The sequence below is a fragment of the Streptomyces sp. NPDC002779 genome (assembly GCF_042888685.1).
Classification (GTDB): Bacteria; Actinomycetota; Actinomycetes; order Streptomycetales; family Streptomycetaceae; genus Streptomyces.
The window spans coordinates 1-82,380 of the sequence record NZ_JBIAQC010000005.1 but is presented as its reverse complement, the minus strand read 5'-3'; the positions used below and the strand labels follow the sequence as shown (position 1 = coordinate 82,380).

Genomic DNA, 82,380 nt, shown 5'->3' with positions numbered 1-82,380 from the left:
GATGCGCGCGATCACGTCCGGGACCCCCAACCGCAGGGACGTTCCAGGCCGAACGGCCGGCCGACCCGCGGCGGACACCGTCCGGCGGCGCCGATCCGGCATCCCTTCGCGCCGCACCCCCCACCGCGCCACCCGGCAACCCCGCCGACCCGTCCCCGAGTACGCGATCACTCGGGGGATCCCAGGTCGCGGGTGAGGTCCAGGCCGAGGAGTCGGTCGGCGTAGGCGTAGGTCTCGAAGCGGGCGCCGTCCGGGAGGTCCGGGTCGGTCTCGACGCGGGCCAGCAGCCGCAGTACACCGGGCAGGTCCAGGTCGTCCTCCCAGGCGCCGTGCAGATCGGTGCGCACCTCCTCGGGGATGGGCCGCGAGGGGTGCCGCGCCCAGGACGCGACCGCGCGCCGCCAGCGGACGAGGGTGTCGTGGGCCTCGGTCAGGGCGGCCGTGTCGAGCCGTACCGGCCGGTCCCGGCGCCGGCTGAGCAGGGCGAGGCGCAGGGCGACGGGGTCGGCGCCCGTGAGCGGCGCGGGTGACGTGGCGTGGACGGGCGCGACGTGGACGCGGACGCCGTCCGGGGCCGGGCCGTCCTCCGGCACGACATGGATGACCTGCTTCTCACCGAGCCCACGGCCGGCCTCACGGCTGTCCTCCAGCGGGCGGATCCCCAGGGCCGCGGCCCCGGCCCGCAGCTCGGGCTGTTCCCGTTCGCCGTGGAGCACGGCCCAGACCGGGGTACCGCCGAGTTCCAGCGCGCGGACGAGGAGATCGGCGACGAGGAGCACGCGGAGGGCGCCGGTGTCGAAGCCCGGGGCGTGGGCCTCGACGCGGGTCAGTCCGCGCCGGGTGGGCGCGGCCTCGACGGGGACCCCCGTTCGGGAGTCGATGATGCGCAGCACTCCCCGAGCCTAGGCGGGCGCGCGCCCCGGCGCAGCACGCGGCGCGGTTTTCCGGACAGGGAGCGGCCCATCCGCCCGGGAAACCGCACCTCGGCCCGGGAATCTCCCCGCCCCGTTGGCCGTTGTGCGGACAACAGGCACGTCATGAGGTCAAGGAGGCCCTGGGTGTACGGCGATGAAGCGACGGTCCGCAAGATCCTCACCGAGCTCGGCGACACCTGGGCCGTGGTCGGTCTGTCGTCGAACCAGCGGCGTGCGGCGTACGGCGTCGCCCAGGTGCTCCAGCGTTACGGCAAGCGCGTGGTGCCGGTCCACCCCAAGGCGGAGACGGTGCACGGCGAGCAGGGTTACGCCTCCCTCGCGGACATCCCCTTCGACGTGGACGTCGTCGACGTCTTCGTCAACAGCGAGCTGGCGGGACCGGTGGCCGACGACGCCGTGGCCAAGGGCGCCAAGGCGGTGTGGTTCCAGCTCGACGTCATCGACGAGGCCGCCTACGACCGCACCCGGGCGGCCGGCCTGGAGATGGTCATGGACCGCTGCCCGGCCATCGAGATCCCCCTCCTGCGGTAAAGCACAAGCGGTGACGTTCAACCGGTGACGCACAAGAGCAGGGCGTAGACAGGGTCCGCGCCCGCCCGCTCGTCCGCCCCCGAGGAAGCATCGATGCCCGACCCCCGCTCCCCCAACCGCTGCTGCACGCCGTCGTCCGCGACCGGCGGCCCGCTCAACCCGCCGCCGCAGACCGCCACAAGCCGCCCAGCCCTCCCCGACGGCCGCCCCGCCTCGACCGACGGCATGATCCTGCTCCCCGGCGGCGAGTTCCTCATGGGCGCCGAGGACTCGGAAGGCTTCCCGGACGACGCCGAGGGCCCGGTCCGGACAGTGCGGCTGCACCCCTTCCGCATCGACGCCTGCGCGGTGACCAACGACGACTTCGCGGCCTTCGTCGCCGACACCGGCCACCTCACCGACGCCGAGCGCCTGGACTGGTCGTACGTCTTCGCCGGGTTCCTGCCCGCCGCGCTGCGCCAAGGCGCCCCGCGGCCCGAGCGGACGCCCTGGTGGTGCGCGATCGCGGGGGCGGCCTGGGACCGGCCGGAGGGCCCGGGCAGCGATCTCGCCGGGCGCGGCGACCATCCCGTGGTCCACGTCTCCTGGTACGACGCCGCCGCCTACGCGGCCTGGGCGGGCAAGCGGCTGCCCACCGAGGCCGAGTGGGAGTACGCGGCCCGCGGCGGCCTCAGCCGGCGACGCTACCCCTGGGGCGACGAACTCGACCCGGACGGCACCCACCGCTGCAACATCTGGCGCGGCACCTTCCCCACCAGGACCACCGCCGCCGACGGCTACTCCGGCACGGCTCCGGTGACCGCCTTCGAGCCCAACGGCTACGGCCTGTACAACACTTCGGGCAACGTGTGGGAGTGGTGCGCGGACTGGTGGTCCACGGAGCACCGCGCCGGGGAGCAGGGCGGAGCGGTCGACCCGGTAGGCCCGGCCGAGGGCACCGCCAAGGTGATCCGCGGCGGCTCCTACCTGTGCCACGCCTCCTACTGCAACCGCTACCGGGTGGCCGCCCGCAGCGCCAACACCCCGGACAGCGCCAGCGGCCACGCGGGATTCCGCTGCGCGGCGGACGCCTGAGGCCCGGCGCGCACATAATGCTCGGGTGACTTCCCTCCCCACCCACCCCAACCCCGGTGCCGCACACCGCTTTCCGGTCGTCATCGTCGGCGCGGGACCGGCCGGGCTCACCATCGGCAACGTCCTGCGCGCCGCCGACGTGGACTGTCTGGTCCTGGAGACCGAGAGCCGTGAGTTCATCGAGCGGCGGCCGCGGGCCGGCGTCCTGGAGGAGTGGGCCGTACGCGGGCTCGATCAGCGCGGCCTCGCGGCGCACCTGCTGGCCCACGGCCAGGTGCACAATGAGTGCGAGTTCCGGTTCGCCGGGCGGCGTCACCGGTTCGAGTACGCCGAGCTGACGGGGCATCACCATTACGTCTATCCGCAGCCGTTGCTGGTGACGGACCTGGTGCGGGAGTACGCGGACGTGCGCGGCGGCGCGATCCGCTTCGGCGTGCGGGAGGTGGAGCTGCACGACTTGGACTCGGACCACCCCTCCGTGTCGTACACGGACCCCGGCTCGGGCCAACGGCACACCGTGCACTGTGACTTCATCGCGGGCTGCGACGGCGCGCGCGGAGTGAGCCGGGACGCACTGCCGCCCGGCCGCGCCCAGATCTCGCGGTACGACTACGGCATCGGCTGGCTGGCGCTGCTCGCCGAGGCGCCGCCGTCCAACGACTGCGTGGTGTTCGGGATGCATCCGCGCGGATTCGCCGGGCACATGGCCCGCAGCCCCGAGGTGACCCGCTACTACCTGGAGTGCCCGCCCGGCGACGACCCGGAGAACTGGTCCCACGAAAGGGTCTGGTCCGAGCTCCAGCAGCGGCTCGGCGCGGCCGGCGCGCCCCGGCTGACGGAGGGACGGCTGATCGAGAAGCGCGTGCTGGACATGCACGGTTACGTCGTGGAGCCCATGGCGTTCGGCCGGCTCTTCCTGGCCGGGGACGCGGCCCATCTCACCGCGCCGATCGCGGCCAAGGGCATGAACCTCGCCCTGCACGACGCCTTCCTGCTCGGCGACGCCTTCGTCGCACAGCTCACCAAGGGCGACGGGAGCGGCCTGGACGGCTACTCGGCGGCCTGTCTGCGCCGAGTCTGGGACTACCAGGAGTTCTCGCAGTGGCTGTCGGAGGTGTACCACGGCGCCTCCTCCGGCGACCCGCATCGCGCGGGCACCGCGCTGGCCCGGCTGCACCGTCTGCTCGGCTCCCCGTCCGCGGGACTCGCCTTCGCGGAGCAGTACTTGGGCAAGAACACGTACGGCTAGGTCACAAGCACCCGTACTGCCGCTCAGTCATGCGGGGGCCGGTCGCCGATCCGGTGGTCCGCCACCTTCAGCGCCTCCTCCACCAGCCGCCGCAGATGGCCGTCGTGCAGGGAGTAGATCACCCGGCGGCCTTCCTTGCGCGTGTTCACCAGACCGGCGAGACGCAGCCGTGCCAGATGCTGGCTGACGGCGGGCCGGGCCGCTCCGCATGCCTCCGTGAGCGTGCTGACGTCGGCCTCTTCCCGGGTCAGCGCGTGCAACAGGGCAAGGCGGGTGCGGTCGCCGAGGAGGGCGAGGAGTTCGGCGGCGAGGGCGAACTGCTCCTCGCCGGGGGTGCGCGGATGCGCATCGTGCGCAGATGACAGGTGCATGCGTGCGCTCATACGCACATAATGACGCCGTGGACCGGGTAAGTCCACCACCGTCACTGGAACCGCCGTCACCGGAACCGCCCGCCACCGGAACCGCCGTCACCGCAAGGGGGCCCCGTGAGCCACCCGCACCACCCTCCGCACCACCACCCACCGCACCACCACCCCACGCGCCGCCACCGCATCACCCACCTCCTCCGGCCCCACTCCCACGACACGGCCGACAAGCTCGACAACGCCCTGGAGTCATCGGCCCGCGGCATGCTCGCGCTGTGGGTGTCGCTCGCGGTGCTGGGCGCGACGGCACTCGTCCAGGCGGTCGTCGTGGCGATGTCCGGCTCGGTGGCCCTGCTCGGCGACACCGCGCACAACACCGCCGACGCGCTGACCGCCGTACCCCTCGGCATCGCCTTCGTGCTGGGCCGCCGCGCGGCTACCCGGCGCTTCACCTACGGCTACGGCCGCGCGGAGGACCTGGCGGGGCTGGTGATCGTGCTGACCATCGCGGCGTCGGCGGCGTTCGCCGCGTGGACGGCGTTCGACCGGCTGCTGGACCCCCGCCCCGTCCAGCATCTTCCCGCGGTCGCCGCGGCGGCGCTGGTGGGGTTCGCGGGCAACGAGTGGGTGGCGCGGTACCGGATCCGGGTCGGCCGGGCGATCGGCTCGGCCGCACTCGTCGCGGACGGTCTGCACGCCCGTACCGACGGATTCACCTCGCTCGCGGTGCTGCTGAGCGCGGGCGGGGCGGCGCTCGGCTGGCAACTGGCCGACCCGGTCGTCGGATTGGCGATCACGGCGGCGATCGTGCTGGTGCTGCGGGACGCGGCGCGGGAGGTGTTCCGGCGGGTGCTGGACGCCGTGGACCCGGCCCTGGTGGACCGGGCCGAGCGGGCGGTGCGGGAGGTGCCCGGGGTGCGCGGGGTGGGCGAGCTGCGGCTGCGCTGGATCGGGCACCGGCTGCGCGCGGAGGTCGCGGTCGTGGTGGACGGCGAGGCGACGGTACGGCAGGCCCACGCGATCGCGGTCGACGCCGAGCACGCCCTGCTGCACGCCGTCCCCCGGCTCACCGCGGCCCTGGTCCACGCGGACCCGGCGCCCGTGCCCGGCGAGGCGGATCCACATCTGCCGCTGGCCCACCACACGGCGGCCTGAGCTCAGGCGAGCCCGAGCCCTTCCAGTACGACGGCTCCGGGCAGCTCGGCGAATGCCTTGCCCGGCACCAGCAGCTTGCCGCGGCGGCGTCCGCTGCCGACGAGGACGTAAGGAAGGTCGACCACGGCGGAGTCCACCAGCACCGGCCAGTCGGCGGGCAGTCCGATCGGGGTGATGCCGCCGTACTCCATGCCGGTCTCGCCGGTCGCGGTGTCCATGGCGGCGAAGGATGCCTTGCGGGCGCCGAGTTGGCGGCGGACGGCACCGTTGACGTCGACGCGGGTGGTGGAGAGCACGACACAGGCGGCGAGTGTGGTCTCACCGCCGCGCTTGCCCGCCACCACGACACAGTTGGCGGACTGCTCCAGCAGCTCCTGGCCGTAGTGCTCGACGAACACGGCGGTGTCGGCCCATTGCGGGTCGGTGTCGACGTAGACGATCTGTTCGGCGGGGACGGCGCCGCTCCAGTGGCGTACGGCGTCGGCGACCGGGGCGGTCAGCTCGTCGAGGCAGTCGGGGGCCGGGACGGCCCGGTCGAAGTGTCCGATGGGTGCGCGCATGGCCGCACGGTAGCAAGCGTGCGGCGCCGCTCAGTTGACGGGTGGGACGGAGACCGCCATCACCATGCGCATCGGCACCTCGCCGGTATTGCCGTACGTGTGGGGGGTGTTGGCCTCGAAGGAGGCGGTCGCGCCCGCCGGGACGCGGTACTCCACGCCGTCCACGGTGAGGGTCAGCTCGCCCTCCAGGACGTGGAGCAGTTCGGCCGTGCCGGTCGGATGCGGGTCCGAGGCGCTGCTCTCGCCGGGCATCAGCCGCCACTCCCACAGCTCCAGCGGTCCCGGTGCCTCGGTGCCGGCGAGGAGGAGGTTGTAGCTGCCGGTGTCGGTGCGCCACAGCCGTACGGCCTGGTCGGCGGGGACGATACGGACCTGCGGGCCCTGCTCGTACTCCAGCAGCGTGGTGATGCTCACGCCGAGCGCGTCGCCGATCTTCACGACCGTGCCGAGGCTGGGGTTGGTGCGCGCCTGCTCGATCTGGATGAGCATCCCGCGGCTGACGTTGGCCCGGGTGGCGAGCACGTCCAGGGTGAAGCCGCGTACCGCACGCCAGTGCTTGACGTTGCGGGCCAGGGACTGGGTCAGCAGGTCGAGGTCCGACACGTTCCGTCCAACGTTTGGTCCATCACAGTGAATGGCACGGTTCAATTTACTGCACTACGGTGGGGTGCACCCGATCGTGCACCGAACTGTACTGCGAGGCAGCCCCGTGACAGCACTCTTCGCCCTGGCCACCAGTCTGCTCTGGGGGCTGGCCGACTTCGGCGGCGGACTGCTGGCCCGGCGCATCCCGGCGCTCACCGTGGTGGTCGTCTCGCAGTCGGTCGCCGTGGTCGTGCTGGGCGTGATGGTCCTCGCGACCGGCGGCTGGACCGAGATCGTCCCGCAGCTGTGGTTCGCGGTCGCCGCCGGGGTGGTCGGACCGGTCGCGATGTTCGCCTTCTACAAGGCGCTCGCCCTCGGCCCGATGGGGGTGGTGTCCCCGCTGTGCTCACTGAGCGTCGCCGTCCCCGTGGGCGTGGGCCTCGCGCTCGGCGAGCGTCCCGGGATGTTCCAGCTCGGCGGGATCGTGGCGGCCGTGACGGGGGTGGTACTCGCGAGCGGGCCGCAGGTCAAGGGCGCCCCGGTGCAGCGCCGGGCCATCGTGCTGACGCTGGTCGCCGCGCTCGGGTTCGGCGCGGTGATGGCGCTGATCTCCGAAGCGTCGACGTCCCTCACGGGCCTGTTTTTGGCCCTGTTCGTCCAGCGCGTCACCAATGTCGTCGTGGGCGGCACGGCCCTGTACGTCTCGGTGCGGCGCGGCTCCCCCGCCCTGCCCGAGGGCGGTTTCCCCTGGCGCGCGCTGCCGGCGCTCGGTTTCGTGGGGCTCGCCGATGTCGCCGCGAACGGCACGTACTCGATCGCCGCCCAGAACGGCCCGGTCACCGTGGCGGCGGTCCTCGCCTCCCTGTTCCCGGTGGTGACGGCCCTGGCCGCCCGCATCACCCTGAACGAACGGCTCCGCGGGATCCAGGCGGCGGGAGCAGGCCTGGCCTTGGCCGGCACGCTATTGCTGGCCACGGGCTGAACCATCTCACCGCCCCCGACGGCGACCATCCCGCCCGGGATCGACACCGGCGCAGAGGCCCACCCGCATAGGCCCCACTGGCGCCCGCCCACATCAGCCCCAACCGCCGGGCACGTCCAGCACAGCCACTCGGAGGGATGACCAGCAACGCCCACGCCCACAGACCTCGACACCCCACCGCAACGGCCACCCGTCATGGGGTCCAACCCCGCCCGACCCGGCCCGGCTGTCGCCGCCCGCTAGCAACACCGACGCAGCCGCCCCCGCCGGGAGGCGCCCGGGGCAGCGCCCGCTCAATCCAGGACGGCCCGCCCCATCAACCCTCGGTGCCCGCCACCGGCACCGGCACCGGCACCGGCACCGGCACCGGGCCAGCACAGCCCACACCAGGACCGGCGGACACTCCCGCCCTGGCGACTGCCACCACGCCCATGCCCAGGCTCTGCACCCGTCAGCTCAGCTCACTCCTCAGCTCACCCCTCCGCGTCCAGCTCCGCCAGTCGCGCCACCGACTCCTCGTCCAGGTCCGCCAGGGCCGCCAGTTGCTGCGAGGTCACGCCGTCCGGTATGGGGACCGGTGCCGGTGTCCGCAAGGGGGGCTGCCAGCCGTCCGTGGGGGTCCAGCGGCGTACGACCCGGGCGGGCGCGCCCGCCACGACCGCGTGGTCGGGGACCGCGCCGCGGACCACGGCCCCGGCCGCCACGACCACGTTCCGGCCGATCCGCGCACCCGGCAGGATCACCGCGCCGGTGCCGATCCAGCAGCCCGGTCCGATCGACACCGGCTCCATCCGCGGCCACTGCTTGCCGATGGGCTCGTGCGGGTCGTCGTAGGAGTGGTTGGTGGACGTGACGTAGACGTACGGGCCGAAGTAGCAGTCGCTGCCGATGGTGACCGTGGTGTCGGCGATGACATGGCTGCCCCGGCCGAGGACGACACCGTCGCCGATGCGCAGGATCGGTTCGGGGCCGAGGTCGAGGTCGGGCATCAGGCCCGCGGTCAGCGTCACCTGCTCGCCCACGATGCAGTGGGAGCCCAGGTGGATCCACGGTTCGCCGAAGACCGTGCCGAGCGGAAACGCCAGGCGGGTGGCCTCGCCGATCGCGCCGAAGTGGAAGCGCCCCGGCCGCTCGGCCGTCACCGAGCCGGTGCGCTGCACCCAGGCCCAGCCCGCGTGGACGGCCCGCTGCGCCACTCGGCGACGCCAGGATGAGAACGTGTTCTTGCTCTTCGGCACGCGCTCACCGTACTGAGCGTCCGGCGCCCTGATGAACCGGAGGGCCTGTGATCTTCACCCCAACCGGTGGCGTACGGTGCCCTGAGTCACATGACCGGGAGGCGATGATGATCAAGGGAATCGGCGGCCGGGAGCCGAAGGTGGACGAGGACGTCTTCGTGGCGCCCACCGCCTCGGTGATCGGTGACGTGACGCTGCGGGCGGGGGCGAGCGTCTGGTACGGCGCCGTGCTGCGCGGTGACGTGGAGCGGATCTCCGTCGGCGCGAGCAGCAACGTGCAGGACAACTGCACCCTGCACGCGGACCCCGGCTTTCCGGTCACCGTGGGGGAACGTGTTTCCATCGGGCACAACGCCGTGGTGCACGGGGCGACCGTGGAGGACGACTGCCTCGTCGGGATGGGGGCGACCGTGCTCAACGGGGCGGTGATCGGGGCCGGTTCCCTGGTCGCCGCGCAGGCGTTGGTACCGCAGGGGATGATCGTGCCGCCCGGGTCGCTCGTGGCCGGAGTGCCTGCGAAGGTCAAGCGGGAGCTCACGGAAGAGGAGCGTCAGGGGATCACGCTCAACGGGACGATGTATGCGCAGTTGGCAGGGGCTCACCGAGAAGAGCACGGTCACTAGGGGTCGTATGCGGTCTGCGGCGGCGCGGGGGTCGATCGCGCGGTTCCCCGCGCCCCGGAGGGAGCCCTACTCCCCGGCGCTCACCAGCTCCGGCTCCGCGGACGGCGCCCGCTTCGCCTTGCGCTTCAGGATCAGGAACGACGTCAGGCCGATCAGGACCGCCGCCACCAGGCCCAGCCACGAGAACCGCTTCAGCCAGGACTCGGCGACCACGCCCACGTAGTAGATGACCGCCGTCGTGCCGCCCGCCCAGAGGATGCCGCCGAGGACGTTGGCCGTGAGGAACTTCCAGTACGGCATGTGCAGGACGCCCGCGAGGGGGCCCGCGAAGATGCGCAGGAGGGCGACGAAGCGGCCGAAGAAGACGGCCCACATGCCCCACTTCTGGAAGGAGCGCTCGGCGGTCGCGATGTGCCCCTCGCTGAAGTGCCGGGGGAACTTGCCGCCCAGCCACGCCAGCAGTGGCCGGCCGCCCTTGCGGCCGATGGCATAGCCGATGGAGTCACCGACGATGGCGCCCGCGGTGGCGCAGGCGCCGAGGATCACGGGGTCGATCTCACCGTGCTGCGAGGCGAGCAGCGCCGAGGAGACCAGGATGATCTCGCCGGGCAGCGGGATGCCCAGGCTCTCCAGACCGATGACTACGCCCACCAGCAGATAGATGGCGAGCGGGGGCACCGTTTCGAGCCATTCCTGGACGTGCAACGCCGCTTCCTCTCCTCCGGGCGTGTTCCCGGCGCGCGCTCGTGGGCGAGCGCGCGCCGGGGAAGCCTACCTGCTCAGCGCGGTGCCTCCGCGTCCCACAGGTCGCACTGGTGGTCGCCGTACACGGACGTGGTCGGAGCGTTGCCGCCCGCGGACGCCGTCCGCAGCAACAGCACTCGCTCCGGCCCGCTCTCCGGCATGGCGGGCTGCCCGTGGGCGCGGGGCACTCCGGTGCGGACGAAGGAGCCCCAGTACTGGACCATCTGCCGGGCCAGCGCCCGCTGCTCGGTGTTCAGCGGGGTCTTGAGGCCGAAGTGCTTGAAGAGGTACTGCACCTCGTTGACGTGGGTGGCGCCGAAGTCGAAGTCGGTGCCGAGGCCGCGCAGGGAGGCGAAGGGCGGGGAGGTACGGTCGGCGAACTCGTACGTGTACACCGGGCCGCGTCCGGCGAGCGTGCCGTCGAGCCGGAGCGCGGAGCAGGCGAACATCCGGTCGCCGAGGGCGGTACCGAAGGCGATCGTCGGGGAGGGGTGGGCGGTCAGGGGGTAGCGGGCGAGCGCCTCTTCGCCGAAGGAGGCCCGCATCACCGCCGGGTACCGGTCGGCCGTGAGCGGAGCGCCCGCCCCGTCGAAGCGGCCGAAGGCGAACAGCCGCCCCTCGTCCAGATTGGCGCCGTTCATCACCGGCACCCCGGCCGCCGTTCCGGAGGCGAAGGCCGCGGCGGGCTGCACGGGCAGGAAGGCGCCGCCGGTCACCGGTCCCCAGTCGAAGCCGCCCTGCGCGGCCAGGATCTCGGCGGACGACTTACCGCGCAGACACGCCACCGTGGCACAGCCGAGCTTCTCGGCGAAGGCGGCGCCCTGTTCCACCGCCGTTTCCCGGGTGCGGGCGGCGCAGTCGTCGTAGGCGCCGCTCTGGATGATGCCCGCCCGGAACAGGCCCGTCGCGGTGGGCGAGGCGAGCTGGGTGCAGACCGAGCGGCCGCCCGCCGATTCGCCCGCGATGGTCACGCGGCGAGGGTCGCCGCCGAAGCGGCCGATGTTGGCGCGCACCCAGCGCAGCGCGGCCTGCTGGTCGAGCATGCCGAAGTTGCCGGAGACGCCGTCCTGGGCCTCGTCGTCGAGGCCGGCTGTCGCAAGGAAGCCCATCGCCCCGAGGCGGTAGTTGACGGTCACGACGACCGTGCCGGTCTGCCGGGCGAAGGTGTCGGGAACGACGTCCTGACCGGCTCCGGCGGTGAGTCCGCCGCCGTGGAACCAGACGAGCACCGCCCGCTGCCGGGAGCCCTCGGGCACGTAGACATTGAGGTCGAGGCAGTCCTCGGTGTGGCTGGGCCGCTCGTACCCGGGGTCCCAACTCGCGCCTTGCACGCACTTGTTGCCGAAGTCGCGGGCGCCGCGGACGCCTTGCCAGGGGCGGACCGGCCGGGGCTCCTTCCAGCGCAGCGCGCCGACGGGCGCCTCGGCGTACGGGATTCCGAGGAACTGCCGCCCCTCGGCGGTGCGTTCACCGCGCACCAGCCCCGCCTCGGTGCGTACGACCGGCCCCCGTTGCCCCTCGGCCGCCTGCGCCGGGGCGGGGACGATCACCGCGGCCGCGAGGGCCGCCAGTGCTGTCACGACACGACGTATCACCCGTGCACCTCCACACTCGGACGTATCACCCGTGCACCTCCACACTCGTACGAAGCCGCAGATCCCCCGCGGACGCCCCTACCCACACGCTGCGCCGCCCGGTGCCCAGCACCCAGTCGTGGCGGGCCGCGTCCCAGGACGACAGCGTCCGCGCCGCGACCCGCACGGTCACCCGGCGCCGCCGCCCCGCGTCCAGCGCGAGCCGCCGGTACCCGCCCAGCACCCGTACCGCCTGGTCGAGTTCCAGGTCGGGCGAGCGGCCCACGTACACCTGCGGAACCGCGATCCCGGCGCGCCGCCCCGTGTTGCGGACCGTGAAGCGCACGTCGAGGCCGCGCCGGTTCCACTGCGCGGAGACGTCCTCGTAGGTGAAGGAGGTGTACGACAGCCCGTGCCCGAAGGGGAACAGCGGGCGCTGGCCCTCGGCGTCGTACCAGCGGTGTCCGGCGTGGACGCCCTCCGAGTAGACCTCGGTGCCGTCGACGCCCGGGTAGCGGCGCGGGTCCCCGGCGACGGGATGGCGGTCGTCGTCGACGGGGAAGGTCTGGGTGAGGCGTCCGCCGGGATCGCAGTCGCCGAACAGGACGGCGGCGGTGGCGGCCGCGCCCTCCTGACCCGGGTAGTACATCTGGAGCACGGCTCCCGTGCGCTCCAGCCAGGGCATCGAGGTGGCGGAGGAGGTGTTGAGGACCACGGTGGTGCGCGGGTTCACCGCCGTCACCGCCTCGATCAACCCGGCCTGCTGACCCGGGAGTTCGAGGGTGGTGCGGTCCTGTCCCTCGGTGGCGTCCTCGTAGGCGAACAGGACGACCTGGCGGGCGGCGCGCGCGGCCCGTACGGCCTCGGCGACGTCCTGGGCCCGGGTCGCGCTGGTGATACGGCGCAACCGGAACTCCTGCCCGGTGTCCCCGCCCGGTGCGGTGATCCTCAGCTTGTGCGGGCCCCGGGCGAGCTCGACCGTCCTGCGGCGCACGGACATCCCGTCGGCGGCGGTGGTGACGTAACCGCCCATGAAGTACTCGCCCCAGCCCGGCACGAGCGGGAAGAGTTCCTCGCCGTCGAGGACCACCTTCGGCCGGATCGTCGGCGCGCCGGAGTAGTGGATGACGAAGGTCCACTCGTCGTCCTCGTCGACGGTGAGCGTGCCGTCGTACGACCAGGTCCGTCCCGCCTCGACCCGCTTGCCCTCGCTGGCGAAGCGAGGGCTGAGCGCGGCGGCGGGGAGGGGCTTGCCGAAGATGTCCTCGCCCAGGGCGTGGGTCACCCGGCCGCCGCGGGCGCGGAGGGCGTCGAGGGGGCTGTCGGCGCGGTCGGGCACGACATGGGCGCTGCCGCCGCCGCTGATGAAGGGCAGGGACCCGGGCTGGCCGATCACGGCGATGCTGCCGCCGGTCAGCGGGAGGGTGCCGCGCTCGTTGCGCAGCAGGGTGGCGCCCGCCTTGGCGACCTCCAGCGCCACGGCCGCTCCCGCCCGGCTGTCGCGAGCGGGTCTCGGCGGTGCGCTGCCGTCGAGGAGACCGAACCGGTCCATCACCGACAGGATCCGGCGTACGGCCCGGTCGACGGACCGCTCGGCCACGCTGCCGTCGCGTACGGCCCGCTGCAGCGCCGGGCCGAAGTGGGTGCCGTCCGGCATCTCCAGGTCCAGGCCCGCGGTGAGGGCCTTGTGGGTGCTGTGGGCGGCGAACCAGTCGGTCATCACCAGGCCCTCGAACCCCCACTGGGTGCGCAGGATGTCGGTGAGGAGGGCCTTGTTCTCGCAGGCGTAGGTGCCGTTGACCTTGTTGTAGGCGCCCATGACCGCGCCGGCGCCGGCGCCGACGGCGGCCTCGAAGCCGCGCAGTTCGACCTCGTGCATGGTCTGCTCGTCCACCCGGACGTCGACGGTCTCGCGGTCCCGCTCCTGGTTGTTCAGGGCGAAGTGCTTGACGGTGGCGACGAGTCCCTCGCCCTGGATGCCCTCGATCTCGGCGGCCACCAGGTCGGAGGCGAGCAGCGGGTCCTCGCTGAACGTCTCGAAGTTGCGCCCGGCGTACGGGGTGCGGATGAGGTTGACCATCGGGGAGAGCAGGACGTCCTGGCCGAGGGCGCGGCCCTCGTGCCCGATGACCCGGCCGTAGCGGCGGGCCAGCTCCGGGTCGAAGGCGGAGGCCAGCAGGACGGGTGCGGGCAGGGCGGTGGCATGTGCGGTGACCCGGACCCCGGCCGGGCCGTCGGCCAGGCGCAGGGGCGGGATGCCCAGGCGCTCGACGCCCGGGAGGTAGCCCGCCTGGCCGAGCGGGGCGGGGTCGGTGGCGCCGTGCAGGAGCGAGATCTTCTCGTCGAGGGTGAGCCGGGCGAGGAGGCTCTCGACGCGCCGCCCGGCGCTCGGGCCGGTTCGGCCGTGCGCGTGGGCGCTGGACAGTGGGGCCGGTCCACCGGTCGCCGCGGCGGCGACGGCGACGGCGCCGCCCACCAGCCGCAGGGCGGATCGCCGGGAAACAGTGTCGGTCATGGCAGCCGTCACTCCTTCGGTGTGCGGGCACGACGATGTGAACCGCGGTGCGCTGGAGCGCCCGGTCTGTCTTCGCCCTTTGAACGCACTATGCGTCAATCGGACTTGACACCCCGTGAGCGACGCCACCGGCGCGTCGGAAACGTAGGACCGGCGGTGACTCGTGTCAATAAGCCGAGCAGAGAAGGGGCCACCCCGGTGGGAGTGGCCCCTTGGTCTAGGAGAGCAGCGAGTCGAGCGGCTCGGTGACCGCGGAGAGGGTGTCCAGCGCCCCGGCGGGGAGGAAAGCGGCCCCGTCCACGGGGTCGGGCTGAGCTGCCGGTTCGGGTTCTGTACGCGTGTCGGCCTGGGCGACGCGGGTCTCGTACGGCTCCTGTTGCCGGCTCCGGTCGGGGGTCTGCCGCTCCTTCCTCACCTCCGGGGTGTCGAACGCCCAGCGCTGGTCCGCGGATCCGTCCCGCCCCGCGACCGTCACGTCCTTTTCGTCGCCGGGCGCCACGACTCGGTCCTGGTCGCCGCGGAGCAGGAGCTCGCCGTGCACGGTGAGGTCGTGGCGCACCTCGCCGGCGTGCACCAGGCAGTCATCGAGCACGACCGTGCCCTCCTCGGCGCGGGAGTTCAGGCAGAGGGTGGGATCGGCGGCGCTGCGCAGCAGGCCGTCGCTTCGGTACGACCACCGCTGGGATCCGGCGGCCGAGCAGCCCGCGAGGACGGTCGCCACGCCGGGCCGGGGCGCCGCGCCGTGGAGGTCGAGGCAGAGTCCGGTGCCGAGGTTGCGCAGTCGGCCGTGGCCCAGTTCCGGGGAACGGCTCACGGAGGCGGGGTCCGGCGTCGGCGGCTCGGTGGCCGCGCTCGGCGCGCCCCAGGTGGCGTGCGGGGCGGGGACACCGTTGTCATCCGTCCAGCCTTTGCTGATCAGGACGGTCGCGAGCAGGGCGAGGGAGGTCAGACCGACACCGACGACGACCTTGGTCCGCCCGGCGGGCCGGGTCGTCTTCCGTGCCGCGACGGGCCGGTGGCGTCCGCCACGCGCGCGTGCCGATGTCGTCGGGTGCTCGTGAGCGCGGCCGGGGCGGGAGTCCAGATAGCGCCGGGCGCCCCAGCCGAGGACCGTCTCGGCGAGCAGTTCCTCCAGGCCGACCTCGAAGTGGCTGAGCTGTTCGGCGGCCTGCCGGCAGTAGCGGCACTCGGTCAGGTGCCGCTGGACATCGGGCAGCAGCGAACCGCCCCGGCGGATCGGGACATCGAGGAGGCGGTTGTAGAAGCGGCATTCCCGGGTGGGCGCGAGTTCATGGTGGGCGCGGACACAGGCGGTGCGGAATTGCTCGCGGGCCTGCTCCAGGGCGGCCGATGCCGTCACGCCGTCCACGCCCAGCAGACCAGCCGGTACGGATATGGGTTCCGCCTCGACCTCGGTGTGCCACAAGAGGCATTGCGAGGCGCCCGGAAGGGCCCGGAATGCGTGTTCGGCGAGCCGTCGCCTTTCAGGGGTCACGGACCTCGCCGCCCGAAGCCCACGGGCTCCGGTCGTTTTACGGAGTTCCGGAAGGGCGGCGGAAATCCTTTCGTCGGCCGCCCACTCCTTGACCGTCTCGCGTACGGCCATGAGGAGTTGGGGACGCAGCGCGCCGCCGGCCGGCTTGCCGAGGACCCGGTGGAAGGCGTTCGCGGTCACCATGGACGCCGGGCTACCGGCCACGGCCAGGCAGATCACGGCGTACTCGTGGGCGGGCCGCCAGTGCCGGGCCATCAGCAACGGAACACCGTCGGCACCAGTGCCTGACGGTGCGAGACGGGCGAGGAGATCACGGTCGGAGTCTTCGAGGTGCAGTCCTGGGCGTGGGGGGTACGGGGGGCGTGGGGGGTAAGGGGATTGCACGGAATCATTTCCTTCCAGGCCGCTTGCGGCACACCCCGTGAGGGGGCGCTCACTTTCGCACAAACGACTGACGGGAAACAAGGAGTTCGAAGGGCCCGTTAGGCAAGTGCCTTGGAATGCAGAATAGTTACCGCCGGTATCCGCACCGGCATTCGAAGCTGTGGTCCGAACCAATCCCGAAGGTGTGCGCACGGCAAGGGGATTACCGCACGGATTCTCCGCACATGACACAGAGGGCCCCCACCGGGGACCCTCTGCGGAAGAACTCTGTGTCCGGTCAGCCGTTGGGGCGGAGCGTCCACACCACGGTCATCTCGGTCGTGACCGCGCCGTCCGCGCGCTGGATCGCCACGCTCACCGGGAACTCCGGCCGCTCGCCCGCGTCGAGCTCGGCGACGACCTCGTCGATCGGACGGCCCAGCGTCGCGGTGGCGGTGACCGCCCCCAGGGCGATCTTCTTGAAGGCGATCTCCGCGGTGACCGGGAGCGGCACGGCCCGGGACAGCTGGTCCCCGAAGGCGGCGAGCACGATCGCCCCGCTGGCCGACTCCCCCAGCGTGAACATGGCACCGGCATGCGGTCCGCCGACGTGGTTGCGGTACTCGCTCTGGTCCGGAAGGGCCAGCACGGCCTTCTCCGGGGTGGTCTCCAGGTACTCCAGGTTCAGCGTCCGAACCATCGGCACCGTGGCGGCGAGCAACTCGCCGATCGACATCTGATCTGCGCTCATGGCGGCATGTTACCCACGAGTAGCGTCGCTGGCCAGATTCCCGTCCCGCTCGCCGTACGGACGTTCCGCCGATCCGCCACCGTTTTGCTACGTCCCTGACAAGGTCCGGTGACCGAATCGTGTCCCTGGCGCCGTTAGGGTTGCTGCCCATGTGGCCAGGACAGCAGCCGCCCGGGGGCGAGCAGAACCCGCAGCAGCAGAACAACCCGTACCAGCAGCCGGGGTACCAGCAGCCGAATCCGTACCAGCAGCCGGGCTATCAGCAGCCCAACGCCTACGGTCAGCAGCCTCAGTGGGGCGCGCCGACCCCGGCCGGGGCGCCGGCTCCGCAGGGCGGTGGGGGCGGCGGCAACCGGACCAAGCTGGTGGCGATCGTGGCGGCCACGGCCGTGGTCGTGGCGGCCGGTGTCACCGGGCTCCTGGTGCTGGGCGGCGACGACAGCGACAAGGCGGACGGCAAGGCGTCGCCGAAGCCGACCGTGAGCAAGTCGGCCGAGCCCACCGCCTCCGAGTCCGGCTCTGAGGCCGACCCGCGCGGCGAGGAGGAGCTGGAGCCGACCGTCGAGGGCTGGAAGGTCGTCGTCAACCCGCGCTTCGGCACGATGTTCGACGTGCCCGCCGACTGGGAGATCGACAACGCCGATACCAGCGTCGGCTTCGAGTGGGAGGACAAAGACGGCAAGCTCGACCGGTCCACCGTCACCGCCCCCGCCTACCTCAAGTCCAAGTGGTGCACGGTCGACTCCGACAAGGACGGCCGCACCGAGGACACCGCCCTGGTCACCGCCGGTACCCGCGGCGAGAACGGCGCGAAGGACCTCGCCGAGGCCGCGGAGACCCGGGTGCCGTGGTGGATCTTCGGCGGGTACACCCAGCCGGACCGCAAGAGCGTGAAGTTCACCAAGCCCAAGCCGTACACCACGACCTCGGGCATCGAGGGCAGCGTGGCCACCGCCCACTCGGAGAACACCCCGCAGAACGGCAAGTGCGACAGCGAGGGCAAGGCGATCACCTTCGCGTTCGAGAACGGCGCGGGCGACTTCGTCACCTGGAACCTCTTCGGCGCCAAGGGCGTCAAGGAGGAGATCCCGGAGGCGACGATCCAGAAGATCCTGAGCACCGTCCGCCTCACCGAGGCCATGCCGACCGACACCTAGGCGCAGCCGGCGGGGACCGAAGTTGCCCGGAATCGTATTTGGCAAGTCGGCCCCGCCGCGGCGATAGTCGCCGGGTGAAGCCCACCATCCCGCTCCGCCGCCCGACCTGGGCGGGCCGCAACTACACCCTGCTGACCGCGTCCGCGGTCGTGACCAACCTCGGCAGCCACGGCGCGCTGATCGCCGCCGCGTTCGCCGTACTGGAGTCGGGCGGGGACGGCGGCGACGTGGGCCTGGTGGCGGCCGCCCGGACCCTGCCGCTGGTGCTGTTCCTGCTGATCGGCGGAGCCGTGGCGGACCGGCTGCCCCGGCACCGGGTGATGGTCGCGGCCAACGCCCTGAACTGCGTGTCGCAGGCCGCTTTCGCGGTGCTGGTGCTGACCGGCGAGCCGCAGCTGTGGCAGATGATGCTGCTGACCGCGCTCGGCGGCACCGGCCACGCCTTCTTCTCCCCCGCGGCCGAGGGCATGCTGATGTCCTCGGTCAGCGGCGACCAGGTGAGCCGCGCGTTCGCCATGTTCCGGATGGCCATGCAGGGCGCCGCGGTGGGCGGTGCCGCCCTGGGCGGTGCGATGGTCGCCGCGATCGGTCCCGGCTGGGTGCTCGCGGCGGACGCCGCCGCCTTCGCCGTCGCCGGGTCGCTGCGCGCCTTCCTCGACGTCAGCCATATCGCGCCGCGCGCCCCCGGCGGCGGCCTGCTCTCCGATCTGCGGGAGGGCTGGCAGGAGTTCAGCGGCCGGCCGTGGCTGTGGGCGGTGGTCGTGCAGTTCTCGATCGCGAACGCGGTGGTCGGCGCGGCCGACGCGGTCTACGGCCCCCTGGTCGCCCGCGACCATCTGGGCGGCGCCGCGCCCTGGGGCCTCGCCCTGGGCTTCTTCGGCGCGGGCACGGTCGCCGGCGCCCTGCTGATGACCCGCTGGAAACCCCGCCGGCTGCTCCTCGCCGGCACCCTGTGCGTCTTCCCGCTGGCCCTGCCCTCCGCCGCCCTGGCGATCCCCACCTCGGTCGGCGTCCTGTGTGCCGTGATGTTCCTCACCGGGGTGACCCTCGAGGTGTTCGGCGTCAGCTGGATGACCGCGCTCCACCAGGAGATCCCGGAGGACAAGCTCTCCCGGGTCTCCGCCTACGACTGGTTCGGCTCGGTCGCCCTGGTTCCGCTGACCGCCGCGCTGGCGGGCCCGGCGGAGTCGGCGTTCGGGCGGACGTCGGCACTGTGGGGCTGCGCGGTGCTGGTCGTCGTGGTCACGGCGGCGGTGCTGTGCGTCCCGGACGTACGGAATCTGCGCCGCCGTACCAAGCACGTGACCGCGGCCTCCGCGCAGCCGTCAGCCGATGCCGAAAGCCCCGTCGGGGGGCTCGGGTGACGGTACGGCGTCCTCGTCCCGTACCGGCCGCGCGCCGCCGATGAACCTCCGCAAGGCCGGCCCGTGTTCCACCCGGGCCGGGAAGGCGTCGGACGCGGTGAGCCGGGTCAGGGCGGCGAGGTCGACGGGCCGGTGCGCGGCGACCAGAACGGCGTTGCCGAACCGCCGCCCCCGCAGCACCCCCGGCTCGGCGATCAGCCCCAGCTCCTCGAACACGGCCGCGAAGGTGGCGAGCTGGGAGCGCAGGAACGTGAACGGCGCGGCGTCGGCGAGGTTGGCGAGGTACACCCCGGTGCCGCGCAGCACGCGCTCGGCCGCGCGGGCGTAGGACAGGGACGTCAGATGCGCCGGGACCCGGGACCCCCCGAAGACGTCGGCGACGAGGACGTCGACGGAGTCGGCGGGGGCCGCCTCCACCCAGGCACGAGCGTCCGCGGGGTGCAGTCGTACGCCTTCGGGAACCGGCAGGTGCTCGACGACCAGCTCCAGCAGCCCCCGGTCGGCCTCGACGACGTCCTGCCGTGACCCCGCGCGGGTGGCGTCCACGTACCGGGGCATCGTGAGCGCCCCGCCCCCGAGATGCAGCACGTCCAAGGCCGCACCCGGCTCCGCCACGACATCCAGCACATGCCCGAGCCGCCGCGCGTACTCGAACTCCAGATGAGCCGGCTCGTCGAGGTCGACGTAGGACTGCGGAGCCCCGTCGACCGTGAGCAGCCAGGCCCGCTCACGGTCGACGTCGGGCATGAGCTTGGCGGTGCCGTGGTCGACTGTCCGGCTGACGGGGAGGGCTTCGGTCACGTCCCCATTGTGCGGGGCGGAGAACGCCGGGAAGGGGTGCGGGGGACTGCGCGACCAGCCACGACCGGGCCGGCAGTCCCCCACGCACATCAGCCGGCCATCACACGGGTCACGGTCCCCGCGCCCACGGTCCGTCCGCCCTCACGGATGGCGAACCCGAGCCCGGGCTCCAGCGGAACCTCGCGCCCCAGTTCCACGGTCATCGTGACCGTCTCCCCGGGCCGCGCGACCCCCGCCGCACCGAGGTCGACGTCGCCCACCACATCCGCCGTACGGACGTAGAACTGCGGCCGGTAGCCGGTGGAGACCGCGGTCGTACGGCCGCCCTCACGAGCCGACAACACATACACCTGCGCGGTGAACCGCCTGCGCGGCACCACGCTCCCCGGCGCGGCCACCACGTGCCCGCGCCGCACCGCGTCCCGGGGCACCCCGCGCAGCAGCAGCGCCACACTGTCCCCGGCCTGCGCCTCAGCCATCGGCTTGCCGAAGGTCTCGACGCCGGTGACGACGGTCTCGACGCCGGCTCCGAGCACCTCCACCCGGTCGCCGGCCCGCACGGTGCCCCGCTCGACGGCGCCGGTGACGACGGTGCCGCGGCCGGTGATGGTCAGGACGTTCTCGACGGGCAGCAGGAACGGCGCGTCCACATACCGCTCCGGTGTCGGGACGTAGGTGTCCACCGCGTCCAGCAGCGCCTCGACGGCCGCCGTCCACTTCGGGTAGCCCTCCAGGGCGCGGAGCCCCGAGACCCGTACGACGGGCGCGCTGTCACCGCCGTATCCGTGCTCGGTGAGCAGGTCGCGAACCTCCAGCTCGACGAGTTCGACCAGCTCCTCGTCGGCCGCGTCCGCCTTGTTCAGCGCGACGACCACATGGTCCACGCCCACCTGCCGGGCCAGCAGTACGTGTTCGGCGGTCTGCGGCATGATCCCGTCGAGCGCGGAGACGACGAGGATCGCCCCGTCGAGCTGCGCGGCGCCGGTGACCATGTTCTTGACGTAGTCGGCATGGCCCGGCATGTCCACATGGGCGTAGTGCCGGGTGTCGGTCTCGTACTCGACGTGCGCGATGTTGATGGTGATGCCGCGCGCGGCCTCCTCCGGCGCCCGGTCGATGCGGTCGAAGGGCACGTAACGGGTGCCGGAGTCGCGCTCGGCGAGGACCTTGGTGATGGCGGCGGTCAGGGTGGTCTTGCCGTGGTCGACATGGCCCATCGTGCCGATGTTGAGATGCGGTTTGGTGCGAACGTAAGCCGTCTTGGACATGGCGGTACCTCGAAGCGTCAGAAGTGGCGGTGGGACCCCGGGAAGCGGCCGACCCTCCCCCTGCGGGGTCCGCCGGACGATCCGGAGAGGGTCAGCTTCGGGCGCCGTCGACTGCGGCCGGGAAGACGGGGACGGCAGCCTTCGGGGCATCCGCGACCGCGGATGCTGCGAGGACGAAGGCGTGCCGGAACATGAGGCCGATACTCGTCGACGCGGTGTCCGACGTCGAATGGTTTTCGGCGGTATCACCCCAGGCGCCGCCCGGGGTACGGGACTTCAGGCCCCGATGTTCTTCAGCGCCTCCCGCACCGACAGCGGCACGAAGCGTCCCTGTCGGTGTGTTGCCGGTAGCGCAGCTGGTGGAGCAGGGCGGTAGCGCAGTACTGGTACTCGCGCTCCGGCAGCCGCCAGCAGCGCAGGACGGGGTGGGCCACGTCCTTCATGTACGCCCGCATGGGCGCGGCCCGTTCCGGATCGGCCGCGGCGCCGTACACGCGCTGTCGGGGACCTCGAGGGTTCTCCCGCCTGTCACGCTCATGAGACGAACCATACGGCGATCACACACATTTGTCGGTTAGTGTCACCGGATGCTCGATGCCCACACCCGCTCTGGGGGCACTGCCGTGGTCTCTCCCCGGGCCGCCACTTCGGAGCTCGCCGTCGCCGTACCCTCCAGCTTCGCCGCGCGCTGCACCAGAGCGCTGCTCTCGCCCTGGACGCGGCTGTCCCTGCTGGTCGCGCTGCTGGCCTCGGCCGCGGTCACCGTGCTGCTCTTCGAGCCGCAGCGGCTGCTGGCGGACGGCTGGCCCCCGCAGGTGAGCGGGGCCGCGGCGACGGTGGTGTTCGCGGTGGTGTACGGGCTGTGCACGGTGGCGTTCGTGCCGCGGCCGCTGCTGAACCTCGGCGCGGGCGCGCTCTTCGGTTCCCAGCTGGGTCTGGCCGCAGCGGTGGCGGGGACCGTGCTCGGGGCGGGGCTCGCCTTCGGGCTCGGCCGGATCCTCGGCCAGGAGGCGCTGCGTCCGCTGCTGCGGGGCCGCTGGCTGAAAGCGGCGGACGGGCAGCTGTCCCGGCACGGCTTCCGCTCGATGCTGGCGGTGCGGCTGTTCCCCGGGGTGCCGTTCTGGGCGGCGAACTACTGCGCCGCCGTCTCCCGCATGGGCTATGTGCCGTTCCTGCTGGCGACGGCGCTCGGTTCGATCCCGAACACCGCCGCCTACGTGGTGGCCGGCGCCCGTGCCTCGGCGCCGACCTCGCCCGCCTTCCTGATCGCGCTGGCCTGTATCGCCGTACCGGCTCTGGCGGGCGTGGTGGTGGCCTGGCGCAAGCGGCATCACCTGCGCGGCCACTGAGCGGTCAGACCGACTCCAGGATCATCGCGTTGGCGAGGCCGCCCGCCTCGCACATCGTCTGCAGGCCGTAGCGGGCGCCGCGCTCGCGCATCGCGTGCACCAGGGTCGTCGTCAGCCGGGTGCCGCTGGCGCCGAGCGGGTGGCCGAGGGCGATGGCGCCGCCGTGCACGTTGACCTTCGCGAGGTCGGCGCCGGTCTCCTGCTGCCAGGCCAGGACCACGCTGGAGAAGGCCTCGTTGACCTCGAACAGGTCGATGTCGTCCAGGGTGAGCGAGGCCCGGCGCAGCACCTGCTCCGTGGCGGGGACGACTCCGGTGAGCATCAGCAGCGGGTCGGAGCCGGTCACGGCGAAGCTGTGCAGCCGCGCGAGCGGGCGCAGGCCGAGCCGGGCCGCGGTGTCGGCGGAGGTGATGAGCACCGCGGAGGCGCCGTCGTTGACGGGGCTGGCGTTGCCCGCGGTGACGTTCCACTCGATCTGGGGGAAGCGCTCCGCGAAGGCGGGGTCGTGGTAGGCGGGCTTCAGTCCGGCCAGGATCTCGGTGGTGCTTTCCGGGCGGACGCACTCGTCGCGGGCGACCCCGTCCAGGGGGGCGACCTCGGCGTCGAAGCGGCCCGTGGCCCAGGCCTCGGCGGCCTTGTGGTGGGAGGAGACCGCGAAGGCGTCCATCCGGTCCCGGGTGAGCGACCACTTGGCGGCGATGAGTTCGGCGCTGATGCCCTGTGGGACCAGGCCCTCGGGGTAGCGCTCGGCGATGCCAGGGCCGAAGGGGTCCTTGCCGGGCGGCACGTTGGACCACATCGGCACCCGGCTCATGGACTCCACCCCGCAGGCCACCACCAGATCGTAGGCGCCCGCGACGACGCCCTGCGCGGCGAAGTGCACGGCCTGCTGGGAGGAGCCGCACTGGCGGTCCACGGTGGTCGCCGGCACCGACTCGGGGAAGCCGGCCGACAGGGCGGCGTAGCGGGTGGTGTTCATGGCCTGCTCACCGACCTGGTCGACGGTGCCGCCGATGACGTCGTCGATCAGCGCGGGGTCGACGCCGGAGCGCTCGACGAGGGTGCGCAGGGTGTGGGCGAGGAGTTCGACGGGGTGGACGTGGGCGAGGGCACCGCCGGGCTTGCCCTTGCCGAGGGGGGTGCGTACGGCTTCGACGATCACTGCGTCACGCATGGAGCGGCCTCCGCGACTACTGGTCAGTAGGAAATCCAAACTCACCATAGACCGGTGAGTTGGAAAAACAAACCCTCTATTAGGCTTGGCGTCATGCCCGCCCCCAAGGACCCGCGCCCCTGTTCCATCGCCGACGCCCTGGCACTGGTCGGCGAGAAGTACTCCCTGCTCGTCCTGCGGGAGGTGTGCCTCGGCAACGGCCGCTTCGACCAGCTGGTGCGCAACATCGGCGCCCCGCGCGACATCCTGGCCACCCGGCTGCGCCGCCTCGTGGACGCCGGGATCCTGACCAAGCGGGCCTACAGCGAACGGCCGCAGCGCTTCGAGTACCGGCCCACCCGGGCGGGCCTGGAACTGGAACCGGTCCTGGTGACCCTCATGGCGTGGGGCGACCGGCATCTGCGCGGGGACGACAACCGGCCGATGGTGATCGAGCACGTCTGCGGCAACGAACTGCTCCCGGTGGTCACCTGCTCGGCCTGCGGCGACGAGGTGCGCCACGAGGACCTCAGCGCCCATCCGCAGGCCGAGGGCTGGACGGTGGCGGGGCCGACGGCGGCGGCCTGAGCCCTCACGCGTGGGCGTGGCAGAAGGCGCGCACCGCCCGCGTGAACCCCTCCGGGTCCTCCAGGTTGCTCAAGTGCCCTGCCCCGGGCAGCAGGACCAGCTCGGCGCCCGCGATCTCCGCGGCCAAGTCCCGGGCGACCGCCAGCGGCGACCGGGCGTCGGCCTCGCCCCACAGCAGCAGGGTCGGCACCGCGACGCGGGGCAGCACGTCCCGGAGATCGGCCTCGGCCATCAGGTGCAGCTGTGCCCCCAGCGTCCTGGGGCGCACGTCACGCCGCATCGCGTCGAGCAGGGCCGCGAACTCGGCGGGCGGAGCGCCGGTGGCGAACAGCCCCGGCAGCGTCGGATCGAACTCCTCGGGCGGCGCGGCGAGCATCCGCTCGGCGGCCACCACCCGCGCGGTCACCTCGTCGGCCGGCAGCGAGCCCTGCCAGCCCGCGTAGGTGCCGGCCAGGAGCAGCGTCCTGACCAGCTCCGGCCGCTGCCGGTACAGCTCCAGCACCACGGTGCCGCCCCAGGAGAGCCCGGCGACATGGGCCGGGCCGAGCCGCAGGTCCTCGATGACGGCGGCGAGGGCGCGGGCGTAGTCGGCGAGCCCGAATCCGCCGGGCACGTCCGAGGAGCGCCCGGCGCCCGGTTCGTCCCAGGCGACGACCGTGAAGTCGCCGGCCAGCGCCTCGGTCTGCGGCCGCCACATCCGGCCGTCCAGACCCGCGCCGTGCACCAGGACCAGGGGCGGCCCCGGTCCGTCTCCCACGCGCGCGTAGGCGACCTCGACCCCTCTGACCCGCACGGTAGCCATGAATCCAGGCTAGCGACGGGCGGGGCCGGGCGCTCTCTGCCAAACCCCTGTGCCATGGCCGTCACCGAGGGGCGCTACGCTGCCCTCGACCACTGTGATCACCGTGCCCCCGTGGCGCGGTGTGGCCGTTCTCGCCTACCGCCATCAGCACTTGGACGTCGTACTTTCATGACCTGGTTTGAATCCCTCATCCTCGGACTCGTCCAGGGGCTGACTGAGTTCCTCCCCGTGTCCTCCAGCGCCCACCTGCGGCTGACCGCGGCGTTCTCCGGCTGGGAGGACCCGGGCGCGGCCTTCACCGCGATCACCCAGATCGGCACGGAAGCGGCCGTGCTGATCTACTTCCGCCAGGACATCGGGCGGATCATCCTGGCGTGGTCCAGATCGCTCACGAACAAGGCGATGCGCAGCGACCACGACGCCCAGATGGGCTGGCTGGTGATCGTCGGCTCGATCCCGATCGGTGTGCTCGGCGTGACGCTGAAGGACCAGATCGAGGGCCCGTTCCGCGATCTGCGCATCACCGCGACCATGCTGATCGTGGTCGGCATCATCATCGGCATCGCCGACCGCATGGCGGCCCGCGACGAGAACGGCGGCAAGCACCGCGCCGCCAAGCAGCGCAAGGAACTCAAGGACCTCAACGTCCGCGACGGCCTGATCTTCGGCCTCTGCCAGTCCGCGGCCCTGGTCCCGGGCGTCTCCCGGTCCGGCGCCACCATCAGCGGCGGCCTGTTCATGGGCTACACCCGCGAGTCGGCGGCCCGTTACTCCTTCCTCCTCGCGATCCCCGCGGTCCTCGCCTCCGGCCTGTTCGAACTCAAGGACGCCATGGAGGGCGGCCACGTCACCTGGGGCCCGACGATCTTCGCGACGGTCATCGCCTTCTTCACCGGATATGCAGTCATCGCCTGGTTCATGCGATTCATCTCCACCAAGAGCTTCATGCCCTTCGTCTACTACCGCATCGCCCTCGGCATCCTGATCATCGTGCTGGTGGCCACCGGTGCGCTGAGCCCTCACGCGGGCGAGCCTGCGCACTGACCGCGGCGGAATTTTCCGTGACTCATCACATACGGGATGCGTAGCCGTTCGGTAGCGCAGTGTCAGTGCTTGCCCCTAGGCTTGCCCGCATGTCCCCGGATTTCTTAACCCCTGGTTCCGTGCGCTCGGCCGCCGAGGTGAACGAGCAGATCCGCGCCCTGTGGGTGCGTGCGGGCGGCACCCTGTCCGCCCAGGAGCGCGCCGAGTACGAACTGCTGGTCGTCGAATGGGCGTCCGCGATCCGCTGCGAGGTCATCGAGGCGGCATAGGGCGACGGCAGTCGCGGCATGCCTCTTGGCGTCGTTCGTCCCATGCCCAACACTGAGCCGATGACGCAGCGTGTGGAGCTCGCGACCGTGATGGACCGGCTGGCCGTCGACGGTCTGATCACCGAGTACGCGGTGGCCGTGGACGACGGCGACTGGGAGGCGTACCGCGGGCTGTTCGCCCCCGCGGGGCGCGCGGACTACCGCTCCGCGGGCGGTATCGAGGGGGACGCCGGACAGATCGCCGAGTGGCTCGCGGAGAACATGCGGCTCTTCCCGATGCGCCAGCACCTCATCGTCAACCGCCGCGTGCGCTTCGGGACCCTGGACCAGGACACCGGGGACACCGCCCAGGTGCAGGCCGACTACGTCAACCCGATGCGCCTCGCCCGCGACGGCGAGCCCTCCGCCGCCCCCGACTTCGTCTGCGGCGGCCGGTACGCCTTCGGCATGACCCGCACCGACGACGGCTGGCGGCTCGACCGGGTCGTCGTGCGGGAGAAGTGGCGGCAGCTGCCCGCGACACGATGATCGATTCCCTGCGGGTGCTCTGTTTAGGGGCCGATCCCAGCGCGCACACTGGAGGAACCACGGGTCAGGGAGGCGCCGCATGCAGAGGTTCGGCCGATGGCTCGTCATCCCGTGGCGGCGTTCCCTCGTCGCCACGGCGGCCGGTGCCCTGCCCGTCCTCGCCTTTCCGGGTCCCGCCCTGTGGTGGTTCGCCTACGTCGCCCTGGTGCCCTGGCTGCTGTTGCTGCGCACCGCCCCGACCGGCCGCCGGGCGCTCCGCGACGGCTGGTGCGGCGGTTTCGGCTTCATGCTGGCCATGCACCACTGGCTGCTGCCGAACCTGCACGTCTTCACCTTCGTCCTCGCGGCGCTGCTCGGCGCCCTGTGGGCCCCGTGGGGGTGGCTGGTGCGCCGCTTCCTCGCCGGCGCCCCCGGGCCGGGCCGGACCGGGGCCGCCCTCGCGGTCCTGCCGTCGGGGTGGCTGGGGGTGGAGCTGGTCCGTTCCTGGGAAGGGCTCGGCGGCCCCTGGGGCGTGCTCGGGGCCAGTCAGTGGCCGGTGGAGGCGGCGCTGCGGCTCGCCTCGGTCGGCGGGATCTGGCTGCTCAGTTTTCTGGTGGTGGCGCTCAACGTCGCCGTCGCCGTCCTCGTCTCGGTCCCCGGCGCGCGCGTCCCCGCCGTCGCGGGACTGGTCGCCACGGCCACCGTCACCTCCGCGGCCTGGGTCTGGTCACCGCGGCCCGACGCCGACGGGCGGACCCGGATCGCCGTCGTGCAGCCGGGCGTCATCCAGGGCGGCGACAGCGCCGACCGGCGCTTCGCCGCGGAGGAGCGGCTCACCCGCGAACTCGTCGGCCAGGACGTGGATCTGGTCGTGTGGGGCGAGAGCAGCGTCGGCTTCGACCTCGGCCGCCGTCCCGACCTGGCGGACCGGCTCGCGGCCCTCTCCCGCGAGACCGGGGCGCCCGTCCTCGTCAACGTCGACGCCCGCCGCTCCGACCGGCCCGGCATCTACAAGAGTTCGGTGCTGGTCGGCCCCGACGGCCTGACCGGCGCCCGCTACGACAAGATGCGGCTCGTCCCCTTCGGCGAGTACGTCCCGGCCCGCTCCCTGCTCGGCTGGGCGACCTCGGTCGGCGAGGCGGCCGGCGAGGACCGGCGCCGCGGCTCCGGACAGGTCGTCATGCACGCCGGAAGCGGCCTGCGCGTGGGCCCGATGGTCTGCTTCGAGTCGGCCTTCCCCGACATGAGCCGCCATCTCGCCGAGGACGGCGCCCAGGTGCTGGTCGCCCAGTCGGCGACGTCGACGTTCCAGCAGAGCTGGGCCCCCGAGCAGCACGCCTCCCTCGCCGCCCTGCGCGCCGCCGAGACCGGCCGGCCGATGGTGCACGCGACCCTGACCGGCGTGTCCGCCGTGCACGACGCGAGCGGACAGCGCGTCGGCTCCTGGCTCGGCACCAGCGCGCGCACGGCGCAGGTCTACGACGTGCCGCTGGCCCGGGGCACCACGCCCTACGTCCGGTTCGGCGACTGGCCGGTGCAGGCGGCGCTGCTGATCCTCGCCGCCTGGTGCGTGGCCGAGGGCGTGCGGACCCTGCGGATCAGGCGCCCTGCTCCTGCACCGCCCGCACCACCCGCTCGCACACCTCATGAGTCGCCAGCGCGTCCCGGGCGCTGAGCACCTTGCCCGCGCGCACCGCGTCCAGGAACGCCAGCACCGCCTGCTCGATGCCGCGCTGCCGGGCCACCGGCACCCAGTCGCCGCGCCGGCGCACCGTGGGCTGCCCCTTGTGGTCGATCACTTCGGCGAGATTGAGCACCTGCCGCTTGGTGTCCTGCCCGGACACCTCCAGGATCTCCTCGGCCGAGCCGCTGAGCCGGTTCATCACCCCGAGGGCGGTGAACCCGTCGCCGGCGAGCTGAAGCACCACATGGTGCAGCAGACCGCCCTCGGTACGGGCCCGCACGGTCACGTCGTCGACGGGCCCCGGCGCCAGGAAGCGCAGGGTGTCCACGACATGGATGAAGTCGTCCAGGATCATCGTGCGCGGCTCCTCGGGGAGCCCGATCCGGTTCTTCTGCATGAGGATCAGCTCGCGCGGATGATCCAGGCACTGCGCGTACCCGGGTGCGTGGCGCCGGTTGAAGCCGACGGCGAGGCTCACCCCGCGCCGCTCGGCGAGCTCCACCAGCCGCTCGGAGTCGGCGAGTTCGTACGCCAGCGGCTTGTCGACGTACGTCGGCACGCCCGCCTCGAGCAGTCGCGCCACGATCTCCGGGTGCACGACCGTGGGCGCGTGCACGAAGGCCGCGTCCAGGCCCTGGGCGAGCAGCGAGTCCAGATCGGCGTGGCGCTGCCGCGCGGGCAGATGGAGGGTGTCGGCGACGCGGTGGAGCGTGGCGGGCGTGCGGGTCTGGAGGTGCACTTCCACACCGGGCTGGTGGCCGAGCACGGGCAGGTATGCCTTCTGTGCGATGTCGCCGAGTCCGATGCAGCCGACCTTCACTGATGCTCCTACCGTGTTCCTGGGGGTGACACGACGGAAGCATACGGCGGCTGCGGGGGCCGCCAGTCGGCGATGCCGTCGAAGCCCCGCAGGAGCAGCGCGGGCCCGGCCTTGGCGACGGCGGTGATCAGGGCGTCGCGTACGGCGATGCTCGCGCGGCCGGTCATCAGGTTGAGGCGGGCGGTCCTGACGGACTGCCGGGCGATGGCGGTCGCCCGCGGACGGCGGGCGGCGCTGTAGGCCGGGAGGTCGTCGGCATGGTGCGCCAGCACGACGGCGTCCTCGATCGCCTGGTTGCCGCCCTGGCCCAGCATCGGCGGCATGGCGTGCGCGGCGTCGCCGACGAGGGCCACCCGGCCGCGGTGGAAGGCGGGCAGCGGTGGGGCGACGTGGTGGACATCGTGGCGCAGGACGTCCTCGGGGCGGGCGGCGGCGAGGATCGCGGGCACGGGGTGGTGCCAGTCGCCGTAGCGGCGCAGCAGTTCGGCACGCTCGTCGTCGGGGGCGCGCTCCCCGGCGGGCGCCAGGGCTGCCGCGTACGCGTACACCCGACCGTCCTTGAGGGGGTGCGAGCCCCAGATGCGGCCCCGGCCCCAGGTCTCGTGGGAGGCGAACTGCGCGCCGGGGACCGGGATCACGACCCGCCACGTGGTGAACCCGCAGTACACGGCTCCGGGATGGTCCGGGAACAGCACCCCGCGTACGGCGGAGTGGATGCCGTCGGCGGCCACCACCAGGTCGGCCTCCCGGTCGCCGTCCGGGGTGCTCACGCGGGCCGGGCGGCCGGCGGCGCCCGGATCGGCGACGGTCGCGGTGACGCCCGTGCGGACCGTACCCGGCGGGAGGCCCGCGGCCAGGCTGGTGACGAGGGTGGCCCGGTGCAGCAGGACCAGGGGGCCGCCGAAGCGTTCGGCCGCGGCGGTGGCGTCGGTGCGCGCGAGCCACCGTCCGGACGGGGCGCGCAGTCCTCCGTCGCCCTGCCAGGCGGCCAGATCGCGGATCTCGTCACCGAGGCCGATGACGTCGAGGGCGCGCAGGGAGTTGGGAGCGAGCGAGATCGCCGCGCCGACCGGCTCCAGCGACGGGGCCCGCTCCAGTACGGTCACCTCCAGGCCGCGGCGGTGCAGTGCCGTGGCGGCGGTCAGCCCGCCGATCCCGCCACCGATCACGACGGCCCGCTTGGGCTGTGCCATGGTTCCTCCCGATACAACTACAGCTGTAGTGAGCATTACCGTACTACGGATGTAGTGAGCCGGGTAGGTTGATCTCCATGTCCGCACGCACCGCAGGCGCCGCCCGCGCCGACCTCGTCGCCGACGCCGCCCTCCGTCTGCTCGCCGAGCGCGGCATGCGCGGCCTGACCCACCGGGCGGTCGACGAGGCGGCCGGACTCCCCCAGGGCTCGACCTCCAACCTGGCCCGCACCCGGCAGGCCCTGCTGGAGCTGGCGGTACGGCGGCTCGCCGAACGCGAGGCCCGCGTACTGGCCCTGGAGGAGATGCCCCACCCGCGCGGCGGCCGGGACGCCCTGGTGGACGGACTCGCCCTGGCCACCCACCGCTCCCTGACCCGCAACCGCGAACTGACGCTCGCCCGCTACGAACTGGCCCTGGAGGCCACCCGGCGCCCCGAGCTGCGCGCCTACTTCGACGCCACCGGCGCCCGCTTCCACGAACAGCTCGGCGCGCTGATGACCGCGCTGGGGTCGACGGATCCGGCCCGGCACGTGCTGTCCCTGGTGGCGTGGGCGGACGGGCTGATGTTCTCCTGCGTGGCCGGTTCCTTCGGCGCGCGGCAACCGACCCTGGACGAGGTGCGCGCCGGACTGCGCGAGCTGCTGGAAGGGATGTTCGGGCCGTCGTAAAACCGCTGGTGGACGTGGGCGAGTTGGGCAAGGATGCGGCCATGACGACCGAACGCCGTGAACCCGCCGTGAACGCCGATGAGCGCACCATGCTGGAGGGCTGGCTCGACTACCACCGGCAGACCCTCGGGTGGAAGTGCGCGGGCCTGACCGAGGCCCAGCTCAGGACCGCCTCCGTGGAGCCGTCGGAGCTCACCCTGATGGGGCTGGTGCGGCACATGGCCGAGGTCGAGCGGTACTGGTTCCACGAGGTGCTCCTCGACGAGGACCTCGGGGTGCTCTACTCCTCCGAGCAGGACCGGGACGGCGACTTCCACTTCTCCGCCGCGGACACCTGGCAGGAGGCCCACGACACCTGGCAGGCCGAGATCGAAAGGGCCCGGCGCAACACCGCCGGCCTGGATCTCGACGACTTCTCCAAGGGCACCAGCCGGTCCGGGGAGACCTTCAACCTCCGCTGGATCTACACCCACATGATCGAGGAGTACGCACGCCACAACGGTCACGCCGACCTCCTCCGCGAGCGCGTCGACGGGTCCACCGGCGACTGACGTCACCCTCGGCGGACCCACGGCCTCCGTACGGGGGCGGAGATCACCCGTGCGGGGCATCCTGCGCTTGTGGGCTGTCCCGGAGGGGGCCCCAACCACCAGAGTGACCCGGGTGCATCGAACGACGACGACCGCAACGCTCCTGGTCACCGTGGCTGCGTCGGCCCTGGCGGGCTGTGTGACCGTCCAGCACCCGCCCGCCCCGGGGCCGGTCACGGCACCGTCCCGGCCCTCCGTGCCCCGGCCGGACGGCAGGGCGGAGCCGCAGATCGTGCAGGCGCCGGCCCAGGAGGCGCTGGAACTCATCGGCCCGCCCCGCCGCCCGGAACGCACACCCCCGGCGACCCGGCGGCCGACCCGCCCCGCCCCGCCGCCGGCACCACCCGCCCGGCCGGACACTCCCCCGAGTCATCCCCGCCCGGCACACCCCCGCCCCGAGCGCCCCGCTCCGCCGCACCCGCGGGTCGAGATCCCGGACGTCGCGGATTCGGTCCGCAAGAACACCGACGTCTGCGCCCTGGGCAGGAAGTACGGCGGCTGGCGCAAGGAGAGCCCGGAGACGAGGATCTGCGAGCAGACGTACGGGCGTTGAGCGTCAGGACCGCCGCCCCGGCGGCCCCCAGCCTCCGGAGGAGCCCCCGTCGTCCCCCAGCCGCAGCTCCAGCCGGTGGATCGCCGCCCGCACCCCGTCCCCGTAACTGTCCTCGGCGAGCGCGTCCGCCGCCGTCCGGGCCCGCCGCAGATGTGTCCGCGCCGCCTCGGCGCGGTCCAGCTTCACATAGTCGGCGGCGAGGTTCAGATGCAGCGACGGATACAGCGCCCGGACCGCGAGCGCCCCCTCGTGCTCGGCGAGGCGGTCGTCGGTCAGTTCCTCCGCCGCCGTCAACGCCCGGAGGTCCCAGGCGAGTTCGTCGTCCGGCTCGTCCTGGGTGTCGGCGAGGTAGTGGGCCAGGGTGCAGCGGTGCAGCGGGTCGCCGTCCTCGCCGATCTCGGCCCACAGACCGAGCAGGCGGTGCCGGGCCTCCTCGCGGTCGCCCGCGTGATGCAACATGACGACCTGCCCGATCCGTGTCATCACGGCATCCGGCGCCGTCCGCTCCTGTCGCTCCGCCACCGCGTCCTCCACACCCTCGGCGCCTGGTCGCCCCCGACGCTAACCGCAGCCACCGGCAATCCCGGCGAGGCGGGGCCGACCCGCAGGAGCGGCCCCGCAGCAGGTCAGCCCAGGTTCGGCAGCCGCCAGTCGATGGGGTCGTGGCCCTGCGCCGCGACCGCCTCGTTGATCTGGGTGAACGGACGGGACCCGAAGAACTTCTTGGCCGACAGCGGTGAGGGGTGCGCGCCCTTGACCACCGCGTGCCGCGTCTCGTCGATCAGCGGGAGCTTCTTCTGCGCGTAGTTGCCCCACAGCACGAACACCGCCGGGTCGGGCCGGTCGGCGACCGCACGGATCACCGCGTCGGTGAACTTCTCCCAGCCCTTGCCCTTGTGGGAGTTGGCCTCGCCGGAGCGGACGGTGAGGACCGCGTTGAGCAGCAGGACGCCCTGCTGGGCCCACGGCATCAGATAGCCGTTGTCCGGGACCGGCAGGCCCAGCTCCTGCTCCATCTCCTTGTAGATGTTCCGCAGCGAGGGCGGGGTCCGCACACCGGGACGGACCGAGAAGCACAGGCCATGGCCCTGCCCTTCGCCGTGGTAGGGGTCCTGACCGAGGATCAGGACCTTGACCCGGTCGAAGGGCGTCGCGTCCAGCGCGGCGAAGACCTCCTCGCGCGGAGGGTAGACGGGACCCTTCGCTCGCTCCTCCTCGACGAACTCCGTCAGCTCCTTGAAGTAGGGCTGCTGCAGTTCGTCGCCCAGAACCCCGCGCCAGGACTCGGGCAGCATGGCGATGTCGGTCACGTCAACTTCCTTCGGTGTGCGGTCACTACGACCTGCGTCGCTTCCTGACCACAGAACCTACCGGCGACCACTGACAACGCGCCCGGGGGACGGCCCTACCAGCTGGTCTTGCGGTACAGCGCGCCCATCATCATGATCGTCGACGGGTCCAGCGCCCGCTCCGCGCCGGAGATGTCGTTGTTGGCCGCCACGTACTGCCGGCCCTGCCACAGCGGCAGCAGACGGGCGTCCTCGACGAGGATCTTCTGCGCCTCCTCGAAGTCCTTCTCCACGTTGGCGCGGTCGCTCTCCTTGCGGGAGCGCGGCAGCAGCTTGCCGGTGATCTCCGGGGCCGGGTAGGGCGTACCGAGGGCGTTCTGGTCGCCGACGAAGGGGGCGATGAAGTTGTCGGCGTCGGGGAAGTCGGGGGACCAGCCGCGGCCGAAGACCGGGTACTCGCCCTTCTGGTAGCCCGTGACGTACGTCTTCCAGGGGCGGCTCTTGAGGGTGATCTCGAACAGTCCGGAGCCGTCCAGCTGCTTCTTGATCTCCTCGAACTCCGCCTTGGTCTCGGAGCCGTAGCGGTCGGTGGTGTACCAGAGGATGAGCGGCACCTTTTCGGTGATACCGGCCTCGGAGAGGATCTGGCGGGCCTTGGAGGTGCTGGGCTGGCCGTAGTCGTCGAAGAAGCCGGTGGTGTGCCCGGTCAGGCCCTTGGGGACCATGGAGTACAGCGGCTCGACGGTGTCCTTGTAGACCTTGTGCGCGATGGCCGGGCGGTCCAGGACCTGGGCGATGGCCTTGCGGACGGCGGGCTTGGCGGCCCACGGGTCCTTGGGGTTGAAGACCAGGTAGCTGATCTGGGTGCTGACGCTCTCGACGACCTGGAACTCCTTCTTCGCCTCGTGCGTCTGGAGCTCGAGGATGTCGTCGGCGGCGATACCGCGGAAGGCGACGTCGAGCTCGTGCTCGCGCAGGGCGCCCACCATCTCGCCGGAGTCCTGGAAGTAGCGGATGGTCACGGCGCTGTTCTCGCGCTCCGCGTAGCCCTCGTACTTGTCGTTGCGGACCAGCTCGGCCGTCTTGCCGTCCTCGTAGGACTGGAGCGTGTAAGGGCCGGAGCCGACGACCTTGCCGTCCTCGCGCAGCTTGTCCGCGGGGTAGCTGTCCGGGTCGACGATCGACATGGCGGGCGTGGCGAGCACGAACGGGAAGGTGGCGTCCGGCTTGTTGAGATGGAAGACGACCTCGCGGTCGCCCAGCGCCTGGACCCGGTCGAGGCTGCCCAGCAGACCGGCGGGACCGCCGTTGACCTTGATGTCCCGGATGCGGTCGATCGAGTACTTGACGGCCTGGGCGTCCAGCGTGCTGCCGTCGGAGAACTCCAGCCCGTCACGCAGTTCGCAGCGGTAGGCCGTGTTCGTGCTGTCGGTGAACGCGCACTCCTCGGCGGCGTCCGGCTCGGGCACGCTCGCCCCGGCGGGGTAACTGAGCAGTGTCTGGTAGATGTTGCGGAACAGTTCCCAGGAGCTGTCCCACGACGCGGCGGGATCCAGCGTGCTCGGCGCACTGGTGGTGCCCACGACGATCGGCCCTTCGTCCTCGGAAGAGTCCGAGGAGAGAATTCCGCATCCTGTCATCAGGGACGATATGGACGCGATGGCCGCCACCTGCCGCAGGCATCGGTTCCGGTTGAACACGCGCACGCTCCTCGATCTGCCATACCAAGGGTCGGCAGACCATACCGCAGAGCTCGGCCGATTGAACCGGTGTCTCACAGGGGTTCTTGATCGATAAACCTTTGACTACGTTGTCAGCCGTCGGTCAATCTGTTCGGTCGAAGCGGGACGACCGGCTTGTACGGATTCGGGCCCGTGCCCCCGCCGGGAGACACGGGCCCGACGCAGGTCAGCCGACGCCGGCGTTGAGGAAGATGCCGCCGTCGACGACGAGCGTCTGACCGGTGACCCAGTCGGACTGCTCGGAGGTGAGGAAGGCGGCGGCGCCCCCGATGTCGGAGGGCACGCCCAGCCGGGCCAGCGGGTAGGAGGCGGCCGCCTCCTCCTCCCGGCCCTCGTACAGCGCCTGGGCGAACTTGGTCTTCACCACGGCCGGGGCGATCGCGTTGACCCGCACCCCGGGCGCGAACTCGTGCGCCAGCTGCTGGGTCAGGTTGATCAGCGCGGCCTTGCTGACGCCGTAGGCGGCGATGAAGGGCGAGGGCGCGATGCCCGCGACGGAGGCGATGTTGACGATCGCGCCGCCGTTCTCCTTCTGCCAGGCGTGCCAGGTCTTCTGGGCGAAGCCGAGCGCCGAAATCACATTGGTCTCGAACACCTTGCGCGCGACACCCAGGTCGAGGTCGGCGATCGGCCCGAAGACCGGGTTGGTGCCGGCGTTGTTGACCAGGAAGTCGACGCGCCCGAAGGCCTCCATGGTGCGCTCCACGGCGATGGCCTGGTGGGCCTCGTCGTGGGCCTTGCCGGCGATGTAGATCGCGCGGTCCGAGCCGAGCTGCTCGACGGCCTCCTTGAGGGAGTCCTCGTTGCGGCCGGTGATGGCCACCCGGTCACCGCGGGCGACGAGCGCCTCGGCGACGCCGTAGCCGATGCCGCGGCTGCCGCCTGTGATGAGGGCGACCTTGCCGGAGAGTTCCACTGCAGTCATGTGCCTGATCCTCTAGTCGAGCGGTCCGCCGGCGACGTACAGCACCTGGCCGGAGACGAAGCCGGCGTCATCACCCGTGAAGTAGGCGATGGCGCCCGCGATGTCCTCGGGGTAGCCGACACGCTGGACGGGGATCTGGGTGGCGGCCGCGGCCTTGAAGTCCTCGAAGCCCATGCCGACGCGCTCGGCGGTGGCCGCCGTCATGTCGGTGGCGATGAAGCCGGGGGCGACGGCGTTGGCGGTGACCCCGAACTTGCCGAGCTCGATGGCGAGGGTCTTGGTGAAACCCTGCATACCGGCCTTGGCGGCGGAGTAGTTGACCTGGCCGCGGTTGCCGAGCGCGGAGGACGAGGAGAGGTTGACGATCCGGCCGAACTTGGCGTCCACCATGTGCTTCTGACAGGCCTTCGACATCAGGAAGGCGCCGCGCAGGTGGACGTTCATGACCGTGTCCCAGTCGGAGACGCTCATCTTGAACAGCAGGTTGTCGCGCAGCACGCCCGCGTTGTTGACCAGGATCGTGGGCGCGCCGAGCTCCGCCGCGATCCGCGCGACGGCCGCCTCCACCTGTGCCTCGTCGGAGACGTCGCAGCCGACCGCGAGGGCCTTGCCGCCCGCCGCGGTGATCTTCTCCACGGTGTCCTTGCAGGCCGCCTCGTCGAGGTCGATGACGGCGACCGCGCGGCCCTCGGCGGCCAGACGTACGGCGGTGGCGGCGCCGATACCGCGCGCTGCGCCGGTGACTACGGCGACCCGCTGGTCAGTGGTGGACATGGCTGCTTCTCCTCGCCCTTGGGGGTGCGGCTCCACGGTCCGCCCATCGGTGAGCGACCGCTTAGTACCTTCAGCAGACGTGACGCTAGAAGCCCTGGCACCCGGTGTCAACGGCACACCGCCACGTGTGATCCATTCCCCGCGCCCCCGGCTCGCGGCGACCCTCCCCCGCCACCCGATCGGCCCAGCTGAGCGCGTCCCCGCGCCGGGCGGCCCCTAGCGTCGGCCGGAGGCCCTCGTGGCCGGAAAGGAGGCGCACCATGCGCCCTCGCACCGCAGCCGCCGGCACGCTGATAGCCATAGCCGCGATCGTGCCGCCGGCCGGCATCGCCCACGCGCAGGACCTGGACTGCGTCAACTTCACGTACCGGGAGGAGGCACAGGCCGTCTACAACTCCGACCCCAGTGATCCGCACGACCTCGACGCGGACCAGGGCCCCGACGACGGCGTGGCCTGCGAGGCGCTGCCCGCGCGCGGCACCACCGCCCGCGGCACGCTCGCGCCCGCCACCTCGATCCCCGCCCCCGTCACGGCCACACCCACCCCCACCGCCGCCCCCACCCGCGTCACCGCCAGTCCGACGCTCGGTGTGCGCGGTGGAGTGGGCGGCGCCACCGACTCCGGGCTCGGCGGCTGGGAGACTGCCGCCGGGATCGCCTTCGTCGCCTGCGGTGCCGTCGCGGCGGGATTCGTGGTCAAGCGCCGCCGCGCCTGAGTCAGCGGACGAGCAGTTCCAGGAGCCGTGCCGTCTCCGCCGCGGGGTCGGTCGTCAGCCCGGTGTGGACCGGGCCGGGCTGGACGATCGTGGAGCGGGGGGCGATCAGCCAGCGGAAGCGGCGGCCCGCGTCGTCCGAGGCCGCCTGGCCCGCCGCCGCTCCCCCGGAGCAGACCCGCTCCACCGCCCCGAGCGCGGCGCGCACACCGGCCAGGTCGGCCTCCGGGTCCAGCGCCAGCAGACGGCGCTCGTCGAGGTGGGTGAGCGCCCCGACGTACGCCTTGGCACGGCAGTAGACCAGCACCCCGGCGTTGATGCACTCGCCGCGCTCGACCCGGGGCACGACGCGCAGGACGGCGTACTCGAAGACCTCGCGCTCGCTCGGGCCTCCCTTGATGAAGTGGCGGTCGTCGCTCACGCGGTGCCCTCGATTCGCTCGTGGATGACGGCTGCCCTGGCCAGCAGCGGGCGGGCGTAGGCCCGTCTGAGGTCGTCCGGGGTGTCGAAGCCGGGTTCGTCGGCGAGCCAGGCGTCCGGGATCTCGGCGGTCACCTCGGCGAGCAGGTCCTCGGTGACCAGGGGCGCCAACTCCCCGGCGGCCGCGGTCACATCGGGGCCGAAGGGCATGAGGGCGTGGTCGCGGGCGTCGTAGGGGCGGGCCGCGGAGGCTTCGGCGGCGGGCCAGTTGTGCTGCCAGATCATGGTGGCGCCGTGGTCGATGAGCCACAGGTCGCCGCGCCACATCAGCAGGTTGGGGTTGCGCCAGGAACGGTCGACGTTGTTGACCAGGGCGTCGAACCAGACGATCCGCCCGGCCTCCTCGGGGCTCACCGCGAAGGCGAGCGGGTCGAAACCGAGCGCGCCGGACAGGAAGTCCATGCCGAGGTTGGTGCCGCCGCTGGCCCGGAGCAGCTCCTGCACCTGCTGGTCGGGTTCGCCGAGCCCGAGCACGGGATCGAGGGCGACCGTCACGAGCCGGGGCATCCGGAACCCGAGCCGCCGGGCGAGCTCCCCGCACACCACCTCGGCCACCAGCGTCTTGCGGCCCTGCCCCGCGCCGCGGAACTTCATGACGTACGTCCCGAAGTCGTCGGCCTCGACGAGTCCCGGCAGCGAGCCGCCCTCACGCAGCGGTGTGATGAACCGGGTCGCGATGACTTCCTTGAGCATCGCCCCAGGTTACCGGCGCTCTGAACGGCACCCGCGCGCCGCCCGTACCTGTGGGCGCAAGGCATACCTCCGTGGAAGGGAAGACCGGCATGACCAGCGAACCGCTCCACCCCGTCGCGCCCCCGAGCCGCCGTACCGTCGTGGCGGCGGTCGGCGCGGTGGGCCTCACCTTCGCGCTGAACGCGTGCGGGTCGGAGGACGAGGAGCCGTCCGGGGCGGCCGGGCCCGCCGAGTCCGCCGAGTCCGGTGGGACCGTCGTCGCACGGACCTCGGACATCCCCGAGGGCGGCGGCAAGGTCCTCAAGGACCACAAGGTGGTCGTCACCCAGCCGACGGCGGGCACCTTCAAGGCGTTCTCGTTCGAGTGCACCCATCAGGGGTGTCCGGTGACGGGTGTCTCCGAGGGCTCCATCACCTGCCCCTGCCACAACAGCCGGTTCTCCATCGAGGACGGCAGCGTGCAGAAGGGGCCCGCCACCCAGCCGCTGCCCGCGCGGGAGGTGGCCGTGGACGGCGACTCGATCACGCTCGCCTGACCCGCAGGGCGGCGAGCATGTCGGCCGTGGTGGTCAGCGTGGCGACCAGGGCCAGGGTGTTGCGGATCATCGCGCGGGTGTACTCGGCGGGCACCCCGGCTATCGCGTCGGTGGGCACCACGACCGTGTAGCCGCGGTTGACGGCGTCGAACACGGCGTTCGGGATCGCCACGTTGGCCGATACCCCGGTCACCACCAGCGTGCGGCAGCCCAGGTTGCGCAGCAGGGCGTCGACCTCGGTCCCGTGGATCGGGGACAGGCCGTGCAGCCGCCGTACGACGAAGTCCTCCTCGGTGACCTCGATCGGGGCCGCGAGGCGGACCGCGGTGGTGCCGGACAGCTGCTGGACCGGGAGCCGTTCGGCGGCGCGGAACAGACGGGCGTTGCGGTTCGCGCCGCGGCCGTCGGGGCGGCGCTCGGCGATCGCGTGGATCACCTGGAGCCCGTGGGCGTGGGCGCCGTCCACCAGCCGGGCCACGTTGGCGAGCGTCCCGGAGGAGCGGGCTTCCTTGGCGAGTTCGGGCAGGGCGCTGTCCGGTCCGACGACCCCCTGTTGGCACTCGACCGTGAGCAGCACGGCGGTGGCCGGGTCGAGGACTTCACTGAGCTGCTCGTACGACGGCACGGTTCCCCTTGTCGCGGGCGGTCCGGGCGGGCGAGGGTAACGACCATTGCGCGAGGAGGGAAGACGACCCATTCTTTTCTGACGTGATGTCAGAGGATCTCCTCTGACACGACGTTGGAGAAGAGGGGACGCATGACCGTCACTCAGCGCCGGGGCCGGAAGATCATGATGACACCGGGTGAGCTGGACGAGTTCCTGGCCACCCAGCGCACCTGCCGGGTCGCCACCGTGTCGGCGGACGGCGCCCCGCATGTGAGCACCTTGTGGTTCGCCTGGGACGGCACGTCGCTGTGGCTCTACTCGGTGGTGCGCAGCAGGCGTTGGGCCCAGCTGCGCCGCGACCAGCGGGTCGCCGTCGTGGTCGACACGGGCGAGGAGTACGACGAGCTGCGCGGCGTGGAGCTGTCCGGGACCGTGGAGTTCGTGGGCGAGATCCCGCGCACCGGGGAGCTGTGCGCAGAACTCGACGTGCCGGAGACGCTGTTCGCCCGGAAGAACTTCGGCCTGGAGGAGATGCCGCACGACGGCCGGCACGCGTGGATGCGGCTGACGCCGGAGAAGATTGTGTCCTGGGACTTCAGGAAGCTGTCGTCGCTGTAACGTCCGGCCGCACTGCAGAGGCTGTCGTCGCTGTGGCGCCCAGCCGCTCCGCTGAGGCTGCCGCCGCTGTGGCGCCCAGCCGCTCCGCAGAGGCCGTGGTCGCCGTAGCACCCACCCGCTCCCCCGCCGACCGCAGTGCCCGTACCGCCGCCCGGATCGACGGGCGGCGGTCGGCGTCCGCCCGCCAGATCACGTACACATGCCGCCGCACCCGCTGCTTGAGCGGCACGGTGACGACCTCCGCGGGCATCGGGTGACGGCCCAGCAGCGGGACGACGCACACACCGAGGCCCGCGGCGACCAGACCGAGCTGGGTGTGGGTCTCGGCGGCGCGGTGGCCGACGATCGGCTCGATGCCCTTGGAGCGGAGGGTGAACATCAGCCACTCGTGGCAGAACTCGCCCTGCCCCCAGGTGATCCACTCGTCCTCGGCGAACTCGGCGAGATCCACCTCGTCGCGGCCCGCGAACCGGTGGCCGACCGGCATCGCCACATCGGCGGGGTCGTCCAGGATCGGCGCCTTGACGAGGCCGTCCGGGAGGGGCATCGGCTTGTTGTACCAGTCGAGGACCACCGCCAGGTCCAGATCGCCGCGCACCACTCCGGCCACGGCCTGCTCCGGTTCCAGCTCGCAGGAGCGCAGCCGCAGCGCGGGGTGCTCGGTGCGCAGTTCGGCGAGGGCGGCCGGGAAGAGTCCGCGCGCGGCGGTCGGGAACGCCGCGAGTCTGAGCTCCCCCGCGACCTGGCCGCGCTGCGCCTCCAGGTCGGCCTGGGCCAGCTCCACCTGGGACAGGATCCGCGCCGCGTGCTCCGCGAGCAGCCGCCCGGCGTCGGTGAGCCGGACCCCGCGGCCGTTCTTGGCGAGCAGCCGCTGGCCGACCTCCCGCTCCAGCTTGGACATCTGCTGGGAGACGGCGGATGTGGTGATGTGCAGCCCTTCGGCCGCGCCGCTGACCGAGCCGTGCCGGGCGAGGGCGTCCAGGGTGCGCAGGCGCTCCAGGTTCAACATGTAAGCAATACTACGAGATACAACTCGAAAAATCTCGCTTGTGCTACGACGTCCTGAGCCCCCACCCTGATCCCATGACCCGCTCTCGCTCCCTGCTCGACTGGCGGCTGCGCTTCGCCGTCCTCTCCCTCATCTGGGGTTTCAGCTTTCTGCTCATCAAGGTGGGCACCGAGGGATTCGCGCCGTTCCAGGTGACTCTCGGCCGGCTGGTGTTCGGCACGGCGGTGCTCGCGGTCGCGATGGCGATGCGGCGGGACCGGCTCCCGCGCGGGGCGCGCACGTGGGGGCATCTGACGGTCGCCGCGCTGCTGCTGAACGCGCTGCCGTTCTCGCTGTTCGCCTACGCGGAGCTGACGATCCCGTCGACGCTCGCGGGCATCTGCAACGCCACGTCACCGCTGTGGGGCATGGCCCTGTCCCTGGTCGCGCTCTCCGAGGACCGGCCCACCCGGATGCGGCTCGCGGGTCTCGGCCTGGGATTTCTCGGCGTCCTGACGGTGCTCGGCGCCTGGCAGGGCTTCACCGGCATGGACGCCCGGGGCACCGGCATGGCCCTGCTGGCCTCGCTGTGCTACCCGGTCGGCTGGATCTACGTCCGCCGCACGCTGGCCGGCTCCGACTCCTCCCACCTGTCGCTGACCGGCGCCCAGTTGCTGCTCGCCACCCTCCAACTGGCCGTCGTGACCCCCCTGTTCACCACGTCCCCGGAGACCTTCCCGCTGCTCCCCCTGCTCGCCGTCGCGGCCCTCGGCGCCCTGGGCACGGGCATCGCGGTGCTCCTCCAGTACGGCCTGGTCGCCGAGGTCGGCCCGACGACGGCCCAGATGGTCACCTACTTCATCCCGGTCATCGCCACCGCGGCAGGCGTCACCCTGCTCGGCGAGTCCCTGACCTGGTCGACCCCGGTAGGCGCGGCCATCGTCCTGGCAGGAGCGGCCCTGACCCAGATCCGCCCCCGCGAACGCGCCTCCATCCCGACCGAGACGGCCCACCCGGTACGGACCCCGGCGAAGACGGCACCCTAGTCGGCGGCGACCGTGCCCACGGGGGCGGACCTGACACGGAAACGTCCCCCCGAGCGCGACGAGATCCCGGCCTACGCCGACCCCTCCGACCACGCAACACGATCCCGGCCGACCGCCCTCGACCGCGCGATGCGATCACCGGCCCGAACCCTGCCCCGACGAGGACGGCCGTACAGCCCAGGCGACGGGGTCTGCCCGGGCTTGGGCCACCGCCGGCGGGGGCACCACGGACGCAGCTACGCCCTCCGCGGCGCGGCCCCGCCTACGACCGACCCCGCCGGCCGAAGTCGAGCCCTACACGCCGCTCCGGCCACGCGACGGGCGTACGGCCGAGGCGATGGCTTCGGCCAGGGCGTGGGTTTCCGGTTCGGTCAGGGTGGAGATCGTGACGCGCAGGCCTGGGCTGGTGTTCAGGCGGAAGCGGGCGCCCGGGGCGACGGCCCAGCCGGCGTGGAGGAGGCGGGAGACGGCGCCGGTCTCGTCGGGGACGGGGATCCAGACGTTCATGCCGGTGCGCCCCCGGGCGGTGATGCCCCGCTCGGCGAGCGCCCCGATGAGCCGGTCCCGGCGTCTGCCGTACGCCGCCGCCACCACCTTCGGGTCGACCGAGCCGTCGGACCACAGCCGGACCACGGCCCGCTGGACGATCAGGCTGACCCAGCCGGGCCCGAGGCGCTGTCGGCCGCGCACCCGGTCGAGGGTCACCTCGTCGCCGGTGAGCACCGCGAGCCGCAGGTCGGGGCCGTAGGCCTTGGCGGCGGAGCGGGCGAAGGCCCAGTGCCGGGTGGTGCCGGCCAAGGGGTGCAGCGGGACGTCGACGATGGCGTGCCCGTGGTCGTCCTCGATCAGCAGGGTGTCCGGGTACTCCCGGAGCACGGAACGCAGCGCACGCGCACGCGTGGCGCTCACCGCGGCGCCGGTCGGGTTCTGGGCCCGGTCGGTGACGATCAGGGCGCGGGCCCCGGCGCCGAGCGCGTGGCGTACATCGTCGGGGAGCGGCCCCTCGTCGTCGACGCCCACGGGTGCGACGCGCAGCCCGAGCGCCGGGACGAGGTCGAGGACGCTGCCCCAGCCGGGGTCCTCGACGGCGACGGTGTCCCCCGGCTTCAGATGCGCGGCGAGGACGCGCTCGATGGCGTCCAGCGCGCCGGAGGTGACGGCGAGGGGCCCGTCCGGCACCCCGTCGGCGTCCAGTTCGGCGCGTGCGGCCCGCGCCAGCTCGGGATCCAGCGGGTCGTCCCCGTAGAGGACCGGCGTCCGGTCGCCCTGTTCCGCCGCGGCCGCGAACGCCGGGCCGAGCGGGGGCAGCAGTGCCGGGTCCGGGTTGCCGTTCGCCAGGTCCCGCACTCCGGCGGGCACCTCTTCCCGGACGTACTCGCGCGCGGTGGTGGCCGGTTTGGGCCGCACCCGGCTGCCCCGGCGCCCGGCGGTCTCGATGACCCCCCGCTCCCGCAGGGTCCGGTACGCGGCCGCGACGGTGTTGGGGTTGACGCCCAGCTCCACCGCCAAGTCCCGCATGGGCGGCAGCGGTTGTCCCGGCTCCAGCTCCCCGGAGCCGACCGCCGCCTCGATACCGGCCGCAATCTCAGCTGCGCGCCGACCTCTGATCCGGTATTCTCCTAGCACAAACCCAATTATGCACTAGTACAATGGAGACCGCAATGCAGGGGACCGCACAGCCGACGTCGCAGCCCACCGCCTACACGCCGACCGACCGCACGGTCCCCACGCGCTCCGCCGAGCGGGCGTCGTACGACAAGGACCTGGTGCACTCGATACTCGACGAGGCCTACGTCTGCCATCTGGGCTTCGTCCGGGACGGCGCCCCGGTGGTACTGCCGACGCTGTTCGGGCGGGTCGGCGACCGGCTCTACGTGCACGGCTCGACGGGCTCGCGCCCGCTGCGGATGACGGGACAGGCCGACCCGGGGCTGCCGGTGTGCCTGACGGTCACCCACGTGGACGCGCTGATCCTGGCCCGCTCGGCCTTCCACCACTCGATGAACTACCGGTCCGTGGTGGTGCACGGCGTCGCCCACCAGGTGACGGACCCCGAGGAGAAGCGGATCGCGCTGGACGCGCTGGTCGACCATGTCGTGCCGGGCCGCTCGGCGGACTCCCGGCCCGCCAACAAGAAGGAACTGGCCGCCACCGCCGTCATCCGCCTCGACCTGAACGAGGTCTCCGCCAAGCTCCGCACCGGCGGCGTCAACGACGAACCCGAGGACCTCGCCCTCCCCCACTGGGCGGGCGTGGTCCCGCTGCGCAAGGGCTACGACACCCCGGTCGACGACCCGAACCTGGCGCCCGGCACCGAGGTGCCCGCCTACCTCAAGGCGCTGTGACCCACGACGCGCACGACGGACGCGGCGGCATCACCCCGACAGCCGCCGCACTCCCGTCCGACCCGGGCCCTGATCCACGATCCCGGGCCCTGGCACTGCAAGCCCCGGGCAACACGACCACCCCGTCGGACCAGCAGGCCCGGACGCACCCCTCACGCCGCAGAACCCCGCCGTGACATCTCCCGCTCCTCACCACCACTGGCCACCGGCTCGGCGGAGCCCTTCACCGGTGCCGAGGACTGGGCGATGAAGGCGCCAAGCAGGACGACCGCCCCGCCGATGATCTGCGGAGCGGAGAGGTGCTCGCCGAGCAGGACCCAGGCCAGCACCGTCGCGACGACCGCTTCGAGGCAGGCGACCACGCCCGCGACCTGCGGGGAGAGCCGGCGCACCGAGACCACGCCGGTCACATAGGCGAGGACCGTGGCGATCAGCACGATCCAGGAGAGCAGCAGCGCCGCCGCGACGGGGGTGCCGTCCATGTCCGCGCTGTGCGCGAGTACGGCCCACTCCATCGACCAGGGCCGGGCCACCACGGTCAGCACGGCGGCGCCCACGAGCAGGCCGTAGGCGATGACGCCGAGCGGGTCCGGCGCCTCCTCGGCCGCGTCGCTGCCCTGGTCGGACAGGACGAAGTAGCCGACCTGGCAGCAGGCCGCGCCGAGGGCGAGGAGCAGGCCGAGGGCGTCGAAGCCGAGCCCGGCCCAGATCTCGACGACACAGGCGAGACCGCCCACCGCGAGGACCACTCCGAGCGCCGCGGCCCGGGTCACCGGACGGCGCTGCACGAACCGCACCCAGCCCAGCACCAGCGCGGGCGCGAGGTACTCCACGAGCAGCGCGACGCCGACCGGGATACGGGAGATGGAGGCGAAGTAGAAGGCCTGGACGCCGGCCACCCCGAGCAGTCCGAACCCGGCGAGCAGCGCGGGGCGGCGGCGCAGCAGCGCGCGGTGGCGGACGGCGAGCGGCAGCATCACCAGGGCCGCCCCGGCCACCCTCAGCCACACCACGTGCAGCGGGTCGAGGCCCGCTTCGATCAGCGGCTTGGCCGCGACACCGGATCCGCCGAAGGCGAGCGCGGAGACGAGGGCGAGACCGAGCCCCATCCCCTTGCCGCCATGGCCCTGACTGCTCGTTGACGTACGCACCGGCACATGATGACAGGCGATGACATGAGCGTCACCCCCGATGACACCTGTCTCAACGACTGGACGGCACCCGGCACCTGGGCAGCGGCGCCCTCAGCAGCCGCTCTCGCCGGGGTAACTCCCGGGGCGGCTGTCGATGCGCGCGTACACCTCACCCGCGTCGATCCCGGCACGGGCCAGCACCTCGACGGCCCGCGCCTGGCTGTCCACGAGGATGGCGGCCAGCAGGTCCACGCCCCGGGCGGGTCCGTCCCCACGGCGGGCGGCGCGCTCGCAGGCGTACTCCAGCGCACCCGCGGCCAGCGGGGAGAAGCCCTCCGCCTCGGTCACCCCGGGTACCGCTCCGGAGTCCTCGACGCTGCCCTGCCAGCGCAGGCCGTAGCCGATGCTGCGCTGGACGAGATAGCCGAGCAGCCGGGCGATCCGGGGCCCGTCGCCGAGGACGTCCCGCACCTCGGGGTCGTGCTCCAGCAGGGAGTGCAGCAGATGGGCGGTGTCGACCTGGCGGTCCGCGTCCCGTACCACGCGACGCCGGGCGCCGGAGATCACCGCTGCCAGTTCGGCACTGAGCCCGGCATCGTTGTCGAAGCGTCCGCCGGCCTGGTGAGGGCCCGGCCGGTGAGGGGTACGGGGTGGCACATCCCTTACCCCATCAGCCTCCGCCGGACAGGGCATCCCCGGCGGGACGCATCTTCGCGTCCCACACAGAGTGGACCCGGCGGGCCGGAATCTCCTCCTTGAGGAGGAGATCACGCCGGGCTTCCCCCGCGGGCGTGCGCCGCCTTGCGTCGCGCCCCGCGCGCAACCACGGCGCGCTCCCGTACGTCCCACAGGTGCATGGAGAGCATGTGCTGGCTGGTGGCGTTGCCGGCCGTGGACGGAAGACAGTACGTCTACCGGGTGTACGCCCCGGAGGACGCACTGCCCGCCGACCTGTTCTGGGACGCCTGGCACTGCCACGACGAGAGCGCCTTCCCGCGCGCGTGGGACCTGTTCGACGCGGCGGTGATACGGCTCGTCGGCCGAGCCTCGCCCGCGCCGGGCTGGTGACATGAGGGCCGTACGGAAGAGCCGTACACGAGAAGGCGCCCCGCGGATCGCTCCGCGGGGCGCCTTCGTTGCACGGCGGGAGGCCGTCAGTCCTCGTCGGCGAGGATCAGGTACATCTTCTTGCGCGCGTCGTTGATCACGGAGATCGCCTTCTCGCGCTGTTCCTTGCTGCCGGTCTTCCAGACCTGCCCGAAGGCCTCCATCAGACCGAAGCCCGCCTGGCGGATCTCGCCGAGGGCCTCCCAGTCGACGCCCTTGGAGGCGTCCTCCCAGGGTGCCTCGGGGCCCTCTTCGGCCGCGGTGCGGCCGGCGTCGGTGAGGGCGAACAGCTTCTTGCCGCCCTCGCTCTCGCTGGCGATCAGGCCCTCGTCCTCCAGCAGCTGGAGGGTGGGGTACACCGAGCCGGGGCTGGGCTTCCACGCCCCGCCGCTGCGCTCGGCGATCTCCTGGATCATCTCGTAGCCGTGCATCGGCCGGTCCCTGAGCAGGGCCAGGATCGAGGCGCGTACATCACCCCGCCTCGCCCTTCCCCGAGGTCCGCCGCGACCCCTGGGGCCCCAGTGCCCGGGGCCGAAGCCCGGTCCACCGAAGCCGGGTCCACTCGGCCCGAAGGGCCCGAAGGCGGCACGGCCACCCTCGAAACCACCTCGGCCGGCTTCACCGTGCCCCTGTGCGAATCCATGGGAACGCATGTCAATCACTCCATCCCATCGTTGATCTGTCGCGATGCCTCAACGATATATCGGAACAGTTCGCATGACAACCCCCGGTCGGTCCACTGACCCCGAATTGGCCTTGGCCTGCGGCTTCGTCGCCCCTCTACGGTCGGCCCATGCGCATCCGAATCGTCGACGCCTTCACCGACCGCCCCTTCGCCGGGAACCCCGCCGGGGTCCTCCTCCTCGACGCCTTCCCCGCCGACGACCGGCTCCAGCAGGTCGCCATGGAGGTCAACCACGCCGAGACCGCGTTCGCCCACCGACTCACCGACAACCCGGAGGCCGACTGGGCGCTGCGCTGGTTCACCCCCGCCGCCGAGGTCCCGATGTGCGGTCACGCCACGCTCGCCACGGCCCACGTCCTGCACAGCACGGGCGCCCACGAGGGCCCGGTGCGGTTCGCCACCCGCAGCGGCGTCCTGATCGCCACGCCCCGCGAGGACGGCTCGTTCATCCTGGACTTCCCGACGGCGCCGCTCACCGCGGCCCAGATCCCCGACGGCGCCGCCGAGGCACTGGGTGCCGAGCCGCTGGCCGTCTTCGACACCGGCTCTGACGTGGGCAACCTGCTGGTGGAGCTCGCCGACGAGAAGACCGTCCGCGCCCTGAAACCCGACCACCGCTCCCTCGGCGCCTGCTCCGAGCGCGGCTTCATCGCGACCGCCCGCGCCGAGGACCCCGCACGCGGCTACGACTTCGTCTCCCGCTGCTTCTTCCCGAACATCGGCATCGACGAGGACCCGGTCACCGGCAGCGCCCATACCGCGCTGGCCCCGTTCTGGTCGCAGCGCCTCGGCCGCCCCGAGCTCACGGGCCTCCAGGCGTCCGCCCGCTCGGGCCTGGTCCGCACGGAGGTGCGCGGCGACCGCACCCTGCTCGGCGGCCGCGCGGTCACGGTGATCGACGGCGAGCTGCTGGCCTGAGCCCGGACAGACGGAAGGGGCGTACGCATCCCGCGTACGCCCCTGTCGCTGCCTCTCACGCCGTGGGCAGCCAGTCCACCTTCCCCGCGAGCAGGGCGTACCCGACGAACGCGCCGATGTCGAGCAGCGAGTGCGCCACGACCAGCGGGCCGACCCGGCCCCAGCGGCGGTAGAGGTAGACGAACACCACGCCCATCACCAGGTTCCCGATGAAGCCGCCGATGCCCTGGTAGAGGTGGTACGAGCCGCGCAGCACCGAGCTGGCCATCAGCGCGGCCCCGGGCGTCCAGCCCAGCTGGTGGAGCCGGCGCAGCAGATAGCCGACCACGATGACCTCTTCGAGGATCGCGTTCTGGAGCGCCGAGAGGATCAGTACCGGGTACTTCCACCACACCTCGGGCAGCGCCTCGGGGACCACGGTCAGGTTGAAGCCCAGGCCCCGGGCGGCGAGATAGAAGGCGATGCCGCTGCTGCCGATCACCGCGGCGATGGCGGCGCCCCGGCCGAGGTCCGGCCAGGGCCGGGTGCGGTCGAACCCGAGGGCCCGCAGACCGCTGCCCTCGCGCAGCAGGAAGTGCGCGACGAGGAGAACCGGCACCAGGGACGTCGTGATGCCGAAGAGCTGCCAGGCGAGGTCCAGCCAGGGCCGCCCGGGAGCGGCGGAGGCGTTGAGGGTGGCCGCCTGGTCCTTCAGACCGCCTGGCCTGGTGACCGAGCCGATGAAGCTGATGAGGGCGGAGACCCCGCTCGCCCCGAGCGAGAGCGCCAGCACGAGCAGCAGCTCGTCACGGAGGATCCGGCGCGAGGGCCCCTCCTGCGGGAACGACTCGGACACAGGGCCCGCCTCCGCCTGCACACTGCCTCCCGGGGGCACCACCGTCATAGGACGTCACAGCTTGCCCGACCAGTATGAGGCGGACGGCGGCGGCCCCCGTTCAGGCGCCCCTCAGCCCAGCGGCATGGTCTCCGGCAGGCCGACGGGCCAGGCGTGGACCGGGTCGCCCACGTGCATCAGCTGGCGGTAGCGGCGGGTCGTGGCGGCCAGGGCGGCGTCCCGGGACAGCCCCTGCTCCAGGGCGCGGTGGAAGGTGGCCGACTGCCAGGATGCCCCGTTGGCCCGCCGCCGGCAGCGCTCCTCGATCACCCCGAGGTACAGGTCGCGGTCGGCGGCCTCCACGCCCCACGCGTCCAGTCCGCTCGCGGCGAGCGGCAGCAGTTCGTCGCGTACGAGGGTGGCCGCGTCGATCTCCGCGATGCCGCCGTAGCGTCCGCGCCGGGGCCACTGGAGGCGGGCGTCGATGCCGTACTGGCAGGCGGTGTCGAAGTTGGCGGCGGCCGCCTCGAAGGGCAGCCGCGTCCACACCGGGCGCGGTTCCTCGGCGAGAGCGCGGACGAGGCCGTAGTAGAAGGCCGCGTTGGCGAGGACGTCGGTGATGGTGGGGCCGGCGGGCAGGACGCGGTTCTCCACGCGCAGGTGCGGGACGCCGTCGGCGATGCCGTAGACCGGGCGGTTCCAGCGGTAGACCGTGCCGTTGTGCAGGACGAGCTCCGCCAGCGAGGGGATGCCGCCCTCGTCGAGCACCTGGAGCGGGTCCTCATCGTCGCAGATCGGCAGCAGGGCGGGGTAGTAGCGCAGGTTCTCCTCGAAGAGGTCGTAGGCGGAGGAGATCCAGCGCTCACCGAACCAGGTCCGCGGGCGTACCCCCTGCGCCTGGAGCTCGGGCGGGCGGGTGTCGGTGGACTGGGTGAACAGCGGCGGGCGGGACTCGCGCCACAGCTCCCGGCCGAACAGGAACGGCGAGTTGGCGCCGACCGCGACCTGGACGGCGGCCACGGCCTGGGCGGCGTTCCAGACGTCGGCGAAGCGGCCCGGGGTGACCTGGAGATGCAGCTGGACCGAGGTGCAGGCGGCCTCGGGCGCTATGGACTTCGAGGTGCAGGTCAGTCGCTCCACGCCGTCGATGTCGAGCAGGAAGTCCTCGCCGCGAGCGGCCACGATCTGGTCGTTGAGCAAGGTGTAGCGGTCGACGTCGGAGAGGTTGGAGGAGACCAGGTCGTCCCGGTCGAGGGTCGGCAGAATGCCGATCATCACGATTCCCGCGTCCAGCTCACCGGCCTTCCGGTCGGCATATGCCAGCGAGGTGCGGAGTTCCTCGGCGAGCTGATCGAATACCCGGCCACCCAGCCGGTGGGGGGCAATGTTCACCTCCAGGTTGAACATCGCGAGTTCCGTTTGGAAATCCCGGCTCGCGATCCGCTCGAGAACCTGTGCATTCAACATTCTCGGCATGCCGTCGGCTCCGGCGAGATTCAATTCGATCTCGAGCCCCATGAGATTCTTGGGTCGATCGAACCGCTTCTCCGCCAGAAGCCGCTCCAGACCCGCCAGACACTTCCGGAGCTTGTCGCGGTAGTGCTGGCGGTCGGCCAGATCGAACCGACCTGCCGCGACCTTCTCGCCCATGGAAGCATCCCTCTCGATCGTCGGGCCGAAGATCGGCCGTCGGTGTCCTGGGTCACGTGGGATGATGCCCCGCCCAAGCGATCGATAACGTCCCGCCTCGCCCCGAGGCCCGCTAGGCTGTCGAACGTGACGGGCGGCACATTCGCCAGGCATGGAGCAGCGCGCAGTTTCGGGCCGCCGACGAACTCGTGAAAAACGCCGACGAGAATTGGCCGACCGCTTCTCCCGTATTTCCCGAGGTCACCGCCTTACACTCCTTCCGGAATCGGGATGAAACCCGCGGATCGCCGTCCGAATGCGCCCTTGCCGAGTGCGTCCGAAACGGCTAGACGAAACACTCCCTGAACACTTGTCGTATAAACTCCGCGAACAAGGCGGATGCTTGGCGCCCGGTCGGAGAACCTGCCGTAGCGATGGACGTGCGGCGGGCCTCTCGCACACCCACGTACGCAGGACCTCGGCCCGAGCCTCTCCGCCTTCGCGAGCTGACAGCGCCGTCCGCCCCCGCCCTCGCGCCACCGTGCCTGTCTCATGAGAGGCGACCCACCATGCCGCTGCATGTCCCCCCGGCTCCCGCGCCCGCACTTCGCTCCGTCATCACCGCACTCGGGTCCCCCACCGCGGTCCGCGAGGCCCGAACTCCCGCCCTGCGCTCCGCCCAGGGACCCGCGACCCCCGAACTGCCGTTGCCGGTGCATGTCCTGGACGGCATCACCGCCACCGGACCCGCCACCACCCGGCTCGCCGGATGGCGGTTCCTGATCCGCTGCGGCGACCGAGCCGTCGCCGCCGCCGAGACCCGGCTGACGCCCGACGGGTGGGCCTTCTCGCACTTCTTCGAGGGCCCCTACATCACGTCCACCGAGCGCGCGCTGCGCCAGGCCGAGACGATGCAGGCGACCTACCAGCCACGGCTGCTGTCGATCCCCGGCCTGTACATGCTGGCCCTGTGGCTGCACGGCGACATCGCCGCCGACGCCTCCGCCGGCCATCCCGAGCCCACGGACGTCCTGGTCCCGCTGGCCCCGGCACCCCCCGGCATCGCGGCACACCGACCGCATCAGGCCGCCGATCTCCTCTCGGTGCTGACCCACCGCGTGACCCGGGCGCCGCTCCTCGGCTCACCCGCCTGACCGTCCGCACCGAGGGTCCCGTGCCCCGCCGCCGGTCGCCGGCCGCGGGGTACGGCGCTGCCCGCGGCGGCCATACGCTCGTACGAGCGCCGGCGCGCTCCCCAGAGCCCGCTACCTGCATGGACTAGCCCCATCCGGCCCCCCTGAACCACCCGAAATGACAGTGCAGTTGGGATGAACCGTCCGCGCGGGTGACGCGTCCTCAACCTGTGAGAAGCGGTGCACCGAAATCCCTGCGGATTGACGCCCGTGGGGCAACACTGGGTTCGAACCACTTGTCGCAACGGGGGCGGCCATGAACAACACGTCAGAGCGAAAGATCCCACCCATGTGCCAGCACCAGCCACCGTGTCCCTCCGCAGACTCCGCCGACCGGGAATCGGCGCGCCTCATGGCGCATCACCCGGAACAGGGCTGGAGCCTGCTGTGCAACGGCGTTCTGCTCTTCGAGGACACCGGTGAGCTCCTGCCCGACGGCCAGATCATCGCCCCGCACCGCCCAGTGGGCGCCAACCAGGTGATGACCGCGGCCTGAGCGCGGCCGGGCGGTCGACCGACCGCGCGGAGACCTTGGGGGCCGGTCCGCAGATCCGTTCTGCGCTCCGGCCCCGACCCATGTCCGGCGATGGTCACTCCCCGTACCGCACCACCGTCCGCGCGGTGACGGCTACTTCAGCGCGTCCCGGATCGCGTAGTACGCGGGCTTGGGCCGCAGGTCCTCGTCCCAGGGCAGGGCCGCGCCCTCACCCTCGAAGAAGGCCGGGATCCAGGAGTACTTGTCCGTGTAGTCCCACAGCGTGATGCCCACGCACCGGCGCACCGCGAGGCACGCCTCGGTCAGGTCCCGGTACCACTCGGCCTGCGTGGCCAGCTTCTCCTCGTCCGCGGGCAGGTACATCCGGATGTCGACCTCGGTGAGCGCGGTGTCCAGACCGAGCCGCGCGAAACGGCGGAGGTTGTCCTCCAGCGTCGTCGGATAGCCGTACTGCAGCGCCAGATGGGCCTGGAGGCCGATGCCGTGCAGGGGGACGCCCTGTGCCCTCAGCTCCTTGGCGAGCCGGTAGTAGGCGTCGCTCTTGGGCCCGATCGACTCGATGTTGTAGTCGTTGAGGTACAACTTCACCCGCGGGTCGGCCTGGTGGGCCCAGCGCAGGGCGTCGGCGATGTAGCCGGGACCGAGGGTCCGGTAGAAGATCGTGTCCCGGTAGGTGCCGTCCTCGTTGAAGGCCTCGTTGACGACGTCCCAGGCGAAGACCTTGCCGCGGTAGTGCCGTACCTCCGTCTGGATGTGCTTCTTCAGTACGTCCCTCAGCTCGCCGGCCGTCCACTCGCGGCCGGTGAGCCAGTCCGGCAACTGGCTGTGCCAGACCAGGGTGTGGCCGCGGACCTTCTGGTGGTTGGCGCGGGCCAGGTCGACGATCTCGTCGCCCTGCGAGAAGTCGAAGACGCCCTGCTGGGGTTCCGTGGCGTACCACTTCATGCCGTTGCCGGGGGTGATCTGGTCGAACTCACTGCCGAGGAGCGAGACATATGGGGCGTCGGTGAGTTCGGGGTTGTCGGTGGCGCTGCCGAAGTAGCGGCCGTGGCGCTGGGCGAGGTCGGCGAGCGTGGGCGGCTCGTCGTGGGCCACGGCGGCCGGCCCGGTGACGGTGACCAGCACGGCGGCGAGGACACCGACAACTCGGAGACGGTTCTTGCGCATGGTGCGACTCCTCACGGAACAGGGGTGGGTGAGCCGTACGTCCGCGGCGCGGGTCATCCCTTCGTGGCGCCGGCGGTGAGACCGCCGACGAGCTGGCGCTCGGCGACGGCGTAGAAGGCCAGGGCGGGGACCATGGCGAGGACGAGATAGGCGAACAAACGGGCCACGTCCTGCGAGTACTGGCCCTGGAACTGCTGAACGCCGATCGGGATGGTCCACCAGGTGGGCTCGTTGAAGACGAGCAGCGGCAGGAAGAAGTTGTTCCAGCTGGTGACGACGGCCAGGACCGAGACGGTGCCGAGCGCGGGCCGCGCCATGGGCAGCAGCACCCGCCAGAAGAAGCCGAGCGGACCGCAGCCGTCGAGGGTGGCCGCCTCCTCCAGTTCCCCGGGGATCTGCCGGAAGAAGCCGCGCAGGATGATGATGGTCATCGGCAGCCCGAAGGCAGCCTGCGGGAGGATCACACCCAGGGGGTTGTCCAGCAGGTTCATCTCGCGCAGCAGCAGGAACAGCGGCAGCGCCGCCACCGCGAAGGGGAACATCAGCCCCATCGTGAACAGGGTGAACAGCATCTCCCGGCCCCGGAAGGCGAACCGCGCGAAGGAGAACGCGGCGAGCGCCGATGCGGCGACCACGAGGGCCGTGGTGGCCACGGCGATCAGGGTGCTGTTGCCGACCAGCCGCCAGAAGTCCCCCGTGGCCAGGATGTCGGTGTAGTTGCCGGTCACCCAGGGGTCGGGCAGCCCGATGGGGTTGCGGGAGAGCTGGTCGGTGGACTTGAAGCCGGAGAGCACCGCGTACAGCAGGGGGATGCCCATCACCGCGCCGACCACGATCAGGACGAGGTGCAGCGGCATCGAGCGCCCGCGCTTGGTGGAACGGACGGTCACGTGCCGCCTCCCCGCATGGTGGTGGTCGCGCCCTCCAGGTCCCGGCGGAGCACGAACCGCTGGTAGGCGAGGGCGAAGACGAGGCTGATACCGAACATGACCACGCTGATCGCGCTGGCGTAGCCGACCTGGTAGCGCTTGAAGCCGTACTGGAACATGGTCACGGCCATGGTCTCGGAGTGATGGTCGGGGCCGCCCGCGGTGACCACCCAGACCAGGTCGAAGAGCTGGATCGCCCCGATGACGGACAGGAAGACGCTGATCCGCAGGGTGGGCGCGAGCAGCGGCAGGGTCACACTGCGGAACCGCTGCCAGGGCCCGGCGCCGTCGATCAGCGCCGCCTCGTGCAGTTCCTTGGGGATGGACTGGAGTCCGGCCAGGTAGAGCATCATGTGGAAGCCGAAGTACTTCCAGGTCATGACCAGGAACAGGGTGGCCATCACCATGTCGGGGTCGGCGAACCACTCACCGCCCAGCCCTTCGAGGCCCACCCCGTCGAGGATCTCGTCGGCGAGCCCCTCGCCCGGCGCGAAGATCATGGCGAACAGCACACCGGTGATGGCCTCGGAGAGCACGTACGGCGCGAAGAACAGCATCCGGTACACGGCCCGGCCGCGCATGCGCTGGTTGAGCGCGACGGCCATGGCGAGCGCGAACGGCAGCTGCAGCACCAGTGAGAGCACGACCAGGACGAGGCAGCGCCACAGGTCGCCGAGGAAGACCGGGTCCGCGAAGAGCCGGGTGAAGTTGTCGACGCCGATGTAGTCGGCGGGCATGCCGAAGCCGCCCCACCGGAAGAACGCGGCGTACAGCGCGAACAGGATCGGCAGCAGGACCAGGACGCCGAACAGGGCGAGGGCGGGCACCTGGAAGGAGACCGCGGTGAGCCAGTTCAGCGTCCGGCGCCTGGCCCGCCCCCGGCCCGCGGGGGCGGGCGGGGGCGGGAGGTCGAGGCCGCTCCGTTCGTCCTTGAGCGAGGTGAAGGTCATCGGCGCTTACTGCTCTTCCTTCGCGACCTTGGTGATCGAGTCGGTGACCTGCTCGGGCGACTTGGACCCGGCGATCAGCGCCCCGACGCTGTCGTTGACCTCCTGGCCGAGGGCGGGCGCGTACGCCTGGTCGAGGTAGAGCTGGAACCCGGTCGCGGCCGTCAACTCCTTTTGTACGGCCTTGACGTTGGGGTCGGTGATGGCGCTCGCGGCGGCCGGGACGACGGGCAGCACGCCGGTCTTCTTGACCAGCTCCCGGTCGGTCGCCTCCGAGGCGAAGAACTTCAGGAAGTCCACCGCCGCCTGCGGGGCGCCGCTGCGCAGGGCGTGGCCGCCGCCCCCGCCGAACACCTCGGTGATCGCGCCCTGTCCGCCCTCGACCGTGGGGAACGGGAAGAAGCCGAGGTCGTCCCCGAGGCCCTTCCCGGCGTCCGCCTGCACGACGGGCGCCCACTGGCCCATGAGCTCCATGGCCGCCTTGCCGTTGCCGACGGTGGCCGCCTGTCCGGTGGGCCCGGAGTAGGAGGCGCCGAGGAAACCCTTCTGGAACGGCTGCAGTTCGACGAGTTCCTTGAGGTGCGCGCCGGCCTGGACGAGCCCCGGGGCGGAGAAGTCCTTGTCGTCGTTGGCCTTCTGCAGAGCCTCGGCACCGGCGGTGCGCATGGCCAGGTACGCCCAGTAGTACATGCCGGTCCAGGTCTCCTTGCCCGCGAGGGCGAGCGGGGTGACACCGGCGGACTTCAGCTTGCCGACCGCCTCCAGGAAGGCGCTCCAGGTGGCGGGGGGTGCGCTGATGCCCGCCTTCTTGAACAGCGCCTTGTTGTACCAGAAGCCGATCATGCCGATGTCGAAGGGAATGCCGTACAGCTTCTCGTCGACCAGGTACGGCTCCTTGGCGACCGGCACCAGCCCTTCGGCCCACTCCTTGGTGCGGTCCGTGAGGTCCTCGACGAGACCGGCGTCGATCTGCTGCCGCAGTACGCCCCCGCCCCAGGTGTGGAAGATGTCCGGGAGCTTCCCGGAGGCGGTCAGCGCCGTCATCTTCGACTTGTAGGCGTCGTTCTCCAGCTGGACGATCTTTATCTTCACCTTGGGGTTCTGGGCCTCGAACTTCCGCGCGAGGCCTGCCCATACGTCCTTCGTCGGCTGGGTGGTGGAGATGTTCCACCACTCGACCGTGGTCGTGCCGTCGGACGACCCTCCGTCCGAGTCGCCGCCGCAGCCGCTCAGTGCCGTCATGCTCAGACCGGCTGCGGCGGAGGCCGCCAGGAAGCCGCGGCGGGACAGTGCCGGGTCGCCCATCATGCGCTCCTTGAGATCCGGGACGGCGTGTCACTCCGCCCACCAGGGATTTCGAAAGTTTCGGTATGAATCCAGAAAGCTTCGCTGCTGCCGCACCCTAGAGACAGCGCTTGATGGGTGGCAACCCCTCGTGCACGGGGAATCCGACTGTGACGCGCCTGCGGCCGTGGGACAGCCGGGTTCAGCGGGGCTCGGGGCCCCGTTCCCGGTACTCGAACCAGTCGAAAGCCGCGCTGCCCGCGGTGACGTACATGCCGACGACCCGTCCGGTGAAGCCGCCCGCGACCTGGGTGGAGAGGTAGCGCCCGTCGAGCTCGGCCACCGTGACGGTGCCCTCCGGGCTTTCGACCGAGAAGGCGATCGTGTCGGGACCGGCGGGGCGGACGCCCTCCGTGGGCGGCGGTGCGTCGGTCGTACGGAACTCGACGGCCAGGGTCAGGGGCCCCGCGGGGACGGGGAGTCGGCCGACGCACTGGCGCAGCGGGCCGATCCGGGCCAGCACGCTGACCGTGCCGTCGTGCGCCTCCAGGTCGTAGTGGTGCGCCTCGTCCATGCGGACGGACAGGCCCGCGCGGCTGCCCGGTCCGCCGTCCAGGCGGGTCGCCACCCGGCAGTCGTGGTGCTGCTGGCGACGGCCGACGAAGGTGTGGCCCGGCCGGTCGAGGCTGTCGCCGCCGGCGTGCAGGGTGAGCCATCCCGGGCGCTCGGCCGTCGACCACTTTGGGCGTTGGCGCGGGGAGATGAAGTGCGGGGCGAGGACGGGTGCGTCGAAGTCGTCCCGGGCGGGCTCCGGCGGGAAGGGGTGCAGGACGGCCGGGGCCTCGTACCGCTCGCGTACCGTGCCGACGTACGGCCAGCCGTCCACCCACTCCACCGGGGCCAGGAAGGTCTCCCGGCCGAGGACGTGGAACTTCGGGAAGAAGCCGCGCGGACGCGTCCCGAGCAGCACCATCCACCACCGGCCGTCGGCCGCCTGGACGAGGTCCGCGTGGCCGGTGCACTGGATGGGCAGCCCGGTGCTGCGGTTGCTCACCACGGGGTTGTGCGGGGCCGGTTCGAAGGGCCCCCGGGGTGTGCGCGCCCGGGCGATCGACACGCTGTGCCCGTCCGCGGTGCCGCCCTCGGCGACCATCAGGTACCACCACGCCCCGACGCGGTACAGGTGCGGCCCCTCGGGATCCGCCATGCCCGTGCCCGACCAGACGGGGAACGGCCCTTCGAGCACCTTCCCGGCCACGGGGTCGATGCGCGCGAGCCCCACACCGGCGACCGCGCTCCAGCACGTGCCCTCCTCGTCCCAAGCGAGGTCGGGGTCGATCCCGGGCAGGTCGATCCACACCGGGTCCGACCAGGGGCCCTCGGGGCGGTCGGCGGTGACGAGGAAGTTACCCCCCGCGCCGACGTTGGTGGTGATGACGTGGAAGCGGCCCCGGTGATGGCGGATCGTGGGTGCGTAGATGCCGTCGGAGGCGCGCAGGTCGTGCGGCACCTCGAACTGCTCGGGCCGGTCGAGGACATGGCCGATCTGCCGCCAGTTGACCAGGTCGCGGCTGTGGAAGAGCGGCAGCGCGGGGAAGTACTCGAAGCTGGAGCAGACCAGGTAGTAGTCCTCCCCGACCCGGCAGACACTGGGGTCGGGGTGGAAGCCGGCGAGGACGGGGTTGTCGTACGTCCGCATGCGTCAGTCCTTCCGGAGACCGAGCGAAACATTCGGTCTGGGTGGCGAACCTTACGGAGCGGACTGTAAGGGGGCCCGCGGGGGCGGACAAGAAGCCCCGCGAGCCCTGGGCGGTCAGCGGCCGTCGATCAACTCCTTGAGCGCGATGTTGAGTGCGAGCACGTTCACGCGGGGTTCGCCGAGGAAGCCGAGGGTGCGGCCCTCGGTGTGGTCGGCGACGAGCCGCTCGACGCGGGCGACGGAGAGGTGGTTGCGCTCGGCGACCCGGTGGACCTGGAGCTCGGCGTACGCCGGGGAGATGTCCGGGTCCAGCCCTGAGCCGGAGGAGGTGACGGCGTCGGGGGGTACGTCGGAGGGTTCGACCCGGTGGCCGGCGGTGGAGTTCTCCTGGACGACCTTGGCCTTGGCCTCCTTGACCCACTTGATCAGCTCGGGGTTGTCGGCCGAGCGGTTGGTCGCGCCGGAGAGGATCAGCCGGTACTGGGTGTTGACCGAGTTCTCACCCAGTCCGTCGGCGGGGCGGGGCTGGAACCAGTCCAGGCTGTAGCCCTGTTGTCCGATCGGGGCGGAGCCGACGACCCGGCCGTCCGCCTTGACCTCCGAGCCGTTCGCCTCGGTGGGGAAGAGCGCCTGCGCCACACCGGTGACGGATAGCGGGTACAGCACGCCTGTGAGCACGGTCGACACGAGCAGCGCCCGAAGCGCCGCGCCCAGCAAACGGCCGGTGTTCAGCACGGAGTTGTTCATGGTCCTTCACCCGATCCCGGGGATCAGCGAGACGATCGAATCGATGAGCTTGATGCCGACGAAGGGTGCGATCAGCCCGCCGAGTCCGTAGACCGCGAGGTTGCGGCGGAGCATCCGGTCCGCGCTCATCGGCCGGTACCGCACTCCGCGCAGCGCGAGCGGCACCAGGGCGATGATGATCAGCGCGTTGAAGACGACCGCGGACAGGATCGCCGAGTCCGGCGATGACAGGCCCATGATGTTCAGCCTGTCCAGGCCCGGATGGACGGCCGCGAACAGCGCCGGGATGATCGCGAAGTACTTGGCGACATCGTTGGCTATCGAGAACGTGGTCAGCGCTGCCCGAGTGATCAGCAACTGCTTGCCGATCTCCACGATCTCGATCAGCTTCGTCGGATCCGAGTCGAGGTCGACCATGTTGCCGGCCTCCTTGGCGGCCGACGTCCCCGTGTTCATCGCCACGCCGACGTCCGCCTGGGCGAGCGCCGGGGCGTCGTTCGTGCCGTCGCCCGTCATCGCGACCAGCTTTCCGCCGGCCTGCTCCCGTTTGATCAGCGCCATCTTGTCCTCGGGGGTGGCCTCCGCCAGGAAGTCGTCGACGCCGGCCTCCTGCGCGATGGCCTTGGCGGTGAGCGGGTTGTCCCCCGTGATCATGACGGTCCGGATGCCCATCCTGCGCAGTTCCTCGAACCGCTCGCGCATGCCCTCCTTGACGACGTCCTTGAGGTGGATGACACCGAGCACCCGGGCCCCGCCGGCATCCTCGACCGCGACCAGCAGAGGCGTACCGCCCGCCGCGGCTATCAGCTCGGCCAACTCCCTGGCGTCCTCAGCGACTTGGCCGCCCTGCTCGGCCACCCAGGCCAGCACCGAACCGGCCGCGCCCTTGCGGACCTTGCGCCCGGCGACATCCACCCCCGACATCCGGGTCCGGGCGGTGAAGGGGATCCAGCGGGCCTGCGCCAGTTCGCCCTCGCGCCGCTCGCGCGGCCCGAACCGCTCCTCGGCCAGGACGACGACGGAACGGCCCTCAGGCGTCTCGTCCGCCAGCGACGACAGCTGGGCGGCCCCGGCGAGTTCGGCGGCGGTCACCCCGCGCACCGGCACGAACTCCGCCGCCTGCCGGTTGCCGAGCGTGATGGTGCCGGTCTTGTCGAGCAGCAGCGTGGCTACATCACCCGCGGCCTCGACCGCACGGCCCGACGTGGCGAGCACATTGCGCTGCACCAGCCGGTCCATGCCCGCGATGCCGATCGCGGAGAGCAGGGCGCCGATGGTGGTCGGGATCAGACAGACCAGCAGCGCCACCAGCACGACCGTCGTCAAGTGGGCGCCCGCATAGCCGGCGAACGGCGGGAGGGTGGCACAGGCGAGCAGGAACACGATCGTCAGGGACGACAGCAGGATGTTCAGCGCGATCTCGTTGGGCGTCTTCTGCCGCGCGGCGCCCTCGACCAGGTTGATCATCCGGTCGACGAAGGTCTCCCCCGGCTTGGTCGTGATCTTCACGACGATCCGGTCGGAGAGCACCTTGGTACCCCCGGTGACGGACGAGCGGTCCCCGCCCGACTCGCGGATGACCGGCGCCGACTCACCGGTGATCGCCGACTCGTCGACGCTGGCCACGCCCTCGACCACGTCCCCGTCGCCGGGGATGACATCGCCCGCCGCGCAGACGACCAGATCACCGACCCGCAGCTCGGTCCCGGCGACCACGGTCCCGTCGGCCTTGCGGGCCACCGTGCCGGTCCTGGCCTTGCGCAGGGTGTCCGCCTGCGCCTTGCCGCGCCCTTCGGCCACGGCCTCCGCGAGGTTCGCGAAGAGGACCGTCAGCCACAGCCAGCCGCTGATCGTCCAGCCGAACCAGTCTCCGGGATCCGCGAAGGAGAACCCGGTCGTCAGCACCGAGCCGACCAGCACCACGAACATCACGGGAGACTTGATCATCACCCGCGGATCGAGCTTGCGGAAGGCGTCCGGCAGCGACCGCAGCAGCTGCCGGGGCGCGAACAGACCGGCGCCGACGGTGTGCGGGGCCCGGGTCGGGGCGGTGGTGGACATGGCGTCCTCGGGATGTGTTACGTCGATGGTCATGCCGCCAACCCCTCGGCGAGCGGTCCCAGCGCCAGGGCCGGGAAGTAGGTCAGACCGGTGATGATCAGGATGGCGCCCACCAGCACGCCGGTGAACAGCGGTTTCTCGGTGCGCAGGGTGCCCGCGGTGACCGGCACCGGCCGCTGCTCGGCGAGCGAGCCGGCCAGCGCCAGCACGAACACCATGGGCAGGAAACGGCCGAGCAGCATGCACAGGCCGAGGGTGCTGTTGAACCACTGCGTGTCCGCGTTCAGCCCGGCGAAGGCCGAGCCGTTGTTGTTGGCGGCGGAGGTGTAGGCGTAGAGGATCTCGGTGAATCCGTGGGCCCCGCCGTTGCTCATCGAGTGGGGCGGGGTGGGCAGTGCCATCGCCACGGCGGTGCAGACCAGGACCAGGGCCGGGGTGACGAGGATGAAGCAGGCCGCCGCCTTGATCTCGCGGGTGCCGATCTTCTTGCCGAGGTACTCGGGCGTACGGCCGACCATCAGACCGGCGAGGAACACCGCGATGATCGCCATGATCAGCATGCCGTAGAGGCCGGATCCGGCACCCCCGGGCGCGATCTCGCCCAGCATCATGCCGAGCAGGGTGATGCCGCCGCCGAGGCCGGTGAAGGAGGAGTGGAAGGAGTTCACCGCACCGGTCGAGGTGAGCGTCGTCGACGTGGCGAAGATCGAGGAGGCGCCGACCCCGAAGCGGACCTCCTTGCCCTCGTACGCCCCGCCGGCGATCTCGAACGCCGGGCCGTGGTGGGCGAACTCGGCCCACAGCATCAGCGCGGCGAAGCCGAGCCAGATGACGCCCATGGCGGCGAGGACGGCGTACCCCTGCCGGACCGAGCCGGTCATGACCCCGAACGTCCGGGTCAGGGAGAACGGGATGAGAAGCATCAGGAAGATCTCGAAGAGGTTCGAGAACGGCGTCGGATTCTCGAACGGATGCGCGGAGTTGGCGTTGAAATAACCGCCGCCGTTGGTGCCCAGCACCTTGATGGCCTCCTGCGAGGCGACGGCACCCCCGTTCCACTCCCGCGAGCCACCCGTGAACTGCCCGACCCCATGGATGCCGGAGAAGTTCTGGATGACCCCGCAGCCGGCGAGCACGACCGCCGCGACGACAGCCAGCGGCACCAGCACGCGTACGACGCCCCGCACCAAGTCGGCCCAGAAGTTGCCGAGTTCACCGGTACGCGACCGCGCGAACCCGCGTATCAGCGCGACCGCGACGGCCATGCCGACCGCGGCGGAGACGAAGTTCTGCACGGCGAGGCCGGCGGTCTGCACGACATGGCCCATGGCCTGTTCACCGGCGTAGGACTGCCAGTTGGTGTTGGTCACGAAGGACACGGCGGTGTTGAACGCCTGGTCCGGGTCGATCGACGTGAACCCCAGTGAGCCGGGCAGCACGCCCTGGAGCCGCTGAAGGGCGTACAGGAAGAGGACCCCGACGAGCGAGAAGGCCAGCAGGGCGCGCAGATAGGCGGGCCAGCGCATCCGGGTGTCGGGGTCGGCTCCGATCCCCCGGTAGATCCACTTCTCGACGCGCCAGTGACGGTCGCTGGAGTAGACCCGGGCCAGGTGGTTGCCGAGGGGAATGTGGACGAGGGCGAGCGCCCCTGCCAGTGCCAGCAGTTGAAGCACGCCGGCGAGTACGGGACCCATCAGCGCTCAGAACCTCTCGGGGAAGATCAGGGCGAGGACGAGATAGCCCAGCAGGGCGACGGCCACGACGAGGCCGACGATGTTCTCGGCGGTCACAGCCTGGTCACCCCCTTGGCGACGAGAGCCACCAGCGCGAAGACCGCGACCGTGGTGACGACGAAGGCCAGATCGGCCATCGTGAGCTCCTGGAGTTGAGATGCGGTGGGAAAACAGGGACGGGTAGAGCGAACCTCTCCCCTGACCGCTTCCGACCGCCGTTGACGGCTCCCATACGGATCACCGACCGTCCTTGACGGTTCTCTTACGCCGACGGCCGAAAGCCAAGGTCGACGCCCTATCGTGACCGGCATGCAGTCCTACACGATCGGTCAGGCCGCACGACTTCTCGGGGTCAGCCCGGACACCGCCCGCCGCTGGGCGGACGCGGGCCGGATGGCGACCCACCGCGACGACAGCGGCCGGCGGCTCATCGACGGCCGGGACCTGGCCGAGTTCTCGGTGGAGCTCGCCAGGACGGCGGCCGCACCCGACGAGGAGGCCCCCTACACCTCGGCCCGCAACGCCTTCCCCGGCATCGTCACCGCGATCAAGCTCGGTGACGTGGCAGCCCAGGTGGAGATCCAGGCCGGCCCGCACCGGCTGGTCTCCCTGCTCACCCGGGAGGCCGTGGAGGAGCTGGGCCTGGAGGTCGGCATGGAGGCCACGGCCCGGGTGAAGTCGACAAACGTACACATCGACCGCACCTGAGACCCACACCTGGTCTCGCACATACGAACCTCCATCCCCCTTCCCCCTCGCTCATACGAAGAGCCAGCAGACTTTCTCCTCGTATCTGCGTAAGTATCATCGGCGTATGCGAGGGGAGGCCGACGGTGAGTCCCGGCGGCTTCCTCCCCCGGAGACCGAGGGAGTGGACCCGTGATGACCCCTTACGCCCGCCGGACCCGCAGGACGGTGCAGGCGGCCGGCGCGGGAGCCGCCGTACTGCTCCTGCTGAGCGCCTGCTCCTCCTCGTCCGGGTCCTCCTCCGAGGCGTCCGGCTCCTCGGGCTCGTCCAGGCTCTCCGGCACGGTCACCGTCTTCGCCGCCGCCTCCCTCCAGGAGAGCTTCACCCAGCTCGGCGAGACGTTCGAGAAGGAGCACCCCGGCACCGAGGTCACCTTCAGCTTCGGCGGCAGCGACACCCTCGCGGCGAACATCACGGGCGGCGCCCCCGCGGACGTGTTCGCCGCGGCCAGCCCGCAGACCATGGAGATCGTGACGGCCGCGAAGGACGTGGCGGGCACGGCGTCCACGTTCGCCCGCAACCAGCTGGAGATCGCCACCCTGCCGGGCAACCCGGACGAGATCTCCTCCCTGAAGGACCTCACCGAGCCCGGCCTGAAGGTCGTCCTGTGCGACAGGACCGTGCCGTGCGGCGCGGCGGCGGACAGGGCGCTGGCGGCGGCGGGGCTGACGGTCACGCCCGTCTCCTACGAGCAGGACGTCAAGGGCGCCCTGACCAAGGTGGAGCTCAAGGAGGCAGACGCCGCCGTCGTGTACCGGACGGATGTACAGGCGGCGGGTGACAAGGTGGACGGCGTGGACTTCCCCGAGGCCGCCGACGCCGTCAACGACTACCCGATCGCCCTCCTCAAGGACGCGCCGAACCCGGACACGGCCAAGGCGTTCATGGCCCTGGTGCGGTCCGCCGAGGGCCGAAGGGCCCTGACCGAGGCCGGGTTCCTGAAGCCGTGACGCACCCCGCCGCGCCCTCGAAAGGCGGCCCCGGGCGCCCGCGGCCCCGCCTGGTGCCGCTGCCGCTGCTGCTCCCCGCGCTGCTGGGTCTGGCGTTCCTGGTCGTCCCGCTGATCGCCCTGCTGGTCCGCACCCCGTGGAGCACCCTGCCGGACCAGCTGACCAGCCCCGAGGTCTGGGACGCCCTGCGCCTGTCCCTGCTCTGCGCCACGGCGGCCACCGCCCTGAGCCTGTTCCTGGGCGTCCCGCTGGCCTGGCTGCTGGCCAGGACCGACTTCCCCGGCCGCGGCCTGGTCCGCGCCCTGGTGACCCTGCCGCTGGTCCTGCCCCCGGTGGTGGGCGGCGTGGCGCTGCTCCTGGCGCTGGGCCGCAACGGCGTGGTGGGCCAGTGGCTGGACAGCTGGTTCGGCGTCACGCTCCCCTTCACGACCGCGGGAGTGGTGGTGGCGGAGACCTTCGTGGCGATGCCGTTCCTCGTCATCAGCGTCGAGGGCACGCTCCGGGCGGCGGATCCCCGCTACGAGGAGGCGGCCATGACCCTGGGCGCGTCCCGCTTCACGGCGTTCCGCAGGGTGACGCTGCCGCTGATCGCCCCGGGCATCGCGGCCGGAGCGGTCCTCGCCTGGGCGCGCGCACTGGGCGAGTTCGGCGCCACCATCACCTTCGCGGGCAACTTCCCGGGCCGCACCCAGACCATGCCCCTCTCGGTCTACCTGGCCCTCCAGTCCGACCCGGCAGCCGCCATCGCCCTGAGCCTGGTGCTCCTCGCGGTGTCCATCACGGTGCTGGCAGCACTACGGGACCGATGGATGGCGACCCCATGACCGACACCCGCCCGGGTCTGGACACCCACCTGATCGTCGACCGGGACACCTTCCACCTGGACATCGGGCTCACCGCCGCCCCCGGCGACGTCGTGGCCCTCCTCGGCCCCAACGGCGCGGGCAAGACCACCGCCCTGCGAGCCCTCGCCGGCCTGGTCCCCCTGACCGCCGGTCACCTGCGCCTCGACGGCACCCCCCTGGACCGCACGCCCCCCGAACACCGCCCCGTCGGCGTCGTCTTCCAGGACTACCTCCTCTTCCCCCACCTCACCGCCCTCGACAACGTCGCCTTCGGCCCCCGCTGCCAAGGCGCCACCAAGGCCGAGTCCCGCGCCCAGGCGCGGACCTGGCTGGACCGCATGGGCCTCGCCGACCACGCGCACGCCAAGCCCCGCCACCTCTCCGGCGGCCAGGCGCAACGCGTCGCGCTGGCCCGGGCCCTCGCCACGAACCCGCGCCTCCTGCTCCTCGACGAGCCCCTGGCGGCCCTGGACGCCCGCACCCGCCTGGAGGTCCGGGCCCAGCTGCGCCGCCATCTCGCCGAGTTCGCGGCGGTGGCGGTCCTCGTCACCCACGACCCCCTGGACGCCATGGTCCTGGCGGACCGACTGGTGGTCATCGAGCAGGGCCGGATCGTCCAGGAGGGCACCCCCTCGGACATCGCCCGCCACCCCCGCACGGACTACATCGCCCAGCTGGTGGGCCTGAACCTCTACAAGGGCACGGCGGCGGGCCACACGGTCCGGCTGGACGCGGGTCCCGTCATCACCACCACGGAGGACCTCACCGGCCCGGTGTTCGTCGCGTTCCCCCCGGGCGCCGTCACCCTGTTCCGCGACCGCCCCACCGGCGCCAGCGCCCGCAACCTCTGGCACTGCCAGGTGGAGGGGCTGGAAACCCACGGCGACCAGATCCGCGCCGACCTCACCGGCGAACTCCCCCTCGCCGCCGACCTCACCACGGTCGCCGCGGCGGAGCTGGACCTGCACCCGGGCGCCCCCGTCTGGGCCACGGTCAAGGCGACGCAGACCCACGCCTACCCGGCCTAGGCCGTCCGTCCGGCCGGCGGGAAACAGGAGCGGGAAACAGCGAAGGGCTCCCCCCGAGCCGTACAGCCCGGGCGGAGCCCCTCGCCTACGCCGGATCAGCCCTCGTACGCGTCCATCGGCGGGCACGAGCACACCAGGTTCCGGTCGCCGAAGGCCTGGTCGATACGGCGCACCGGCGGCCAGTACTTGTCCGCGGCCGAGACCCCGCCCGGGAACACGGCCTCCTCGCGGCTGTACGCGTGCTCCCAGTCCCCGCCCAGCGCGGCGGCGGTGTGCGGGGCGTTCCGCAGCGGGTTGTCGTCCGCGGCCCACTCGCCGGAGCCGACCTTCTCGATCTCGCCGCGAATGGCGATCATCGCCTCGCAGAACCGGTCCAGCTCGATGAGGTCCTCGGACTCGGTCGGCTCGATCATCAGCGTGCCGGCCACCGGGAAGGACATCGTCGGCGCGTGGAAGCCGTAGTCGATGAGCCGCTTCGCGACGTCGTCGACGCTCACACCGGTCGCCTTGGTCAGCGGCCGCAGATCGATGATGCACTCGTGCGCGACGAGCCCGCCCGGGCCGGTGTACAGCACCGGGTAGTGCGGCTCCAGGCGCTTGGCGATGTAGTTCGCGCTGAGCACGGCGACCTGCGTGGCCCGCTTCAGCCCCTCGCCGCCCATGAGCCGGACGTACGACCACGAGATCGGCAGGATCCCCGCGGAACCCCACGGCGCCGCCGAGATCGGCCCGACACCCGTCTCGGGGCCGGCGCTCGGCTGCATCGGGTGGTTCGGCAGGTACGGCGCCAGGTGCGCCCGCACACCCACCGGGCCGACGCCCGGGCCACCGCCGCCGTGCGGGATGCAGAAGGTCTTGTGCAGGTTCAGATGCGAGACGTCACCACCGAAGTGACCCGGCTTGGCCAGGCCCACCAGCGCGTTGAGGTTGGCGCCGTCGACGTAGACCTGCCCGCCCGCCTCGTGCACCTGCGCGCAGATGTCGGCCACGTGCTCCTCGAAGACGCCGTGCGTCGAGGGGTACGTGATCATCAGCACCGACAGCTCGTCGCGGTACTGCTCGATCTTCGCCCGCAGGTCCTCGACGTCGATCTCGCCGTCCTCGGCGGTCCGGACGACGACGACCTTCATGCCCGCCATCACGGCGCTGGCGGCGTTGGTGCCGTGCGCGGAGGACGGGATGAGGCAGATGGTGCGCTGCTCGTCGCCGTTGGCCCGGTGGTAGCCGCGGACGGCGAGCAGACCGGCCAGCTCACCCTGCGATCCGGCGTTCGGCTGGAGGCTGACCTTGTCGTACCCGGTGACCTCGGCGAGACGTTCCTCCAGCTCGCGGATGAGCGTGAGGTAACCCCCCGCCTGCTCCTCCGGCGCGAAGGGGTGCAGCTGCCCGAATTCGGGCCAGGTGACCGGCTCCATCTCGGTCGTCGCGTTGAGCTTCATCGTGCAGGAGCCCAGCGGGATCATGCCGCGGTCGAGCGCGTAGTCACGGTCGGCGAGGCGGCGCAGGTAGCGCAGCATCGCGGTCTCGGAGCGGTACTGGTGGAAGACCGGGTGGGCCAGGAACTCGTCCCCGCGCACCAGCGCCGCCGGCAACGCGTCCTCGGCCCGCGCGTCCAGCGCCTCGACGTCCCCGTCCACCCCGAAGGCGCTCCACACCGCGGTGAGCTGGGCCCGGCCGGTGGTCTCGTCGCAGGCGAGGGAGACGTGGTCGGCGTCGACCAGCCAGAGGTTCACGCCGTTCTCCCGCGCGGCCGCGACGACCTCGGCGGCCCGACCGGGCACCCGCACAGTGAGCGTGTCGAAGTAGGAGCCGTGCACGACCTCGACTCCGCCGGCGGTGAGCCCCGCGGCCAGGATCGAGGTGTACCGGTGGACCCGCCGGGCGATGCTCTTCAGCCCTTCGGGCCCGTGGTAGACGGCGTACATGCCGGCCATGACGGCGAGCAGCACCTGCGCCGTACAGATGTTGCTGGTCGCCTTCTCCCGGCGGATGTGCTGCTCACGCGTCTGCAGCGCGAGCCGGTAGGCCTTGTTGCCGTCGGCGTCCACGGACACCCCGACCAGCCGCCCGGGCAGGCTGCGCGCGAACTTCTCGTGCACGGCCATGTAACCGGCGTGCGGACCGCCGAAGCCCATCGGCACACCGAAGCGCTGCGTGGTGCCGATCGCGATGTCCGCGCCCAGCTCGCCGGGGGAGGTCAGCAGCGTCAGCGCGAGCAGATCGGCGGCGACGGTGACCAGCGCGCCGAGCTCATGGGCCTGCTCGATGACGGGCTTGATGTCCCGCACGGCACCGGAGGCGCCCGGGTACTGGATGAGCACGCCGTTGATCTCGCGCGAGGCGATGCCGTCCGGAATGCCCTCGCTCAGGTCGGCGACGACCACCTCGACGCCCGTGGGCTCGGCCCGCGTCTGGATCACGGCGATGGTCTGCGGAAGGGCGTCCGCGTCGATGAGGAACAGGCCCTTCTTGTTCTTGCCCATGCGCCGGGACAGCGCCATGGCCTCGGCAGCCGCCGTGCCCTCGTCGAGCAGCGAGGCACCGGAGGTGGGCAGCCCGGTGAGCTCGGCGACCATCGTCTGGAAGTTCAGCAGGGCCTCCAGGCGGCCCTGCGAGATCTCCGGCTGGTACGGCGTGTAGGCCGTGTACCAGGCCGGGTTCTCCATGACGTTGCGCAGGATGACCGGCGGGGTGAAGGTGCCGTAGTAGCCGAGCCCGATCATGGAGTCCAGCACCTGGTTGCGGTCGGCGAGGGTCCGCAGCTCGGCGAGCACCTCGGCCTCGGTCCGCGCGCCCGGCAGGTCGAGGGCGTCGGCGTTCTTGATCACATCCGGCACCGCGGCGGCGGTGAGCTCGTCCAGCGAGCCGTAGCCGACCTGGGCGAGCATCTTGGCCCGAGCCTCATGATCAGGACCGATGTGACGCTGCTCGAAGGGGATCCCTTGCTCGAGCTCGGAGAGCGGAATGCGATAGGCGGTCATTGCGGAGGCCTCCTGGTCGACACGACCTTCGAGGGGCACCACGGCACGGGTACCCGGACGGCCTCCCCCTCTGTCATCTCAACCTGAGAGCTTCACCGGGGCATGAGGGCGCCCGGCTTTCACCGTCGGTGAGAGCGGAAGCCGTCGACACCCGCTCTGCTTTCCAGAGTGACCTCGTCCGTGCGGTACGTGGGCCTGAGAGATTCCGGGGAGGATTTGCTCCTTCGGCGCCTCCGGATGGTGTCCGGAGGACTCTCCCGCACGGGGTCAGCAGCCGCTGTCAGCCTACCAGCGAGGTCAACGCCCAGGCGTTCGAGTGGCCGCGCACCCGAATGTGCTCTTTCGTAGTGCTTACGGATGAGTTGCGACCAAGTGGAGGGCACGTGCAGACCGACATCGATCCGCGCAACCTGATCGGCCGCAAGGCGTTCGACCGCAACGGTACGAAGCTCGGCACCATCGACGAGGTCTACCTCGACGACGCCACCGGCGTACCGGAGTGGGCAGCCATACGAACGGGCCTGTTCAGCAGGGACGCCTTCGTCCCCCTGGAGCCCAGCGAACTGGTGGAGGGCGCCCTCCGCGTCCCCTTCGACCGCTCCCTGATCAAGGACGCCCCCGACTTCGGAGTAGGCCGCCACCTCTCCCCGGAACAGGAACTCCAGCTCTACCACCACTACGGCCTGGACCTGACCTCCCCCACACCCCCCGACTACGACTTCGGCAACTTGGCAGGCACAGAAGAAGCAGACACCTAAGCCCCCCACGTAGCCCCGCAACGCGACCGCACCCGACACCCCTCGTGCCCCGCACCGACGCGCCCCCTGGCAGCCCCGGGATCTGGGCCTCCGCTCCCCTCCGCTCCCCGCAGCTAGGCGCCCGCGCCCGCGCCGCCCCGCAACTGCCTACCTGCACGCCCTCGCAGCGGAGCAGCCGCGTCCCTCGTGACCCAGGGCAGCCAGGCCGTCGTCGCGGATCCAGCGCTGCTCGGGCGCACCAGCTGGGTGACGACGTCCCCCGCCGCCCCGCAGCTGGGTACCCGCACCCCTCGCGCAGCCCCAGTGCTGGGCCTCCGCGTCCCTCCTATCCCCGCAGCTGAGCGACCGCGCCCCCGCCGCCCCGTAGCTGCACCTGCACGCCCTCGCAGCGGGACGGCCGCGCCCCTCCTGGCCCAGGGCAGCCAGGCTGTCGTCGCGGATCCAGCGCTGCTCGGGCGCACTAGCTGGGCGACCGCACCCCTCGCAGCCCCAGGAGCTGGGCCTCCGCGTCCCACCTCGCCCCGCAGCTGAGCGACCGTGCCACCACCGCCCCGTAGCCGCCTACCTGTCTGCCCTCACAGCGGGACGGCCGCATCCGTCGTAGCCCCCTAGCTGAGTGACCGCGGCCCCCGCCGCCCCGCAACTGGGTGACCGCACCCCTCGCGCCCCTGGCTGCATGACCGCATGCCCATAGCTCCGAGTCGCGTGCCGTGTATCCCATAACCCGCAGCCGCACATCCCTCAGCCTGTTGCTCAAAGCCCTACAGCCCATCGCCCGCACAACCCCCGGCCCGCACCCCCGCTGCGGGCAGTCGTGCCGCTGGGGCGGCACGGGTGGGCTGGGCCCCTCTGGGGGAGGCACCCCGCCAACGCGGGCGAGTGCACCAACCCCCCACCAACACCGCCCCCACCCCTCACGCCCGCACCTCATCCACAGCAACCCCCGGCCTCCGCGGCACCAACGGCAACGGCTCCGCAGGAACAAGCTCAGGATCATCGACCCGAAACGTCCGCACCCGCCCCGGCCCGGACTCCGGCGTCTCGAACCGCACAGTCACCCGCCCCACCCCACTCCCCTGCACCCACCCATGCCCGAACTCCGCATGCCGAACGTCATGCCCAGCAGCCCACCGCCGCTCCACAGCCGCCCCCATCTCCGCAGCCGCACCCACACCCCCGGCCTCGCCAACCTCGCCGGCCCCGTCCTCTCCCACATCCTCCGCACCCCGACCCCGTTCCCCCGCGGCCTGCGCGAACAGATCCTCCTGCGTGTAGTCGGCAAGCCCACTGACCCCCACCCCCAGCAACCGCACACCCCCCGTCGTGTCCACCGACTCCAGCAACCGCCCCGCGGCCTCCCGCACGACCGCCGGATCATCCGTGGGCCCCCGCAACGTCTCGGACCGAGTCAGCGTGGAGAAGTCGTACCGCCGCACCTTCAGCACAATGGTCCGCCCGGACAACCCGGCCTCCCGCAACCGCCGCACACACCGATCCGCGAGCCGCTGCACCTCCAGCCCCACCCGCACCCGGTCATGGATGTCCACGTCATACGTGTCCTCCACGGACACCGACTTCGTCTCCCGCTCAGCCACCACCGGCCGCTCGTCCCGCGCCAGCGCCATGGCGTACAGCGCATGCCCGTGCGCCTTCCCCAGCATCCGCACGAGCTCGTCCTCGCCCGCCTCGGCCAGCTCCTCGACCGTGTGGATCCCGGCCCGCCGCAGATGATCCCCGGTGGCCGGCCCCACCCCCGGCAGGGTCCGCACCGGCATCGGCCCCAGCATCGCCCGCTCGGTCCCCGGCTCGATCACCACCAGACCGTCCGGTTTGGCCTGCTCGGAAGCGATCTTCGCGAGCATCTTGCACGCGGCGAGCCCCACGGACCCCGTCAGCCCGGTGACCGCCCGTATGTCCGCCCGCAGCTTCGCCCCCACCAGCCGCGCCGACGCCTCGTCCCAGGCCGCTCCCCCGGCCTCCAGATCGACGAACGCCTCATCCAGACTCAACGGCTCCACCAGCGGCGACAGCGCCCGCAGCAGCGCCATCACCTGCTCACTGATCGACCGGTAGAACGCGAACCGCGGCACGAGATACGCGGCGTTCGGTGCGAGCCGCCGGGCCTGCGCCATCGGCATCGCCGAGTGCACCCCGAAGACCCGGGCCTCGTAGGACGCGGTGGCCACCACACCACGCGGCCCCAGCCCGCCCACGATGACCGCCTTCCCGCGCAGACTCGGCTTGGACGCCTGCTCCGCCGAGGCGAAGAAGGCATCCATGTCGAGATGCAGGATCGTGGGCGTGTTTCTCACATGTCCGATGCTGCCCTACGCCACTGACAATGCCCCCGAGCGGCCTCCACGCCGCCCCGCACAGCCCACACGGCGGAGCCGTCCTCAGACCGCCCGGTTCCGCCGCCGCGCCAGCTCGTCCGCCGGATTGGGGCCGACCAGCGTCTCCCCGGTGTCGATGCGCTCCCCGTGCAGCTGCGACAGCGCGCTCTCCACGTCCCGCCACACCACGCCGACGGCGATCCCGAAGACTCCCTGCCCGCTCTGGAGCAGCGCGTGGACCTCGTCGGGCGAGGTGCACTCGTAGACCGTGGCGCCGTCGCTCATCAGCGTCATGCGCTCCAGGTCACGAAAGCCCCGCTCCCGCAGGTGCTGCACCGCGGTGCGGATGTTCTGGAGCGAGACACCGGTGTCTAGGAACCGCTTGACGATCTTCAGGACGACCACGTCCCGGAAGCTGTACAGACGCTGCGTCCCCGACCCGTGCGCGGGCCGCACACTGGGCTCGACGAGCCCCGTACGGGCCCAGTAGTCCAGCTGCCGATAGGTGATGCCGGCCGCCGCGCAGGCCGTCGGGCCCCGGTAGCCGATCTGCTCGGACGTCATGGACGTCGCCCCTCCGCCGCTCGGCACGGCCGTCGGTCGCTGCGGGGCGCGGTCGGCCGCACCACCCGGCTGGGGGTATCCCCCGCCGGAGCGGAGTCGTGAGCTCGGGGGAGGGTACGGACCGCTCTCCCCGAGACCGCGTCCGGGGGCACCCCCAGCCGTACCGTCGCCGCTGCTTCTCACGCCGACCTCCGTCCTTGACCTGCCTTCTCGACGGTAGGCAGTCACCAGGGGTGCGTCAACGATCGCCACACTCGGCACGCCGAGTGATAATCACCCTAGGAGTGGTTTCCCGTACCCCACCGCGGGGAAAGGCTAGCCGAATGCGCTCGGAGCGGGCCGCAGGACGCTCTCACTCGCCGCTGGCAATTGCCGGGAACCGGACGTCTCACTGGCTGCTCGTGCCGAAATCCTCGGGCGAGATCTGGTCGAGGAACTCGCGGAACTTCTCCACCTCGTCCTCCTGCTCGTCCGGAATCGCGATCCCCGCGTCGTCCAGCACGCCGTCACTGCCGTAGATCGGCGTTCCGGTGCGCAGGGCCAGTGCTATGGCGTCGGAGGGACGCGCGCTCACCTCGACGCCGCTGGCGAAGACCAGCTCGGCGTAGAAGACGCCGTCACGCAGGTCCGTGATGCGCACTTCGGTGAGCTCCTGGCCGACGGCCTCCAGCACGTCCTTGAACAGGTCGTGGGTCAGCGGTCGTGCGGGGGCCATGCCCTGCTGGGCGAAGGCGATGGCCGTGGCCTCCCCCGGCCCGATCCAGATGGGGAGGTAACGGTCGCCTCCCACTTCGCGCAGGAGCACGATCGGTTGGTTGGAGGGCATTTCGACCCGGACACCTACGACATCGAGCTCGTTCACACAGCAACCCTAGGCCGTGCCCGGGACGTTTGGGTAGTCGGGCAGGAAACGGGCGGCCCATCCGGACCGCCCAGGCCCTCCGGGTCAGGGCAGCCGCACCCCGAGCGCGGTCTGCACGAGCGCCGCGTGCAGCTTCACCGTGAGCCCCGCCAGCTCCTTCGTGCGGGCCTCGGCATGGGCCCTGGTCTGCGGGTTGCGATGGCGTCTGAGCGGTGCCACGACCTGGTCCACGAGCCCGGCCTCCCGGTCCGCGGCGGCCTTCATCGCCCGCAGATGCCGCGGCTCGATCCCGAACCGCCCCAGTTCGACGACGAGCGAGGCCACGGTGACCGCCTCGGCGTCGTACGCCCCGTCCGGCAGCGGGGCGATCAGCCCGTACGACTCCCACTCCTCGAGCTCCCGCTCGCCGATCTCCGCGGCGGCCAGCAGCTCGCTCCGCCCGATCCGGGCCGCCGTAGGAGCATCGGAGAGCTCCGGTCCGGCCTCTCCGTCGCGCTGTCGGCCCACGGTGGGCAGCGCCACGGCCTCGCCGCGCTCCATGGCGTCCAGGTGCTCCCTGATCACCTTGAGGGGCAGATAGTGGTCCCGTTGCATCCTCAGCACATGGCCGAGTCTCTCGACGTCGTCGGCGCTGAACTTGCGGTAACCCGAAGGGGTCCGCTGCGGTTCGACGAGTCCCTCGGACTCCAGGAAGCGGATCTTGGAGATGGTGACTTCGGGGAACTCGTCGCGCAGCACGCTCAGCACGGTGCCGATGCTAATCAGCCCGCTGTCCGTGGCGGCAGTGCCGTGTCCGGCACCGCCGCTCGGTGTGTGAAGCATGGACCTTCTCCGGGGGAGGGTCAGTAGCCTCGCTGGCTCGCGTGGAAGACCAGCCGGTACTTGCCGATCTGCACCTCGTCACCGTTCGACAGGGCGACCTGGTCGATCCGCTCGCGGTTGACGTACGTGCCGTTCAGGCTGCCCACGTCGGCCACGGTGAACGAGCCGTCCGGGCTCCGGCGGAACTCCACGTGCCGGCGCGAGACGGTGACGTCGTCCAGGAAGATGTCGCTCTGCGGGTGACGGCCGGCCGTGGTCAGGTCGCTGTCCAGCAGGAAGCGGCTGCCCGAGTTCGGCCCGCGGCGCACCACCAGGAGCGCGGAGCCGAGCGGCAGCGCCTCGACGGCGGCCTGCGCCTCGGGGGACAGCGCCGGGATCTGCGTCTGGCCGGTGGCCTCGGCGTCGTAGGCCTCGAGACCGGAGATGGAGATCGTGGAGGTGGTCTCGGACGGACGCTCGGGCACCGCACCCGCCCGCAGCGGAGCACCGCAGTTGGAACAGAAGCGACTGTTCTCCGCGTTGCGGTTACCGCACCTCGTGCACACCAGGGCCGACATGGACGGATCCTCCTGCCGCGGCTGCCCCGCGGGGGCATTGGACGCATACGGGTCGGCGGTGAACCCTCCACCCGTACCTGAGGTTGAGGGTTGCCCGAAACCTATGCCTCCGGCCTGGGCAGGGTCAACAGACGGCGCGCCCTGACCTCCGGAAATGTCCCCGCCCGGGCCACCCACCTGGTCCCGGAACAACGGCCGCTGGCCCTCTGCGTCAGGCTGCGCGCGGTGGCGGGCGGTGGCGTTGTCGTTGCCCTGCCGCGCGCTCTTGCCGAACAACTTCGCAAACAACTTCACGGGCGATTCCCCTTGACTGAAACAGACCCGCCCGTGGGGCAGGACGAACCCTGACTGCACACTCCGGCCGACCCGGACATCCTCACAACGTCCGTATCCACCAGACAGTTTCCACCACGCACCACCCATTCGGTGCGCCGACCCCCCGCAACCTCATGCCCTCGCCGGACGTCCCCCATGCACCCCCGATTCACCGCGAGGACGACCGAGCGTAGTCAGGCTGCTGCGCGGCTCGCAAGGCGTCCACAACGATCTTGTCCGACCGCTCGACCGTCACCACGGCCTGCTCCTTCTCGAGGGTCTGCACCACGCCTCCAGGGATGTTGAGCGCCGGTTCGAGGTCCTGAGGTTTGCCGATGACCTTGAAACGATAGGGCGCGTTGATCTTGTTCCCGTCGACGCTCACGGAGTTTCCCGAATCGGTCAGATAGGTCCCTGCCACCACGCGTACCCCATTCACCTGGATCGCCTCCGCACCGGCCGCACGCAACTCCTGAATGGCGTCGAGCAGCATGTCCGCCTCGACCGTGCCCTTCGTGTCGTCGATGACCACCGTGATGCCGGGTCCTTGCGCCGCCACCGTGCCCGCCAGGATGCCGAGTTGCCGCTCCTTCTCGACCGTCTGCCGACGAGCCTCCTCGGCCTGGTTCGAACTGTTCTCGAGCTCGTCCCGCTGCTGCTCGAGTCCCTGCTTCTCGTCCTCAAGACGCTGTGTGCGGTCATCCAGTTCATCGAGGATCCGGACAAGATCCTCCTGGCGCGCGCCGCGCAGGGCGTCGTCCCCGTCGCTGTTGGAGGCGACCTGCACGGCCAGGCCGAAGCCGAGGCCGAACAGCAACAGGGCGACGATCAGTTGAGCCCGGGTGACCCGCGGCGGCCAGAGCCCCTTGGCGAGCCGCTGCCGTCCGGTGAGCTCCGGCCGCGTCTCCGCCTCGTGCGCGCCTACCGCGGCCGCCTGGGACGGGACCTCGTCGGGCAGTTCCTTGCGCAGCCTGTTCTCGGCCGCCTCGTCCTGGTTGCTCATCGGTCTCACGCCCGGAACACGTGCCGGCGGATCGCCGCGGCATTGGAGAAGATACGGATCCCGAGGACCACGACGACACCGGTGGACAGCTGCGCCCCCACACCCAACTTGTCACCGAGGAACACGATCAGCGCGGCGACGACCACATTGGACAGGAAGGACACCACGAAGACCTTGTCGTCGAAGATCCCGTCGAGCATGGCCCGCAGGCCACCGAAGACGGCGTCCAGCGCCGCCACGACGGCGATCGGCAGATAAGGCTCCACGACCGCCGGAACCTCAGGCCGGACCAACAGGCCGGCCACGACTCCCACGACGAGGCCCAGTACGGCGATCACGATGTGCCCTTCTCGCTTTTCTCGGTGTTCGGCTGCGCTGTTCGTACGGTCACACGGGGTGCCGCCGGCAGCCGGAGGTCCTCTTCCACGGAGATTGCCGTCCGGATGCCGAAGTTCTCCTGCAGGGCATGCAGATACAGCCCGTCGGCACTGTCCTGGAACCTGGTGCTCAGCCGCTCCCCGTCCCCCACCGCGAGCACTGTGTACGGCGGTACCAGCGGCTTGTTGTCGACCAGTATCGCGTCGCCCGCGGCCCTGATCGCCGACAGGGCCGTCAGCCGCTGTCCGTTGATGGAGATCGCCTCGGCGCCCGACTCCCACAGCCCGTTGACCACCCGCTGCATGTCACGGTCGCGCACCCGCCCGGTGTCGGAGAACCCGGAGGTCTCACGCGGATCCCCGTCACCGCCCCCACCGGCTTCCCGGGCGTCGTCGACGACCAGCTTCACCCCGGGTCCGTGCACCTCGACGGCGCCGGACAGGATGCCCACGAGCTCCCCCTGCTCGCTGCCGCTCTCCTTCAGCGCCTCACGCTGGCGCGCGCTCACCTCTTCGCGCAGCTCGTCGACGCTGTCCTCGAGCTTGTCCGCGGCCTCGGTCTCCTGATCGATCCGGTCGATCAGTTCCTCGCGCTCCTTCGCCACCACAGGAGCCGCGACCCGCGCCTGGGCCGCCCCGACGGTGACGACGAGGGCGGCCAGCACCAGACCGGCCGCGAGTCCGAGCTTCGCCCTGAGGGTCTTGGGCAGACCGCCGTCCGCCGCCTTCTTCCGGGCCGCCGCCTCGGCGTACCCGTCATCGAGGCTGTGATCCATGACGTTGGTGAGCAGCGACATGGAGGCGTCCGGGCGCGAGGGTCGCGTAGGAGTGCTCCGAACGGGGGGCTGCTGCGGCATGCCGCACATCGTCGCACGTCGCGCCACGTACCTCCGAATGGCCCCACCGGCGTGCCGGACAGGCCCCCTTGGGGACACTTGTCCGGCACGCGCGCGTGCTGGGGATTTCAGCGCCCGGCGCTGTCCACCACGGCCGACCACTCGTCGAGCAGGGCCTGGGCCGACGCGTCGTCGGGACCCTCCGCCCACAGATGGGTGACGGCCTCGGCCGGGTCGGGCAGGACCATCACCCAGCGCCCGTCGGTCTCCACCACCCGCACACCGTCCGTGGTGTCCACGAACCGGTCACCGGCAGCCTCCACGACCCGTCGCATCACGAGTCCCTTGACCGCCCACGGGGTCGCCAGATCCCGCTTGAGGACGTGCGCCCGCGGAATCCGCGCGTCGATCTGGCTGAGGGTGAGCTGTGTCCGCGCCACCAGCCCGATCAGCCGTACGAAGGCCGCCGTGCCGTCGAAGACACCGCTGAACTCGGGGACGATGAACCCGCCCTTGCCGTCACCGCCGAAGATGGTGGTCTCGTCCCGGCCGACCCGCGTCAGGTCGTCGGGCGACGTCGTCGTCCAGTCCACCTGTGTCCCGTGGTACGCCGCCACCTGCTCGGCGATCCTCGTGGTGGTCACCGGCAGCGCGACCCGCCCACTGCGCCGCTCGGCGGCCACCAGGTCGAGCATCACGAGCAGCGCCCGGTCGTCCTCGACGATCCGTCCCTTCTCGTCGACCAGCGACAGCCGCTCACCGACCGGGTCGAACCGCACTCCGAACGCGGCCCGCGCGGAGGCGACGATCTCGCCCAGCCGCACCAGCCCGGAACGACGAGCGTCCGCCGTCTCGGTCGGCCGGGACTCATCCAGACCGGGATTGATGGTCAGCGCGTCCACACCCAGCTTGCCGAGCAGGCTGGGCAGCACCAGGCCGGCGCTGCCGTTGGAGGCATCCACGACGACCTTCAGCCCGGACTCCGCGATCCCGGTCGTGTCCACGTTCCGCAGCAGCGATCCGGTGTACGAGTCGAAGACGCTGGCCGGGAAATGGAGATCCCCGATCTCACCGGGGAACGCCCGCCGGTACTCCTGACGCGCGAACACCCGGTCCAGCTTGCGCTGACTGCCCTGCGACAGATCGGCGCCCTGGCTGTCGAAGAACATGATGTCCACGGAGTCCGGCACACCGGGCGTCGTCCGGATCATGATCCCGCCGGCGCTGCCGCGAGCGGTCTGCTGTCGCGCCACGGGCAGCGGTACATTCTCCAGATCCCGTACGTCGATGGCGCTCGCCTGCAGCGCGGAGATCACCGCACGCTTCAGCGCCCGAGCACCACGGGAGTGGTCGCGGGCCGTGGTGACGGTGGACCCCTTCTTGAGGGTCGTCGCATAGGCACCGGCGAGGCGTACAGCGAGTTCCGGCGTGATCTCCACATTGAGGATTCCGGACACGCCACGGGCACCGAACAGATGCGCCTGCCCCCGGGACTCCCAGATCACCGAGGTGTTGACGAACGCACCGGCCTCAATGATCTTGAACGGATAGACCCGCACATTGCCCTGAATGATCGACTCTTCACCGATCAGGCACTCGTCGCCGATGACGGCGCCGTCCTCGATCCGGGCGGCACGCATGATGTCGGTGTTCTTGCCGACGACACAGCCCCGAAGGTTGCTCTGCTGCCCGACATACACGTTGTCGTGCACGACGGCCTTGTGCAGGAAGGCGCCGCTCTTCACGACCACGTTGGAGCCGACCACGGTGTGCTCCCGGATCTCGGCGCCGGCTTCCACCTTGGCGTAGTCGCCGATGTAGAGAGGGCCACGAAGAACGGCGTCAGGATGCACCTCGGCGCCCTCGGCCACCCACACGCCCGGGGAGATCTCGAACCCGTCGAGCTCGACGTCGACCTTGCCCTCCAGGACATCGGCCTGCGCCTTCACATAGCTCTCGTGGGTGCCGACGTCCTCCCAGTAGCCCTCCGCGATGTACCCATAGATCGGCTTGCCTTCCTTCATCAACTGCGGGAAGACATCGCCGGACCAGTCGACGGGCACATCGGCCTCGACGTAGTCGAAGACCTCGGGCTCCATGACGTAGATACCGGTGTTCACCGTGTCGGAGAAGACCTGGCCCCAGGTCGGCTTCTCGAGGAAACGCTCGACCTTGCCTTCCTCATCGACGATGGTGATTCCGAATTCCAGAGGATTCGGCACCCGCGTCAGGCAGACGGTGACGAGCGCGCCCTTCTCCTTGTGGAAACGGATCAGGTCGGTGAGGTCGAAGTCGGTCAGGGCATCACCGGAGATCACAACGAAGGCGTCGTCCTTCAACGCCTCTTCGGCGTTCTTGACGCTTCCGGCGGTACCGAGTGGCTTCTCCTCATTGGCATAGGTGAGCTCCATTCCGAGCTCTTCACCGTCACCGAAGTAGTTCTTGACCAAGGAGGCCAGGAACTGGACAGTTACGACGGTCTCGTTCAGCCCATGCCTTTTGAGCAGCCTCAGCACATGCTCCATGATCGGCCGGTTGGCCACCGGCAGGAGCGGCTTGGGCATGCTTGAGGTCATGGGACGAAGGCGTGTGCCTTCGCCTCCGGCCATCACGACGGCCTTCATGTCGGAAGCGTCCTCCTCTAAGACGACGGTCTAGCCGACTTCACCCGTCCAAATTGTCCCGCACTTTTCGTCAGCGGGCCATCGAGCCGCTGGAGCCCGGCAATGGGCGAGGTTCAATCGGCCATGGTGTCCGCACGGACAAGGCGGCGGACCTGTACCACGTAGAGGACTCCTGCCCACCAATAGAGGGTTGTACCCCATCCTGCGAACGCCCATCCGAAAATAGCAGCAAGTGACGGGAGCCACCCACTCCCGTCACTGAGCAGGAGCAACGGGAAGGCGTACATCAGGTTGAAGGTAGCCGCCTTGCCCAGGAAGTTCACCTGGGGCGGCGGATAGCCGTGACGCCTGAGGATGCCCACCATCACCAGCAGCAGCAGTTCTCGTGCCAGAAGTACACCGGTCAACCACAGCGGCAAAATCTCCCGCCAGGTCAGTCCGACCAAAGTCGAGAGAATGTAGAGCCGGTCCGCGGCGGGGTCCAGGAGCCGGCCGAGGCTGCTGATCTGGTTCCAGCGCCGCGCGAGCTTGCCGTCCAGGTAGTCACTGATCCCGCTCAGCATCAGCACCAGCAGGGCCCAGCCATCGCTCTTCGGCCCGCCGAACTCCGGCCAGAGGATCAGCCACAGGAACACGGGCACGCCAACGAGGCGAGCCATGCTGAGGATGTTGGGGATGGTGAGGACCCTGTCCGTCTGGACACGGGTCTCCTGGACCTCCACCCGGGGCCTCCTGAGGGAAACGTGCGAACGATGCTCCCTGACCTTACCTCAACGCAAAAAAGCTCTGGCTCCTGGGCAGATGCCCAAGAGCCAGAGCTGTAAAAGGAGTTCGGCGGTGTCCTACTCTCCCACAGGGTCCCCCCTGCAGTACCATCGGCGCTGTAAGGCTTAGCTTCCGGGTTCGGAATGTAACCGGGCGTTT

General features: G+C 71.4%; 82 protein-coding genes, 1 rRNA gene and 1 riboswitch. Of the genes, 31 read left to right on the top strand and 52 right to left on the bottom strand.

Translation table 11 applies throughout. From position 1 onward, the window contains the following. Window positions 1-167: 167 nt before the first annotated feature. The gene (locus tag ACFYW5_RS15860) at window positions 168-893 is read right to left on the bottom strand and encodes a hypothetical protein (protein ID WP_389417564.1); all 726 of its coding nucleotides are present in this window, start codon (window positions 891-893) and stop codon (window positions 168-170) included. A 165-nt stretch (window positions 894-1,058) separates the two neighbouring features. Here ACFYW5_RS15860 and ACFYW5_RS15855 point away from each other — a divergent pair, with 165 nt between their 5' ends. The 3 genes from ACFYW5_RS15855 (at window position 1,059) to ACFYW5_RS15845 (ending at window position 3,789) form a co-directional block, all read left to right on the top strand. Next, window positions 1,059-1,466 carry a CoA-binding protein gene (locus ACFYW5_RS15855; RefSeq protein ID WP_389417563.1) on the top strand — a complete coding sequence of 136 codons (408 nt, stop codon included), beginning with the start codon at window positions 1,059-1,061 and terminating at the stop codon, window positions 1,464-1,466. 93 nt (window positions 1,467-1,559) lie between these two features. After that, window positions 1,560-2,540: a formylglycine-generating enzyme family protein gene (locus ACFYW5_RS15850; RefSeq protein WP_389417562.1), complete on the top strand. Its 981-nt coding sequence runs from the start codon at window positions 1,560-1,562 to the stop codon at window positions 2,538-2,540. A 25-nt stretch (window positions 2,541-2,565) separates the two neighbouring features. Beyond that, window positions 2,566-3,789, top strand: coding sequence for a 4-hydroxybenzoate 3-monooxygenase (locus ACFYW5_RS15845; RefSeq protein WP_389417561.1), 1,224 nt, complete (start codon window positions 2,566-2,568; stop codon window positions 3,787-3,789). A 23-nt stretch (window positions 3,790-3,812) separates the two neighbouring features. Here ACFYW5_RS15845 and ACFYW5_RS15840 read toward each other — a convergent pair whose 3' ends face one another. Beyond that, a complete protein-coding gene (locus tag ACFYW5_RS15840; RefSeq protein WP_389417560.1) occupies window positions 3,813-4,172 on the bottom strand; it encodes an ArsR/SmtB family transcription factor in 360 nt (119 codons plus the stop codon). Window positions 4,173-4,277: 105 nt separating this feature from the next. On the opposite strand from ACFYW5_RS15840, the gene ACFYW5_RS15835 reads away from it, so the two are divergent. Then, complete coding sequence (locus ACFYW5_RS15835) at window positions 4,278-5,312, top strand: cation diffusion facilitator family transporter (protein WP_389417559.1); 1,035 nt, start codon at window positions 4,278-4,280, stop codon at window positions 5,310-5,312. A gap of 2 nt (window positions 5,313-5,314) precedes the next feature. Here the strand turns inward: ACFYW5_RS15835 and ACFYW5_RS15830 are convergent, their stop codons facing one another. Together ACFYW5_RS15830 and ACFYW5_RS15825 are read right to left on the bottom strand one after the other, a co-directional pair. Continuing rightward, window positions 5,315-5,872, bottom strand: coding sequence for a YbaK/EbsC family protein (locus ACFYW5_RS15830; protein ID WP_389417558.1), 558 nt, complete (start codon window positions 5,870-5,872; stop codon window positions 5,315-5,317). Between the two features lie 30 nt (window positions 5,873-5,902). After that, the gene (locus tag ACFYW5_RS15825) at window positions 5,903-6,475 is read right to left on the bottom strand and encodes an XRE family transcriptional regulator (protein ID WP_389417557.1); all 573 of its coding nucleotides are present in this window, start codon (window positions 6,473-6,475) and stop codon (window positions 5,903-5,905) included. A 106-nt stretch (window positions 6,476-6,581) separates the two neighbouring features. On the opposite strand from ACFYW5_RS15825, the gene ACFYW5_RS15820 reads away from it, so the two are divergent. Further along, window positions 6,582-7,439 carry an EamA family transporter gene (locus tag ACFYW5_RS15820; protein WP_389417556.1) on the top strand — a complete coding sequence of 286 codons (858 nt, stop codon included), beginning with the start codon at window positions 6,582-6,584 and terminating at the stop codon, window positions 7,437-7,439. 473 nt (window positions 7,440-7,912) lie between these two features. On the opposite strand, the gene ACFYW5_RS15815 is transcribed toward ACFYW5_RS15820, so the two are convergent. Continuing rightward, a complete protein-coding gene (locus ACFYW5_RS15815; protein WP_389417555.1) occupies window positions 7,913-8,677 on the bottom strand; it encodes an acyltransferase in 765 nt (254 codons plus the stop codon). A gap of 104 nt (window positions 8,678-8,781) precedes the next feature. Between ACFYW5_RS15815 and ACFYW5_RS15810 the strand changes: the two genes are divergently transcribed. Further along, window positions 8,782-9,300, top strand: coding sequence for a gamma carbonic anhydrase family protein (locus ACFYW5_RS15810; RefSeq protein ID WP_389417554.1), 519 nt, complete (start codon window positions 8,782-8,784; stop codon window positions 9,298-9,300). Window positions 9,301-9,366: 66 nt separating this feature from the next. Here the strand turns inward: ACFYW5_RS15810 and ACFYW5_RS15805 are convergent, their stop codons facing one another. The 5 genes from ACFYW5_RS15805 to ACFYW5_RS15785 form a co-directional block, all read right to left on the bottom strand. Then, a complete protein-coding gene (locus tag ACFYW5_RS15805; protein WP_389417553.1) occupies window positions 9,367-10,005 on the bottom strand; it encodes a DedA family protein in 639 nt (212 codons plus the stop codon). A 74-nt stretch (window positions 10,006-10,079) separates the two neighbouring features. Next, window positions 10,080-11,624 carry a carboxylesterase/lipase family protein gene (locus ACFYW5_RS15800; protein ID WP_389417552.1) on the bottom strand — a complete coding sequence of 515 codons (1,545 nt, stop codon included), beginning with the start codon at window positions 11,622-11,624 and terminating at the stop codon, window positions 10,080-10,082. 40 nt (window positions 11,625-11,664) lie between these two features. Then, window positions 11,665-14,133 (bottom strand): beta-glucosidase, encoded by a 2,469-nt coding sequence (locus ACFYW5_RS15795; protein WP_389417551.1) that lies wholly within the window; start codon window positions 14,131-14,133, stop codon window positions 11,665-11,667. A gap of 217 nt (window positions 14,134-14,350) precedes the next feature. Next, complete coding sequence (locus ACFYW5_RS15790; protein WP_389417550.1) at window positions 14,351-15,883, bottom strand: RICIN domain-containing protein; 1,533 nt, start codon at window positions 15,881-15,883, stop codon at window positions 14,351-14,353. A 406-nt stretch (window positions 15,884-16,289) separates the two neighbouring features. Continuing rightward, entirely contained in the window at window positions 16,290-16,727 is a 438-nt protein-coding gene (locus tag ACFYW5_RS15785; RefSeq protein WP_389417970.1) for a DUF4442 domain-containing protein, read from the bottom strand. Between the two features lie 164 nt (window positions 16,728-16,891). Here ACFYW5_RS15785 and ACFYW5_RS15780 point away from each other — a divergent pair, with 164 nt between their 5' ends. Both ACFYW5_RS15780 and ACFYW5_RS15775 read left to right on the top strand, forming a co-directional pair. Next, window positions 16,892-17,899, top strand: coding sequence for a hypothetical protein (locus tag ACFYW5_RS15780; protein ID WP_389417549.1), 1,008 nt, complete (start codon window positions 16,892-16,894; stop codon window positions 17,897-17,899). Window positions 17,900-17,973: 74 nt separating this feature from the next. Further along, on the top strand, window positions 17,974-19,263 hold the full coding sequence (locus tag ACFYW5_RS15775) for an MFS transporter (protein WP_389417548.1): 1,290 nt from the start codon (window positions 17,974-17,976) through the stop codon (window positions 19,261-19,263). Here the strand turns inward: ACFYW5_RS15775 and ACFYW5_RS15770 are convergent. Then, the gene (locus ACFYW5_RS15770; RefSeq protein ID WP_389417547.1) at window positions 19,225-20,064 is read right to left on the bottom strand and encodes a spermidine synthase; all 840 of its coding nucleotides are present in this window, start codon (window positions 20,062-20,064) and stop codon (window positions 19,225-19,227) included. The genes ACFYW5_RS15775 and ACFYW5_RS15770 overlap by 39 nt on opposite strands. 89 nt (window positions 20,065-20,153) lie before the next feature. Beyond that, window positions 20,154-21,332, bottom strand: a complete 1,179-nt coding sequence (tuf, locus tag ACFYW5_RS15765; RefSeq protein WP_389417546.1) for an elongation factor Tu — start codon at window positions 21,330-21,332, stop codon at window positions 20,154-20,156. A 587-nt stretch (window positions 21,333-21,919) separates the two neighbouring features. Here tuf and ACFYW5_RS15760 point away from each other — a divergent pair. Beyond that, entirely contained in the window at window positions 21,920-22,681 is a 762-nt protein-coding gene (locus ACFYW5_RS15760) for a TVP38/TMEM64 family protein (RefSeq protein WP_389417545.1), read from the top strand. Between the two features lie 4 nt (window positions 22,682-22,685). On the opposite strand, the gene ACFYW5_RS15755 is transcribed toward ACFYW5_RS15760, so the two are convergent. Continuing rightward, window positions 22,686-23,855 carry a thiolase family protein gene (locus ACFYW5_RS15755; RefSeq protein ID WP_389417544.1) on the bottom strand — a complete coding sequence of 390 codons (1,170 nt, stop codon included), beginning with the start codon at window positions 23,853-23,855 and terminating at the stop codon, window positions 22,686-22,688. Window positions 23,856-23,948: 93 nt separating this feature from the next. On the opposite strand from ACFYW5_RS15755, the gene ACFYW5_RS15750 reads away from it, so the two are divergent. Further along, window positions 23,949-24,422 carry a winged helix-turn-helix transcriptional regulator gene (locus ACFYW5_RS15750; protein ID WP_389417543.1) on the top strand — a complete coding sequence of 158 codons (474 nt, stop codon included), beginning with the start codon at window positions 23,949-23,951 and terminating at the stop codon, window positions 24,420-24,422. Between the two features lie 4 nt (window positions 24,423-24,426). Here the strand turns inward: ACFYW5_RS15750 and ACFYW5_RS15745 are convergent, their stop codons facing one another. Then, window positions 24,427-25,224: an alpha/beta fold hydrolase gene (locus ACFYW5_RS15745; RefSeq protein ID WP_389417542.1), complete on the bottom strand. Its 798-nt coding sequence runs from the start codon at window positions 25,222-25,224 to the stop codon at window positions 24,427-24,429. Between the two features lie 168 nt (window positions 25,225-25,392). Between ACFYW5_RS15745 and ACFYW5_RS15740 the strand changes: the two genes are divergently transcribed. The 4 genes from ACFYW5_RS15740 to lnt all read left to right on the top strand — a co-directional run bounded on the left by ACFYW5_RS15740 (window position 25,393) and on the right by lnt (window position 28,719). Next, window positions 25,393-26,268 (top strand): undecaprenyl-diphosphate phosphatase, encoded by an 876-nt coding sequence (locus tag ACFYW5_RS15740; protein ID WP_389417541.1) that lies wholly within the window; start codon window positions 25,393-25,395, stop codon window positions 26,266-26,268. 89 nt (window positions 26,269-26,357) lie between these two features. Continuing rightward, window positions 26,358-26,537, top strand: a complete 180-nt coding sequence (locus ACFYW5_RS15735) for a hypothetical protein (protein ID WP_389417540.1) — start codon at window positions 26,358-26,360, stop codon at window positions 26,535-26,537. A 60-nt stretch (window positions 26,538-26,597) separates the two neighbouring features. Continuing rightward, window positions 26,598-27,065, top strand: coding sequence for a nuclear transport factor 2 family protein (locus tag ACFYW5_RS15730; protein ID WP_389417539.1), 468 nt, complete (start codon window positions 26,598-26,600; stop codon window positions 27,063-27,065). Between the two features lie 79 nt (window positions 27,066-27,144). Beyond that, entirely contained in the window at window positions 27,145-28,719 is a 1,575-nt protein-coding gene (gene lnt / locus ACFYW5_RS15725; RefSeq protein ID WP_389417538.1) for an apolipoprotein N-acyltransferase, read from the top strand. Here lnt and ACFYW5_RS15720 read toward each other — a convergent pair. Together ACFYW5_RS15720 and ACFYW5_RS15715 are read right to left on the bottom strand one after the other, a co-directional pair. Next, window positions 28,643-29,548, bottom strand: coding sequence for a Gfo/Idh/MocA family protein (locus ACFYW5_RS15720; RefSeq protein WP_389417537.1), 906 nt, complete (start codon window positions 29,546-29,548; stop codon window positions 28,643-28,645). The two genes, lnt and ACFYW5_RS15720, sit on opposite strands and share 77 nt — an antisense overlap. A gap of 8 nt (window positions 29,549-29,556) precedes the next feature. Next, window positions 29,557-30,741 (bottom strand): FAD-dependent monooxygenase, encoded by a 1,185-nt coding sequence (locus ACFYW5_RS15715; protein WP_389417536.1) that lies wholly within the window; start codon window positions 30,739-30,741, stop codon window positions 29,557-29,559. Between the two features lie 77 nt (window positions 30,742-30,818). Between ACFYW5_RS15715 and ACFYW5_RS15710 the strand changes: the two genes are divergently transcribed. The 3 genes from ACFYW5_RS15710 to ACFYW5_RS15700 all read left to right on the top strand — a co-directional run bounded on the left by ACFYW5_RS15710 (window position 30,819) and on the right by ACFYW5_RS15700 (window position 32,555). Further along, window positions 30,819-31,412, top strand: coding sequence for a TetR/AcrR family transcriptional regulator (locus ACFYW5_RS15710; RefSeq protein ID WP_389417535.1), 594 nt, complete (start codon window positions 30,819-30,821; stop codon window positions 31,410-31,412). 41 nt (window positions 31,413-31,453) lie between these two features. Continuing rightward, the gene (locus tag ACFYW5_RS15705) at window positions 31,454-31,963 is read left to right on the top strand and encodes a DinB family protein (protein ID WP_389417534.1); all 510 of its coding nucleotides are present in this window, start codon (window positions 31,454-31,456) and stop codon (window positions 31,961-31,963) included. Between the two features lie 112 nt (window positions 31,964-32,075). Beyond that, window positions 32,076-32,555 carry a hypothetical protein gene (locus ACFYW5_RS15700; RefSeq protein WP_389417533.1) on the top strand — a complete coding sequence of 160 codons (480 nt, stop codon included), beginning with the start codon at window positions 32,076-32,078 and terminating at the stop codon, window positions 32,553-32,555. A 3-nt stretch (window positions 32,556-32,558) separates the two neighbouring features. On the opposite strand, the gene ACFYW5_RS15695 is transcribed toward ACFYW5_RS15700, so the two are convergent. The 5 genes from ACFYW5_RS15695 to fabG all read right to left on the bottom strand — a co-directional run bounded on the left by ACFYW5_RS15695 (window position 32,559) and on the right by fabG (window position 37,285). Then, entirely contained in the window at window positions 32,559-33,077 is a 519-nt protein-coding gene (locus tag ACFYW5_RS15695; RefSeq protein ID WP_389417532.1) for a hypothetical protein, read from the bottom strand. Window positions 33,078-33,181: 104 nt separating this feature from the next. After that, the gene (ung, locus tag ACFYW5_RS15690; protein ID WP_389417531.1) at window positions 33,182-33,865 is read right to left on the bottom strand and encodes a uracil-DNA glycosylase; all 684 of its coding nucleotides are present in this window, start codon (window positions 33,863-33,865) and stop codon (window positions 33,182-33,184) included. Between the two features lie 95 nt (window positions 33,866-33,960). Then, the gene (locus tag ACFYW5_RS15685) at window positions 33,961-35,544 is read right to left on the bottom strand and encodes an ABC transporter substrate-binding protein (protein WP_389417530.1); all 1,584 of its coding nucleotides are present in this window, start codon (window positions 35,542-35,544) and stop codon (window positions 33,961-33,963) included. A gap of 208 nt (window positions 35,545-35,752) precedes the next feature. Continuing rightward, entirely contained in the window at window positions 35,753-36,511 is a 759-nt protein-coding gene (locus ACFYW5_RS15680) for an SDR family oxidoreductase (protein WP_389417529.1), read from the bottom strand. A gap of 12 nt (window positions 36,512-36,523) precedes the next feature. Next, on the bottom strand, window positions 36,524-37,285 hold the full coding sequence (fabG, locus tag ACFYW5_RS15675; protein WP_389417528.1) for a 3-oxoacyl-ACP reductase FabG: 762 nt from the start codon (window positions 37,283-37,285) through the stop codon (window positions 36,524-36,526). Between the two features lie 260 nt (window positions 37,286-37,545). Between fabG and ACFYW5_RS15670 the strand changes: the two genes are divergently transcribed. Further along, a complete protein-coding gene (locus ACFYW5_RS15670; protein WP_389417527.1) occupies window positions 37,546-38,001 on the top strand; it encodes an excalibur calcium-binding protein in 456 nt (151 codons plus the stop codon). A gap of 1 nt (window position 38,002) precedes the next feature. On the opposite strand, the gene ACFYW5_RS15665 is transcribed toward ACFYW5_RS15670, so the two are convergent. Beyond that, window positions 38,003-38,419 carry a DUF3037 domain-containing protein gene (locus ACFYW5_RS15665; RefSeq protein WP_389417526.1) on the bottom strand — a complete coding sequence of 139 codons (417 nt, stop codon included), beginning with the start codon at window positions 38,417-38,419 and terminating at the stop codon, window positions 38,003-38,005. Further along, a complete protein-coding gene (locus ACFYW5_RS15660; protein ID WP_389417525.1) occupies window positions 38,416-39,171 on the bottom strand; it encodes a HipA family kinase in 756 nt (251 codons plus the stop codon). Before ACFYW5_RS15660 ends, ACFYW5_RS15665 begins: the two co-directional genes overlap by 4 nt. An 89-nt stretch (window positions 39,172-39,260) precedes the next feature. Here ACFYW5_RS15660 and ACFYW5_RS15655 point away from each other — a divergent pair, with 89 nt between their 5' ends. Further along, on the top strand, window positions 39,261-39,707 hold the full coding sequence (locus tag ACFYW5_RS15655; RefSeq protein ID WP_389417524.1) for a Rieske (2Fe-2S) protein: 447 nt from the start codon (window positions 39,261-39,263) through the stop codon (window positions 39,705-39,707). Here ACFYW5_RS15655 and ACFYW5_RS15650 read toward each other — a convergent pair. Further along, window positions 39,694-40,332, bottom strand: coding sequence for a cysteine hydrolase (locus ACFYW5_RS15650; protein WP_389417523.1), 639 nt, complete (start codon window positions 40,330-40,332; stop codon window positions 39,694-39,696). The genes ACFYW5_RS15655 and ACFYW5_RS15650 overlap by 14 nt on opposite strands. A gap of 132 nt (window positions 40,333-40,464) precedes the next feature. On the opposite strand from ACFYW5_RS15650, the gene ACFYW5_RS15645 reads away from it, so the two are divergent. Continuing rightward, window positions 40,465-40,932 (top strand): pyridoxamine 5'-phosphate oxidase family protein, encoded by a 468-nt coding sequence (locus tag ACFYW5_RS15645; protein WP_389417522.1) that lies wholly within the window; start codon window positions 40,465-40,467, stop codon window positions 40,930-40,932. On the opposite strand, the gene ACFYW5_RS15640 is transcribed toward ACFYW5_RS15645, so the two are convergent. Next, window positions 40,910-41,941, bottom strand: coding sequence for a LysR family transcriptional regulator (locus ACFYW5_RS15640; RefSeq protein WP_389417521.1), 1,032 nt, complete (start codon window positions 41,939-41,941; stop codon window positions 40,910-40,912). The two genes, ACFYW5_RS15645 and ACFYW5_RS15640, sit on opposite strands and share 23 nt — an antisense overlap. Window positions 41,942-42,015: 74 nt before the next feature. On the opposite strand from ACFYW5_RS15640, the gene ACFYW5_RS15635 reads away from it, so the two are divergent. Then, window positions 42,016-42,966, top strand: a complete 951-nt coding sequence (locus tag ACFYW5_RS15635) for a DMT family transporter (RefSeq protein WP_389417520.1) — start codon at window positions 42,016-42,018, stop codon at window positions 42,964-42,966. Between the two features lie 294 nt (window positions 42,967-43,260). Here the strand turns inward: ACFYW5_RS15635 and ACFYW5_RS15630 are convergent, their stop codons facing one another. Further along, window positions 43,261-44,592: an aminotransferase class I/II-fold pyridoxal phosphate-dependent enzyme gene (locus ACFYW5_RS15630; RefSeq protein WP_389417519.1), complete on the bottom strand. Its 1,332-nt coding sequence runs from the start codon at window positions 44,590-44,592 to the stop codon at window positions 43,261-43,263. Window positions 44,593-44,627: 35 nt separating this feature from the next. Between ACFYW5_RS15630 and ACFYW5_RS15625 the strand changes: the two genes are divergently transcribed. Further along, entirely contained in the window at window positions 44,628-45,311 is a 684-nt protein-coding gene (locus ACFYW5_RS15625; protein WP_389417518.1) for a pyridoxamine 5'-phosphate oxidase family protein, read from the top strand. A gap of 152 nt (window positions 45,312-45,463) precedes the next feature. On the opposite strand, the gene ACFYW5_RS15620 is transcribed toward ACFYW5_RS15625, so the two are convergent. Next, window positions 45,464-46,468, bottom strand: a complete 1,005-nt coding sequence (locus ACFYW5_RS15620; RefSeq protein WP_389417517.1) for a DMT family transporter — start codon at window positions 46,466-46,468, stop codon at window positions 45,464-45,466. An 87-nt stretch (window positions 46,469-46,555) separates the two neighbouring features. After that, window positions 46,556-47,101 (bottom strand): Clp protease N-terminal domain-containing protein, encoded by a 546-nt coding sequence (locus ACFYW5_RS15615; RefSeq protein ID WP_389417516.1) that lies wholly within the window; start codon window positions 47,099-47,101, stop codon window positions 46,556-46,558. A 198-nt stretch (window positions 47,102-47,299) separates the two neighbouring features. Here ACFYW5_RS15615 and ACFYW5_RS15610 point away from each other — a divergent pair, with 198 nt between their 5' ends. Continuing rightward, window positions 47,300-47,512: a hypothetical protein gene (locus ACFYW5_RS15610; protein WP_389417515.1), complete on the top strand. Its 213-nt coding sequence runs from the start codon at window positions 47,300-47,302 to the stop codon at window positions 47,510-47,512. A gap of 86 nt (window positions 47,513-47,598) precedes the next feature. Here the strand turns inward: ACFYW5_RS15610 and ACFYW5_RS15605 are convergent, their stop codons facing one another. Next, window positions 47,599-48,204: a PadR family transcriptional regulator gene (locus ACFYW5_RS15605; RefSeq protein ID WP_389417514.1), complete on the bottom strand. Its 606-nt coding sequence runs from the start codon at window positions 48,202-48,204 to the stop codon at window positions 47,599-47,601. Window positions 48,205-48,344: 140 nt separating this feature from the next. Between ACFYW5_RS15605 and ACFYW5_RS15600 the strand changes: the two genes are divergently transcribed. Next, window positions 48,345-49,154: a PhzF family phenazine biosynthesis protein gene (locus tag ACFYW5_RS15600; RefSeq protein ID WP_389417513.1), complete on the top strand. Its 810-nt coding sequence runs from the start codon at window positions 48,345-48,347 to the stop codon at window positions 49,152-49,154. 55 nt (window positions 49,155-49,209) lie between these two features. Here the strand turns inward: ACFYW5_RS15600 and ACFYW5_RS15595 are convergent, their stop codons facing one another. Continuing rightward, complete coding sequence (locus ACFYW5_RS15595; protein ID WP_389417969.1) at window positions 49,210-50,010, bottom strand: CPBP family intramembrane glutamic endopeptidase; 801 nt, start codon at window positions 50,008-50,010, stop codon at window positions 49,210-49,212. A gap of 90 nt (window positions 50,011-50,100) precedes the next feature. After that, entirely contained in the window at window positions 50,101-51,618 is a 1,518-nt protein-coding gene (locus ACFYW5_RS15590; RefSeq protein ID WP_389417512.1) for a glutamate-cysteine ligase family protein, read from the bottom strand. Window positions 51,619-52,166: 548 nt separating this feature from the next. On the opposite strand from ACFYW5_RS15590, the gene ACFYW5_RS15585 reads away from it, so the two are divergent. Then, window positions 52,167-52,751 carry a hypothetical protein gene (locus ACFYW5_RS15585; protein WP_389417511.1) on the top strand — a complete coding sequence of 195 codons (585 nt, stop codon included), beginning with the start codon at window positions 52,167-52,169 and terminating at the stop codon, window positions 52,749-52,751. A gap of 328 nt (window positions 52,752-53,079) precedes the next feature. After that, window positions 53,080-53,286 (top strand): DUF5999 family protein, encoded by a 207-nt coding sequence (locus tag ACFYW5_RS15580; protein WP_389417510.1) that lies wholly within the window; start codon window positions 53,080-53,082, stop codon window positions 53,284-53,286. 132 nt (window positions 53,287-53,418) lie between these two features. Here the strand turns inward: ACFYW5_RS15580 and ACFYW5_RS15575 are convergent, their stop codons facing one another. The 9 genes from ACFYW5_RS15575 to kdpF all read right to left on the bottom strand — a co-directional run bounded on the left by ACFYW5_RS15575 (window position 53,419) and on the right by kdpF (window position 63,910). Next, window positions 53,419-54,453 (bottom strand): endo-1,4-beta-xylanase, encoded by a 1,035-nt coding sequence (locus ACFYW5_RS15575; RefSeq protein WP_389417509.1) that lies wholly within the window; start codon window positions 54,451-54,453, stop codon window positions 53,419-53,421. A gap of 53 nt (window positions 54,454-54,506) precedes the next feature. Then, a complete protein-coding gene (locus ACFYW5_RS15570) occupies window positions 54,507-55,310 on the bottom strand; it encodes a carbohydrate ABC transporter permease (RefSeq protein ID WP_389417968.1) in 804 nt (267 codons plus the stop codon). A 29-nt stretch (window positions 55,311-55,339) separates the two neighbouring features. Beyond that, the gene (locus ACFYW5_RS15565; RefSeq protein ID WP_389417508.1) at window positions 55,340-56,332 is read right to left on the bottom strand and encodes a carbohydrate ABC transporter permease; all 993 of its coding nucleotides are present in this window, start codon (window positions 56,330-56,332) and stop codon (window positions 55,340-55,342) included. 6 nt (window positions 56,333-56,338) lie between these two features. Continuing rightward, window positions 56,339-57,634 carry an extracellular solute-binding protein gene (locus ACFYW5_RS15560; protein WP_389417967.1) on the bottom strand — a complete coding sequence of 432 codons (1,296 nt, stop codon included), beginning with the start codon at window positions 57,632-57,634 and terminating at the stop codon, window positions 56,339-56,341. Window positions 57,635-57,815: 181 nt separating this feature from the next. Then, on the bottom strand, window positions 57,816-59,312 hold the full coding sequence (locus ACFYW5_RS15555) for a glycoside hydrolase family 43 protein (protein ID WP_389417507.1): 1,497 nt from the start codon (window positions 59,310-59,312) through the stop codon (window positions 57,816-57,818). Between the two features lie 114 nt (window positions 59,313-59,426). After that, window positions 59,427-60,059 (bottom strand): potassium-transporting ATPase subunit C, encoded by a 633-nt coding sequence (locus ACFYW5_RS15550; RefSeq protein WP_389417506.1) that lies wholly within the window; start codon window positions 60,057-60,059, stop codon window positions 59,427-59,429. 6 nt (window positions 60,060-60,065) lie between these two features. Continuing rightward, on the bottom strand, window positions 60,066-62,153 hold the full coding sequence (gene kdpB / locus ACFYW5_RS15545; protein ID WP_389417505.1) for a potassium-transporting ATPase subunit KdpB: 2,088 nt from the start codon (window positions 62,151-62,153) through the stop codon (window positions 60,066-60,068). Continuing rightward, window positions 62,150-63,814, bottom strand: coding sequence for a potassium-transporting ATPase subunit KdpA (gene kdpA, locus ACFYW5_RS15540; RefSeq protein ID WP_389417504.1), 1,665 nt, complete (start codon window positions 63,812-63,814; stop codon window positions 62,150-62,152). Before kdpA ends, kdpB begins: the two co-directional genes overlap by 4 nt. Before the next feature lie 6 nt (window positions 63,815-63,820). Continuing rightward, entirely contained in the window at window positions 63,821-63,910 is a 90-nt protein-coding gene (gene kdpF, locus ACFYW5_RS15535) for a K(+)-transporting ATPase subunit F (protein WP_016434100.1), read from the bottom strand. 252 nt (window positions 63,911-64,162) lie between these two features. Between kdpF and ACFYW5_RS15530 the strand changes: the two genes are divergently transcribed. From ACFYW5_RS15530 to ACFYW5_RS15515, 4 genes are all read left to right on the top strand, one after another. Further along, window positions 64,163-64,561, top strand: coding sequence for a molybdopterin-binding protein (locus tag ACFYW5_RS15530; RefSeq protein ID WP_389417503.1), 399 nt, complete (start codon window positions 64,163-64,165; stop codon window positions 64,559-64,561). 174 nt (window positions 64,562-64,735) lie between these two features. After that, window positions 64,736-65,551, top strand: a complete 816-nt coding sequence (gene modA, locus ACFYW5_RS15525) for a molybdate ABC transporter substrate-binding protein (RefSeq protein WP_389417502.1) — start codon at window positions 64,736-64,738, stop codon at window positions 65,549-65,551. Then, window positions 65,548-66,375, top strand: coding sequence for an ABC transporter permease (locus ACFYW5_RS15520; RefSeq protein ID WP_389417501.1), 828 nt, complete (start codon window positions 65,548-65,550; stop codon window positions 66,373-66,375). The genes modA and ACFYW5_RS15520 overlap by 4 nt, the downstream gene beginning before the upstream one ends. Further along, on the top strand, window positions 66,372-67,424 hold the full coding sequence (locus ACFYW5_RS15515; protein WP_389417500.1) for an ABC transporter ATP-binding protein: 1,053 nt from the start codon (window positions 66,372-66,374) through the stop codon (window positions 67,422-67,424). The genes ACFYW5_RS15520 and ACFYW5_RS15515 overlap by 4 nt, the downstream gene beginning before the upstream one ends. 95 nt (window positions 67,425-67,519) lie before the next feature. Here ACFYW5_RS15515 and gcvP read toward each other — a convergent pair whose 3' ends face one another. After that, window positions 67,520-70,405 carry an aminomethyl-transferring glycine dehydrogenase gene (gcvP, locus tag ACFYW5_RS15510; RefSeq protein WP_389417499.1) on the bottom strand — a complete coding sequence of 962 codons (2,886 nt, stop codon included), beginning with the start codon at window positions 70,403-70,405 and terminating at the stop codon, window positions 67,520-67,522. A gap of 173 nt (window positions 70,406-70,578) precedes the next feature. Beyond that, window positions 70,579-70,675: riboswitch (glycine riboswitch) on the bottom strand. 113 nt (window positions 70,676-70,788) lie between these two features. Between gcvP and ACFYW5_RS15505 the strand changes: the two genes are divergently transcribed. After that, window positions 70,789-71,163: a PRC-barrel domain-containing protein gene (locus ACFYW5_RS15505; protein ID WP_389417498.1), complete on the top strand. Its 375-nt coding sequence runs from the start codon at window positions 70,789-70,791 to the stop codon at window positions 71,161-71,163. 914 nt (window positions 71,164-72,077) lie between these two features. Here ACFYW5_RS15505 and ACFYW5_RS15500 read toward each other — a convergent pair. From ACFYW5_RS15500 to rrf, 11 genes are all read right to left on the bottom strand, one after another. Then, window positions 72,078-73,475, bottom strand: a complete 1,398-nt coding sequence (locus ACFYW5_RS15500) for a DNA polymerase IV (RefSeq protein ID WP_389417497.1) — start codon at window positions 73,473-73,475, stop codon at window positions 72,078-72,080. 84 nt (window positions 73,476-73,559) lie between these two features. Then, a complete protein-coding gene (locus ACFYW5_RS15495) occupies window positions 73,560-74,243 on the bottom strand; it encodes a MerR family transcriptional regulator (protein WP_389417496.1) in 684 nt (227 codons plus the stop codon). A 205-nt stretch (window positions 74,244-74,448) separates the two neighbouring features. After that, window positions 74,449-74,922: a bifunctional nuclease family protein gene (locus ACFYW5_RS15490; protein ID WP_006144119.1), complete on the bottom strand. Its 474-nt coding sequence runs from the start codon at window positions 74,920-74,922 to the stop codon at window positions 74,449-74,451. Window positions 74,923-75,006: 84 nt separating this feature from the next. Continuing rightward, on the bottom strand, window positions 75,007-75,744 hold the full coding sequence (locus ACFYW5_RS15485; RefSeq protein WP_389417495.1) for a MerR family transcriptional regulator: 738 nt from the start codon (window positions 75,742-75,744) through the stop codon (window positions 75,007-75,009). 20 nt (window positions 75,745-75,764) lie between these two features. After that, window positions 75,765-76,724 carry an FHA domain-containing protein gene (locus ACFYW5_RS15480; RefSeq protein ID WP_389417494.1) on the bottom strand — a complete coding sequence of 320 codons (960 nt, stop codon included), beginning with the start codon at window positions 76,722-76,724 and terminating at the stop codon, window positions 75,765-75,767. 61 nt (window positions 76,725-76,785) lie between these two features. Then, window positions 76,786-77,619 (bottom strand): DUF881 domain-containing protein, encoded by an 834-nt coding sequence (locus tag ACFYW5_RS15475; RefSeq protein WP_389417493.1) that lies wholly within the window; start codon window positions 77,617-77,619, stop codon window positions 76,786-76,788. 5 nt (window positions 77,620-77,624) lie between these two features. Then, window positions 77,625-77,957 carry a small basic family protein gene (locus ACFYW5_RS15470; protein ID WP_003988855.1) on the bottom strand — a complete coding sequence of 111 codons (333 nt, stop codon included), beginning with the start codon at window positions 77,955-77,957 and terminating at the stop codon, window positions 77,625-77,627. Next, window positions 77,954-78,862, bottom strand: a complete 909-nt coding sequence (locus ACFYW5_RS15465; protein ID WP_389417966.1) for a DUF881 domain-containing protein — start codon at window positions 78,860-78,862, stop codon at window positions 77,954-77,956. Before ACFYW5_RS15465 ends, ACFYW5_RS15470 begins: the two co-directional genes overlap by 4 nt. A gap of 98 nt (window positions 78,863-78,960) precedes the next feature. Further along, on the bottom strand, window positions 78,961-81,456 hold the full coding sequence (locus tag ACFYW5_RS15460) for a sugar phosphate nucleotidyltransferase (RefSeq protein ID WP_389417492.1): 2,496 nt from the start codon (window positions 81,454-81,456) through the stop codon (window positions 78,961-78,963). 113 nt (window positions 81,457-81,569) lie between these two features. Further along, on the bottom strand, window positions 81,570-82,178 hold the full coding sequence (locus ACFYW5_RS15455) for a CDP-alcohol phosphatidyltransferase family protein (RefSeq protein WP_389417491.1): 609 nt from the start codon (window positions 82,176-82,178) through the stop codon (window positions 81,570-81,572). Between the two features lie 107 nt (window positions 82,179-82,285). Beyond that, window positions 82,286-82,380: ribosomal RNA gene (gene rrf / locus ACFYW5_RS15450) — 5S ribosomal RNA — on the bottom strand; the annotation flags it as partial.

Excerpts from the sequence above, each read along its gene's own strand:
- ACFYW5_RS15850 (WP_389417562.1), top strand. The coding sequence starts at position 1,560 with ATGCCCGACCCCCGCTCCCCCAACCGCTGCTGCACGCCGTCGTCCGCG.
- ACFYW5_RS15840 (WP_389417560.1), bottom strand. The coding sequence starts at position 4,172 with ATGAGCGCACGCATGCACCTGTCATCTGCGCACGATGCGCATCCGCGC.
- ACFYW5_RS15830 (WP_389417558.1), bottom strand. The coding sequence starts at position 5,872 with ATGCGCGCACCCATCGGACACTTCGACCGGGCCGTCCCGGCCCCCGAC.
- ACFYW5_RS15810 (WP_389417554.1), top strand. The coding sequence starts at position 8,782 with ATGATGATCAAGGGAATCGGCGGCCGGGAGCCGAAGGTGGACGAGGAC.
- ACFYW5_RS15795 (WP_389417551.1), bottom strand. The coding sequence starts at position 14,133 with ATGACCGACACTGTTTCCCGGCGATCCGCCCTGCGGCTGGTGGGCGGC.
- ACFYW5_RS15790 (WP_389417550.1), bottom strand. The coding sequence starts at position 15,883 with ATGGCCCGGCACTGGCGGCCCGCCCACGAGTACGCCGTGATCTGCCTG.
- ACFYW5_RS15785 (WP_389417970.1), bottom strand. The coding sequence starts at position 16,727 with ATGTCGATCGGCGAGTTGCTCGCCGCCACGGTGCCGATGGTTCGGACG.
- ACFYW5_RS15780 (WP_389417549.1), top strand. The coding sequence starts at position 16,892 with ATGTGGCCAGGACAGCAGCCGCCCGGGGGCGAGCAGAACCCGCAGCAG.
- tuf (WP_389417546.1), bottom strand. The coding sequence starts at position 21,332 with ATGTCCAAGACGGCTTACGTTCGCACCAAACCGCATCTCAACATCGGC.
- ACFYW5_RS15760 (WP_389417545.1), top strand. The coding sequence starts at position 21,920 with ATGCTCGATGCCCACACCCGCTCTGGGGGCACTGCCGTGGTCTCTCCC.
- ACFYW5_RS15755 (WP_389417544.1), bottom strand. The coding sequence starts at position 23,855 with ATGCGTGACGCAGTGATCGTCGAAGCCGTACGCACCCCCCTCGGCAAG.
- ACFYW5_RS15750 (WP_389417543.1), top strand. The coding sequence starts at position 23,949 with ATGCCCGCCCCCAAGGACCCGCGCCCCTGTTCCATCGCCGACGCCCTG.
- ACFYW5_RS15745 (WP_389417542.1), bottom strand. The coding sequence starts at position 25,224 with ATGGCTACCGTGCGGGTCAGAGGGGTCGAGGTCGCCTACGCGCGCGTG.
- ACFYW5_RS15740 (WP_389417541.1), top strand. The coding sequence starts at position 25,393 with ATGACCTGGTTTGAATCCCTCATCCTCGGACTCGTCCAGGGGCTGACT.
- ACFYW5_RS15735 (WP_389417540.1), top strand. The coding sequence starts at position 26,358 with ATGTCCCCGGATTTCTTAACCCCTGGTTCCGTGCGCTCGGCCGCCGAG.
- ACFYW5_RS15730 (WP_389417539.1), top strand. The coding sequence starts at position 26,598 with ATGACGCAGCGTGTGGAGCTCGCGACCGTGATGGACCGGCTGGCCGTC.
- lnt (WP_389417538.1), top strand. The coding sequence starts at position 27,145 with ATGCAGAGGTTCGGCCGATGGCTCGTCATCCCGTGGCGGCGTTCCCTC.
- ACFYW5_RS15715 (WP_389417536.1), bottom strand. The coding sequence starts at position 30,741 with ATGGCACAGCCCAAGCGGGCCGTCGTGATCGGTGGCGGGATCGGCGGG.
- ACFYW5_RS15710 (WP_389417535.1), top strand. The coding sequence starts at position 30,819 with ATGTCCGCACGCACCGCAGGCGCCGCCCGCGCCGACCTCGTCGCCGAC.
- ACFYW5_RS15705 (WP_389417534.1), top strand. The coding sequence starts at position 31,454 with ATGACGACCGAACGCCGTGAACCCGCCGTGAACGCCGATGAGCGCACC.
- ACFYW5_RS15680 (WP_389417529.1), bottom strand. The coding sequence starts at position 36,511 with ATGACTGCAGTGGAACTCTCCGGCAAGGTCGCCCTCATCACAGGCGGC.
- fabG (WP_389417528.1), bottom strand. The coding sequence starts at position 37,285 with ATGTCCACCACTGACCAGCGGGTCGCCGTAGTCACCGGCGCAGCGCGC.
- ACFYW5_RS15670 (WP_389417527.1), top strand. The coding sequence starts at position 37,546 with ATGCGCCCTCGCACCGCAGCCGCCGGCACGCTGATAGCCATAGCCGCG.
- ACFYW5_RS15660 (WP_389417525.1), bottom strand. The coding sequence starts at position 39,171 with ATGCTCAAGGAAGTCATCGCGACCCGGTTCATCACACCGCTGCGTGAG.
- ACFYW5_RS15655 (WP_389417524.1), top strand. The coding sequence starts at position 39,261 with ATGACCAGCGAACCGCTCCACCCCGTCGCGCCCCCGAGCCGCCGTACC.
- ACFYW5_RS15645 (WP_389417522.1), top strand. The coding sequence starts at position 40,465 with ATGACCGTCACTCAGCGCCGGGGCCGGAAGATCATGATGACACCGGGT.
- ACFYW5_RS15640 (WP_389417521.1), bottom strand. The coding sequence starts at position 41,941 with ATGTTGAACCTGGAGCGCCTGCGCACCCTGGACGCCCTCGCCCGGCAC.
- ACFYW5_RS15635 (WP_389417520.1), top strand. The coding sequence starts at position 42,016 with ATGACCCGCTCTCGCTCCCTGCTCGACTGGCGGCTGCGCTTCGCCGTC.
- ACFYW5_RS15625 (WP_389417518.1), top strand. The coding sequence starts at position 44,628 with ATGCAGGGGACCGCACAGCCGACGTCGCAGCCCACCGCCTACACGCCG.
- ACFYW5_RS15610 (WP_389417515.1), top strand. The coding sequence starts at position 47,300 with ATGGAGAGCATGTGCTGGCTGGTGGCGTTGCCGGCCGTGGACGGAAGA.
- ACFYW5_RS15605 (WP_389417514.1), bottom strand. The coding sequence starts at position 48,204 with ATGCGTTCCCATGGATTCGCACAGGGGCACGGTGAAGCCGGCCGAGGT.
- ACFYW5_RS15600 (WP_389417513.1), top strand. The coding sequence starts at position 48,345 with ATGCGCATCCGAATCGTCGACGCCTTCACCGACCGCCCCTTCGCCGGG.
- ACFYW5_RS15590 (WP_389417512.1), bottom strand. The coding sequence starts at position 51,618 with ATGGGCGAGAAGGTCGCGGCAGGTCGGTTCGATCTGGCCGACCGCCAG.
- ACFYW5_RS15585 (WP_389417511.1), top strand. The coding sequence starts at position 52,167 with ATGCCGCTGCATGTCCCCCCGGCTCCCGCGCCCGCACTTCGCTCCGTC.
- ACFYW5_RS15580 (WP_389417510.1), top strand. The coding sequence starts at position 53,080 with ATGTGCCAGCACCAGCCACCGTGTCCCTCCGCAGACTCCGCCGACCGG.
- ACFYW5_RS15575 (WP_389417509.1), bottom strand. The coding sequence starts at position 54,453 with ATGCGCAAGAACCGTCTCCGAGTTGTCGGTGTCCTCGCCGCCGTGCTG.
- ACFYW5_RS15570 (WP_389417968.1), bottom strand. The coding sequence starts at position 55,310 with ATGCCGCTGCACCTCGTCCTGATCGTGGTCGGCGCGGTGATGGGCATC.
- ACFYW5_RS15565 (WP_389417508.1), bottom strand. The coding sequence starts at position 56,332 with ATGACCTTCACCTCGCTCAAGGACGAACGGAGCGGCCTCGACCTCCCG.
- ACFYW5_RS15560 (WP_389417967.1), bottom strand. The coding sequence starts at position 57,634 with ATGGGCGACCCGGCACTGTCCCGCCGCGGCTTCCTGGCGGCCTCCGCC.
- ACFYW5_RS15555 (WP_389417507.1), bottom strand. The coding sequence starts at position 59,312 with ATGCGGACGTACGACAACCCCGTCCTCGCCGGCTTCCACCCCGACCCC.
- ACFYW5_RS15550 (WP_389417506.1), bottom strand. The coding sequence starts at position 60,059 with ATGAACAACTCCGTGCTGAACACCGGCCGTTTGCTGGGCGCGGCGCTT.
- kdpB (WP_389417505.1), bottom strand. The coding sequence starts at position 62,153 with ATGACCATCGACGTAACACATCCCGAGGACGCCATGTCCACCACCGCC.
- kdpA (WP_389417504.1), bottom strand. The coding sequence starts at position 63,814 with ATGGGTCCCGTACTCGCCGGCGTGCTTCAACTGCTGGCACTGGCAGGG.
- ACFYW5_RS15530 (WP_389417503.1), top strand. The coding sequence starts at position 64,163 with ATGCAGTCCTACACGATCGGTCAGGCCGCACGACTTCTCGGGGTCAGC.
- modA (WP_389417502.1), top strand. The coding sequence starts at position 64,736 with ATGACCCCTTACGCCCGCCGGACCCGCAGGACGGTGCAGGCGGCCGGC.
- ACFYW5_RS15515 (WP_389417500.1), top strand. The coding sequence starts at position 66,372 with ATGACCGACACCCGCCCGGGTCTGGACACCCACCTGATCGTCGACCGG.
- gcvP (WP_389417499.1), bottom strand. The coding sequence starts at position 70,405 with ATGACCGCCTATCGCATTCCGCTCTCCGAGCTCGAGCAAGGGATCCCC.
- ACFYW5_RS15485 (WP_389417495.1), bottom strand. The coding sequence starts at position 75,744 with ATGCTTCACACACCGAGCGGCGGTGCCGGACACGGCACTGCCGCCACG.
- ACFYW5_RS15480 (WP_389417494.1), bottom strand. The coding sequence starts at position 76,724 with ATGGGTGGTGCGTGGTGGAAACTGTCTGGTGGATACGGACGTTGTGAG.
- ACFYW5_RS15475 (WP_389417493.1), bottom strand. The coding sequence starts at position 77,619 with ATGAGCAACCAGGACGAGGCGGCCGAGAACAGGCTGCGCAAGGAACTG.
- ACFYW5_RS15465 (WP_389417966.1), bottom strand. The coding sequence starts at position 78,862 with ATGTGCGGCATGCCGCAGCAGCCCCCCGTTCGGAGCACTCCTACGCGA.
- ACFYW5_RS15460 (WP_389417492.1), bottom strand. The coding sequence starts at position 81,456 with ATGAAGGCCGTCGTGATGGCCGGAGGCGAAGGCACACGCCTTCGTCCC.